112 protein-coding genes and 1 tRNA gene (1 of these 113 running past the window's edge) are annotated in these 115,343 nt (G+C 57.1%); 63 read left to right on the top strand and 50 right to left on the bottom strand.

Features of this window, described 5'->3' with window-relative positions; all coding sequences use genetic code 11:
- The 3 genes from H8696_RS09580 to H8696_RS09570 form a co-directional block, all read left to right on the top strand.
- Positions 1-458 carry the 3' portion of a methylated-DNA--[protein]-cysteine S-methyltransferase gene (locus H8696_RS09580; RefSeq protein ID WP_249317178.1) on the top strand. It extends 37 nt beyond the left edge of the window, so the window shows 458 of its 495 coding nt (coding positions 38-495); its start codon lies beyond the left edge, outside the window; it ends in the stop codon at positions 456-458.
- 104 nt (positions 459-562) lie between these two features.
- Positions 563-1,339 carry a ParA family protein gene (locus H8696_RS09575; protein WP_249317175.1) on the top strand — a complete coding sequence of 259 codons (777 nt, stop codon included), beginning with the start codon at positions 563-565 and terminating at the stop codon, positions 1,337-1,339.
- Positions 1,336-2,184 carry a ParB/RepB/Spo0J family partition protein gene (locus tag H8696_RS09570; RefSeq protein WP_249317173.1) on the top strand — a complete coding sequence of 283 codons (849 nt, stop codon included), beginning with the start codon at positions 1,336-1,338 and terminating at the stop codon, positions 2,182-2,184. The genes H8696_RS09575 and H8696_RS09570 overlap by 4 nt, the downstream gene beginning before the upstream one ends.
- Positions 2,185-2,323: 139 nt before the next feature.
- Here the strand turns inward: H8696_RS09570 and H8696_RS09565 are convergent, their stop codons facing one another.
- The 4 genes from H8696_RS09565 to H8696_RS09550 all read right to left on the bottom strand — a co-directional run bounded on the left by H8696_RS09565 (position 2,324) and on the right by H8696_RS09550 (position 5,452).
- On the bottom strand, positions 2,324-3,028 hold the full coding sequence (locus H8696_RS09565) for a CvpA family protein (protein WP_249317170.1): 705 nt from the start codon (positions 3,026-3,028) through the stop codon (positions 2,324-2,326).
- 28 nt (positions 3,029-3,056) lie between these two features.
- Entirely contained in the window at positions 3,057-4,187 is a 1,131-nt protein-coding gene (locus H8696_RS09560; protein WP_249317164.1) for a DUF5711 family protein, read from the bottom strand.
- A 90-nt stretch (positions 4,188-4,277) separates the two neighbouring features.
- On the bottom strand, positions 4,278-4,529 hold the full coding sequence (locus H8696_RS09555; RefSeq protein WP_249317161.1) for a YkuS family protein: 252 nt from the start codon (positions 4,527-4,529) through the stop codon (positions 4,278-4,280).
- A 53-nt stretch (positions 4,530-4,582) separates the two neighbouring features.
- Positions 4,583-5,452, bottom strand: coding sequence for a diacylglycerol/lipid kinase family protein (locus tag H8696_RS09550; protein WP_249317157.1), 870 nt, complete (start codon positions 5,450-5,452; stop codon positions 4,583-4,585).
- A 103-nt stretch (positions 5,453-5,555) separates the two neighbouring features.
- Between H8696_RS09550 and H8696_RS09545 the strand changes: the two genes are divergently transcribed.
- The 5 genes from H8696_RS09545 to H8696_RS09525 all read left to right on the top strand — a co-directional run bounded on the left by H8696_RS09545 (position 5,556) and on the right by H8696_RS09525 (position 10,858).
- On the top strand, positions 5,556-6,950 hold the full coding sequence (locus H8696_RS09545; protein WP_283244973.1) for a CCA tRNA nucleotidyltransferase: 1,395 nt from the start codon (positions 5,556-5,558) through the stop codon (positions 6,948-6,950).
- Position 6,951: 1 nt separating this feature from the next.
- A complete protein-coding gene (gene nagA / locus H8696_RS09540; protein ID WP_249317151.1) occupies positions 6,952-8,076 on the top strand; it encodes an N-acetylglucosamine-6-phosphate deacetylase in 1,125 nt (374 codons plus the stop codon).
- A gap of 12 nt (positions 8,077-8,088) precedes the next feature.
- On the top strand, positions 8,089-8,712 hold the full coding sequence (locus tag H8696_RS09535; protein WP_249317149.1) for a DedA family protein: 624 nt from the start codon (positions 8,089-8,091) through the stop codon (positions 8,710-8,712).
- A gap of 68 nt (positions 8,713-8,780) precedes the next feature.
- On the top strand, positions 8,781-10,112 hold the full coding sequence (gene glnA / locus H8696_RS09530) for a type I glutamate--ammonia ligase (protein WP_249317142.1): 1,332 nt from the start codon (positions 8,781-8,783) through the stop codon (positions 10,110-10,112).
- Positions 10,113-10,123: 11 nt separating this feature from the next.
- The gene (locus H8696_RS09525) at positions 10,124-10,858 is read left to right on the top strand and encodes a gamma-glutamyl-gamma-aminobutyrate hydrolase family protein (protein WP_249317140.1); all 735 of its coding nucleotides are present in this window, start codon (positions 10,124-10,126) and stop codon (positions 10,856-10,858) included.
- Positions 10,859-10,889: 31 nt separating this feature from the next.
- On the opposite strand, the gene H8696_RS09520 is transcribed toward H8696_RS09525, so the two are convergent.
- The 9 genes from H8696_RS09520 to H8696_RS09480 form a co-directional block, all read right to left on the bottom strand.
- Entirely contained in the window at positions 10,890-11,930 is a 1,041-nt protein-coding gene (locus tag H8696_RS09520; RefSeq protein WP_249317139.1) for a helix-turn-helix domain-containing protein, read from the bottom strand.
- Between the two features lie 118 nt (positions 11,931-12,048).
- Positions 12,049-13,140 carry a S1C family serine protease gene (locus tag H8696_RS09515; RefSeq protein WP_249317138.1) on the bottom strand — a complete coding sequence of 364 codons (1,092 nt, stop codon included), beginning with the start codon at positions 13,138-13,140 and terminating at the stop codon, positions 12,049-12,051.
- A 26-nt stretch (positions 13,141-13,166) separates the two neighbouring features.
- Positions 13,167-13,952, bottom strand: a complete 786-nt coding sequence (locus tag H8696_RS09510) for an MBL fold metallo-hydrolase (RefSeq protein ID WP_283244977.1) — start codon at positions 13,950-13,952, stop codon at positions 13,167-13,169.
- A 136-nt stretch (positions 13,953-14,088) separates the two neighbouring features.
- Positions 14,089-14,628, bottom strand: a complete 540-nt coding sequence (locus tag H8696_RS09505) for a hypothetical protein (RefSeq protein WP_249317136.1) — start codon at positions 14,626-14,628, stop codon at positions 14,089-14,091.
- An 88-nt stretch (positions 14,629-14,716) separates the two neighbouring features.
- Positions 14,717-15,349 carry a LiaF transmembrane domain-containing protein gene (locus H8696_RS09500; RefSeq protein ID WP_249317134.1) on the bottom strand — a complete coding sequence of 211 codons (633 nt, stop codon included), beginning with the start codon at positions 15,347-15,349 and terminating at the stop codon, positions 14,717-14,719.
- 47 nt (positions 15,350-15,396) lie between these two features.
- Positions 15,397-15,738 (bottom strand): DUF1292 domain-containing protein, encoded by a 342-nt coding sequence (locus tag H8696_RS09495; protein ID WP_249317130.1) that lies wholly within the window; start codon positions 15,736-15,738, stop codon positions 15,397-15,399.
- Between the two features lie 66 nt (positions 15,739-15,804).
- A complete protein-coding gene (locus H8696_RS09490; RefSeq protein WP_249317128.1) occupies positions 15,805-16,026 on the bottom strand; it encodes a DUF896 domain-containing protein in 222 nt (73 codons plus the stop codon).
- A gap of 14 nt (positions 16,027-16,040) precedes the next feature.
- On the bottom strand, positions 16,041-17,390 hold the full coding sequence (locus H8696_RS09485; RefSeq protein WP_249317125.1) for a GH1 family beta-glucosidase: 1,350 nt from the start codon (positions 17,388-17,390) through the stop codon (positions 16,041-16,043).
- 11 nt (positions 17,391-17,401) lie between these two features.
- Positions 17,402-18,385 carry an HAD family hydrolase gene (locus H8696_RS09480; RefSeq protein ID WP_249317123.1) on the bottom strand — a complete coding sequence of 328 codons (984 nt, stop codon included), beginning with the start codon at positions 18,383-18,385 and terminating at the stop codon, positions 17,402-17,404.
- A 125-nt stretch (positions 18,386-18,510) separates the two neighbouring features.
- Between H8696_RS09480 and H8696_RS09475 the strand changes: the two genes are divergently transcribed.
- Both H8696_RS09475 and H8696_RS09470 read left to right on the top strand, forming a co-directional pair.
- Positions 18,511-18,984 (top strand): GNAT family N-acetyltransferase, encoded by a 474-nt coding sequence (locus H8696_RS09475; RefSeq protein ID WP_249317120.1) that lies wholly within the window; start codon positions 18,511-18,513, stop codon positions 18,982-18,984.
- 15 nt (positions 18,985-18,999) lie between these two features.
- Positions 19,000-19,854: a phosphatase PAP2 family protein gene (locus H8696_RS09470; protein ID WP_249317118.1), complete on the top strand. Its 855-nt coding sequence runs from the start codon at positions 19,000-19,002 to the stop codon at positions 19,852-19,854.
- Here H8696_RS09470 and aroQ read toward each other — a convergent pair.
- Positions 19,764-20,246, bottom strand: a complete 483-nt coding sequence (aroQ, locus tag H8696_RS09465; RefSeq protein ID WP_249317116.1) for a type II 3-dehydroquinate dehydratase — start codon at positions 20,244-20,246, stop codon at positions 19,764-19,766. The two genes, H8696_RS09470 and aroQ, sit on opposite strands and share 91 nt — an antisense overlap.
- Before the next feature lie 38 nt (positions 20,247-20,284).
- Here aroQ and aroE point away from each other — a divergent pair, with 38 nt between their 5' ends.
- A complete protein-coding gene (gene aroE, locus H8696_RS09460) occupies positions 20,285-21,151 on the top strand; it encodes a shikimate dehydrogenase (RefSeq protein ID WP_249317114.1) in 867 nt (288 codons plus the stop codon).
- Here aroE and H8696_RS09455 read toward each other — a convergent pair.
- Positions 21,119-21,625, bottom strand: a complete 507-nt coding sequence (locus H8696_RS09455; protein WP_249317112.1) for a shikimate kinase — start codon at positions 21,623-21,625, stop codon at positions 21,119-21,121. The genes aroE and H8696_RS09455 overlap by 33 nt on opposite strands.
- A gap of 92 nt (positions 21,626-21,717) precedes the next feature.
- Here H8696_RS09455 and cysK point away from each other — a divergent pair, with 92 nt between their 5' ends.
- Positions 21,718-22,647, top strand: coding sequence for a cysteine synthase A (gene cysK, locus H8696_RS09450; RefSeq protein WP_249317104.1), 930 nt, complete (start codon positions 21,718-21,720; stop codon positions 22,645-22,647).
- Positions 22,648-22,678: 31 nt separating this feature from the next.
- Here the strand turns inward: cysK and jag are convergent, their stop codons facing one another.
- From jag to rpmH, 5 genes are read right to left on the bottom strand one after another with little or no spacing between them, the layout of a single operon-like run.
- Positions 22,679-23,296, bottom strand: a complete 618-nt coding sequence (gene jag / locus H8696_RS09445) for an RNA-binding cell elongation regulator Jag/EloR (RefSeq protein WP_249317102.1) — start codon at positions 23,294-23,296, stop codon at positions 22,679-22,681.
- Positions 23,293-24,234, bottom strand: coding sequence for a YidC/Oxa1 family membrane protein insertase (locus H8696_RS09440; RefSeq protein WP_249317099.1), 942 nt, complete (start codon positions 24,232-24,234; stop codon positions 23,293-23,295). The genes jag and H8696_RS09440 overlap by 4 nt, the downstream gene beginning before the upstream one ends.
- 24 nt (positions 24,235-24,258) lie before the next feature.
- Positions 24,259-24,468 (bottom strand): membrane protein insertion efficiency factor YidD, encoded by a 210-nt coding sequence (gene yidD / locus H8696_RS09435; RefSeq protein ID WP_249317096.1) that lies wholly within the window; start codon positions 24,466-24,468, stop codon positions 24,259-24,261.
- Positions 24,465-24,809, bottom strand: coding sequence for a ribonuclease P protein component (gene rnpA, locus H8696_RS09430; RefSeq protein WP_249317093.1), 345 nt, complete (start codon positions 24,807-24,809; stop codon positions 24,465-24,467). The genes yidD and rnpA overlap by 4 nt, the downstream gene beginning before the upstream one ends.
- Before the next feature lie 16 nt (positions 24,810-24,825).
- Entirely contained in the window at positions 24,826-24,960 is a 135-nt protein-coding gene (gene rpmH / locus H8696_RS09425) for a 50S ribosomal protein L34 (RefSeq protein ID WP_249317091.1), read from the bottom strand.
- Positions 24,961-25,348: 388 nt separating this feature from the next.
- Between rpmH and dnaA the strand changes: the two genes are divergently transcribed.
- From dnaA to gyrA, 12 genes are all read left to right on the top strand, one after another.
- Positions 25,349-26,677 carry a chromosomal replication initiator protein DnaA gene (gene dnaA / locus H8696_RS09420; protein ID WP_249317089.1) on the top strand — a complete coding sequence of 443 codons (1,329 nt, stop codon included), beginning with the start codon at positions 25,349-25,351 and terminating at the stop codon, positions 26,675-26,677.
- Between the two features lie 161 nt (positions 26,678-26,838).
- Positions 26,839-27,933, top strand: a complete 1,095-nt coding sequence (gene dnaN, locus H8696_RS09415) for a DNA polymerase III subunit beta (RefSeq protein WP_249317087.1) — start codon at positions 26,839-26,841, stop codon at positions 27,931-27,933.
- A 1-nt stretch (position 27,934) separates the two neighbouring features.
- Positions 27,935-29,014: a DNA replication/repair protein RecF gene (recF, locus tag H8696_RS09410; RefSeq protein WP_249317084.1), complete on the top strand. Its 1,080-nt coding sequence runs from the start codon at positions 27,935-27,937 to the stop codon at positions 29,012-29,014.
- Between the two features lie 85 nt (positions 29,015-29,099).
- Complete coding sequence (mnmE, locus tag H8696_RS09405; RefSeq protein WP_249317081.1) at positions 29,100-30,449, top strand: tRNA uridine-5-carboxymethylaminomethyl(34) synthesis GTPase MnmE; 1,350 nt, start codon at positions 29,100-29,102, stop codon at positions 30,447-30,449.
- Positions 30,450-30,455: 6 nt separating this feature from the next.
- Positions 30,456-32,351, top strand: a complete 1,896-nt coding sequence (gene mnmG / locus H8696_RS09400) for a tRNA uridine-5-carboxymethylaminomethyl(34) synthesis enzyme MnmG (protein ID WP_249317079.1) — start codon at positions 30,456-30,458, stop codon at positions 32,349-32,351.
- A gap of 13 nt (positions 32,352-32,364) precedes the next feature.
- Entirely contained in the window at positions 32,365-33,072 is a 708-nt protein-coding gene (gene rsmG / locus H8696_RS09395) for a 16S rRNA (guanine(527)-N(7))-methyltransferase RsmG (protein WP_249317077.1), read from the top strand.
- 117 nt (positions 33,073-33,189) lie between these two features.
- On the top strand, positions 33,190-34,002 hold the full coding sequence (locus H8696_RS09390) for a ParB/RepB/Spo0J family partition protein (protein ID WP_249317076.1): 813 nt from the start codon (positions 33,190-33,192) through the stop codon (positions 34,000-34,002).
- 202 nt (positions 34,003-34,204) lie between these two features.
- Positions 34,205-34,489: an extracellular matrix regulator RemB gene (remB, locus tag H8696_RS09385; protein WP_249317075.1), complete on the top strand. Its 285-nt coding sequence runs from the start codon at positions 34,205-34,207 to the stop codon at positions 34,487-34,489.
- Positions 34,479-36,383, top strand: coding sequence for a DNA topoisomerase (ATP-hydrolyzing) subunit B (gene gyrB, locus H8696_RS09380; RefSeq protein WP_249317074.1), 1,905 nt, complete (start codon positions 34,479-34,481; stop codon positions 36,381-36,383). The genes remB and gyrB overlap by 11 nt, the downstream gene beginning before the upstream one ends.
- A gap of 9 nt (positions 36,384-36,392) precedes the next feature.
- Positions 36,393-36,962: a hypothetical protein gene (locus H8696_RS09375; RefSeq protein WP_249317071.1), complete on the top strand. Its 570-nt coding sequence runs from the start codon at positions 36,393-36,395 to the stop codon at positions 36,960-36,962.
- 12 nt (positions 36,963-36,974) lie between these two features.
- Positions 36,975-37,556: a hypothetical protein gene (locus tag H8696_RS09370; RefSeq protein WP_249317069.1), complete on the top strand. Its 582-nt coding sequence runs from the start codon at positions 36,975-36,977 to the stop codon at positions 37,554-37,556.
- A 17-nt stretch (positions 37,557-37,573) separates the two neighbouring features.
- Positions 37,574-40,066 (top strand): DNA gyrase subunit A, encoded by a 2,493-nt coding sequence (gene gyrA / locus H8696_RS09365; RefSeq protein ID WP_249317067.1) that lies wholly within the window; start codon positions 37,574-37,576, stop codon positions 40,064-40,066.
- 34 nt (positions 40,067-40,100) lie between these two features.
- On the opposite strand, the gene H8696_RS09360 is transcribed toward gyrA, so the two are convergent.
- Both H8696_RS09360 and ychF read right to left on the bottom strand, forming a co-directional pair.
- A complete protein-coding gene (locus H8696_RS09360) occupies positions 40,101-40,709 on the bottom strand; it encodes an HAD family hydrolase (protein ID WP_249317064.1) in 609 nt (202 codons plus the stop codon).
- Between the two features lie 5 nt (positions 40,710-40,714).
- On the bottom strand, positions 40,715-41,809 hold the full coding sequence (ychF, locus tag H8696_RS09355) for a redox-regulated ATPase YchF (RefSeq protein WP_249317061.1): 1,095 nt from the start codon (positions 41,807-41,809) through the stop codon (positions 40,715-40,717).
- 133 nt (positions 41,810-41,942) lie between these two features.
- Here ychF and gltX point away from each other — a divergent pair, with 133 nt between their 5' ends.
- The 4 genes from gltX to rpsR all read left to right on the top strand — a co-directional run bounded on the left by gltX (position 41,943) and on the right by rpsR (position 44,509).
- Positions 41,943-43,412: a glutamate--tRNA ligase gene (gene gltX, locus H8696_RS09350; RefSeq protein WP_249317046.1), complete on the top strand. Its 1,470-nt coding sequence runs from the start codon at positions 41,943-41,945 to the stop codon at positions 43,410-43,412.
- Positions 43,413-43,512: 100 nt separating this feature from the next.
- The gene (gene rpsF / locus H8696_RS09345) at positions 43,513-43,797 is read left to right on the top strand and encodes a 30S ribosomal protein S6 (protein ID WP_249317043.1); all 285 of its coding nucleotides are present in this window, start codon (positions 43,513-43,515) and stop codon (positions 43,795-43,797) included.
- A 19-nt stretch (positions 43,798-43,816) separates the two neighbouring features.
- Positions 43,817-44,245 carry a single-stranded DNA-binding protein gene (locus H8696_RS09340; protein WP_249317041.1) on the top strand — a complete coding sequence of 143 codons (429 nt, stop codon included), beginning with the start codon at positions 43,817-43,819 and terminating at the stop codon, positions 44,243-44,245.
- 15 nt (positions 44,246-44,260) lie between these two features.
- Positions 44,261-44,509, top strand: coding sequence for a 30S ribosomal protein S18 (gene rpsR / locus H8696_RS09335; RefSeq protein WP_249317039.1), 249 nt, complete (start codon positions 44,261-44,263; stop codon positions 44,507-44,509).
- Positions 44,510-44,544: 35 nt separating this feature from the next.
- Here rpsR and H8696_RS09330 read toward each other — a convergent pair whose 3' ends face one another.
- The 6 genes from H8696_RS09330 to H8696_RS09305 form a co-directional block, all read right to left on the bottom strand.
- Positions 44,545-44,865, bottom strand: coding sequence for an MGMT family protein (locus tag H8696_RS09330; protein ID WP_249317036.1), 321 nt, complete (start codon positions 44,863-44,865; stop codon positions 44,545-44,547).
- An 8-nt stretch (positions 44,866-44,873) separates the two neighbouring features.
- Complete coding sequence (dnaB, locus tag H8696_RS09325; protein ID WP_407926382.1) at positions 44,874-46,199, bottom strand: replicative DNA helicase; 1,326 nt, start codon at positions 46,197-46,199, stop codon at positions 44,874-44,876.
- Positions 46,200-46,222: 23 nt separating this feature from the next.
- Positions 46,223-46,669 (bottom strand): 50S ribosomal protein L9, encoded by a 447-nt coding sequence (rplI, locus tag H8696_RS09320; protein ID WP_249317031.1) that lies wholly within the window; start codon positions 46,667-46,669, stop codon positions 46,223-46,225.
- Positions 46,666-48,120, bottom strand: a complete 1,455-nt coding sequence (locus H8696_RS09315; protein ID WP_249317029.1) for a DHH family phosphoesterase — start codon at positions 48,118-48,120, stop codon at positions 46,666-46,668. Before H8696_RS09315 ends, rplI begins: the two co-directional genes overlap by 4 nt.
- A gap of 9 nt (positions 48,121-48,129) precedes the next feature.
- Entirely contained in the window at positions 48,130-49,143 is a 1,014-nt protein-coding gene (locus H8696_RS09310) for a DUF2232 domain-containing protein (RefSeq protein WP_249317027.1), read from the bottom strand.
- A 116-nt stretch (positions 49,144-49,259) separates the two neighbouring features.
- Positions 49,260-51,161 carry a DNA-processing protein DprA gene (locus tag H8696_RS09305; protein WP_249317025.1) on the bottom strand — a complete coding sequence of 634 codons (1,902 nt, stop codon included), beginning with the start codon at positions 51,159-51,161 and terminating at the stop codon, positions 49,260-49,262.
- A gap of 140 nt (positions 51,162-51,301) precedes the next feature.
- Here H8696_RS09305 and H8696_RS09300 point away from each other — a divergent pair, with 140 nt between their 5' ends.
- From H8696_RS09300 to leuA, 7 genes are all read left to right on the top strand, one after another.
- Complete coding sequence (locus H8696_RS09300; protein WP_249317263.1) at positions 51,302-53,458, top strand: heavy metal translocating P-type ATPase; 2,157 nt, start codon at positions 51,302-51,304, stop codon at positions 53,456-53,458.
- An 80-nt stretch (positions 53,459-53,538) separates the two neighbouring features.
- Positions 53,539-54,552 (top strand): aspartate--ammonia ligase, encoded by a 1,014-nt coding sequence (asnA, locus tag H8696_RS09295; RefSeq protein ID WP_249317023.1) that lies wholly within the window; start codon positions 53,539-53,541, stop codon positions 54,550-54,552.
- Between the two features lie 198 nt (positions 54,553-54,750).
- A complete protein-coding gene (locus tag H8696_RS09290; RefSeq protein ID WP_249317020.1) occupies positions 54,751-55,002 on the top strand; it encodes a TM1266 family iron-only hydrogenase system putative regulator in 252 nt (83 codons plus the stop codon).
- 39 nt (positions 55,003-55,041) lie between these two features.
- A complete protein-coding gene (locus H8696_RS09285; RefSeq protein ID WP_249317018.1) occupies positions 55,042-56,106 on the top strand; it encodes an ABC transporter substrate-binding protein in 1,065 nt (354 codons plus the stop codon).
- Positions 56,107-56,118: 12 nt separating this feature from the next.
- On the top strand, positions 56,119-56,865 hold the full coding sequence (locus tag H8696_RS09280) for an ABC transporter permease (RefSeq protein ID WP_249317015.1): 747 nt from the start codon (positions 56,119-56,121) through the stop codon (positions 56,863-56,865).
- Positions 56,866-56,877: 12 nt separating this feature from the next.
- Positions 56,878-57,459: an ABC transporter ATP-binding protein gene (locus H8696_RS09275; protein ID WP_249317013.1), complete on the top strand. Its 582-nt coding sequence runs from the start codon at positions 56,878-56,880 to the stop codon at positions 57,457-57,459.
- Positions 57,460-57,557: 98 nt separating this feature from the next.
- Positions 57,558-59,213, top strand: coding sequence for a 2-isopropylmalate synthase (leuA, locus tag H8696_RS09270; RefSeq protein WP_249317012.1), 1,656 nt, complete (start codon positions 57,558-57,560; stop codon positions 59,211-59,213).
- A gap of 45 nt (positions 59,214-59,258) precedes the next feature.
- On the opposite strand, the gene H8696_RS09265 is transcribed toward leuA, so the two are convergent.
- The 4 genes from H8696_RS09265 to H8696_RS09250 all read right to left on the bottom strand — a co-directional run bounded on the left by H8696_RS09265 (position 59,259) and on the right by H8696_RS09250 (position 66,448).
- Positions 59,259-60,920 carry a formate--tetrahydrofolate ligase gene (locus H8696_RS09265; RefSeq protein ID WP_249317005.1) on the bottom strand — a complete coding sequence of 554 codons (1,662 nt, stop codon included), beginning with the start codon at positions 60,918-60,920 and terminating at the stop codon, positions 59,259-59,261.
- A 119-nt stretch (positions 60,921-61,039) separates the two neighbouring features.
- Positions 61,040-62,425: a radical SAM protein gene (locus tag H8696_RS09260; RefSeq protein ID WP_249317003.1), complete on the bottom strand. Its 1,386-nt coding sequence runs from the start codon at positions 62,423-62,425 to the stop codon at positions 61,040-61,042.
- A gap of 23 nt (positions 62,426-62,448) precedes the next feature.
- On the bottom strand, positions 62,449-64,362 hold the full coding sequence (locus H8696_RS09255; protein ID WP_249317001.1) for a hypothetical protein: 1,914 nt from the start codon (positions 64,360-64,362) through the stop codon (positions 62,449-62,451).
- The gene (locus H8696_RS09250; RefSeq protein WP_407926381.1) at positions 64,349-66,448 is read right to left on the bottom strand and encodes an efflux RND transporter permease subunit; all 2,100 of its coding nucleotides are present in this window, start codon (positions 66,446-66,448) and stop codon (positions 64,349-64,351) included. The genes H8696_RS09255 and H8696_RS09250 overlap by 14 nt, the downstream gene beginning before the upstream one ends.
- A gap of 179 nt (positions 66,449-66,627) precedes the next feature.
- Between H8696_RS09250 and H8696_RS09245 the strand changes: the two genes are divergently transcribed.
- Positions 66,628-67,215 (top strand): TetR/AcrR family transcriptional regulator, encoded by a 588-nt coding sequence (locus H8696_RS09245; RefSeq protein WP_249316995.1) that lies wholly within the window; start codon positions 66,628-66,630, stop codon positions 67,213-67,215.
- A 12-nt stretch (positions 67,216-67,227) separates the two neighbouring features.
- On the opposite strand, the gene H8696_RS09240 is transcribed toward H8696_RS09245, so the two are convergent.
- From H8696_RS09240 to H8696_RS09225, 4 genes are all read right to left on the bottom strand, one after another.
- Complete coding sequence (locus tag H8696_RS09240; protein WP_249316993.1) at positions 67,228-68,610, bottom strand: MATE family efflux transporter; 1,383 nt, start codon at positions 68,608-68,610, stop codon at positions 67,228-67,230.
- A 127-nt stretch (positions 68,611-68,737) separates the two neighbouring features.
- Positions 68,738-70,630 carry a hypothetical protein gene (locus H8696_RS09235; protein WP_249316991.1) on the bottom strand — a complete coding sequence of 631 codons (1,893 nt, stop codon included), beginning with the start codon at positions 70,628-70,630 and terminating at the stop codon, positions 68,738-68,740.
- A 4-nt stretch (positions 70,631-70,634) separates the two neighbouring features.
- Entirely contained in the window at positions 70,635-71,087 is a 453-nt protein-coding gene (locus H8696_RS09230; RefSeq protein WP_249316989.1) for a hypothetical protein, read from the bottom strand.
- Positions 71,088-71,252: 165 nt separating this feature from the next.
- Complete coding sequence (locus tag H8696_RS09225) at positions 71,253-83,057, bottom strand: SpaA isopeptide-forming pilin-related protein (protein WP_249316987.1); 11,805 nt, start codon at positions 83,055-83,057, stop codon at positions 71,253-71,255.
- A gap of 198 nt (positions 83,058-83,255) precedes the next feature.
- Between H8696_RS09225 and H8696_RS09220 the strand changes: the two genes are divergently transcribed.
- The 8 genes from H8696_RS09220 to H8696_RS09185 are packed head-to-tail and all read left to right on the top strand — an operon-like array spanning position 83,256 to position 89,171.
- Complete coding sequence (locus H8696_RS09220) at positions 83,256-84,467, top strand: BTAD domain-containing putative transcriptional regulator (protein ID WP_249316985.1); 1,212 nt, start codon at positions 83,256-83,258, stop codon at positions 84,465-84,467.
- 22 nt (positions 84,468-84,489) lie between these two features.
- Entirely contained in the window at positions 84,490-85,428 is a 939-nt protein-coding gene (locus H8696_RS09215) for a transglutaminase-like domain-containing protein (protein WP_249316983.1), read from the top strand.
- Between the two features lie 17 nt (positions 85,429-85,445).
- Positions 85,446-86,486, top strand: coding sequence for a type II secretion system F family protein (locus tag H8696_RS09210; RefSeq protein WP_249316974.1), 1,041 nt, complete (start codon positions 85,446-85,448; stop codon positions 86,484-86,486).
- 9 nt (positions 86,487-86,495) lie between these two features.
- The gene (locus H8696_RS09205; RefSeq protein WP_249316972.1) at positions 86,496-86,795 is read left to right on the top strand and encodes a hypothetical protein; all 300 of its coding nucleotides are present in this window, start codon (positions 86,496-86,498) and stop codon (positions 86,793-86,795) included.
- A 14-nt stretch (positions 86,796-86,809) separates the two neighbouring features.
- Positions 86,810-87,271, top strand: coding sequence for a DUF4860 domain-containing protein (locus H8696_RS09200; RefSeq protein WP_249316970.1), 462 nt, complete (start codon positions 86,810-86,812; stop codon positions 87,269-87,271).
- Between the two features lie 12 nt (positions 87,272-87,283).
- Positions 87,284-87,694, top strand: a complete 411-nt coding sequence (locus H8696_RS09195; RefSeq protein ID WP_249316968.1) for a hypothetical protein — start codon at positions 87,284-87,286, stop codon at positions 87,692-87,694.
- A complete protein-coding gene (locus H8696_RS09190) occupies positions 87,691-88,137 on the top strand; it encodes a hypothetical protein (RefSeq protein WP_249316966.1) in 447 nt (148 codons plus the stop codon). Before H8696_RS09195 ends, H8696_RS09190 begins: the two co-directional genes overlap by 4 nt.
- A complete protein-coding gene (locus tag H8696_RS09185; RefSeq protein ID WP_249316964.1) occupies positions 88,134-89,171 on the top strand; it encodes a type IV pilus twitching motility protein PilT in 1,038 nt (345 codons plus the stop codon). Before H8696_RS09190 ends, H8696_RS09185 begins: the two co-directional genes overlap by 4 nt.
- A gap of 43 nt (positions 89,172-89,214) precedes the next feature.
- Here the strand turns inward: H8696_RS09185 and H8696_RS09180 are convergent, their stop codons facing one another.
- From H8696_RS09180 to H8696_RS09145, 8 genes are all read right to left on the bottom strand, one after another.
- On the bottom strand, positions 89,215-90,537 hold the full coding sequence (locus H8696_RS09180; protein WP_249316962.1) for an enolase C-terminal domain-like protein: 1,323 nt from the start codon (positions 90,535-90,537) through the stop codon (positions 89,215-89,217).
- Positions 90,534-91,442 (bottom strand): dihydrodipicolinate synthase family protein, encoded by a 909-nt coding sequence (locus H8696_RS09175; RefSeq protein WP_249316960.1) that lies wholly within the window; start codon positions 91,440-91,442, stop codon positions 90,534-90,536. Before H8696_RS09175 ends, H8696_RS09180 begins: the two co-directional genes overlap by 4 nt.
- A gap of 10 nt (positions 91,443-91,452) precedes the next feature.
- Entirely contained in the window at positions 91,453-92,340 is an 888-nt protein-coding gene (gene garR / locus H8696_RS09170; protein ID WP_407926379.1) for a 2-hydroxy-3-oxopropionate reductase, read from the bottom strand.
- A gap of 165 nt (positions 92,341-92,505) precedes the next feature.
- Positions 92,506-92,581 (bottom strand) — tRNA-Thr (locus H8696_RS09165).
- A 99-nt stretch (positions 92,582-92,680) separates the two neighbouring features.
- Positions 92,681-93,271 carry a rubrerythrin gene (gene rbr, locus H8696_RS09160; RefSeq protein ID WP_249316955.1) on the bottom strand — a complete coding sequence of 197 codons (591 nt, stop codon included), beginning with the start codon at positions 93,269-93,271 and terminating at the stop codon, positions 92,681-92,683.
- Between the two features lie 63 nt (positions 93,272-93,334).
- Positions 93,335-94,900, bottom strand: a complete 1,566-nt coding sequence (locus H8696_RS09155) for an aldehyde ferredoxin oxidoreductase N-terminal domain-containing protein (protein WP_249316953.1) — start codon at positions 94,898-94,900, stop codon at positions 93,335-93,337.
- On the bottom strand, positions 94,900-95,307 hold the full coding sequence (locus H8696_RS09150) for a 4Fe-4S dicluster domain-containing protein (RefSeq protein WP_249316951.1): 408 nt from the start codon (positions 95,305-95,307) through the stop codon (positions 94,900-94,902). The genes H8696_RS09155 and H8696_RS09150 overlap by 1 nt, the downstream gene beginning before the upstream one ends.
- 110 nt (positions 95,308-95,417) lie before the next feature.
- On the bottom strand, positions 95,418-95,855 hold the full coding sequence (locus H8696_RS09145) for an RNHCP domain-containing protein (protein WP_249316949.1): 438 nt from the start codon (positions 95,853-95,855) through the stop codon (positions 95,418-95,420).
- A gap of 490 nt (positions 95,856-96,345) precedes the next feature.
- On the opposite strand from H8696_RS09145, the gene purF reads away from it, so the two are divergent.
- The 9 genes from purF to H8696_RS09100 all read left to right on the top strand — a co-directional run bounded on the left by purF (position 96,346) and on the right by H8696_RS09100 (position 104,345).
- On the top strand, positions 96,346-97,686 hold the full coding sequence (purF, locus tag H8696_RS09140; RefSeq protein WP_249316947.1) for an amidophosphoribosyltransferase: 1,341 nt from the start codon (positions 96,346-96,348) through the stop codon (positions 97,684-97,686).
- A gap of 126 nt (positions 97,687-97,812) precedes the next feature.
- Positions 97,813-98,940 (top strand): NAD(P)/FAD-dependent oxidoreductase, encoded by a 1,128-nt coding sequence (locus H8696_RS09135; protein WP_249316945.1) that lies wholly within the window; start codon positions 97,813-97,815, stop codon positions 98,938-98,940.
- Between the two features lie 58 nt (positions 98,941-98,998).
- On the top strand, positions 98,999-99,157 hold the full coding sequence (gene rd / locus H8696_RS09130; protein WP_249316943.1) for a rubredoxin: 159 nt from the start codon (positions 98,999-99,001) through the stop codon (positions 99,155-99,157).
- Between the two features lie 2 nt (positions 99,158-99,159).
- Positions 99,160-100,326 carry an FprA family A-type flavoprotein gene (locus tag H8696_RS09125; RefSeq protein ID WP_249316941.1) on the top strand — a complete coding sequence of 389 codons (1,167 nt, stop codon included), beginning with the start codon at positions 99,160-99,162 and terminating at the stop codon, positions 100,324-100,326.
- Positions 100,327-100,433: 107 nt separating this feature from the next.
- On the top strand, positions 100,434-100,808 hold the full coding sequence (locus tag H8696_RS09120) for a universal stress protein (RefSeq protein ID WP_249316939.1): 375 nt from the start codon (positions 100,434-100,436) through the stop codon (positions 100,806-100,808).
- Positions 100,805-101,551: a hypothetical protein gene (locus H8696_RS09115; protein WP_249316936.1), complete on the top strand. Its 747-nt coding sequence runs from the start codon at positions 100,805-100,807 to the stop codon at positions 101,549-101,551. The genes H8696_RS09120 and H8696_RS09115 overlap by 4 nt, the downstream gene beginning before the upstream one ends.
- A 16-nt stretch (positions 101,552-101,567) precedes the next feature.
- The gene (gene pepF, locus H8696_RS09110) at positions 101,568-103,358 is read left to right on the top strand and encodes an oligoendopeptidase F (protein ID WP_249316934.1); all 1,791 of its coding nucleotides are present in this window, start codon (positions 101,568-101,570) and stop codon (positions 103,356-103,358) included.
- A 13-nt stretch (positions 103,359-103,371) separates the two neighbouring features.
- On the top strand, positions 103,372-103,698 hold the full coding sequence (locus tag H8696_RS09105) for a hypothetical protein (protein WP_249316932.1): 327 nt from the start codon (positions 103,372-103,374) through the stop codon (positions 103,696-103,698).
- A gap of 161 nt (positions 103,699-103,859) precedes the next feature.
- On the top strand, positions 103,860-104,345 hold the full coding sequence (locus tag H8696_RS09100) for a QueT transporter family protein (RefSeq protein WP_249316931.1): 486 nt from the start codon (positions 103,860-103,862) through the stop codon (positions 104,343-104,345).
- Between the two features lie 16 nt (positions 104,346-104,361).
- Here the strand turns inward: H8696_RS09100 and H8696_RS09095 are convergent, their stop codons facing one another.
- The 3 genes from H8696_RS09095 to H8696_RS09085 form a co-directional block, all read right to left on the bottom strand.
- Positions 104,362-105,570: a M20 family metallo-hydrolase gene (locus H8696_RS09095; RefSeq protein ID WP_249316927.1), complete on the bottom strand. Its 1,209-nt coding sequence runs from the start codon at positions 105,568-105,570 to the stop codon at positions 104,362-104,364.
- A 105-nt stretch (positions 105,571-105,675) separates the two neighbouring features.
- Positions 105,676-106,833, bottom strand: a complete 1,158-nt coding sequence (locus H8696_RS09090; RefSeq protein ID WP_249316924.1) for a YgeY family selenium metabolism-linked hydrolase — start codon at positions 106,831-106,833, stop codon at positions 105,676-105,678.
- Positions 106,823-107,908 (bottom strand): diaminopropionate ammonia-lyase, encoded by a 1,086-nt coding sequence (locus H8696_RS09085; RefSeq protein ID WP_249316920.1) that lies wholly within the window; start codon positions 107,906-107,908, stop codon positions 106,823-106,825. Before H8696_RS09085 ends, H8696_RS09090 begins: the two co-directional genes overlap by 11 nt.
- 160 nt (positions 107,909-108,068) lie before the next feature.
- Here H8696_RS09085 and H8696_RS09080 point away from each other — a divergent pair, with 160 nt between their 5' ends.
- Positions 108,069-108,974 (top strand): AraC family transcriptional regulator, encoded by a 906-nt coding sequence (locus tag H8696_RS09080; protein WP_249316918.1) that lies wholly within the window; start codon positions 108,069-108,071, stop codon positions 108,972-108,974.
- A gap of 275 nt (positions 108,975-109,249) precedes the next feature.
- Here the strand turns inward: H8696_RS09080 and H8696_RS09075 are convergent, their stop codons facing one another.
- Both H8696_RS09075 and H8696_RS09070 read right to left on the bottom strand, forming a co-directional pair.
- Complete coding sequence (locus H8696_RS09075) at positions 109,250-110,794, bottom strand: recombinase family protein (RefSeq protein WP_249316917.1); 1,545 nt, start codon at positions 110,792-110,794, stop codon at positions 109,250-109,252.
- A gap of 458 nt (positions 110,795-111,252) precedes the next feature.
- Complete coding sequence (locus H8696_RS09070; RefSeq protein WP_249316916.1) at positions 111,253-111,597, bottom strand: helix-turn-helix domain-containing protein; 345 nt, start codon at positions 111,595-111,597, stop codon at positions 111,253-111,255.
- Positions 111,598-111,757: 160 nt separating this feature from the next.
- On the opposite strand from H8696_RS09070, the gene H8696_RS09065 reads away from it, so the two are divergent.
- From H8696_RS09065 to H8696_RS09050, 4 genes are read left to right on the top strand one after another with little or no spacing between them, the layout of a single operon-like run.
- The gene (locus H8696_RS09065) at positions 111,758-111,952 is read left to right on the top strand and encodes a helix-turn-helix transcriptional regulator (RefSeq protein ID WP_249316914.1); all 195 of its coding nucleotides are present in this window, start codon (positions 111,758-111,760) and stop codon (positions 111,950-111,952) included.
- Positions 111,953-111,977: 25 nt separating this feature from the next.
- Positions 111,978-112,157 (top strand): hypothetical protein, encoded by a 180-nt coding sequence (locus tag H8696_RS09060; RefSeq protein WP_249316912.1) that lies wholly within the window; start codon positions 111,978-111,980, stop codon positions 112,155-112,157.
- Between the two features lie 28 nt (positions 112,158-112,185).
- Complete coding sequence (locus tag H8696_RS09055) at positions 112,186-112,410, top strand: helix-turn-helix transcriptional regulator (protein ID WP_249316909.1); 225 nt, start codon at positions 112,186-112,188, stop codon at positions 112,408-112,410.
- Between the two features lie 14 nt (positions 112,411-112,424).
- Positions 112,425-112,631, top strand: a complete 207-nt coding sequence (locus H8696_RS09050; RefSeq protein WP_249316906.1) for a hypothetical protein — start codon at positions 112,425-112,427, stop codon at positions 112,629-112,631.
- Positions 112,632-112,684: 53 nt separating this feature from the next.
- Here H8696_RS09050 and H8696_RS09045 read toward each other — a convergent pair whose 3' ends face one another.
- Positions 112,685-112,915 (bottom strand): helix-turn-helix domain-containing protein, encoded by a 231-nt coding sequence (locus H8696_RS09045; RefSeq protein ID WP_249316904.1) that lies wholly within the window; start codon positions 112,913-112,915, stop codon positions 112,685-112,687.
- An 84-nt stretch (positions 112,916-112,999) separates the two neighbouring features.
- Here H8696_RS09045 and H8696_RS11405 point away from each other — a divergent pair, with 84 nt between their 5' ends.
- The 5 genes from H8696_RS11405 to H8696_RS09025 are packed head-to-tail and all read left to right on the top strand — an operon-like array spanning position 113,000 to position 115,166.
- Complete coding sequence (locus tag H8696_RS11405) at positions 113,000-113,197, top strand: helix-turn-helix transcriptional regulator (RefSeq protein ID WP_407926378.1); 198 nt, start codon at positions 113,000-113,002, stop codon at positions 113,195-113,197.
- Between the two features lie 40 nt (positions 113,198-113,237).
- A complete protein-coding gene (locus H8696_RS09040; protein ID WP_249316902.1) occupies positions 113,238-113,510 on the top strand; it encodes a hypothetical protein in 273 nt (90 codons plus the stop codon).
- Positions 113,511-113,521: 11 nt separating this feature from the next.
- A complete protein-coding gene (locus H8696_RS09035; RefSeq protein WP_249316900.1) occupies positions 113,522-113,728 on the top strand; it encodes a hypothetical protein in 207 nt (68 codons plus the stop codon).
- Between the two features lie 41 nt (positions 113,729-113,769).
- A complete protein-coding gene (locus tag H8696_RS09030; protein WP_249316898.1) occupies positions 113,770-114,309 on the top strand; it encodes a host-nuclease inhibitor Gam family protein in 540 nt (179 codons plus the stop codon).
- Positions 114,306-115,166, top strand: a complete 861-nt coding sequence (locus tag H8696_RS09025; protein WP_249316896.1) for an ATP-binding protein — start codon at positions 114,306-114,308, stop codon at positions 115,164-115,166. The genes H8696_RS09030 and H8696_RS09025 overlap by 4 nt, the downstream gene beginning before the upstream one ends.
- The last annotated feature ends 177 nt before the right edge of the window (positions 115,167-115,343 follow it).

Genomic DNA, 115,343 nt, shown 5'->3' with positions numbered 1-115,343 from the left:
CCCCTATCGGTCCGCTTCTTCTGTTGTCCTCGGAAAAGGGCATTGTGGGGCTGGATTTTTCCATGGAACCGGTGCAAAAGCTGATAGAGCGGGGCAAGCTTGCCGTGGATGGAGAGGGCGACCCCTTCCATGCCGAATCCCAGCTCTTCGAGTATTTCAACCGAAGCCGCCGGGTGTTTGAACTGCCTCTGCACATGGTGGGTACGCCCTTTCAGACCAGCGTATGGCGTGAGCTTACCCTTATTCCCTACGGCCATACCATTTCCTACCGCAAGCTGGCCCAGCGCGTGGGCTCCCCCCAGGGGTTCCGGGCGGTGGGCGCCGCCAATGGCAGGAATCCCATTCCCATTATTGTTCCCTGTCACCGGGTGATCAACCACAACGGCGCACTGGGCGGCTATGGCGGCGGCCTTGACCGCAAAAAATTCCTCTTACGGCTCGAAGGGATCCCCATCTAACGAAGATTTTTCTTGGCCAAGGATGCGTTCCTTGGCTTTTTTCATTGTGGATCACCCCCACTATACGGTATAATGATAAAAGCAATCAAAGGATGTGATCTGATTTGGGTAAAATAATCGCCATTGCCAACCAGAAGGGCGGCGTGGGCAAAACCACCACCACCATCAATGTGGCGGCTTCCCTGGCCTATCGCGGCCTTCGCGTACTTTGTGTGGACCTCGATCCCCAGGGCAATGCATCCAGCGGACTCGGCGTGGATAAGACCCATGTGCCCGCCTCCACCTACGATGTGCTCATCAACAGCGTGCCTATCGACAAGGCCATCGTAACCACCAGCATGGCGGGTCTGTCTTTGGTTCCCTCCAACATCCAGCTGGCCGGCGCCGAAGTGGAACTGGTCTCCGCAGCCAGCCGGGAATATATTTTGAAGAGCGCCTTGAAGCCGCTGGCCCCCTATTATGATTACATCCTCATCGACTGCCCCCCTTCGCTGGGATTGCTTACCCTGAATGCGCTGACTGCCGCCGACCGGGTGATGGTCCCCATTCAGTGCGAGTATTACGCTCTTGAAGGCGTGGGACAGCTGATGAATACCGTACAGCTGGCCAAGAACCACCTCAATCCCGATCTTTCTGTGGAAGGTGTGGTGCTCACCATGCTGGACGGCCGCACCAATCTGGGCATGCAGGTTGCCGACGAGGTGCGCAAGTATTTTCGCAGCAAGGTCTATGACACCATTATCCCCCGCAACGTGCGTCTGGGCGAGGCCCCCAGTTTTGGGCTACCCATCATTCTCTACGACGCACGATGCATCGGCGCCCAGGCCTATCTGGCGCTGGCCGACGAGATTATCGAACGCAATGGAGGCAAAAAAGCATGAAGCAACGCTTAGGAAAAGGATTGGGCGCACTGCTCCCCGATATGGCCCCGGAGGAAGTATCCGGTTCCGCCGTCCGGGATCTGCCCATCACGCAGGTAGATCCCGATCCCGCACAGCCGCGGAAACATTTTGATGAAGAGGCCCTCCGGCAGCTCGCCGATTCCCTGAAGCTCCACGGCATGATCCAGCCCATCGTGGTTCGCCCCGAGGGGCCGGAGCACTACGTGATTGTGGCAGGCGAGCGCCGTTACCGGGCCGCCCGGCTCCTCGGACTTCCCACCATTCCCGCCATTGTCCGGGATTTTGAAAAGCGGGCGGCTATCGAAGCGGCGCTGGTGGAAAATCTGCAGCGGCAGGACCTCAACCCCATCGAGGAGGCCGCCGCTATTGAGGCCTACATGGGCACCTTTGATCTGACCCAGGAGGAGGCCGCCGCCAATCTTGGCAAAAGCCGGCCCGCTCTCACCAACGCCCTTCGGCTGCTGAGACTTCCTGATGATCTTCAGGAGCGGGTCATTGCGGGCGCGCTCACCGCCGGTCATGCACGGGCACTCCTGTCCGTGGAGAGCGATGATCTTCGCCGGGAGCTCGCCGCGGTGATGGAATCCCAGGAACTCAGTGTCCGGCAAAGCGAGGCCCTCATCAAGAAGATGACCAGCGAAAAAAAGAAACCGAGGGAGGCGGCACCCCTCCCCGCCGAGTTCGAGGATTTTGCTCAGACTCTGCGGGAAAAGCTGGGAACCAAGGTTACGGTAAACGGAACCTTGAAGCGGGGACGCATCGTGATCGATTACTATTCCCGGGACGACCTGGACCGGATTTACGAGTTCTTCGATCAAGAGTAACCGGCAAGGGATGTTTCACGTGAAACGTCCCTTTTTTATATTCTCCCCATGTTTCACGTGAAACATTTGAAACAAGATCATGTGTTCCCATCTATGGACACAAAAAAAGGAGCGGCATAACCGCTCCTTATTATATCCGTCATCCCAAAAAGCCGTGAAACCACTTGAGGATGAAGCTGTCGGTGTAAAAATAGTGGGCAAAAGTGGATTCGTCCAGATAGGGTGTCAGGAGATCGGCGGGCAGAACCGCAAAGACCACCGGCACCAAAAGAAAGATGATGTAGCACCAAAAGATGCCCCGAACCGCGCCAAAGACGCCGCCCGCCACCGGATCGCCATACTTCAGCAGCGGGAACCGGACGGTGTAGTTGACCAGCGAGAGAATGATGGAGATGCCTATATAGATCGCAAGGAACAGCAGCACGAAGGACAGCACGTTGATCACAAAGTAGATCACGCTGTAATTGAAGTATTCTCCCAGCGTGGTCAGTCCCTGCAGGGACTGGTTTGTGATATTCTCTGTCAGGATCTGATTGATGGGATAGGGCATGTTGGACTGCTGAACGATGCTCTGCACCTGATCGGCGGAAAGCGCGGAAATCGGGGCGTTGATCAGCTCGGTAACCCCGATGCTCTGGGCCGTGTCGGTGTAATAAAGCATGGTGTCCACGATCCCCGTATTGTTCACCAGGGAGCTGGCCAGGCTGCCATAGAACAGCTTGCCCCCCAAAAGGGACACAAAAAACGCAATAAGGTTGCTGCCGCTGGAGATGAATCCTTGATAAAATCCCAGCAGTATGCTGAATGCGAAAAGTGCCACGATGACATAGTCAACGATATTCATGCTGCCTCCTCGGATTACCACCGGCCTCCTACGGGAGGGGCAGATAGTAGCTGCTTTCTCCTTTATAGACGATCACGCCGGGCACGCCGGACAGGACACGGACAGCCTCAATGGAATCGGGCAGAGCCACGTTCTTTCGTTCCCCGTTGGCCAAATAGACCGTTTCCACCGCCGAAGGCGTGATAAAATGAACCTTTTCCTCGCCCATGCACACGGCCAGCGTATCCTTGGGCGCTTTGTAGGTCACGGCGTCGGATTTCCCCTTCACCACTTTGACGTAGTTGATGCTTCCGGAGGCCGTCTGTTCCTCCTCCGAGGCCGCCACGTCGGAAAAGGCAAAGGCGATATCCTTCTTGCCCCGCCACACATCCTCCAGCTTCCAGCCGTAAACGAACTCGCTTTTTTGGGATTCGCCTACGTCATTGTAACATAGAACATTGCGGGAACCAACTAAAAATGTTTGGTTTTGATAAAACTCCGCGTCGTAAAGGAGCTGATCACCGGTGACAATGCCCGTGGTGGACTCGCCCGGCTTGTAGGTGGTGAGAATCGTTTTGAGGGCGCTGCCCGAAAGATCGGTCTGCAGCGTCCAGAGCTTGTCCTGGGAGGCGATGCCAAAATCAAAGGTGGCGCTCGGGTCCAGCTGAATCTCGTCCACCACGTCGCCGTTTAAATTGTAGACCTGCAGGGATGCCGCCGTGGTATCCGCTGTCAGGATGGCCACCCGTTCGCCCATCGCATCGGCGCCCACAACATACCGGTCCAGCTGTTTTTGAAAGGTCTGCTGCCCGTTTGCGTCCAGCACCGTCACAAAATTATTGCTGTAGAGAATAATGAGGTCGGCGCTGGTCCTAAGGCCGATCTCCGCGGCCGTGACAGGCCGCGTCCAAACCGCGCTGCCCCGGGCGTTCCAGTAGACCAGATTGCCCTGTGAAAAACTCACAAAACCATCCTTAAAAGGTTCAATGCGATCGGCTCTTCCAATGGCGGGCACGGATACCCAGTTCAGCGCCGGGCTGGTGCCCGTCAGCACCGCAAAGCCAAAAATGGCCGCAGCCAGCAAAGCCACCACCAGCAAAAGGAGCACGAGGGCCTTGGGGGATAGCTTCCTGCGCTTCGCCGTGTTTTGAGGTGCCCGATAGGAGGTACTGTAAGCCATCGGTGAAACGATCCTTTCCTCATACATATACAATATTCATATATAATTCGACAGGAAACATAAAATCCCTTTTTGGCCCCTGCTTTTCCCTCATTCCAGGCTGGGCGGCCCGAAAAGGGGCGAATAGAGGCGGGATTGCAGAATATGGGCCACGGACGCGGCCGTCCTGCCGCTCACCTCCACCATCAAAACGCCGCCCGGCGCCGCACCTTGAGCCGTCAGGCCGCCGGTCCCCCGGAAGATGCAGGCTTCCGCCGCCTCCCCCATTGGAACCATATCAAATCCCATGGCCCGAAGCTCCGCCGCCATGGTTTCAAGACCACTTTGATAGGCAACTGTCATCATTCACCCTCCTTTTTCCATTAGTATGGAAACAAAGAGGTCAAATCATACTGTCACCCTTGGGGTGCGTAAAAACTGAGCGCCTGTTTTTCCAAAGCGATCCTGGCCGCCGAAGTGCGGATGATCTCCCCGTCCACATTGAGATCCATGTTCTCCCGAATCAGCTCCACTTTGGACGAGCGGTAGGTGCGCACATACTTCGTTTTGATATAGCTTCCATTGATAAAACTGGGCAAAAGAAGGGGAATCACATATCGGGGCACCCGGTCAATCACACACACATCAAAAAGGCCGTCATCCACCTCGGCGTTTGGTGCAAGACGCATGCCGCCGCCGAAAAAATTGCCGTTGGCCGCCGTCACCATCAGCGGCTCACAGGTGAATTCTTCATCGTCCAGTCGCACCGTCAGCGGACGATAACCATGGGTGAAAATGGTGCATACGGCACCGGCCACGTAGCCCAGCTTGCCCAGCACCTTCCTGAACCTTCTGGCATACTGCAGGACCTCCACATCAAAGCCGCATCCCGCCACGTTCAGAATGGCGTTCTCAGCAAAAATACCCACGTCCACTCGCCGGCTGTGGCCTTCAAGCACGATCTTTGTTGCCAGCTCCACGTCATTTTTTATGCTCAGGGCCCGAATAAAATCGTTGCCCGTCCCTCCGGGGATTGCGCCCACGGTCACGTCCTCATGGACACATCCGCTGACCACCTCCTGCAGCGTGCCGTCGCCGCCCACCGAAAGGATGCTCCTGCAACCCTCCTGCGCCGCCCGGCGCGCCAGTTCCCCGGCATGCTTCGGATATTGGGTGTAGACCAGTTGATACTCCGCGCCCTGGGACTTTAAAAGCTCCGCGGCCTTCAGCGCTGCGTTCACCGCTTTCCCCCGGCCCGCTGCAGGATTGACAATGATGGTGTGCATGACAGCCTCCCCAAAAAGCCAAAGATAGTCTTATCTTACAACATTCGGGGCCGCTTGGAAAGCTTTCGTTGTCCGGATCCGGAAAAATGACTATAATGGGTATATGAGACGTAGTATACCGATTCCATCCCAACTGCATGATATTGCCAAAGCTTTTGAGGACGGTCCCCTCTACCTGGTGGGGGGCGCCGTGCGTGCAGGTCTTATGGGACTTGCCTCCCATGACCTGGATGTGGCCTCCCCCCTTTTGCCCGAGGACGCCGCCAAGCGTCTTGAAGGGCTCGGCTTTATCGTTCACAAGATTAACAGGACGCTGGGGACCGTGCTGGTCAAGCTCGCGGATGGTTCCCATGTGGAGCATACCACCTTTCGCAGCGAATCCTATCCGCCGGGCGGCGCACATCAGCCCGAAGGGATCGTCTTCATTCGGGATCTTGAGACCGATGCCCTGCGCCGGGATTTTTCCGTCAATGCGCTCTACTATAACATTTTGACCGGTGAACTGCTGGATCCCACCGGCGGTCTGGCCGACCTAGAGGCCGGTCAGCTTCGCTGTCCCCGGAATCCCGATCTGGTGTTCTGTGACGACGCCCTGCGGCTGCTCCGGCTCGCCCGATTCGCCGGGGAGCTGGATTTTGCTGTCGAGGCGCAAACGTTCGCCTCGGCAAAGCGGCATGCCCATCAGCTGGCCGATCTTTCCCCTGAGCGCATCCTCCAGGAGCTCAGCCGTATTCTCCTTTGCGATCAGGCCTATCCCGAGATCGGCCGTACGCCGTCCAAGATTTTGAAGGCGCTCCATCTCCTAAGGGATATGGGCGCTCTCGCCCATGTGCTTCCCGAGCTCATGGAGGGCGAGGGGGTTGAGCAGCGAAGGGACTACCATGCCCATCCCGTGCTGGAGCACAATCTGAACGCCGCTGCGGCAGCCCCGCCGGAGCTTCGGCTGCGCTTTGCCGCCTTGCTCCACGACGTGGGCAAGCCCAAGGCCCTAAGGGAGAACGGTCGAATGCTGGGCCATGACAAGCTGGGCGCGGCTCTCGCCCGGACCATGCTGGAACGGCTGAGGGCACCCCGGCAATTTACCGATGAGGTCTGCCTTCTCATCGAGCGGCACATGTTCGATTTGAACGGTGGCGCCAAGACGACCACGCTCCGGCTGCGTTTTGCCGCCTGGGGTGCGTCTTTCGTGCGGGATCTGGCTGCGCTGCGCCGGGCGGATGTATGGGGCTCGGGCATTCTTTCGGGACCGGTGCCCACGGCGGACCGCTGGGAAGAGGTGCTGGACGAGATGCTTTCGGACCATACGCCCTTCTCCTTGAGGGAGCTTGCGGTCACCGGCAAGGATCTCATGGACCTTGGCGTGGCGCCCGGCCGTGCGGTGGGCGAGATTCTGCAAGGCTTATGGGAATTCACCGTGCTTCATCCCGCCAAGAACGAGAAAAAGGCGCTCCTGGCCCGAGCGGAAACCGTAGAAATGCAAAAAAGAAAAGGGGACTGACATGACATTCAAACTGACCGGCGGCCGGATCTTCACCGGCGGCGTCTTTGTGAAAGAGGATCTCTATCTCGAGGGGGACAGGATACTGCAAATCGGCGGCAGCGCCCCCTTTGATGCTTCCGAGGATGTATCGGGAAGCCGCATCGTGCCCGGATTCATCGATACGCACATTCACGGCGGACTGGGCGTGGATTTTGTCCAGGGCATGCCCGCCCTGGAAAAGCTCAGCCGCACCTTCCCGGCCCAGGGCCTCACCGGCTATCTGCCCACCATTACCGGGCCCCACAATGAGATGAAAAAGGCCGTTGCTGACGTGCGGACCGCCATGAAGATGGATTTGGGCAGCCGGGTTCTGGGCGCCCATGTGGAAGGCCCTTTTCTCAACCCTAAGCGCAAGGGTGCGCTGAACGCCGGCAGCCTGGAGACGCCCGATTTGGACAGCCTCGTGGACCTCATCGGCAGGGGCGAAGGGGTGGCCAAGATGACGGTGGCCCCCGAACTCCCGGGTGCGGAAAAAATCATTCGCTATCTTGCCGCCCACGGCGTGATCGCTTCCATCGGCCACACCGTGGCCACCAGTGAGATCGCTGAAAAAAGCATTGCCTGGGGCGTTACCCACGCCACCCACCTCTTCAACGCCATGGAGCCCATGCACCACCGCAAAGGCGGCGTGCTGCCCGTGGTGCTCAGCCGTCCCGAGGTGGTATGCGAGCTGGTATCCGATCTCATCCATGTGGAGCCCGCCATGATCCAGCTGGCCCTGCACTGCAAGAAGGGCCGGATCAATGTGGTCACCGACGCCATGGAGGCCACCGGTCAGCCCGACGGCGACTATGTGCTCAGCGGCCAGAAGGTGCTGGTGCGGGACGGCATTGCCCGGCTGGAGGCCGGAAACCTTGCCAGCAGCACGCTCACCATGGACCAGGCCCTGCGGAATCTGGTTCAGAAGATGGGTCTGCCTCTGGAATCCGTGCTGCCCCTTCTTTCGGAGGTGCCCGCGGACCTGCTGGGCCGCCGGGATCTGGGCAGGATCCGTCCCGGCGCCCTGGCCGACCTTTTGGTACTGGACGATAAACTGACGCTTCGCAGCACCTATGTGGGTGCCCGCAAAGTGTTTGAGCGCTAAGGGGGACATTTCTTGGAACAGTGGATTTTGAGCGTGCTGGACACGGTGCAGGGCTTTCCTCTTTGGGCCTTCGCCCTTTTCATGTGTCTGTCCGGCGCTATTGAACTATTTTTCCCGCCCTATCCCAGCCATGTGGTGCTGCTCTTTGGCAGCGTGGTGGCAGGCACCATGGGCTTTTGGGACAAGAGCGTCATCTATCTCGCCTTTTTGGCTGGCGTCATCGCCTCCTCCATCGCCCTCATGCAGGTGGGCTGGGTTCTCGGGGACAAGGTGCACCGCAGCGCCTGGTTCAGCAGAACAGTAGACGAGGAAAGCTACCATAAGTTTCACGATTTTATCCTGCAGCGGAAGCTTCTTGCCTTTATTCTGTGCAAGTTCATCCCCGGCATCAACTCCGCTGTGCTGCTGGTGGCCGGGGCCGTCCACTACCCGAGGAAGGAGGGCCGCTTCGGCATCACCTTGGCGGCGCTGATTCACACCACCCTGCTTTTTGTTGCCGGCATCACGGTGGGCGGTAACCTCGAGCATATCTTGAACTTCGTCAAGACCTATTCCCTGTTGGCGGCGGGCGTATGCCTCGCCATCATCGCCATCTATCTGGTCTTTTTCTTCCGGCATAAAAAAAAGACCTCCTAAAGCGTTCCTCCCAAATCCCTTGTATGCTATAATAAGACCATTCTAGGAAAGAAGGAGGGGTCCAGTTTATGACCCGATACACCCCGGAAGACGTTATCAAATTGTGCAGGCAGGAGGATGTGAAATTCATCCGGCTGCAATTCACCGATATCTTTGGGATCATGAAAAATGTGGCCATCACCATTGACCAGCTGGAGAAAGCGCTGAACAATGAGATGATGTTCGACGGCTCCTCCATCAACGGCTTTGTGCGGATCGAGGAATCGGATATGATTCTCTACCCCGATCCCAACAGCTTCGTGATCTTTCCCTGGTCCGAACCGGACTGCAAGGTGGCCCGCCTGATCTGCGACGTGTACAGTGCCGACCGCACGCCTTTCCTGGGCGATCCCCGCTACGCATTAAAGCGGGCCATTCAGCGTATGAATAAGATGGGCTACGAACTTTTCGCGGGTCCGGAGCTGGAGTTCTTCCTGTTCCAAATGGACGAGAGCGGCGCACCCACCACCAGAACTCACGACGATGCCAGCTATTTTGATCTGGCACCGGTGGACCGAGGCGAGATCGCTCGTCAGGATATGTGCCTCATGCTTGAGAAGATGGGCTTTCATATCGAGGCCTCCCATCATGAATGCGCACCGGCCCAGCACGAAATTGATTTCAAGTATGACGACGCGCTGACCACGGCGGACAACGTGATGACCTTCAAACTGGTGGTGCGCACGGTGGCCCAGCGCCACAACCTCCACGCCACCTTCCTGCCCAAGCCCGTGTACGGCGTGGCCGGCAACGGCATGCATATCAACCAGTCCCTGTTCCAAAACGGCAGGAACATGTTCTTCGATCCCGACTCGGAGGACGGTCTCAGTGAGATCGCCCACCAGTATGTGGCGGGTCTTCTGACCCATGCTCCGGGCTTCACCGCCCTTACCAATCCGCTGGTGAATTCCTACAAGCGCCTGGTGCCCGGCTATGAGGCGCCCCTTTACATCGCCTGGTCGGCCCAGAACCGAAGTCCCCTCATCCGCATCCCCGCAAGCCGGGGCACCGGCACCCGGGTGGAGCTTCGCAGTCCCGATCCTTCCGCCAATCCCTATCTGGCCCTGGCGGCCACGCTGATGGCGGGACTCGACGGCATCGAAAAGAAAATGACGCCGCCCGAACCCATCAACTGCAACATCTACAAGATGGATGATGCGGAGCTGGAAAAGCACGGCGTATCCTGCCTGCCCCTCAACATTCGGGAGGCCACCCGCGCTATGCTGCAGGACGAAGTGATCGTGGCAGCGCTGGGTGAACATATTATCAAAAATTATGCTGAGGCAAAGTTTATCGAACACGAGGAATACCGCGTACAGGTGACACCTTGGGAGGTCAACAACTACCTTAAACGCTATTGATGGGAGGCGCCATGAAACCGCTGATCGGGCTGACCTGTTCCAGTGAGAAGGGCCGGGCCTGGCTGAGCCAGGCTTATATTCGTGCCGTCACCGAGGCCGGCGGCGAGGCCGCGCTGGTGGTGCCCGGCAGCGCGGCGGACTGGTCCCGGCGGCTGGACGGCTTACTGCTCACCGGCGGCGGTGACATTGCACCTTGGCGTTACGGCGAGGAGCCCGTCAGCGTCAGCGGTCTTGACGAGGCCAGGGATGCTTTTGAGATTGAACTGCTTCTGGAAATGCATCGGCTGGAAAAACCGGTCCTTGGCATATGCCGGGGCATTCAGGTAATTCAGGCCGCCTTTGGCGGCCGGCTCTATCAGGATCTCTACCTCATGTTTCCTCCCGCCCGAAATCATGGCTATTCCAGCAAACCCCGTCCGCCGGAGGTTCTTGCCCATGCTTCCGATTATCCCGGGGATCATTGGCATCCCGTTCTCATCCGCAAGGCTTCCCTCATGGATAAGCTCTTTGACGCCGCACCGAATTGGACCAATTCCATGCATCACCAAAGCCTGCGGGGATTCGTACCGCCCTTTCTGCCCACGGTGTTCTCGCCGGACGGGGTGGTTGAAGCCATCGAAAGCCCCAAGATCGTGGGCGTGCAGTGGCATCCGGAGCGAATGCTCTGGCATCCGGCAAGCCGCCGGCTTTTTACCATCTTCGTGGAAGCCGCCCGGTACGGCCGGGATATTATCCTGGATCCTTAATAAAAAAGGACGCCTGATCAGGCGTCCTTTTTTATGCCTTGAATCGCTGCATCAGCTCCGGAAATCCCGCTTGATTCCGCAAAAAATCCAGCTCCCCGTCCCGCTCCAGCGCATTTAAAAGAGTGTCCAGCATCTGCCGCTGAAATTTGGGATGGGCCGTCTTGGTCCGCACATGGCCGTAAAGAGGCGAACGCTGAACGTCCCAGGGCTCCAGCATGGCGGGCAGCATTTTCTCAAGAATGGCCATACACCGCTCCCCATCCCTCTTGGCCACCGCCAGCTGGAAAAGGGGCACATAGGCATTATATTGCCATAAATCATAAAGTCTTGCCGTCTCCACCGCCACGTCCCCATAGTGTCCAGCCAGATCCGGACGGTCCTCCGCAAGGGCTATATCCATCAGTCCCAATAAAGCGGACTGCATATCATTTGCCGCATTCATCACCTTTCCCTCCAGGATCTCCGCCGCTTCCGCAAGCCGTCCCTCCCTTTGATACAGGTTTGCCTTCATTTGCCGCTTGTCCAGGGTGGGGTCGGGAATCTCCGCCAACAATTTTTCCGCTTTTTCATATTCCCCTTTGTTCATGGCTTTCGACAGCAGAATGCCTTTGGCCTGGTCGCGGGCCCTTCCGTCATCGCTAGCGGCCGCTCGTTCATAAAGGGCCTCCAGCCTGTCCTCGTAGGTTCCATCATCCCCCGGAAACATCATGCGTGCGCCTTCCAGCGTGGACGCCGCCATAAAGATCAGCATTCCGCAATGGGGATATTGGTGGATCTTATCCATAACCATGGAAAAGCCCCGCTCAAAGCCCTCGTTCTCAATGGTTTCCATCACAACGCTCAAAAAGTCTCCAATTTCCTGGTCCGTCAGCTCCTCCTTAAAGGAAAGGAGCGCATTGAGATCGAGGTGAAGCAGCCTCGCCAGCGGTGAAAGCAGGGTGATATCGGGATAGGCCCCGCCCCTTTCCCATTTGTTCACCGCCGACGTGGAAACGCCCAGCCGCTCCGCCACCTGTTCCTGGGTGAGCCCCAGCGTCTTTCGCTGGGCCCGGATGATCTGTGCTATCTTCAACGGAATTCCCCCTCGCTATCATCCTATCAGATTTTCTGTTTGGTGAAAATGGAGAGGTGCTCCATTTTGTGCGGGATTTTTCCACCAACATTCAATGAAAAAAGGCCCCTTCGGGCCTTTAGCCTGGATACTCGGTGAGGCTTATGGCTATCTCCCGGAGCTTGCCCCGGCGCAGCACCGATGCGGTGATGGTGTCCCCGGGCTGCTTTTGAAAGACGGTCCTGCGGAAGTCCACCATGGTGTCCACCGTCACGCCGTCCACGGCGGTGATCACGTCTCCCGAACGGATCCCCGCCTGGTAGGCCGGACCGTTGCTGTCCACATTGACCACGTACACCCCCGTTTCCAGCCGGTCCAGGCCATAGAAGGTGGCGATCTCCTTGTCATAAGCCAGAAATCCCACGTAGGGCGTTTCAAAGGTGTCGCCGGAAGCAAAGCGTTCCACAATGGGCCGGGCCACCTCAATGGGGATCGCAAAACCGATCCCTTCCGCGGTTTCCACCTTCAGCGTATTGATGCCTACGATCTCGCCCTGCATGTTAACCAGGGGGCCGCCGCTGTTGCCTGGATTGATGGACGCATCCGTTTGAATCAGGTCCTCCATCAGCGTCTGTCCGCCCAGAGAGGTTTCCACCGCCAGCGTGCGGTTCTTCGCGCTGACGATGCCCGCCGTCACCGTGTGCTGAAACATGAGGCCCAGCGGTGTACCGATGGCTACCACGTTGTCCCCCACCCGAAGCCCGTTGCTGTCGCCCATAGGGAGAGTGGGATATCCGCTGCCTTCGATCTTCACCACCGCCAGGTCCAGGGAGGCATCACTCCAAAGGGTGGTGCCTTCCACCTGGGTGCCGTCATAGAATACCACCGTCAGCTTATCGGCATCCTGGCTGGCCACATGCTGATTGGTCAAAATGTATCCATCCTGGGTCACCAAGACACCGGTGCCCACACCCTGCACCACCTGATTTTCACTGGGGAAGGCGCCCAGCTGCAATGTCTCCGTGCTGATGCCCACCACCGCCGGCGAAGCCTCCTCCAGCATGTCCGGCAGGGCGCTGCCCTCCTTCGTGCGCACGCTCTGCTGCTGAATCCTCGCCGTTGCCGCAGGGGTGGGCGAGGGCTCGGGCGTGGGTGCCGACGTCTGCCCGCAGCCCATCAAAAAGACCAGCAGCCCTATGAAAAGCCCACTGGTCATCTTTTTCCATTTCATAACCTCTGCCTTTCCGGCAGCCTATGTCAAGATATCATAAAAACTTGGGACATATTTCTGGGCGGCGCAACCTCCACCCGCACATCCCTGCCCTCCTGGATGCCCGCCGCACTCAGCGTCTCCACCACCGTGTGGAAGGCCGTTTCCGGAACGTTATTCTCCTGGCTCAGATGGGACAGAAGCACGCCCTGGAGACCGGTTCCTACCAGTTCCACCAGCGCTTCGGCGGCCGCAGCATTGGACAGATGCCCCCGCCTGCCCAGAATCCTTTGTTTAAGTCTCGCGGGATAGGGCCCCCGGCGCAGCATAGCCTCGTCATGGTTGGCTTCCAAAGCCATGATATCCGAATGGGCTACCTTTTCTAAGATTGTATCGTTAGTATGCCCGAGGTCCGTAAGAATACTCGCCTTTCGGTTGCGGCAGTGGAAACAAAAACCCACCGGATCCGCCGCGTCATGGGGGATGGAAAAGGGATCCACGCCCACATCTCCAATATAAAAATCCTCATTGGTGGAAAACATACGAATGTTCGCCAGATCCAGCATCCCCACCTTGGCTTCCATCGCGGCCCAGGTGGCGGAATTGGCGTATACGGGAACCCTGAGCTTCCGAGCCAGCGCACCCAAACCTCGGATATGATCCGAGTGTTCGTGGGTTACCAGAATCGCAGATATGTCTTGTACCGATATACCGATGTTTTGTAACGATAACAAAATATTCCTCGCTGGTAACCCGGCATCCACCAAAAGATGTGTGCCGCCCATATTTAAATAGATGCAATTTCCTGTACTGCCGCTAAATAGCGAGCACATTTCGATCTGCACGTTATCCTGTCCTTTTCATGAAGCTACATGTATTATACTGCATAACAAATTGTTCCACAAGCATTCGGGGATGAAAGCCGGCATGTCGGTTAAACTAGGTGCGGTCCCAAAAAGAAGGAGGTTGTCAAAGTTGAAGAACAACAAAAACAACAATAACCTGCAAAATAGCCAGCAGAAGCAGAACAATCAGAGCCAGCGTCTCTCGAACAGCATGGAAAACTGCAACAACTTGTCCAACCGCAGCAATCAGAAGAATAACTTCCAGAACTGCAACAGCAACAAGAGCAGCTTTCAGAATTGCAACAACATGAACGATGCTGGCGGCATGCAGAATCGTAACAACAATTTCGATGCCAATTCTAGCATGCGGCAGAACCTTTCCCAGAGCACCGGTAGTCGCCAGAACAGCAACAACCAGCAGCGTTTGAACAATTCCGCTCAGCAGAATCTGAACAACAACACGCAGAACCGCCAGAGCCTGAACAATTCGAACGCTCAGAACCAGAATCTCAGCAACTCCAGCTCCAGGAATAACAACAACTTGAAAAATACCGCCGATTTCGACCCCTCGCAGATGCCTCCCTATCAGCGTCCTTATTTCGATTATGATAAGGCCTCCGATAAGAGCAACATCCAGTCGAACAACGGTGGAGCTTTTCAGCAAAACTCAGTACGCAATAACGGCTTCAAAAACCGCTAATTTGTAGGCCTTCCGACCAACCAAAAAGAACCGGGCAGCTGCCCGGTTCTTTTTATGCGTAGATGATCTGCACGCCTCCAAACACGGCGCTGCCGTCCAGCGCAATGCTCACGGGGCCGGGCGACGGATTGTGGCCCGCACTGACGCCGCCAAAGACGCAGGAGATGCCTTTCTTCTCCACGAAACAGCCTTTCGGCACCAGGATCTCCACCGTGCCGAAAACAGCGTTGACCTCCACCTTGGCGCCGGAGACGATCTCGTCGTAGCCCCGAAGATCCAGGACATTTTTCCCAAAAACCGCCGTAACCTCCGTGCCGGTGAAAACGCCGCCATGGGCCGTGTGTTCGGCGGTGGTGAAGACGGCGTCGCCTTCGGCCGACGAGCTGTCCTTCCAGCCCAGCCGGCTTGCCAAGATCTGGATACCCACGGCAATCAGCACGGCGGGCAGGATGACCCGGCCGTCCCAAACAGCTCTCCCCAGGTTAATGAGCAGCCAATAGACGCCGCCCGCCGCCGCGAGGAGCCCAAAACCCAGATTTCTGCCCCGAAACACGGTGTAGATACCAAAGAAGATAATAAGCGCCGGCCAAACAAAGATCCAGATTTCCGCCGTTAAAACACCCAGGATGTTGAGCAGCCACAATACGCCCACCGCAATGAGCGCGAGCCCCGGCCACCACTTCATAGAAAATCCCCCTCTATGACAAAAGCCGGCAGATGCCGGCTTTTGTATTACTCGTCGTCGTACTCGTCCTCTTCCTCAACCCAGCTGTCCAGACGCTGCTGGACGATTTCCTCCAGCTCATTCATGGTTTCGTCCTCCACCGGGATGAACTCCTCCATGTCGCCGTCCACAACAACCTTCATTACGAATACGTCCTTCTCCACGTGATCGCAGCCGCATTCCTCGCCATGGTCATGACCGCAGGCATCGCAGCCGCACTCATCCAGGTCGCTGAAATCCATCAAAATCGCATATTCCTGGCCGTTGTAATTGAAATAATCGATCACGTCCAGTTCCAGTTCGTTGCCGTCTTCGTCCTCAAAAACTACCACATCACGTTCTTCGTCCACGTGTGGCACCTCGCTTTCCTTTAAGTGTCCTCATTGTACCCTATATTGTCCCACCGGGCAATCGTTTTAAGCCTCATTTTTCCGTCTGAGCGGCAATATTTTTCCCTGCTCGTCCTCAATTTTGACCGTTTCCAGTATTTTCGTAAAATCCGCCCGAAAGGCCTGCAGATATTCCTGGCGCAGCTTTGCCTGTTCCTCCAGCTCTTGCTCGGTAAGTCCCATGGTCCGCTTCTTTCGGGCCAACAGATTGATCCTCTCGATTTTATCTGCCGCAATCACGGCATCCACACTCCCTTCTCTTTTTAAAGACCTCGATTTGCTACCAAGTCCCGGTACCAGTAAAAGCTCTTCTTGGGCGAACGCTTCAGCGTTTCCCGGTCAATATGGATCAGGCCAAACCCTTTGGTAAAGCCCTGCTGCCATTCAAAGTTGTCCATCAGCGACCACACATGGAACCCCAGGATGTTCGCGCCGTCCATGAGCGCTCTTTCCGTGACCGCGATGTGGTCCCTGAGATAGGCGATGCGGTCGTCGTCCTCAATCATGCCGTTTTTCCAGATCTCATCGGGCATGGCCGCCCCATTCTCACTCACATACACCTTGGGATTGCCGTAGGTGTCCTTGATGTGCATGAGCGTATCGTAAAGCCCATCGGGATAGATCTCCCAGCCGCTCTTGGTCCGGGGGTCCCGGCCCCTTCGTTCAAACAGGCTCATGGGGTTCCCGGGATCGCCGCCTTCCCGGGGCGCCACCCGCATGCAGGTGTAGTAGCTCACGCCCACATAGTCGGCGGGATTGCGGGCGAGCACCTCCAGATCATCGGATGCCATCATCGGCATGAGGCCTCGCTCGTCCAAAATCTCCAGCAGACCATCGGGATATTTTCCCGCAATTACCGGCGACAAAAAAGCATCGTTATAAAAATAGCTGATGGCCTTGGCCAGTTTCCGGCATTCGTGGGTATCCTCATCCGGATAGATGGGCATCACGCCCATGACGCAGCCGATCTCGCCGCCGGGCACCTGCCGTTTGCGGAAGTTCTCAATCACTTTGGCGCTGGACATGGTGATATTATGCCACCCCTGTACAGCAGCTTTCAGTTCACCTCTCCGGCCCGGCGCCCGCTCACCGGTCACATAGCCGCCCAGCATGGTGCCCCGGACATCGTTCAGTGTCATGTAGCGGCTGACCCGGCCCTCGAACAGATCGAACAGGGTCGCTGCATAGCGGACAAAGTGGTCCACCGTCTCCCGGTTCTCCCAGCCGCCCTTCTCGTAGAGCGCCTGGGGGATATCATAATGATGAAGATTGACGATGGGCGAGATGCCCGCCGCCAAAATTTCATCGACGAGATCGCTGTAAAACTGAAGGCCCTCGGGATTGACCTTCCCCGCACCCTCGGGAAAGACCCGGGACCAGGATACGGACAGGCGATAGCTGTCCACGCCCAGTTCCTTCAAAAGGGCCACATCCTCCCGAAAACGGTGGTAGTGATCACAGCATATGTTGCCATTGCCGCCGCCGTTGATTCGGCCCGGCTGGTTGGAGAACACGTCCCAGATGCTGGGCCCCTTGCCGTCCTCATTGTAACCGCCCTCCGTCTGATACGCGCTGGAGGCGATGCCCCAGTCAAAGTTTTTTGGAAAAGCCATCATTCCACCCCCTATGCTTCAAACAACAGATTGAGAATTTCAGAAAAATTCTGGCAGTACGCGTCGCAAAGTCCCACCGTTCCGCTCTTTTGGATGTTGCCCCCGCCGATGCCCACCGTCACATAGCCGGCAAGCTTGATCGCGTGAACGCCGGCGGCGCTGTCCTCAATGCCCACCACATGGTGGCGGTCCCTTCGCTCCATGCCAAGGCCCACCGCGCCCGTCTCCGCATACAGCCAGGGATGAGGCTTGGGCGAAAGCTCGCCCAGCGTGCCGCAGCTCCCCTTTTGCAGCGGGTAGCCGGCCGAAATGATACAGTCGTAGAAGTCCTCGGGTTTTCCCATACCCAGGGTTTCAAAGGCCGACAGGATCTCAGGGTAGGCTTTCTCGTACAGCCCGGAGGTCACAAGCCCAAGCCTGACACCCCGTCCTTTCAGCTCCATCAAAAAATCCTTGATCCCTTCCGCCGGCGTAAAGGCGCCAGCCCTGCCCCGGCCTTCCAGAATCGCGTTCATCTCCCGGTGCGTATGCTCAAAATAGAAATTCCGGGCCTCGGCAATGGGTTTTCCCGGGCAATATTTATTGATGCAATAAAGAAGGTGCTCGGTGACGCTGTGGCCGGAAACGTGGGGAATATCGCTCTCCTCCAAAGAGAATTTGGAATCCCCCATGAGGCTTTGACAGGTCATCTCAATAATCCACATCCAGAAGGATTCGCTCTTCACGGTGGTGCCGTCCAGATCCATCAAAACCGCCTTCACCGGCCGCTCCAGATGGGTCTCCTCCACCGGGTAGTAGGCCGGATAGCCGGAGGCGGATTTCACATAGGCCAGCACTCGATCCGAATAGACGATATATTCCACCTTTCGGTCGGGCTGGGTGACGACCATTTCCACGCCCTGGCGGCCCACCTGGTGGAAGCCGTCGCTGCAGGCCGAAAGCTCGATCACCTCACAGTCCTTCCGAAGTCCCAAAAGATCGGTAAAACGGCTCATACGTCAACCCCCTTTGCTCCTTCCCACCATTATTCAACACTCCCTGGAAGAAACCCTTCCATGGAGGAAATTTCCTTTTCAAAACCGTCCATATGCCGTATGATAAAGGGACGGGAGGGTTGAAAATGTTTCAAGGAAAATGGAGCGCGGGCAGGGCTGACGCCCAAGACGCGCTGGACCTTCGGATGGAGGTATTTGTGGAGGAACAGGGCTTCGCCCGGGAGGTGGAGCTGGACGAATATGACGACATGGCGCTGCACGCCCTGGTATACGAGGACGGGCAGTGCGTGGCCACCGGCCGGCTCATCTTCAAGGGCGACCGGTTCTATGTGGGCCGGGTGGCGGTAAAAAAGGCCTACCGGGGCCAGGGCTTCGGCGATCTTGTGATGCGCATGATCCTGTTCCGGGCGGAGCAGATGGGCGTCACGAAGCTTTATCTTCATGCCCAGCTGCTTGCGATGGGCTTTTACGAAAAACTGGGGTTCAAAAAGGTAGGCGGGACTTTCCTTGAGGAAGGCGCCCCCCATCAGGAGATGATGCTGGAACTCAAAGATTTTGACTGGCACGCTCACTGCCGGGAGTTCAGCGCTCAGTCTTAGTTTTAAGGAGGTTCTATGGAAGTCATCGCGGCCGTACAGAGCATTGCCAGCCCCTTTTGGGACGCTTTTTTTGAGGCTGTAACCCGGCTGGCAGAGGATGGACCGGCGCTTTTTATACTGGCCCTGCTTCTTTGGTGCATCGATCATCGGGGAGGCATGCGCATTGCGCTCACCTTTGCCGCGGGCGCCTTCGTGACCTCCGGACTCAAGCTGATTTTCCGCATTCCCCGTCCCTGGGAGCGTTACGGGGATGCCCTCCGCACCCTGCACACCAGCACGGCTACCGGTTACTCCTTCCCCAGCGGCCACAGCACTCAGGCGGCGTCCTTTGCGGGCGGATTGGCCGGGTGGGCAAAACGCGGATGGTTCACTCTTTTGATGGTGATGCTGGCCCTATTGGTGGGTCTGTCCCGCATTTATCTTGGCGCCCACACCCTTTGGGATGTGATTGCCGGCCTGGCCATCGGTTTTGGTGTGGTGCCTCTTTGCGGCGCACTGCTGGATTGGCTCGAAAAAAATCACCGCGAGAAACTGCTTTTCATCGCGGTGATTCCTCTATTCGTTTTGGGATGCCTCGGGGACGGCAATCTGGCCAAATCCTCGGGGCTATTGTCCGGTCTGCTTATGGGCTACGTCCTAATGCCGGCCATCGGCTTTCAAAGTCAGGCGCCGATTTGGCAGCAGGTGCTGAAAATGGTTCTGGGCATCGCCGTACTGCTGGCGCTGCAGCTTGGTCTCAGGGCGCTGTTCCCGGGCGGCGCTTTCTTTAGCACCCTGCACTACTTTTTGCTGGGGCTTTGGGGCTGCGCCGGCGCACCCTGGCTGTTCATGAAGCTCGGACTCACCAGGGCCTCCAGGGCCAAAAGATAGCTGAGCGGCCCAAAGCCGGCAATCTGGCCCACGCAGGCGGGCGCGATCAGGGACCGGTGACGGAACTCCTCCCGGGCATGGACGTTGGAGAGGTGAACCTCCACCACCTTGAGTTTTGTGGCCTTGATGGCATCCAGCAGCGCCACGGACGTGTGGGTGTAGGCCGCGGCGTTGAACACCACGCCGTCCACATCCTCCAGCATGGCCCGATGGAGCCGTTCCACCAGTTCGCCTTCGTGGTTGGACTGAAAAAAGTCGATCTGAGTGCCCAGCTCTTTGGCACGCCGGCGCAGCATGGCTTCAATATCGGGCAGGGTTTTCACCCCGTAGATGGCCGGTTCCCGAACCCCGAGGAGGTTCAGGTTGGGGCCGTTCATCACCAAGATTTTCATCGCAATCATCCTTTCTTATTCTTGAGGAGGTTTTTCGTATGCAGCCAAGATCCTTTGGCGTCATTGGCGATCCCATCGCCCACAGCCTTTCACCCGTCATTCATGAGGCCTTGTACCAGGCCATGGCGCTCCCCTTCACCTATGGCCGGGAGAGGGTGGAAAAGGGGAGCCTTCCGGCCTTTATCCAGCATCTGCCCGGGCTGGGCTGGGGCGGTTTTAATATTACCATGCCCCACAAGAAGGATATTCTGCCCTTTTTGGAGGACGTGGAAGGAGAAGCCGCCGTCTGCGAGAGCGTGAACACCGTCCGCGTGGAGAAAGGCAGGCTCTATGGCACCAGCACCGACGGCCCGGGATTTCATCTTGCACTGCAGCAGGTGGGTTTTGATGTAAGCGGCGCCCACATCCTTATCCTGGGCGCCGGCGGAGTGACCAAGGCCCTGGCTTACCGTCTGGCCGAGGGCGGCGCCGAAGCGATCACCGTGCTCAACCGCACGGTCTCCAAGGCACGGGACCTGGCTGATTTCATCTATGGCCGCTGGGACGTGGACACAGCCTACGGCCCCTTGGACATCGATGAGATGGAGTCCTGGTCGGAGGACGCGGACCTCGTTATCAACACCACGGCCCTCGGCATGGCCGGCTTTGCGGATTTTCCTTCCTTCGCCTTTTTGGAGGCCTTGAATCCCGACGCCCTGGTGGCTGACCTCATCTATCACCCCCGGCCCACCAGCCTGCTGGCAGCGGCCCAGGAATTGGAACTCACCACCTTGGATGGTCTGCCCATGCTGATCAACCAGGCTATCTACGCCTTCGAATTCATGACAGGGCTCGCCGCACCGAAGGATGCCTTCCTGGTGGCAGGCAACGCCCTAAAGGCGCATGGGGTGTTCCAAAGCCACTGATACCAAGGTCTCCAGCGCCACTTGCGCGTCCCCTGCATTTGGAATGACAATGTGGCAACGGCCGCGATAGAGGGTCTCCCTGGCCCGGTATAGATCAAATATTTTATTCCGATCCCCCTGAAGCAGGGGCCGGTGCCCGGGATTCACATCCTTTGCAATGCGTTCCGGCGGGCGGTCGATAAAAAGGACAAGTCCCGTGTCGTCCATGATCCGCCAGTTCTCCTCCCGAAGCACGATGCCGCCGCCGGTGGAGACGACGGCGCCGGTGCGCTCGCTGGCGCCGCGGAGCGCCTCCGTTTCCAGCGCCCTGAAGCCATCCTCGCCATCCTCTTCAAAGATCTTGGGGATGGAACGTCCCGATGTTTTCTCGATCTCCTCATCCAAATCGATAAAGACGCGGCCCAGGCGGTCCGCCAGCGCCCGACCCAGCACCGTCTTCCCGCTGCCCGGCATGCCTGTCAAATAGATTGGCACGACCACCACTCCCTAGTTTTTTCCTAGCATAGCACAACCGCAGGGCCCGTGACAACAAGATTTGGGCCCATTCAGCGAAGGAGGCATATTTTATGACAATTTATCATGGTGTAGAGGAACTGATCGGCAAAACGCCGCTGATGCGCCTTGACCGCTTGAGCCAAGCCGAGGGTATCCAGGCGGACATGCTGGGCAAGGTGGAGTTTTTTAACCCCGCCGGTAGCATTAAGGACCGCACCGCTTATGCCATGGTGGCGGACGCGGAGGCGCGGGGCATGCTGCGGCCCGGCGCCACCTTGGTGGAACCCACCTCAGGCAACACCGGTGTGGCGCTCGCCATGCTGGCCGCCGCAAAGGGTTACCGCATGATTTTAACCATGCCGGACACCATGAGCCTGGAGCGGCGCATGCTCCTTGCCGCTTTTGGCGCGGAACTGGTGCTTACGCCAGGCGCTGAAGGGATGAAGGGCGCCATTGCCAAGGCGAAAGAGATCGCACAAAACACCCCTGAAAGCTTCATTCCCTCCCAATTTGACAATCCCGCCAACCCCAAAATTCATGAGGAAACCACGGCCGTTGAGCTATGGGAGGACACGGAGGGCAAAATTGACGTTCTGGTGAGCGCTGTGGGTACCGGCGGCACCTTCAGCGGCACGGCCCGCGCCCTTAAAAAGCTGAATCCAAAGCTCATTGCTGTCGCCGTGGAACCGGAGGGGTCCGCCGTCCTTTCCGGTGAAAAGCCGGGCCCCCATAAGATTCAGGGTATCGGTGCGGGCTTCGTGCCCAAAACACTGGATACCACTCTCATCGACGTGATCAAACCCGTGTCCGGCGAGGACGCCTATCGCTACGCCAAGCTTCTTGCCCGAACGGAGGGCCTGCTCTGCGGCATTTCCTCTGGCGCCGCACTGGCCACAGCCTATGCTTTGGCCCGGCTTCCAGAATACGCGGACAAAACCTTTGCCGTCATCCTGCCGGATACCGGCGAACGCTATCTCTCCGCCAAGGTTTACGAGGATTAAAAAAAGGCCCCCGGCAGGGGGGCCTTTTCTTTTAGGATTTGGGAAGAATGATCACCCGGCGGCGAGGCTCCACGCCTTCGCTCATGGTGGTTACCGTTGGATGATCCTGAAGGGCGAAATGAAGAATTCTGCGTTCGTAGGGATTCATGGGTTCCAGCGCTACCCTTCTTCCCGTCCGTTCACACTTCGCAGCCATCTTGTTGGCCAGCTTGACCAGGCTCTCCTCCCGCTTGGCACGGTAATTCTCCGCATCCAGCATCAGCTTCTCGTCCTGGAAGCCGTCCCTCCGGGCGGCCAGGGTGGTCAGATACTGAAGGGCATCCAGCGTCTCGCCCCGGTGGCCGATCACGGCGCCCATGCCCGGGCCTTCCATCTGGATCTTTAAAATGTTATCCTCCCGATGACAATGGAAGGAAGGCGTCACATCGAGATAGGAGCACACCTTTTCCAAAAAGTGAATGGCCCGGCTCTCAAAGGTATCTTTTTCCGTCACCTTCACTCGGGCATTCTTGGAACCAAACCCGAAGATGCCCTTGGAACCCTCCTCCAGCACCTCGATTTCCACATCGTCGCGGGTGAGGGCCAGCTCAAACAGGGCGGCATCCACGGCCTCTTCCACATTCTTCGCCGATTTTTCCACGGACTTCATGCCTGTTGAACTCCTTCCTCGGCAGCTTTGGCCTTCTTTCTCTTATCGATCACGTCCATGATGATGTACTGCACCATGGTCCAAACATTGCTGATCGTGTAGTACAAAGCAAAAGCCGCATTGGTCGTTGCGCAGAACCATACGAAAAAGACCATCATTACATACTGCATGATCTTGTTCTGCTTTGCCATCGATTCATTGCCGGCGGGCTGGTTGGCCATCATGAACTTCATGCTGAAGATCTGGGAAACCAGTGCGAGCGCGGGCAGAATCAAATAACCGTTCACCTGTCCGGCGTACTGGGCGATGGTGGAACCCATCACCGTGCTGTAGTTGGCTGCCGCCGCGTCAATGGCGCTTTGGGTGAGCATGGCGCTGTGGGAGCTGACAAAGATGCCCAGCTGGGTGACCGAATCGGGCACCACGGCCTGGGGCACATAGCTGACCGCACCCCGCAGGAGATCGCCCAGATGCCCCGCATAGTAGCTGATATCAATGAAGGAATCGGGCTGGAAGATGTTCTTGATCCAAAGCCAGCTTTCCGGCTGCCAGACCTGGCCGGCTTCCACCGTCTGAATCATCGCAAGAGACTGTTCGGCGGCAATGATGCGCAGCACGGCAAACACGCCGAAGATAATGATAAACTGCACGAGCATGGGCAGACAGCCGCCCAAGGGGTTGAGCTTCTCCTCTTTATAAAGCTCCATGGTTTTTTGGTTGAGCTTTTCCGGATCCTTATACTTTTTCTTCAGGGCCTCCAGCTTCGGCTGAACTTCCGCCATCTTCTTCATGGAGCGCCTCTGCTTGAGATCCAGCGGCATAACCAAAAGCTTCACCAAAAGGGTGAACACGATGACCGCCCAGCCATAGTTGCCGATAAACGAATGAAGGAATCGGATCAACCAGCCGAACACGTCACTAACTAAAGGAATGTACAATCATTAGCCCCCTTTTATTGTGGGTTATTTCACAGGGTCATATCCTCCGTCGTTGAAGGGATGGCATTTGAGCAGTCTTTTGACGGCCATAAAGCTTCCTTTGAGCGCACCGTACTTTTCGATAGCCTGATAAGCGTACACACTGCAGGAGGGATAAAACCGGCAGTGCTGTCCTAGACAGGGCGATATGAAGCGTTTATAGCCCCTCAGCAGCCACAGCAACACTTTTTTCATGGCTCTTCCATCCACACTTTGGTCCGTTTCATCAAATATACCATATCCTTTTGAAGCCCCCCAAAGTTCATTTTGGTAATGGGCGCACGGGCTACAAAGATGAGGGTATGACCGGGCTTGATGCGGGGAATTTCCACGCGGACCGCTTCCCGCATCTGACGTTTGATCCGATTGCGCACCACCGCGCATCCGATCTTCTTGCTGATAGAAAACCCAATCTTAATACCCTTGTCCCGTCTTTTGGCAACGATCAGCACCATATGGGCTGTCGCAGAGGACTTTCCTCTTCGGTATACGTATTGAAACTCCCGGTTTTTACGAAGGCGGTATGCCTTATTCATGAAAAACCCTCATCCGTTAAGCGCTGATCTTCTTTCTACCCCGTCTTCTGCGGCGCTGCAACACATTGCGGCCGTTCTTGGTCTGCATCCGCTTGCGGAAGCCGTGAACCTTCTTGCGTTTTCTTTTCTTGGGCTGATACGTTTGTAACATAATGGAGCATCCTTTCTGATTTGAGAAATATTGAGAAGCCTGCCCCAAGGGGACAAGCATCCAACTTAAAATTACAGCATTCTCATTATAGTAAATGGGCTCTTCCCTGTCAATCCTGTCCACCCGATTTATCCTTGAATTCGTACCATTTTACCCTGTGTTCGCCTTGCTTTTTCAAGGTAGGTACGTTACAATAAATCATATCCACAGGTCCTCCATTGGACCCTTTTTCTTGCACTTTTTTCACAGACTCGGGATAAACTTGTGGATAAGTTGGTAATTTTATCCCGTTCCCTGCGGATATTTTGGATAAAGGCCTTTAAATAGGGCGTGAATATGTGGATAAGTTTTATCCACAGGCCGATTTGGAGGTATCAAAGGAGGCATCATGATGGCTGTATTGTCCGAAGTGTGGGACAAGGCCTTGGCATTGATTAAAAATTCGGATATCACCGAAATTACCTATGATACTTGGTTTGCGTCGGTGGAGCCCCTCCTTTTGGAGAACGGTGTTCTCTATTTAAAGGTACAAAACGAAATCAACCGCAATATTCTGCGCACCCGTTATCAGCCTCTTATGATCAACGCCCTTCGGCAGACGGCGGGCGAGAATCTGGAGCTGCATTTTCTGCTTCCCGATGAGGCGGATACCTTTTTGGAATCGAGAACCCGGAAGAAAGCGGCGCCGGCGGGCAATTCCTTTATATCCAAATACACCTTTGATACTTTTGTCGTTGGCAATTCCAATCGCCTGGCCCATGCGGCATCCCTGGCCGTAGCCGAATCTCCGGCACAATCCTACAATCCTTTGTTTTTGTACGGCGGTTCCGGGCTTGGCAAGACGCATCTTCTTCATGCCATCGCCCAATACGTGCTGCAAAACAATCCCCATACCAAGGTTCTTTATGTGACGGCGGAGAAGTTCACCAACGAACTTATCGTATCCATTCAGGCCAACACCAATGAAGAATTCAGGAATCGTTACCGCAGTGTGGATATCCTGATGATTGACGATATCCAGTTTCTGGCCGGCAAGGAACAGACCCAGGAGGAATTTTTCCATACTTTCAATGCTCTTTATGAGGCCAACAAGCAGATCATCATCACCAGCGATAAGAAACCCAACGAAATTCCCACACTGGAGGACAGGCTTCGTTCCCGGTTCATCTGGGGCCTGCTGGCCGATGTGCAACCTCCGGATATGGAAACCCGGGTGGCCATCCTGAAAAAGAAGGTGGAGCTGGACCATCTCACCGTTTCGGACGACGTGCTCCATTATATTGCCATGGAGATTCAAAGCAACATCCGAAACCTGGAGGGGTCTCTCAATAAGGTGATGGCTTTCAGCCGGCTGCAGAATAAGCCCATCGATCTTGAATTGGCAAAGGAAGCTCTGAAAGATATTCTCATGGACCAATCCGCGCCCCGTATTACGCCGGAGCGGATCATGGACGTGGTGGGGGATTATTATGGGATCAGCCGTGAGGACATCAAATCCCGGAAGCGTCCCAAGGAAATCGCCTACCCCCGCCAGATTGCCATGTGGATGACAAGAAAGCTCACCGACCTGTCCCTGCCCATGATCGGCGAATCCTTCGGCGGCAAGGATCACACCACCGTGCTTTATGCCATCGACAAGATCAATAAGGACTGTGAGGCCAGCACCCAGTTCAAGCGGCACGTGGATGATCTCGTCAAAAAAGTTCAGGGACAATGAGCTGTGAAAGCTGTGTAAAAGGTCAAGACATTATCAACAGCTTGCCCACAGGAGCAAAGGCCGGCCGGTCTAAGCCGGAAGGTTCTTTTCAACACAAACCACACCACTACGACGACTACGTCTCTTAAATAATATATCCAACACCAAAGGAGGAAGAGTTCATGCGCTTAAGAATGGATCGTGAAGATTTATCCGGTGGCATATCCACCGTTACGCGGGCCTTGGCAACCCGCACTACCCTGCCCATCCTGGAGGGCATCCTGCTGGAGACCACTCCGGCCGGCCTCCGTCTTGTATGCAATGACACAGTTTTAAGCATCGAGGATACGGTTCCGGTAGAGGTTATGGAGGAGGGCTCCGTGGTGGTGCCCGGCCGCATGTTTTCCGAGATTGTCCGCCGTCTGCCGGAGGGCAAGGTGGAGCTGGAACTGGATGGGGACCGGGTAATCGTGCGTTCCAAGGGCTCCAAGATTACGGTGGTGGCTCTGGACGCGGCGGAATATCCCCGGCTTCCCGCCGTGGAGGATGCCAGTCCCATAAAGATTCCCCAAAAGCTGTTGAAGGAAAAGATCAATCAGGTGATCTTTGCCACGGCGGATGATGAGACCCGCCCGATTTTAACCGGCGTTCTCATGGAGATGGGCCGGGATATGACGCTGGTGGCTTTGGACGGTTATCGTCTAGCTATGAACCATCTGCCCCTTTCCATGGATGGGAACCGGCGTTCAGTGGTGCCGGGCAAATCCCTGAGCGAGATGGCCAGAACGCTTTCCGATGGGGATGAATTGGTAGAAATCAGCTTCCAGGGAAACCACATTCGTCTTGATATGGGCCCCATTCAGATGATCAGCCGTCTTTTGGAGGGCGAATTCATTCAGTATCGGCAGATTCTGCCCACCGATTTCTCCACGCTGGTCAAGCTTTCCCGGGAGGCGTTTTTCGATGCCATTCAGCGCGCATCCCTGGTGGTGCGTGAAGGCCGCAACAATCTGATCCGTCTGCATTTTGAGGGGGAGGAGCTTGCCATCACCGCCAACAGCGAGATGGGTGACGCTTTGGAGAAGGTGGCTATTGAATGCGAGGGCAAGCCTCTGGACATCGCGTTCAATGCCAAATATCTTTCCGATGTGCTGAAAAGCCTGGATGATGAATTCATTCAGCTCAACTTCTCCACCAGTGTTTCGCCGCTGGTGGTCACGCCGGTAGAGGGTGAGGAGTACCTCTATTTGGTTCTGCCCGTGAGGCTGCACGGCTGAGATGAACATCGAACGGCTCAGATTGCTGGACTTCCGCAACTATGGCCAGCTCGATATCCATTTGCACAAGGGCGTCAATCTTTTGTTTGGACGAAACGCCCAGGGCAAAACGAATCTTCTGGAATCGCTGCTTCTATGCTGCAGCGGGCGCTCCCACCGCACCCGGCGGGATGATGAGCTGGTCCGCTTTGGCAAGGACCGGGCGTTTATTCGGGTGGATGTAAACCGAAAAGACGGCCCCCGGAGTGTGGAGGTTGTGCTCTCCCGGAAGGAGAAGAAGCGCATACGTATCAATGGTTCACCCATTCTGCGGATTCGGGATCTTTTGGGCCATGTAAACGCGGTAATGTTTTCGCCGGAAGATCTCAACCTGGTAAAAGGCGGCCCCGCCATGCGCCGCCGGTTCATGGATATGGAACTATGCCAGATTCATCCTTCCTACTATGATGGTCTTATGCGCTATCATCGGGCCATGGATCAGCGGAACATGGTGCTGAAAAGGGGTCAGGAAGAGCTTTTGGAGCCCTTTGAAATGCAGATGGCTCAAAGCGCCGCCGTCCTGACGGAGCAGCGGGCCAGATTTTTGCAGCGGCTGCAGGAGCAGGTAAATATACTTCACCCCAGCCTTACCGATGGCCTTGAAAGCATGGAAGTATGCTACCGGCCTGGATTCCATGGGGATGATTTTGTGAACGAATTCCAGCAAAAACTGAGAGAAAACCGTTCGACGGATATGTTGAAGGGGATCACCTCCGCGGGCCCTCATAAGGATGACTTTGATCTTCTGCTGAAGGAGAAATCCCTTCGAAGCTTTGGTTCTCAGGGCCAGCAAAGAACGGCGGCGCTCACGCTGAAGCTGGGGGAGCTGGCGCTGATGGAAGAGGATATCGGTGAAGCGCCTATTCTGCTTTTGGACGATGTTTTGAGTGAATTGGATGAGCGGCGCCAGCGGCTGCTGCTTCTACAGGTGCAGTCCATTCAAACCCTGCTCACCGCCACCCATATGGAACCATTGGAGAATCTAAAATCCCGTGTTTTTTATATACAGGGCGGCCAGGCCATGGAAAAAAAGAAGGTTTAGGGATCCGATATCGGGTCCCTTTGTTTGTTGATGGAAGGCCCAAAAAAGTGTATAATTTGAAAACCGGAAGAGGAGGTGCGGGAAATTGGAGGATACGATTGCGGCGCTGGCTACGGCGCCGGGCAGGGGATCCATTGCGGTAATCCGCATATCCGGCGAAAAAGCCCGGGCCGCTTTGGAAAAGGTATTTTATCCCAAGAACCCTTGGGAGCCCCGTAAACTCCTCTATGGATTCGTGAGGGACGACGGCGGGGTGGTGGATGAAGCCATGGCGGTTTACCTGCCCGCTCCCCATACTTACACCCGGGAGGATGTGGCGGAGATTCACTGCCACGGCGGTCCAGTGCCAGTGGAAAGGACACTGAAGCTTCTTTTTGAAGCGGGAGCGAGACCTGCGGAGCCCGGCGAATTCACCAAACGGGCCTTTTTAAATGGCCGGGTGGATCTCGCTCAGGCGGAAGCGGTGATGGATCTCATTGGTGCAGAGGGAGAGGCGGCCGCCAGGGTGAGTCTGGATCTGATGGAGGGCAAGCTCTCCCGAAAAGTGGGAGAACTTCAATCGGCGCTCACCGATCTGTTGGCGGAGACGGAAGCGGCGCTGGATTATCCCGAGGAGGATCTGGAGGAGATGATGAAGCCCGCTTTGGAAAACCGCATGGCGGCCCTTCAAGGCGAGCTTCAAAAGTTAATCGACAATGCGAATATTGGACGGGTCGCGCTTGAAGGCTTCAAGGTGGTGCTGGCGGGCAGACCCAATGTGGGAAAGTCCTCCCTTTTGAACGCATTGAGCGGCACGGAGCGGGCCATTGTTACCGCTATCGCGGGAACCACGCGGGATACGCTGGAGGAGACCATCGATATCCGTGGACTCACGTTTCGGCTTTTGGATACGGCGGGCATTCGGGAAACGCAGGACACCGTGGAATCCATCGGGGTCGCCCGAAGCCGCAGAGCCATGGCGGAGGCCCATCTTGTTTTGGTCATTCTGGACGGTTCGGAAGGGCTCAAAGCGGAGGATCAGGCGGTACTGGCTTCACTGGAGAAGGGAAAAGGTCTCGTGGTCATCAATAAGGGAGACCTGCCGGATCAAATGGAGGATGGAGAACTGCAAAAATGGGCGCCGGATATCCCCATTTGGCATGTGTCTGCCAAGACCGGAGAAGGCTTGGAAAGCTTAAAGGATGCGCTGTACCGCTGGGCGCTGCCTCAGCCTTTGGGAAGCGCGGGGCTCACCCATGAGCGGCATGTGCTGGCGGTGAAGGCGGCGCTGGCCAGTTTGATGCGGGCGAATGCGGCTTTGGACGGAGACATGCCCGTCGATCTTCTGGCCATGGATCTGCATGAATGCTGGGAGCATCTGGGGGAGATCACGGGTCAGGTCTACAATGAATTCATCATTGACCGCATCTTTGAAAAATTTTGTTTGGGAAAGTGAGATTCCATGAACTATATCGCTGGCGAATATGACGTGGTGGTGGTGGGTGCGGGGCATGCCGGCTGTGAAGCGGCGCTGGCCTCCGCCCGTATGGGTCTTTCCACACTGCTGCTCACCCTCAATCTGGATGCGGTGGCGCTCATGGCCTGCAACCCCTCCATCGGCGGCACGGCCAAGGGCCATCTGGTGCGGGAAGTGGACGCTCTGGGCGGGGAGATGGGAAAGGTGATCGATAAAACCTTTCTGCAGTCCCGCATGCTCAACACGGCGAAGGGTCCGGCGGTCCATTCCCTTCGGGCTCAGGCGGATAAAAGGCGTTATCAGTCCGAGATGCGCTGGACTTTGGAGAACACGGACAATCTGAGTCTCCGTATGGGGGAGTGCGTTGACCTTCAAACGGAGAATGGAAGGATCTCCGCGGTGGTGCTGGATACCGGCGCGGTCTATCGCTGCAAAGCCGCGGTGCTGGCCACCGGCGTGTATCTCAAGGGAAAGGTGATCATCGGTGATTTTTCCGCAGCCAGCGGACCTTCGGGATTTTTTCCTGCAAACGGGCTCACCAAGGCGATTCAGCGCCTTGGTTTCACCATTTTGCGCTTCAAGACGGGAACGCCGCCCCGAGTGGATGGACGCACCCTCGATTACGGGAAGATGCAGCCCCAATACGGGGACGAGCCCATCGTACCCTTTTCCTATCTCAGCGGCGCGCTCTGCCGGAAGCAGTTTCCCTGCTATCTGACCTATACCAATGAACGCACCCATCAGATCATCCGGGACAATCTCCATCGCTCACCCCTTTTTTCCGGGACAATCCAGGGGGTGGGTCCCCGCTACTGCCCCTCCATCGAGGATAAAGTGGTGCGATTTGCTGACAAGCCCGCCCATCAGCTCTTTATTGAGCCGGAGGGGGAGATGACCCATGAGATGTATGTGCAGGGGCTTTCCACCTCCCTTCCGGAGGATGTGCAGATGGAAATGCTGCACACCCTGCCCGGGCTGGAGCACTGCCGGATGATCCGGCCGGGCTACGCCATCGAATACGACTGCATTGATGCCACCCTACTTACACCGGCGCTTATGGCCAAAAAAGTGCCCGGGCTTTTTGCCGCGGGCCAGATCAACGGCAGTTCCGGCTATGAGGAGGCTGCGGGTCAGGGAATTTTGGCGGGGATCAACGCCGCTCTCTACGTGAAAGGGGAGGAGCCTTTCACCCTGGGCCGGGATGAAGCCTATATTGGTGTTCTGGTCGATGATCTTGTGACCAAGGGCACGGCGGAACCCTATCGCATGATGACTTCCCGTGCGGAGTATCGGCTGACCCTCCGCCAGGACAATGCGGACCTCAGACTGACGGAAAAGTCCTATCGGCTGGGGCTGGCTTCAAAGGAGCGGCTCAGGCTTATGGAGGAAAAAAGGAGAAGGACGGCGGAAGAAATTGAACGCCTCAAAGGAACAGTAATTCCGCCCAGCACCGAGCTTATGCAGCTGCTGGAGAAGAAGGATGCTGGGACGGTGAAGGGCGGCGTTACGCTGTATGAGCTCATGCAAAGACCCCGCATCGCGTATCGAGACGTTGCCTCCTTTGATCCGGCTGGGGAAGGGATGCCGCCGGAGGTGGAGGAAGCGGTGGACATCGAGATCCGCTATGCCGGATACATGGAGCGGCAGCGAAGGGATATCGAACGCTTCCGCAAGATGGAGAATAAACGTCTGCCGGAGCACATGAATTATCTCAATATTTCCGGACTTCGGCTGGAAGCGAGGCAGAAGCTGGATCGGATCCGGCCCCAGTCCTTTGGACAGGCCATGCGTATCTCCGGCGTATCTCCTGCGGATATCACCGTACTCATGATCGAACTAGAAAGGAAACGCCATGGAAATAATGAAGAGGAGACTTCTTGAAGGCGCCCATCGCATGGGCATTGTTATGACGCAGGACATGGCGGAGAAGCTCACGGCGTATCATACCCTTTTGATGGAAGCCAATGAGACCATGAACCTCACCCGCATCGTGGACGAGGAGGAGGCGGTCAGCCGTCAGTATCTGGATTCCGTGCCTGCCCAGGTTCTCCGGCAGATCCCGGAGGGGGCGAGGGTGGTGGACGTGGGCACCGGCGCTGGGCTGCCCGGCATACCTCTGGCTATTTTGCGGCCGGATGTGGAAATGACCCTCATGGACGCCCTGCAAAAGCGGGTGGCTTTTCTTCAAAAAACGGCGGAGGCATTGGAGCTCCCTCTCAGGGTGATCCATATCCGGGCGGAGGACGGCGGAAGGGCGCAGGAGCATCGGGAACGCTACGACGTGGCCGTGGCCCGGGCTGTCGCGCCCATGGCGGCTCTTGCCGAGTACCTGCTGCCCTTGGTGAAGGTGGGCGGCAAGGCGCTATGCTACAAGGGGCCCAAGGGCGGGCAGGAGCTGGACGCGGCCAGGGAGGGCATCGGCCTTTTGGGCGGCCGCGCCATGGACATCCTTCCGGTTCGCGACCCTTTTTTTGAAAGAAATTGCAGCATAATCGTTCTACAAAAAAATTATAAAACCCCCATCAAATACCCGAGGAACAGCGGCGTCATTAAAAAATCTCCGCTGATCGCCTCGAATCTTCGCATTTCACGCTCCAAATAAGACCGTTTCTTGTGGATTTTTGGGGAACGATTCTGAGCCCCCAAACCGCCTTTGCAGCAGGATTTCTAACATGAAAAAAGAATATTATGACCATCCCAAATGGAGGAGGAGATTCTCATGAGAATTCCCCTGGTCAGGGAAGCCGTCAAGGAGGACGGACGGATTCTCCTTTTGCCGGTGGACTCCGTTTGGCCCAATCCCTATCAGCCCAGACGGACTTTTTCCGATGAGGCTCTGTTTGAGCTCAGCCAGTCCATCCGGCAGCTGGGACTCCTGCAGCCCATTACCGTGCGGCAGGTCGGCATCCATGCCTATGAGCTGATTGCCGGCGAGCGTCGCCTTAGAGCGGCTAAGCTGGCGGGGCTTCGGGAAATACCCGCTCAGGTCATCAAGGCCTATGAAGGGGAATCGGCGCTGATGGCGCTGGTGGAGAATCTTCAGCGGGAGAACCTCAGCTACATGGAGGAGGCCCTGGGCTACCAAAGCCTCATAAAGGAGCACAACCTGACCCAGGAGGAAGTTGCCCGCCAAGTAGGCAAGAGTCAGTCCACCGTGGCCAATAAGCTGCGCATTCTCCGGCTGCCCAAAGCGGTCAAGGACGAGCTCAACGCATCCGGACTGTCCGAGCGCCATGCCAGGGCGCTGCTTCGGCTGCCCGACGAGGAAAGCCAGCTTTCCGCCCTCAGAAAGGCTGTGAAGGGCCATCTGACCGTACAGAAGCTGGAGGCCCTTGTGGAGGACGAGCTCCAGGAGAAAACCCCGGCAAAACCCAAACGGCGCATTTTCATGGTCTATAAGGATCACCGGCTGTTTGTAAACACCATGAAAAATGCGGTGCGGGAAATGAACGCCCAGGGCATTCGGGCGGAATACTCCCAAAAGCGGCTGGATGATCAGCTGGAGATCAAGGTTATCATACCTTTGATGTAACAAGGCGCAAGCCTTTTTACATAAGCCCACTCTTTTTTACTACTCCCTGTCACCTTTTACTTGACGCCCCTTTTGGGGCGTCCTTTTTTTTAGTTGAAAATCCCGAAAAACCTGGGATTTAGGGACAAAAAACGCTTTTGAAAAAAGCCAATATGGAGTATAATATAATATAGTAGAAATTCCCCAGGGGAAGGAGCGGTAAATGTTCATACACATTGGCGAGGGGCGCATGGTGGATACGAAAGAAATTGTAGCGATTTTGGATATGCGCAGCGCTCGTGAAGCTCCCGACACCCGGGAATTTTTATGGGCGCTGGAAAGCGAGGGCCGCACGGAAATCCTGGGGGAGGGGAACCGCTCCGTGGTTTTGGTGCGGCGAAGAGACGGTCAGTTTGGATATTATTCGCCCATTCAGACGGTGACGCTGCAGGGGCGCTGTGATCAAGCTTATTTCGAGGGAAAGGACGATAGCATTCATGGCAATTGAGCAGGTACGCTATGACGAAAAACAGATTCAGGTTCTGGAGGGACTGGAGGCTGTAAGACGCCGCCCGGGCATGTACATCGGGTCCACCGATGCCAGAGGCCTGCATCACCTGGTCTATGAAATCGTGGACAACAGCATAGACGAAGCCATGGCCGGCTTCTGTAAGGAAATCAATGTGACCATCGAGGAGGGCAATGTGGTGACCGTCACCGATGACGGCCGCGGCATTCCCACCGGCATCCATCCCAAAGTGGGCAAATCATCGGTGGAGGTCTGCCTCACCATTCTTCATGCCGGCGGCAAGTTTGACGGTCAGGGCTACCGGGTATCCGGCGGCCTGCACGGCGTGGGCATGTCGGTGGTGAACGCCCTGTCCTCCTGGCTGAAGGTGCAGGTTTACCAAAACGGCAAAATCCACACGCAGGAATATAACCGCGGCGTGCCGCTGGAGGATGTAAAGGTGGTGGGCGATACCGAGCGCACCGGAACCACCATCTCCTTTCTGCCGGATAAGCAGATCTTTGAGACTTTGGAGTTCTCCTATGACGTGCTGAAAAACCGGCTGATGGAGCTGGCCTTCTTGAACCGCGGCATCATCATCCACCTGAACGACGGACGGACGGGCATGGAGAAGAAGGAAACCTTCCATTTCGAAGGCGGCATCATCTCCTTCGTCAAGAAGATCAACAAGAACAAGACGGTGCTCTTTGACGAGCCTATCTATATGACCGGCGAAAAGGATACCAGCACCTGCGAGATCGCCATGCAATACACCGACGCTTATAACGAGCTGATCTCATCCTACGCGAACAATATTCCCACCGTGGAGGGCGGAACTCATCTGTCCGGCTTCAAGAATGCGCTCACCCGCGTGGTGAACGATTATGGCCGCAGCAAGGGACTCATCAAAGACGATGTGAAGCTGACCGGCGAAGATATCCGCGAGGGCCTGACGGCCATCATTTCGGTTAAGCTGATGGAGCCCCAGTTTGAAGGCCAGACCAAAACCAAGCTGGGCAACAGCGAGGTTCGCAGCATGGTGGATCAGGCGGTGGCCAAGGGCCTGTCCACTTTCCTTGAGGAGAATCCCGCGGTGGCCCGCACCATGATCGATAAGTGCCTGACCGCATCCAGAGCCCGGGAAGCGGCGCGCAAAGCCCGGGATCTGGTCAAGCGCAAGAGCACGCTGGAAACCACCTCCCTTCCGGGTAAACTGGCGGACTGCACCGAGCGGGACCCCGCCAAGAGCGAGATCTTCCTGGTGGAGGGCGATTCCGCCGGCGGTTCGGCAAAGCAGGGCCGGGACCGGACCTTTCAGGCTATCCTTCCCCTTCGGGGCAAGATTCTCAATGTGGAAAAGACCCGGCTGGGAAGAATTCTGGGCAATAACGAGATCAAGGCCATGGCCACGGCTTTTGGCGCGGGAATCGGCGAGGACTTCGACGTGTCGAAGCTCCGCTATCACCGCATCATCTGCATGACCGATGCCGATGTGGACGGCAGCCATATCCGCACCCTCATGCTCACCTTCTTCTATCGCTACATGCGTCCGCTTATTGATGAGGGCCATGTGTACATTGCCCAGCCGCCCCTTTATAAGGTGGTTAAAAGCAAGAAGGAAAAATACCTCTACAAGGACGAGGAGCTGGAGGCCTATCTGAATGAGATCGGCCGGGAGGGCGCAGTGATTCAGCGCTACAAGGGTCTTGGCGAGATGAACGCCGAGCAGCTTTGGGATACCACCATGGACCCGGAGAAGCGGATCATGTTGCGGGTGTCCCTGGACGACGCCATTGAGGCCGACGAAATCTTTACAGTGCTCATGGGCGACCAGGTGGAACCCCGGAGGGAGTTCATTGAGGCCAACGCCAAGCTGGCTCAGCTCGATATATAAGGAGGAACCATGAAGCGCAGCTTACCATCCCTTTTGTTGGTGGGCATTCTGATATTGGGATTGGCCGGATGCGGGCCCAAGGGATACACCGTGAAAACGGAAGCCGCTTCCCGGGAGGGATCGCCCCTTTTGGGGGCCCTGCTTCAGGACGATCAGGTGAGGGCCATCCGGGTCAACGCGAAGAACAGCGAGGGCAACAAGGTCATCTTATCCTACCAGGTCTATGAGAACGGCAAGGCCAAGAGTGTGCTGGATAAGCAGGCGGCGGTCGTGCAGTATGACAAGGGCATCGACGGCGAGATTGCCATCAAATTCCGGCCCCGCCGCAGTCAAAAGGAATTGGAGATGGTTTTTATCCTGACCAACGGCGGCAGCTACACCACCAGCACCTATGCGGTGCCTGTTTCCTTCGCCAAGGGTGAAATATTGGCGCGCAGCATCGAGGAGGAAACGGTGCTTACACCCAATTCTCCGGAAGCCATCTTCTGCTGGAGCCGAAACGGGCAGACGGACGGTACCTTGACGGAACAGGCGGAAAGCGCCGATCTGGCTGTTTTGGTCAAACTAACGATTCTTTAAGGAGAATGTGCAATGAAGAAATGGATATGCGCTGCTTTGGTAGCCCTCCTCCTCATGGGCCTTATGGGATGCGGTGGCAGCGCTGTCAAGGAGGTGGCCGCCAGCAATCTGGCGGAGGGCCTCAACCCGGCGCTCAAGGCCTATGTGGGCGACTGGTGGGGCGCTGTGGACATTCATACGGAGAGAGCCGGCTCCTTGGAGCTGGGCTATGAGATCTATAAATCCGGGGAACTGGTCAAGTCCGAGTCCGGCCTTGGCATGTATCTTGAAAAGGGCTTTGACGGCACCGCCGCTGTTTTCCTCTGGAAGGAACAAAACGGCTACCAGGCCCAGGCTATTTTAGCCAACGAGGGCACGATCGCACAGCAGATTCTCGAACTGCCCGCGCCCAGCGCCATGGGCATGGCTTACGGCTCTTACAGCGAGACGGATGGTGAAACGGATCTCAGCCGGGGCGTTCCCTTCTTCCATATGGTCACCGTAGGCGAAAGCAACAAGGGGCTCAGCGCTTATGGCGGGGATATGAAGAGGACCGCGTCCCAGCCTGACGCGGACTGGGCCGTCGTGTTCACCGTGAGCATTAAAGACGAATAATTAGCAGGAGGCAATCTATGGAGTCACCGAAGGAAACCATCATACCGGTAAATATCAACGAGGAGATGAAAAAAAGCTTCATCTCCTATGCCATGACGGTCATTGTCAGCCGCGCCCTGCCCGACGTTCGGGACGGCCTGAAGCCCGTTCACCGGCGCATCCTGTATTCCATGGGCGAGCTGGGCGTCACGCCCGATAAGCCCTTCCGGAAGAGCGCCCGTATCGTCGGTGATGTTTTGGGTAAATATCACCCCCATGGCGATACAGCGGTGTACGACGCCATGGTGCGTCTTGCCCAGGACTTCTCCATCCGCAACATGCTGGTGGAAGGCCACGGCAACTTTGGTTCGGTGGACGGCGATTCGGCGGCTGCCATGCGGTATACCGAGGCCCGCCTTTCGAGGATTGCCATGGAGATGCTGCGGGACATCGATAAGGATACGGTGAACTTCTATCCGAACTTTGATGAGACGCTGATGCAGCCGGAGGTGCTGCCCGCCCGTTTCCCCAATCTTCTGGTCAACGGCTCCGGCGGTATTGCCGTGGGCATGGCCACCAACATTCCGCCCCACAATCTGGGCGAGACCATTGATGCCACGGTAGCCCTCATCGACGATCCGGAGCTGTCCGTGGACGATCTGATGGAATACCTGCCCGGCCCGGACTTCCCTACCGGCGGCATCATTCTGGGCAAGGATGGCATCCGTCAGGCCTACCGCACTGGACGGGGCAAGGTTTTGGTTCGGGCGAAGACGGACATCGAGGTGATGAGCAGCAACCGCTCCCGCATCGTGGTCACCGAACTGCCCTATCAGGTGAACAAGGCGCGGCTGGTGGAAAAGATTGCCGAACTCATTCACGAAAAACGGATCGAGGGCATCAGCGACCTTCGCGATGAGTCCGACCGTTCGGGCATGCGCGTTGCCATCGAGCTGAAGCGGGACGTCAACGCCAATGTGATCTTAAACAGTCTGTTTAAGCACACCCAGATGCAGGACACCTTTGGCATCATCAACCTGGCCCTGGTGGACGGCCAGCCCCAGGTGCTCAATTTAAAACAGATTCTTGAATATTATCTGCTCCATCAGCAGGATGTGGTCACCCGGCGCACACGGTACGATCTCAACAAGGCCCGGGAGAGAGCGCACATCCTGGAAGGCCTGCTCATCGCTCTTGACAACATCGATGCGGTGGTGGCTCTCATCCGTTCCTCCAAGGATATGGTATCCGCCAGGAACGGCCTCATGGAGAACTTTGGTTTGTCCCAAAAACAGGCGCAGGCCATCCTGGATATGCGTCTTGGCCGTCTGACCGCTTTGGAACGGGAGAAGATTGAGGAGGAATACAACGGGCTGATGGCGCTGATTCAGGAGCTGGAGAGCATCCTTTCCGATCACGGCAAATTGATGGGCATCATCCGCAAGGAGCTTCTGGAAATCCGCCAAAAGTATGCCGATCCCCGCCGCACGGAGATTACCTTCGCGGCCGGGGACATCGACTGGGAGGATATGATCCAGGAGGAGGATATGGTGGTCACCCTCACCCACTTTGGCTATGTCAAGCGCGTACCCATGAACACCTATCGGGTGCAGCGCCGCGGCGGGCGGGGCGTGGCTGCCCTGTCCACCCGCGAGGAGGACTTCGTGCAGAACGTGTTTGTGACCTCCACCCACAGTCCCATCATGTTCTTCACCAACAAGGGCCGGGCGTTCAGGATCAAGTGCTATGAGATCCCGGAAGCGGGCCGGACCGCCCGGGGCACGGCCATCGTCAATCTTCTGCAGCTGGCGGGGGATGAGAAGGTCACCGCGATCATCCCCGTGCCCAAAGATGAGGCGAGCAGCTACTTGCTCCTGGCCACCCGCAGGGGCGTGGTGAAAAAGACCCATCTTTCCGAATTCAGCAATATTCGAAAGGGCGGCATCATCGCGCAGGTTCTCCGGGAGGGCGATGAGCTTATCGGCGTGGCCCTCACCGACGGCGACCGGGATGTCATGCTGGCCACCCGCCATGGATTGGCCATTCGCTTCAACGAGAAGCAGGTCCGGCCCATGGGCCGGATCTCTCAAGGCGTTAGGGGCATTGACCTCATGGATGAGGACAGGGTGGTTTCCATGGCGCTGGTGGAACCGGGCGCCGACGTGCTCACCATTTCGGAGCATGGTTATGGCAAGCGGACCCTGGAGAGCGAATACAAACGCCAGAACCGCGGCGGCAAGGGCCTTTTGACCATGAACCGCACGGAGAAGACCGGAGATCTGGTGGGACTGACTATGATCACCGACGAGGAGGACATCATGCTCATCTCCTATGACGGGACCATCATCCGCATGGGCGCCGAGGGCATCTCCCATCTGTCCCGAAACACCCAGGGCGTGCGCCTGATGCGCGTACAGGGCGATTCGGCGGTGGTTTCCTTCGAACGGGTCGCCAAGTCCGAGGAGGACGGGGAGGAAGAACTGACGGAGGCTGAGGCCCCGGCAGAAGAGACGCAGACCCCGGAAGACTAAATAAAAAAGCCCCGAAAGGGGCTTTTTCTTTTATTCAAATGGCGAGACCGGCATCGCGCAGAGCCGTGAGGAGGGGCGGAATCTCTCCTCCATAGACGAACCCCCGCATGCCAAACGCCGCGCCGGCGGCGATGTTGTCCGGCCGGTCATCGATGAAGAAACATTCCTCCGGCCGAAGATCGAACCGCTCAAAGAACCGGCGATAGATGGCGGGATCAGGCTTTACAACCCGTTCCTCGCCGGAAAGAAGGCAGCCATCAAAATGGGCGAGGGCCGGATATTGGCCAATATGCCGGCGAAAATTTCTGGAGATATTGGACAGAAGATAGAGACGGTATCCCGATTCGTGGAGAGCCTGGGTCACCGGCTCCATGCCGGGAATAGGCGAAAAGTACTGAATCCAGCCCAGCAGCACCTTGGCGGCGGACTCGCGGAGCCGGGGTGGCAGCCGGCGGCAGACGGGCTCAATCATGGTATCTTCGGTATGAATGCCAAGATCAAGACCCTGCCATTCCTCGCCCTCGAATACTGCCCGGCGCACCCGGTCGGCGTCTTCGCCCTCAAGGCCGAAAGCCGCCACGATGGCCGGCGGATCGAAACAGCCCAGGACCTGGCCCATATCAAAAACAACGTTCCTGATCATGGTTTTTACACATTGAAACGGAACAGGACAACATCGCCGTCCTGCATCACATAGTCCTTGCCTTCCAGCCTGACCCAGCCGTGTTCCTTGGCGGCAGCCATGCTGCCCGCTTCCACCAGCTGATCGAAGGAGACGATCTCGGCGCGGATGAAGCCCTTCTCAAAATCGGTGTGGATCTTGCCCGCGGCCTGGGGCGCACGGGTGCCCCGCTCAATGGTCCAGGCACGGACCTCCTTGGGCCCTGCGGTGAGATAGCTGATGAGGCCAAGCAGATCGTAACAGGCCGCTACCAGCCGGTCGAGCCCCGATTCGCCGATGCCGAGCTCCCCCAGGAACATGGTTTTTTCCTCGGGATCGAGCTGGGCCAATTCCTCTTCCACCTTGGCGCTGATGGTGAGGGTGAGCGCCTTCTCGGAGGCCACCGCCGCCATGAGCTTTTCCACCAAAGGCAGCATTTCCGGGGCCTTACCAATGTCATCCTCAGCAATGTTGGCCACATAGATCACCGGCTTTTGGGTGAGCAGAAACAGTCCGTCCACCAGGCCGTGCTCCTCCTCGGAGAGCTCCATGGCCCGAACGGGGATCCCCTGTTCCAGCCGTGCTTTGACGGATTCCAGCAGAGCGGCCTCGCTTTTGTACTGGGCCTCGCCGCTTTTTTTCATTTTCTCTGCCCGATCCAGCCGCTTTTGCAGCGTTTCAAGATCGGCAAAAATGAGTTCAAGATTGATGGTCTCCAGATCCCGGACCGGGTCCACCGATCCATCCACATGCACCACATCCCCCTCGAAACAGCGCACCACGTGAACAATGGCGTCCACCTCCCGGATGTGGGACAGGAACTTATTGCCCAGGCCCTCGCCCCGGCTGGCGCCTTTGACCAAACCCGCAATGTCCACAAATTCAATGGATGTGGGGGTGTATTTTTCCGGATGATACATCTTTTCCAGCACATCAAGACGCTTGTCCGGCACGGGCACCACGCCCACATTGGGTTCGATGGTGCAAAAAGGATAGTTGGCGGCCTGAGCGCCGGCATTGGTGATGGCGTTGAACAGCGTACTTTTTCCCACGTTGGGAAGACCCACAACTCCTAGCTTCATTTCATGATTCCCTTCCTATGTACTCCCTCGATTATACCGTTTTCCGTGGGGCTGACGCAACCTTTTTTGGCTTGCCATTTCCCGAATATTTGGTATGCTATAAGAAGGCTTAAACAATAAAGGAGGAAAACCCATGGTACGCACCCGGTTCGCACCCAGCCCCACGGGGTATATGCACATTGGCAATCTGAGATCGGCGCTCTACGCCTATCTTTTCACCAAGCACGAAGGTGGCACCTTTATCCTCAGGGTGGAGGACACCGACCAGCAGCGCTACGTGGAAGGCGCCACGGAGCTCATCTACCGCACGCTGCGGGAAACGGGCATCTTCTATGACGAGGGCCCGGACGTGGGCGGCGAATACGGTCCGTACATCCAATCGGAGCGGCGGGACATCTACAAGAAATATGCCGAGGAGCTGATCAAAAGGGGCAGGGCCTATTACTGCTTTTGCACCAAGGAGCGGCTGGACGGCGTGCGCCAGGAGATGGAGGCGCGGGGCGAAACCTTTAAGTACGATAAACACTGCCTGTCCTTGACCCCGGAAGAGATTCAGGCCAAGCTGGACGCGGGAGAGCCCTACGTCATCCGGCAGAATCTGCCCGAGTCGGGCACCTCCTCCTTTGACGATCTGGTTTTTGGCCACATTGAGGTGGATGTTTCCACGCTGGATGATATGGTGCTGCTCAAGAGCGACGGCCTGCCCACCTATAACTTTGCCAATGTAGTGGACGACCATCTGATGAAAATCACCCATGTCTTCCGCGGCACCGAGTATCTGTCCTCCACGCCCAAATACAACCTCCTCTACGAGGCCTTTGGCTGGGAGATTCCCAAATATGTGCACATGCCTCCAGTGATGCGGGACGCCAGCCATAAGCTGTCCAAGCGGGACGGCGACGCATCCTTCGAAGATTTTATCAAGAAGGGATATCTCAAGGAGGCCATCGTCAACTATATCGCGCTGCTCGGGTGGAATCCTGGGACCAATCAGGAGAAATTCACCCTGGAAGAGCTCGTTCAGGCGTTCTCGCTGAACGGCATGTCCAAATCCCCGGCCATCTTCGACGTGGCCAAGCTCACCTGGCTGAACGGCGAGTACGTGCGGGAGCTGCCCTTTGATACATACTTCCGCTATGCGAAGCCCTGGCTGGAGGAAGCCCTTCAGGGACAAAATGTGGACCTTGAGGAGCTGGCTGTGAAGCTGCAGCCCCGGACGGAGTATTTCAGCCAGCTTCCATCTTTGGTGGATTTCATTGTGGAGCTGCCCGAATACGATCTTGAGCTTTACACCCATAAGAAGATGAAAACCAATCCTTCCGTTGCCCTTTTCGCCCTTGAAAAGGCGCTTCCCGTGATGGAAGGTCTTTCCGATTGGACGCTGGACAGCCTTCATGATGCGCTGATGGCCCTCCCGAAGGAGCTGGGCGTCAAGAATGGCCAGGTGCTCTGGCCGGTGCGGGTGGCCCTCACCGGCAAGGAGGCGAGCCCGGGCGGAGCCATGGAAATGGCAATGCTGCTGGGCAGGGAAAAGAGCCTTGCACGGATGAAAACGGGCATCGAAAAATTAAAAAGTGCTGGAACAGAGCCTTTTCAGCCTTAAATGGGACTTGCAGGCACTGGAAAAGCATGATATAATTTAAAACTGCAATCCTTGCTCTGCGTTTTGTCGCAGGGCCTAAGTCCAAAAGGAGGTGAACCGATTGAATAAGTATGAGGTAATGTACATCATCCAGTCCATGGATGAGGAAGCCACCAAGGCGATGGTAGAGAAGTTCAGCAAGCTGGTGACCGACAACGGCGGTACGGTGGACAACATTGATGAATGGGGCAAGCGCCGTCTGGCCTATCCCATCAACGATTTGAACGAAGGCTATTACGTGCTGATGAATTTCTCTTCCAGCCCGGATTTCCCCACCGAATTGGAGCGTAACTTCAAGATCACCGATGGCATTCTGCGCTACATGGTGATCCGCGTGGAGGAGTGACCGGAAAGGCAGGTATAGCATGAACAAAGCTATAATCGTTGGCAATTTGACCCGGGATCCGGAACTTCGCGCCACCGGCTCCGGCATCTCCGTATGTTCCTTCACCGTGGCGGTTAACCGCCGCTTCAAGGACCAGAACGGAGAGACCCAGGCGGATTTTATTCCTGTGGTGGTTTGGCGGCAGCAGGGAGAGAACTGTGCAAAATATCTCTCCAAGGGTAGTAAAGTCGCGGTGTGCGGCGCAATTCAGGTTAGGAGCTACGATGCTCAGGATGGCTCGAAACGCTATGCCACCGAGATTGTTGCGGACGAGGTTCAGTTCCTGAACTCCCGCGGCGAAGGTGCTGCTCCCCAGCCCCGCCAGGAACGTCCCGCGCCGAAGGCGCCGGCATCCATGCAGTTTGATGATGATCTTCATCCGGTGGAGGATGACGATCTTCCGTTTTAACAAGGAGGATTTGAAATGTCTGAAGAAAGAGAACGCCCCCGCCGTCCCAGAGGCCGGGCTCGCCGCAAGGTGTGCAGCTTCTGTGTGGACAAGGTGGAACACATTGATTATAAGGATATCAACCGTCTGCGCCGCTATGTGAGCGAGCGCGGCAAGATCCTGCCCCGCCGAGTGAGCGGCAACTGCGCCAAACATCAGCGCCAGTTGTCCGTGGCCGTGAAGCGTGCCCGTACCGTGGCCCTTCTGCCCTACACTGCGGAGTAAGACTCAAAAAGAAAAACCGGCTTTATGCCGGTTTTTTATTTTTTCGTCTCGAGGTCGGGGCGCCATAGATATTCTTTGATCTTGACCCGGCCGTTCATATCGAAGGTGACGCCTTCGTCAAGCAGCAGATGACGCTGCAGGCCGGGCAGGGGAAAAACGTCATCCGGCGGCAGGGAGCCGTCGGCGCGCACCACCCTATGGCAGGACAGATTTCGAGGTGAGACCGATACCAGATGGCCCACCAGCCGGGCCGCCCGCGGCTTCCCGGCGAGAGCGGCAAGCTGACCGTAGGTGGCCACACGGCCCGCGGGAATACGGGCGATCCAATCATATACCTTCGCGGCAAATTCGTTCATGACGGCACCTATGCGCGGGCCATGTCCACAAACCGGGTGTATTCGCCCAGCCAGGACACCTTGAGCTTTCCGATGGGGCCGTTGCGCTGCTTGGCCACGATGATCTCCGCCTGGTTTCCCACCTCGGTTTCCGGATTATAGACCGCGTCCCGATAGAGAAACATGACGATATCGGCGTCCTGCTCGATGGCGCCGGATTCGCGCAGATCGGACAGGCGGGGCCGGTGATCGTCCCGGCTGTCGGGGGCCCGGGAGAGCTGGGACAGAGCGATGACGGGCACGTTCAGTTCCCGAGACATGACCTTGAGCGCCCGGGAGATCTCCGAAACTTCCGCCTGACGGTTCTCAATGCGCCGGCCTGAGGTCATGAGCTGTAAATAGTCCACCACCACCAGCGCAAGGCCGTTTTGGTTGATGCTGAGGCGCATGCACTTGGAACGCATCTCCATGGTGCTGATACCGGGGGTGTCGTCGATGAAGATGGGCGCGGCGCCCAGCCGGCCCATGGCCTTGGCAAGCTCCGTCCAGTCGTGGTCGGTTAGATTGCCGTTTCGCACCTTCTGCATATCCACCATGGCTTCGGAGCAGAGCAGGCGGTTGGCCAGCTGCTCCTTGTTCATTTCGAGGGAAAACATGGCCACCGCACCCTTTTGTTTCATGGCCACATGCTGAGCGATATTGAGGGCAAAGCTGGTCTTGCCCATGGACGGCCGGGCGGCAATCAGGATAAGCTCCGAAGGGTGCAGCCCGGTGGTCAGCGTGTCCAGGCTGGCAAATCCAGTGGGCAGGCCCATCACCTCGCCCTTGTTCTGGGCCACCGTCTCGATGTGCTCATAGGTGTCCAGCAAAACATCCTTGATGGGCTCCAACGAACTGGTGTCCTTTTTGGTGGCGATGGAAAAAAGCTCCGATTCACTCTCGGAAATGATCTCCCGGGTCTCCTGGCTGGCCTCATAGCTCTTTTTCACCACGCTGTTGCCATAGCTGATGAGCCGGCGCAGCGTACCCTTATCCCGGACGATCTCCATATAGTTTTGGGCATGGCCCAGCGTGGGAAGCTGCTGGGTGAGCAGGGTCACATAGTCCAAGCCGCCCACCGCTTCCAGCGAACCCCGCCGTTCCAACTCGTTGACCAAGGTCACCAGGTCCACAGGATGCCCGCTGCGATAGAGCTCCATCATGGCCAAAAAGAGCTCTTTGTGAGCCGGCATATAAAAGTCGTCGCCTGCCAAAAGCTCCGCGGCATCGGACACCGCCTGCTTATCCAGCAACATGGCGCCCAGTATGGACTGCTCCGCCTGCTCATTGTAGGGGGGCATCCGGTCAAAATTCATCTCCGACATGGTTCCTCCCGCGCCTATTGCGCTTCCACACTGACCTTGAGTTTACCGGTGATTCCAGGATACAGACGCACGGTGAAAGAATATTCACCCAGCGCCTTAATAGCATCGCCCACTTCAATTTTCTTCTTGTCGATGTCCAGCTTATGTTGCTCCTTCAGAACGGCCGAGATCTCCTTGGCGGTAATGGAGCCGAAAAGTTTGCCGTTTTCCCCGCATTTCCCCTTCACCACCACGGTCATCTTGTCGATGTCCTTGGCCAAGGCGGCAGCGTTCTGCCGCTCCATTTCCTCATGATGGGCTACTGCGGCCTTTTTATTGTTGATAGAGTTGAGGTTGCCGGCGGTGGCTTCCGAGGCCAGACCCCGGGGGATCAGATAATTGCGGGCATATCCGTCGCTTACGTTGATGATATCGTCCTTCTTGCCGGAACCTTTCACATCCTTGAGCAGAATTACTTTCATTTTTGCTCCTCCTTTATGAATTGCTGCACCACGGGGCGAAGTCTTTTCAGGACTTCCTCCATGGTGGCGCCGCGGAACTGGGCACCTGCCACCGTGCGGTGGCCGCCGCCGCCCAGCACCTCCATGATCCGCTGAACATTCAGATTGCCGAGGCTGCGTGCGCTGATAGAAACGACGCTCTTCTCCCGCATGCACAGTACAAAGGAGGCCTCGATGCCCCGGATGCCGAGCAGCTGGTCGGCGGCCTGGGCGGAAATGAGGGAGGCGTGGACCGTCTCCGGCGGACAGCAGGCGATGGCAATGCTGCCTTGAATCTCAGCGTTTCGAACCACGTTGGTCCGCGCTATATAGGTCTGCCAATCGTCCTGAAACAACTGGCGAATGGCGATGGTGTCGGCTCCGCGGCTGCGGAGATACCCCGCGGCCTCAAAGGTGCGGGAGCCGGTGTTGAAAACGAAGCCTTTGGTATCCATAGAGATGCCGGCCAGCATGGCCTCGGCCTCCAAAGCGGAGAGCTTCACATTTTCCCCAAAATACTGCACGATCTCCGCCACCAATTCGCAGGTGGAAGAGGCGTAGGATTCCAAATAGGTCAGGATGGGTCCCTCCACGAAATCGCCAGAGCGGCGGTGATGATCGATGACCACAACGGGCGAGGGCCCCTGAAGCAACTCCGGCACCTCCACCACCATAGGCCGCTGGACATCCAGCAGAATCAATAGATCCCGCTCGTTCATCTCCTGCCGGGCTCTGCTGCCGTCCACAAACACGCCCTCGTACTGGCCGCTTTGCTGAAGGGCGGCCATGACGCGCTCGATGCTCACATTGGACTCGTCCACAACGATATGGACGGGCTTTTCGATGCTTCGTGCACAGGCGCAAAGCCCCACCGCACTGCCGAGACCGTCCAAATCGGGCACGTCATGGGAGAGAAAATAGATGCGGTCATAGGTCTCCATCAGCCGCTTTAAAGCCTGAGCAATGTAGCGGGAACGGACCTTGCTGCGTTTTTCCAGGGTCTGCACATGACCTCCAAAATAGTAAAGGTCATCGCCCTCCTTGACCACCGCCTGGTCCCCGCCCCGCCCAAGGGCAATTTCCATGGCCGCTTGGGCCGTATAGCGGGCCCTGGGATAATCGGGAGCGGTGCCCACACCGAGGGTCAGGGTGAGGGGAATGCCGGAAGGAACGGCGATGGAACGGACATGATCCAAAACAGGAAACTGTGCTGCCATGGCCTTTTCCAGGGCGGAACGGTCCATGAAGGCCATGTATTTATCCCGGTCGGTGCGAAGGTGGATGCCGTCCAGGGACTTGGCCCACTCGCCGATGCGTCGTACAATGGCCGCATTGATACGGTTGCGCTGGCTGTCCGGCAGCTGGGGCATGATTTCATCATAGTTGTCCACCTGGATGTAGATGATGACGGGGCCGGTCGATCCTTTCGTCATGGTTTTGCCTCAATTCTTGCGGTTATTGATATCCAGAGCCAGCATCCTGCGGCGGATATGGATGGTATGTTCCATGATGCCTGCCAGGGGAAGCAGGGTGTTGACGAGGGGTATGGCGATGCAAAGCACAATGATCACTGTGCGAAGGCCGGTATTCAGCCGCTGACGCTTCAGTAAAAAATCCACCAGTGCGGCGCCCATGAAGCCAAAGACCAGCGTGAAAAGGGTCACCACCAGATTGAACACGATGTCAAAATCAGTCCAATTGAGAAGGTATCCCAGGAAGGCGGCGATGAGCAGTACAAAAAATCCAGTGCCCACCTGGCGGGGCAGCTCCAAAAGACTGAAGGAAGGCACCTTCACCGAAAGTGCAGGACGAAGCCAGGCCATGGGCACGTATGCACCGAAGAAACCGCCGGCAACACCGGTGATCACCAGCGCCACGGGCAGATTGGTGCGAAGGAAGGTGTCACAGGCGCTGGTCAGATCCTTGACCATGGCGGTAAATTCCTCCGCCGAGGGCGCCGGGATCCCCTGGGCCGCGGCAAGATTGGGGTGAAGCAATAGCTGATAGTAGGCGTAAAGCTCATTTCTGGCGTCGCCGGTGAGGCTGGTCAGCGATTCCTCCATCCAACCCACCAGAATGACGATGGGATCCTCCTTCAAGTAGAGAGATAGTCCATAATAAGCTGCGGCGGAAATAACGATCATGGAAATGACGCCGGCCAGCACCGTTTTGGCAAGAGTCCAGCCGCTGCGGATGCCATAGGTTAGGATGAGTGCGGGGACGATGAGCAGCGCCAGATACACGAGAAAAACAGGACTAATGAGAAGCGCCCACAGCCCGCTCAGTGCCGCCAGGCTGGCCGCCGCCGCCCAAAGCCCCTTCTGAACGCCCACCCAGACCGAGAGCAGGGTGGCCAGAATCACCAGCGGGACGATGGCCAGAAAAAAGAAGGAGGAATAGGCCACGAGGGTGAGCAGCACCAGCGCCACCAGCACGAAAACGAGGCCCTTATTCACGCTCCTTATTGATGGATCATTCGTCATACCTTCAACAGCTTTCCTTCCAAAATCCTCATCTATTAAAATGAGTATATTAATTGTAGCTTTCCCGGCGGGGGTTGTCAATGAAAGCTCTAGGCCAGGGCTTCCATGAGGGACCGGAAGAGCCTTGCCTCCTCGAAGGCCAGAGCGCCAAGGCTCTGGGCAAGGGGCTGAGTCCGCTCCTCGCCCCAGGCACCCTCAGTGAAGCCACGCAGCGCCCGGGCCAGGACCTGCCAGCGCTCCGCGAGGCCATCGAAATCATCCACATAATCGGAAAGCTCGGGCAGTTCGGTCTCCAGCGCCTTTAAAACCTGGGCAAAAATTCCGCGGTACAGGCCGCCGCTTTGCTCGATATCCTCCGCCGCCTGCACCAAGGCCTCCTCCCGCAGGGTATCGAGCTGCGAAAGAATGCCGGGCCATTCGCCGGCAAAGGCAGTGAGCCTTGGAATATCCCGGTCCACCATGCGTTTCGCGGTTTTGAGAAGGGCGGAGCGCAGGGCATCTGCCGAGGGAATGTGGGCGCCGGAGAGATCCAGCTGAAGCGCTTTTCGGCCAAAGGGCAGAACGGAATTCAGCTTGACTTCAAACAGCGTGCCTTGGTTGCGGAAACCGGCATATTCAAGACCGGCGGAAAGCGCCCGTCCGTTTCCGGTGCCGAGGAGAAGCAGGGAACTGTCAGGGTGTACGCCAAAGCCAAGATGCCTCGGCGGGGCCACCAAGGGCGTCCCTGAAGAGAGGGCATCCTTTGCGGCGCCGGCCGCAAGATAGCTGGCGTCGGCGCCTGTCGCCTGAACGAGACCGCCGTAGGGATTTTCGGAAAGATTAAGGCCGGAAAGGCGAAGCAGCACGTCCCCCTCGGGAACAACGGCCTCAAAGCCCAGCCCATCCATGAGGGCGAAGGCGGCTTCCTCGGGGAGGCGGATGCCCGCCTCAGCGTACAGCCAGGACAGGGGCGCGGCCAAAGGAATGGAACCGCCACCCACCCGAAACGGAGCGGCGGGGACGAGGAAGGCTGGCTCCACACGGGCACCATAACCGAAAAGCGCCTCCCGGACCGAGGGATCCTGACCAGAATCGGGCAGGCGGGGCAGCATGTCCATGAAACGGCGTCCGTCCCGATTCTCCAGCAAAAGTTTGTCCAAGAAATATCCGGGCCATAGCTCCCGATCCTGAGGCAGCACCTGAGGCGCCTCGTGGAGGGGCGTTAAAAGCTCGGCAGTAGCTTCGTTCATGCAAAAAAGATTGCGGCCCTGGGCCTGCGCATAGCGAACACTGTGCCGGGTGCCCCGGCCCCGGCCGAGCTGGCCCACAATCACACTGCTGGAAATGCCGGTGATGATGCGGTTTCGAGCGACCAGATGGGCGGCCAGCGGGGGCGTGCCCGGCGGGTTTTCGGAGAGGATGCATCCACCGCCGTCCAGAATCTGCCGCGCCAGGTCCTGATTATCTGGCGGATAGACCCGGTCAAGGCCGCAGGCCAGGACCGCTACCACCGGAGCGTTTGCGGCGACAGCCCCTCGGTGAGCCGCCGTATCGCAGCCCCGGGCCAATCCGCTGACCACCGTGTAGCCATTGACGGCCAGTGCCCGGCCGGCCTGAAAGGAGGCGGCCCACCCCTCATGATCGGGGTGGCCGGTGCCCACCACCGCCACCGCCCGGTCAAAGGACGGCCCTTCGCCCCTTCGGTAGAGCAGCACGGGCGGATTGGGAATGAGGGTGAGGAGGGGAGGATAGCCGCTTTTGCCGTAACAGATCGTGTCGATCCCCAGGGAATGGCATAATTCAAGGACCCGTTTGGCCCGCTCCAGTCCCTCGGCGGCCTGCGCCTTTGTGGGCAGCGGAGTAAGCGGATAGGTCCTTTTTATTTCGGTCATGAGCTCCGCAAGATCGGGGGCGGTATGAGCCATGCGGCTGGGAAAAAGCATGGTTGCATGCCAGGCCGCTTGGCGGCCGGCCGGCAGCTGCATCAGGGCCATCAAAGTTAAAGCGTCCATGGGCAGTATCCCTTTCCATTTTTATTTTATTATACCATGCCGGACTCCTGTACAAAGGGGTAAAAGACGGGATTTGGGGGGAAACTGGAAATGAATTTTGGAGGTGGAGCATTTTGAAGAAAACCTATGGTGTGACCGGCATGAGCTGCGCTTCCTGCGCCGCCCGGGTGGAACGGGCCCTTGCCAAGGCGCCGGGCGTGGAAAAGGTCAACGTGAACCTGGCCACGGAAAAGGCTACGGTGCGCTTTGATCCGGAAAAAACGGGAGATGAGGCCCTGCAAAGGGCCGTAGAACGTACGGGCTACGGGCTCGTCCCCTGGTCGGAAACGGAAAAAGGCGGAGAGGAACGCCGGGAGGAGGAGGTCCGCGGGCTTAAACGCCGCTTCATTTTGGCAGCGGTGCTCACGGCGCCCATGCTCATCGGCATGGTTTTATCCTTCATCCCGGCTTCGGAGGGTTCGGTGCTGCAAAGCATCGTTCATTTCCTGCACAATCCCTATTTGCAGCTGGTGCTGTCCTTTCCGGTGCAGTTCGGCATGGGCTGGTCCTTCTATGTGCACGCCTACCGGGCGCTGAGGGGCGGAGGAGCCAACATGGATGTGCTGGTAGTGATGGGCACCACCGCCGCTTATGGCTACAGCATCTGGCAGATGATTGCCGGCGGGCACCACTTCTATTTTGAGGCCTCGGCCACCATCATCACGCTGATTCTTCTTGGCCGCTACTTTGAGGCCAAGGCCAAGGGAAGGACCTCGGCAGCCATTCAAAAACTGATGAGCCTAAACGCCAAGAGCGCCCGTATTGAGCGGGACGGCCGGGAACTGGAGGTGCCGGTGGAGGAAGTCCGGGTAGGGGATGTGGTGGTGGTTCGGCCTGGCGAGAAGATTCCGGTGGACGGCACGGTGCTCGAAGGCCGCTCCGCGGTGGACGAGTCCATGCTCACCGGCGAGAGCCTGCCGGTGGAAAAGGAATCGGGAAGCCCCGTGACCGGCGCCACCCTCAATGGGAACGGCGCTCTCAAATTCCGGGCGGATCGGGTGGGCACCGATACGGCGCTCGCACAGATCATCCAGTTGGTGGAGGACGCTCAGGGCTCCAAGGCGCCCATCCAGAAGATTGCGGACAAGGTGGCCGCCGTGTTCGTGCCGGCGGTACTGGCGGTGGCGGTGATCACCTTTTTCGGCTGGCTTATCGCCGGAGACGGCGTGAAGGGACTGACCAGCGCGGTGGCAGTGCTGGTGATTGCCTGTCCCTGTGCGCTGGGCCTCGCAACGCCCACGGCGATCATGGTGGGCACGGGGCGGGGTGCCGAAGCGGGCATCTTGATCAAGGGCGGAGAACATTTGGAGAATACCCACCGGGTGGATGCGGTGGTATTGGACAAGACGGGGACCATCACCCATGGCAAACCGGTGGTCACCGACCTTCTGGCCTACGGCATGAGCGAGGCTGAGGCGCTGGGGCTGGCCGCATCGGCGGAAAAGGGTTCGGAGCATCCTTTGGGCGAGGCCATTGTGATGCGGGCTCGGGAGACGGGCGGCGTGGCGGATGCTGAAAGCTTTGAGGCAGAACCCGGCCGGGGCATCCGGGCGAGAGTTCGGGACCGCGAGGTGCTCCTGGGCACCCGGGCGCTGCTGGAATTGGAGGGCGTCTCGATGGAGGCGGAGATGCTTGGGACCATGACGAAGCTGGAAGCGGAGGGCAAGACCGTCATGGCCATGGCGGTGGACGGCACACCGGCAGCCCTCATCGCCGTAGCAGATACCGTGAAGGAAACTTCGGCTGAGGCGGTCAAGACCCTTCGAAGCATGGCCGTCGGCGTGGTCATGATGACCGGGGACAATGAACGAACCGCGCTTGCCATTGGGAAAAAGGTGGGCATTGAAGAGGTTTTGGCGGAGGTGCTGCCGGAGAACAAAGCGGCAGAGGTGGAAAAGCTGAAAAGAAGCGGAAAAGTGGTGGCCATGGTGGGGGATGGCATCAACGATGCCCCAGCCTTGGCCACGGCCGATGTCGGCATGGCCATTGGAACGGGTACGGACGTGGCCATTCAAGCGGCGGATATCACTCTCATGCGGGGGGATCTCATGGCTGTGCCGGCAGCTATTCGCCTTTCCCGGGCCACCATGCGGAAGATCAAGCAGAATCTGTTCTGGGCCTTTTTCTACAACACCATCGGCATTCCGGTGGCGGCCTTCGGGCTGCTGAATCCGGTGATCGCCGGCGGCGCCATGGCCCTCAGCTCGGTGTGTGTGGTGCTCAACTCCCTCAGCCTTCGGGCGGTTCACCTCGAATAGTGTTTGACGCATCGACTTCACCCCCTTATAATTTGACGAAGAGGCGTTTTTGCGCCAAAAAATCAAAAGGAGGCTGAAGAATGAAGGCGTTCGAAGACATGGACTACCGTCCCTGCCTGAACCTGAGGCAGACCGAAAGTGCAATTAAGCTTATAAAGGACACGTTTCAGAATAATATCGCCGAGGCCTTGCATCTTCAGCGGGTGTCGGCGCCGCTGTATGTGATGCCCTCCTCCGGGCTCAACGACAATTTGACCGGCGTGGAGCGGCCCGTATCCTTCGACGTGCCCGATATCCCCGGGGAGGAGGCCCAGATTGTCCATTCCCTGGCTAAATGGAAGCGGCTAGCGCTGAAACGTTATGGATTTAAGCCCGGTGAGGGGCTGTACACGGATATGAACGCCATCCGAAGGGATGAGACGCTGGACGCCCTTCATTCCCTCTACGTGGATCAATGGGACTGGGAAAAGATTCTAGACAAGAAGGACCGGAATGAGGGGACGCTAAAGGAGACGGTCCGCACCATCTACGCCGTCGTGAAAAAAACGGCACAGAAGGTGCTCGCGGCCTACCCTCAGTTGGGTCAGGGCTTTGAACTGCCGGAGAAGATCACCTTTATCACCGCGCAGGAGCTGGAGGACCGTTATCCCGGCAGCACGGCCAAAGAACGGGAGGACGCCTTCGCCCGGGAAGCCAAAGCCTACTTCCTGATGAAGATTGGCTGGCCCCTTCGTTCGGGCGCGCCCCATGACGGACGGGCGCCGGACTATGATGACTGGAATCTAAACGGCGATATTCTTCTCTATCACCCGTTGCTGGACTGTGCTTTTGAGATTTCCAGCATGGGGATTCGGGTGGATGAGCAAACGCTGCTGCGTCAGCTCAAAGCCAGCGGCTGCGAGGAGCGGGCAAAGCTCCATTTTCACCAGGAGCTGTTGGCGGGACGGCTGCCCTGCACCATCGGCGGCGGCATCGGCCAATCCCGGCTGTGCATGTTTATGCTGGGACAGATCCACATTGGCCAGTCCCACGTATCCATATGGCCCGAAGCCATGATGGAACGGATGGCGGAAATGGGTGTGGAGCTGCTGTAAAAATCGCTTGACAGCACAGACGAACATTGTTAAAATCATAACGAAACAGGCCGGACGAGTGGTTTCTTGCCGGACCTGTGTAAAAGATATGATCCTGAGGGGAAAGAAGGACCTGACCCTAAAGGCGTGGCTTCATTGTGATTGTAATGAGAAAGCGCCGGCAACGGCGCTTTTTTGGGTCCTAGGGGAGGTGAAAAGATGAGACGCATCGCTGTAATCAGCGCGATTTTGGAGAATCCCGGCGAATCTCAGGCGGAGTTCAACCGCACGGTTTCCGCTTTCAAGGGCATGGTTCGGGGCCGAATGGGCATTCCTTTTGAAGAGGAAAGCATTGCGGTGATCTCCCTCACCGTCCAAGCCACGCTGGATGAAATCAATGCCCTGACGGGCAAACTGGGCAAGATCGAAGGGGTTTTGGTAAAAACCGCCCTTTCTAAAAAGGAATTCTGACTTGGGATCGAGACTGACAAGAAGAGAGGTCGATAACGGATGAAAAAATGGATGACTTTGACAATGTGTCTACTTTTGACGATGGCCCTGCTGGCGGGCTGCGGCGGCGGTGCGAACACCAGCCCCACTCCCGCGCCCAGCGCCTCGGCCGCGCCTTCCGAAAAACCCGCCACCCCTGAACCCGCCCCGGTGAGCACACCGGAAGCGAAGAAAACCGGCGCCGAAATCAATGTGGCGGCGCTCAAAGGCCCCACCGGCATCGGCATGGTTAAGCTGATGGAGGAAGCGGAGAAGGGTGAAGCGGCCAACGCTTACAACTTCACCATTGCCGCGGCGCCCGATGAGGTGGTGGCCAAAGTGGCTTCCGGTGAAGTGGATGTGGCCGCGGTGCCCACCAATGTGGCGGCAACCCTCTACGCCAAGACCGAGGGAAAGGTGGAGATCATGGCGCTCAATACGCTGGGCGTACTGTATGTGCTGGAGAACGGCGAAACCATCAACTCGGTGAAGGATCTTTCCGGGAAAACCCTCCATGCATCCGGTCAGGGCGCCACTCCGGAATATGTGATGAACTATATTCTGGAGAAGAATGGCGTGACCGACTGCACCATTGAATGGCACGGCGAGCATGCCGAACTGGCCACCCTGATCGCTTCCGGCGAGGTGGAGCTGGCACTGCTGCCCGAACCCAACGTGACCAGCGTTCTCATGAAGAGCGAGACCACCCGCGTGGCCCTTGATCTGACGGAGGAGTGGAATGCGGTTGCCGGAGATGAGAGCGAGCTTACCATGGGCTGCCTCATTGTGCGCAAGGATTTTGCTGAAGAAAATAAGGAAGCTTTGAACGCTTTCCTGGAGGAATATGAGGCCTCCGTGGAGTATGTGAACAGTAATGTGGCGGACGCGGCGCAGCTGGTGGAGAAGTTCGGCATCATGCCCGCGGCTGCTGCTGCGGAGAAGGCCATCCCCAACTGCAACATTGTCTACGTGGACGGCGACGAGATGAAAACCTCCATTGAGGCGCTCTACAACGTGCTCTTTGAGGCTAACCCCAAGTCCATTGGCGGGGCGCTGCCCGGGGAAGATTTCTACTACACCAAATAAGGAAGGTGCGGCATGACCCTGAAGGGATTGGGCAAAAAGATCATAGTCATCCTTTTATGGGTGCTTGTTTGGCAGGTGACCAGCATGGCGGTGAACAACCCCATGCTGGTTTCTTCGCCTTGGAATGTTTTGACCCGCTTGGGCACCCTGATGGGCGACGGCGCCTTTTATCAGGCGGCGCTGGCCTCCATTTTCCGTATTATTCTGGGGTTCCTGATGGGTGTAACGGTGGGCACGGGGCTCGCCCTTTTGACCAGTTTTGTGCCGGCGCTGGACGCCTTTTTCCGGCCGGCCATATCCGCTGTGAAGGCAACGCCGGTGGCCTCCTTCATCATCCTGGCGCTGGTGTGGCTCCATGGCGCCTGGGTACCGGTGTTTATCGCCTTTCTTATGGTGCTGCCCATCGTGTGGACCAATGTGACCCAGGGCCTTAGGGAGACGGACCCCGGACTTTTGGAGATGGGCAGGGTTTTCGGGCTTTCCCGAAAGCGGATCTTCACCCGCATCTATATGCCCTCGGCACTGCCCTATTTTTTGGCCGCCTGCAGGACCGCGCTCGGCCTTGCCTGGAAGGCGGGCATTGCGGCGGAGGTTCTGGGGACCACGGCGCTTTCCATCGGACTCAACCTCTACGAGGCCAAGATCTATCTTGAGACGGCGGATGTGTTTGCCTGGACGCTGGTGGTCATTATTCTTAGCATGATTTTCGAATACCTCTTCGGCAGGCTGATGAACCGGCTGGCCGCAAGATATCAGTGAGGAGGGGGCGCCATGGAACTTCGGGCAATATCCAAGCGGTTTGGCGGTGCGGTGGTGCTGGAGAACTTTTCCTTGAACCTTGAGGAGGGGCGGGTGTGCCTTTTTGGGCCTTCGGGCTGCGGCAAGACCACCCTCATGCGCATCCTGGCCGGACTGGAGAAGGCCGATGGGGGCGAGGTGGTCGGCATGGCGGGAAAAAGAATCGCCTACATGTTTCAGGAGGACCGGCTGCTCCCTTGGGCCACGGCCCTGGAGAATGTGGCGCTGGTTTCCGATGAAAAACGGGCGGCCAAATGGCTGGCCGGGCTGGGCCTTGAGGAAGCCATGGACAAGAAACCCCGGGAGCTCTCCGGCGGTATGCAGCGGAGGGTGGCCCTGGCCCGTGCGCTGGCCTATGAGGGAGACGTACTGTTATTGGACGAGCCCTTCAAGGGCCTGGATGAGGAGCTGAAGAGCAAAGCCATAGCGTTGGTGAAGGACCGTTTCAAGGGCGGGCTCATGATCCTGGTAACCCATGACGCCAAGGAGGCCGAGGCCTTAGCGGAACGGATCTATTATCTGGCGGGACCGCCGCTCACCCTTGTCAAACCTTGACTGTCCCTCAAATTTATGCTATTCTGCACTCGAATCATCGCCCTTGTCCAAAGGGACTTTCCTTGGGCAGGGGCTTTTTTCAAAAGAAGGGGTGAACTATGAATCATCAACGTTACCGGCCCTATCCGGCGGTGGATCTCCCGGACCGGACCTGGCCCAGCCAGCGTATCAAGGAGGCGCCCATCTGGTGCAGCGTGGACCTTCGGGATGGCAACCAGGCGCTGGAGACACCCATGGATCTGGAACAGAAGCTGGACTTCTTTCAGTTCCTGGTCTCCCTCGGGTTCAAGCAGATTGAGATCGGCTTTCCAGCTGCATCCGAAACGGAATTTGCTTTTACCCGTGCATTGATCGAAGGGAATCTCATTCCGGACGATGTGATCATACAGGTTCTCACCCAGTCCAGGCCCCACATCATCACCCGTACCTTTGAAGCCCTTGAAGGGGCGAGAAAGGCCATCGTTCACCTCTACAACTCCACATCCGCACTGCAGCGGGAGGTGGTCTTCGGTAAAGATAAGGGCGCTATCACTGCGCTTGCGGCGGACGGCGCCAAGCTGGTGAGGGAGCTTGCCGAGAAGTATGGCGAGGAACGCTTCATCTATGAATATTCGCCGGAGAGTTTTACCGGCACGGAGCTGGATTATGCGGTGGAGATCTGCAATGCGGTGATGGACGTCTACCAGCCCACGGCGGATCGCAAGGCCATCATCAATCTTCCTTCCACCGTGGAGATGTCCACGCCCAACATCTATGCCGATCAGATTGAGTATATGAACCGGAACCTCAGCCGGCGGGATGGCCTCATCATCAGTGTGCACACCCATAATGACCAGGGCACGGGCGTGGCCGCGACGGAACTGGCTCTGCTGGCCGGGGCGGAGCGGGTGGAGGGCACCCTCTTTGGCAATGGCGAGCGCACGGGCAACTGTGACATTATGAACGTTGCAATGAATCTTTTCGCCCAGGGCGTGGACCCGAAACTGGATTTCAGCCGGATGCCCGATGTGGTGAACATGTATGAAAGGTACCTGGGCATGCGGGTTCCGCCCCGCCACCCCTATGCGGGCAAGCTGGTATTTACCGCCTTCTCCGGCTCTCATCAGGACGCCATTCGCAAGGGTATGATGAAGGTGAAGGACAAGGATTACTGGGAGGTGCCCTACCTGCCCATTGATCCTGCCGATGTGGGATATGGCTATGAGCCCATTATCCGCATCAACAGCCAGTCGGGCAAGGGCGGACTCGCGTACATTCTGGAGCAGCAGTTTGGCCTGCACCTGCCCAAGGCCTTGCAGCAGCAGTTCAGTGAGGTGGTCAAACGGGTCTCCGATCGAGATCACCATGAGATGCAGCCTGGGGAGCTCTATGAACTGTTTGAAAAGGAATACGTGGATCTTCACGTCCCGCTGCGCCTTATCAGTTACCAGGAGGCGTCCCTCGGGACCGATCACGCTCAGGTCATGGCCAAGATGGAGTTCCATGGCAGGGAGGTTCCGGTCACCGGAGAGGGCAACGGTCTTATGAGCGCCTTCTGCAATGCACTGGAGGGGCTCACCGGGAAAAAGGTGGAGATCAAAGATTACCAGGAACACGCTTTAGCCCAAGGCTCCCGTTCGCGGGCCATCACCTATGTGGAGCTTGCCGGATCTCAAGGGGAAATCTATTTTGGCGCGGGTACCAGCTCCAACATCACCAAGTCATCCATCCGCGGCGTGGTCAGCGCCGTCAACAAGATGCTGGAAGATCGGTAAGAAACTAAAAAACCACCTGCAAAAACAGGTGGTTTTTTTATGACATCAAAATAAGCCCTGAATCCTGCCGTGCTCGTCCATATCGATGGACAAAGCGGCCGGCCTTTTGGGAAGCCCGGGCATGGTCATCATGTCGCCTGTGAGGGCGACGACAAAGCCGGCGCCGGCGCTCAGGCGAACCTGCCGCACAGTGATTTCAAAGCTCTCCGGCCAGCCCATGCGCTTTGGATCATCGGTGAAGGAATACTGGGTCTTGGCTATACAGATAGGAAGACTGCCGTAGCCAAGGCGGGTCAATCGTTGAAGTGTGCGCAGCGCTTCCGGCGAAAAAGTGACCTTGGTGGCGCCATAGATCCGGCGGGCAACGGTTTCGATCTTTTCGCCGAGAGGATCCTCCAGGCCGTAGGCAAAATCGAAGTGGGCGGGCTGGCGCAGCGCATCCAGTACCTTTTGGGCCAGCGCAATACCGCCCTTTGAACCCTTTTGATGAACGTCGCACAGCGCAGCAGGCACCCCCATGGCCGCAAGCTTTTCCGTCAGCCAGCCCAGTTCGCCTTCCGTGTCGCCGGGAAAACGATTGATAGCCACCACCACCGGTAGGCCAAAGAACCCCCGGAGGTTTTCCAGATGTTTTTCCAAATTGGAGAAGCCGCGGGTCATGGCAGGAACGTTCTCCTGATCGAGATCCGGCTTATCCACGCCGCCGTGCATTTTAAGGGCGCGGCAGGTGGCCACCAGCACCGCGCAGTCGGGCCGGAGCCCCGCCTGCCGGCACTTGATGTCGAAGAATTTTTCTGCGCCGAGATCGGCGCCGAAACCGGCTTCCGTCACCACCACATCGCCGAGGGCGAGGGCCATCCGGGTGGCCGCCACGCTGTTGCAGCCGTGGGCGATGTTGGCGAAGGGACCGCCATGCATGAAACAGGGGGTGTGCTCCAGTGTCTGGACCAGATTGGGATGGATGGCGTCTTTCAGCAGCACGGCCATGGCGCCCGCCGCACCGATATCTCCGGCGGTGACAAAACCGCCTTCCGCGTTCTCGCCCACCACGATGCGGGAAAGGCGGGTCTTGAGATCGCTTAGGTCCTTGGCGAGACAGAGCACCGCCATCACTTCGCTGGCAGCGGTGATATCAAAACCGCTTTCCGCAGGGACGCCGTTGGCCTTTCCCCCGAGACCGGTGACCACCTGGCGCAGCTGACGGTCGTTCATGTCAAGGCACCTGCGGAAAGTGACCGTTCCCGGTCGAATCGCCGGTGCGAGGCCCTGCTTGATATGGTTGTCCACCATGGCGGAAAGGAGGTTGTTGGCAGCGGTGATGGCGTGCAGATCACCGGTAAAATGCAGGTTGATATCCTCCATGGGGATCACTTGGGCATAGCCGCCGCCTGCGGCGCCGCCCTTGATGCCGAATACCGGGCCAAGGGAGGGCTCCCTCAGCGCCAGCACTGCCTTCGTGCCTAAGGCGGTGAGTGCATCCCCAAGGCCCACGGATACTGTGGTTTTTCCCTCGCCTGCCGGCGTGGGGCTGATGGCGGTGACCAGCACCAATTTGCCATGGAGGGGACGGCCCTGCAAGGTCTCAAGCCGCACTTTGGCCTTGTAGCGGCCATAGGTTTCATACTGTTCCTCGGTGAGGCCCAGTCCGGATGCGATCCTCCCGATGGGAAGAGGCTGGGCGGCGTTGGCGATCTCAATATCGGTCATGACTGGCTGTACTCCCTATTCTTTTAATGACTCCATTATAAGGGCATGCGGCAAAACAGCGCAAGCACTGAATAGCTGGGCACAAAAAAAGAACGCGGCGCGGCCGCGTTCCCATAGGATTATTTGATCACTGTGCGGAAACGTTCTGAATAGCGTTTTTCCTGCTGCAGAAGGTAGTCCTCCCAGAGAATATCCGCCGTGGTGCCCCAGCATTTGGCGGCATTTCGGCACTTGTTTGCCAGATCCTCCACGTCCTCCGGGCTGACCATGTCGGTGGATTTGGCACCGGAGCGGCGGACCATTTCCACCAGCATATCGGGATTGTCCAGCAGGGGACAGGGCCGCAGGTGATTGTCATTAAAGGGCTGGTGCTCCCGATAAGCCATGAAGAGGGGCGATTTCAGAGCGTCCAGCAGGCTGCAGTCATTGATGTTTACATTGGAATAGTGGATGAAGGCGCAGGGTTCCACATCGCCTGCGGCGTTGATGTGCAGGTAGCTTCTGCCGCCCGCGATACAACCGCCCACGTAGGACCCGTCGTTCCAGAAATCCAGTGCAAAAATGGGTTTGTTCTTGCGGAAATATTGCATACGATCATACATGTAGGCACGCTGCTCGGGGGATACCATGAGTTCGGGCACAGCGTCGCTGCCCACGGGCATGTAGGTGAAATACCAACCGAAGCGGCATCCCAGCTCCACCATGAGGTCGATGTATTCGTCGGAGCCCACCACCTGCGTGTTTTGAGCATGATAGCAGGTGGAAAAACCAAAGGGAATCCGCTTTTCCTTCAGAAGGCTCATGGCGGCCACCACCTTTTGGTAGGTGCCCTTACCCCTTCGCATATCCGTCTCCGCTTCAAAGCCCTCGATGGAGAAGGCCAGCATGAAGTTGCCCACGCGGAGGAGATCATCGGCAAATTTTTCATCCACCAGGGTGCCGTTGGTGAATGCCAGGAAGATACAGTCGGGATGGTTTTCACAAAGCTGAAGAACCAGGTCCTTTTTTACCAGCGGCTCGCCGCCGGAGAAGATATAGATGTATACACCAAGCTCCTTGCCCTCCCGGATGACCCGATCCATCACCTCATAGGATAAATTGTTCTGCTGGCCGTACTCGGCGGCCCAGCAGCCGGTGCAACGAAGGTTGCAGGCGCTGGTGGGATCCATGAGGATGGCCCAGGGTATGTTGCACCGGTGCTTTTCCTTGGCGGCGATCTGAATGGGATAGCCGGCCATGCCGGAGTTGATCACGATGTTGAACAGCAGCTTTTTAAGGATTCCGGGATCGGACTGGCTGGCCAGATCACACAGGAATCGGTTCCAGTTGTCTTCCGGGTCGGCGAAGGAGCGGTGCAGGTTGTCGTAGGTCCGCTGATACAAATGTTTTCGATCCAGCATCTCCACCTTGTTCAGAAGCTTGGGCAGCCGGGCTCTTGGATCCTTCACCACGTAGTCCACGGCCTTATCCAGCATCAATTTTTCGGCACTTTCCTTCATCTTCATCTTATGTACTCCTTTCTGTCGCCCTAAAAAATATTTTTAAATAGATTCTTGAGGCGCTCCCAAAACCCGGGCTGTTCGTTCTGAACAGGGGCCTGAGCGGTGGGTGCGTCCTTTGCAGCCTTGGGGCCTTCCACCTTGAAGATAAACTTTACGGAGGTCTCTGCGCCGCTGGGGGCTCCGGCATAACTGCTGTAGGCCTGGGCCTGACTGTCCATCTCGCTCCGAATCGCTTCCAAGGTATCCAGGTCACTTCTCAGTTCGCCGTTATTCAGCTCAGCCATTCCCTCCCGGTTGAACTGGCTCATGCCCCGATGGATTTCACCGCTCTTCTCCGAAAGCGTGCCGGCATTCTCGTCGAAGGCACGAATCACGTTCAGAATCTCACTGGAGGCCCCCTTCAGCTGCTGGAGTCCCTGGGTAAGGGAAGCGGCGCCCTGATCCAGATCGCCGGCGCCCTGGGAAAGCGCCAAAATAGCGGCGGCCAGGGTCTGAGGATTTTCGGGATCGTCGTTTGGGTCATACAGCGCGGCGGTGAGGCCGCTCATCCCGCCCATCAGCTCGTCGGCCAAGCCTTCGATATCCGTCAGAGTGCTTTTGAGCGCCCCAAGGGCGCTGAGATCCAACTGACCCATCGCCTGCGCGAGGGAACCGGCGGCCTGGGACTTGATCTGGGAGCGGGCGCCAAGAATCTGCTGCTGCTGCTCTTCCGGCAGTTCGGAGAGGGATTTGCCGGTAAGGATGCGGATGGTGGCATCGGAGGATCCGTCGCACACATCGCCGAGTGCGCCGGAAAGCTGCAGTTCCAGACCGTCCATATCGGGCAGCTGGAGCCCGGAAAGCTGCTCCTTGAGCAGGGCGAGTTCATCGTTCAGCTTCTTTTGCAGGGGGGCCGCCTGCTCGATGGCGGGTATGAGCTCATCGGTGACTCGGGCCTTTAGGGTGGAGGCGGCGCTTTTCAGACGGCCAGCGCCGGATTTGAGGGAATCGGCGCCGCTGAGGGCGGTGTTCAGGCCGCTGTCAAACTCGGCATATTTGGTCCTGAATGCCTCCATCTTCGCTTTGTACTGGTTCAGTGCATCGGTCAGGAGACTTGTTCCCGATTCCAACTCACCGCTGGCGGATTGGAGCTGGTCCATGCCGCTGAACAGTTTGGCCATATCGCTGCTCACGCTGAGATCGGAGAGATCGGCAAGATCGGTGGCCGCGGCGCCAAGGATGCCGGGCATCTCAAAATCGGTGACCTGGGCACGGATGGTGAATTCATCTTGAAGAAGATCTTTGAGATCGCTCAGATATTCGGAATCCAGCAGCTCCCCCAGGTTTTCCGACATCCCCGGGAAGACCAGCAGGGTGAGTATCTGGTGGGAGGATTCGCTTAAAATCTCTGAATCGCCGGCATCAATGTTGGTAAAATGGTCCACGGGCAGATCGAGGACCAGTGCCATGGCAAAAGGGGTGTAGATGGGGCGGGTTTCACCGGCAATCGTCTTATCCTGCTTTTCGTGATTCAGGAGCTTGATTTGGATCTCCAGCTCGCCGCTTTGGCCGAGCAGCTCCTCCGCGGTCTTTGGCTGTCCGTTTAAGGTGTAGCTGATTGCCATCGTCACGGGTGGGGTGCCCTTGGGCGTACCCTGGTAGTAGAGATCGTGATCCTGGGTGGTCCAGGTAAGACCGCCCTTTACGGCTTGCGGCTGGACATCGCTTTTGATATTGACCACGTCCGAGAGAGTGCTGGGGTCGGCAAAGCGGTCAAACCCGTTGTCGCTGTGCAGCCAAACACTGTCCGTCTGTTTTTGGATGGATCCATCGGGGTTCAGGATGATGTACACATTTTCATCCTTGCTGACGGACGCACCCTCCGCCCGGACTGACGGGAAAGCCCAAAGCAGCATGGCGGCACAGAGAATTACGGACAGCATCTTTTTACAGGTTTGCATTTAAATCAGCTCCTTTTTGGTTCTGGACGGTCAGCCAATGATAGCTGGTTTTTTCAATGAGCCTGGAAAAGACGATCAGCAGGGCCGGGAACACGAAGATGATCGTGAACATACTGATCAGAGCGCCCCGGGAAATCATCTCGCATAGGCTTTGGATCAACTGAATTCTGGAGATGGCCGCAACGCCGATGGTGGCGGCGAAGAAGGCCAACCCGCTGCTGAGGATGGACTGGGAACAGTTTTCTACGGCAATTTGGGCGGCCGCCTTGGCATCCCGGCCCTTCTGCCGCTCCTCCCGGAACCGGGTTGTCATGAGGATGGCATAATCGATGGTGGCGCCCAGCTGGATAGTGCCCACCACGATGCTGGAGATAAAGGGAATCTCCGTACCCGTGAAGTAGGGGATGCCCATGTTGATCATGATAGCCGATTCGATGGCCGCTACCAGCAGCACGGGAATGGAGATGGAACGGAACACCACGGCTACGATGAGAAACACCACCAGGATGGAGGTCAGGTTGACGTTCTGAAAATCGGTATCGGCCACCTCAATCAAATCTTTTGTCATGGCCCCCTCGCCGGTGACCAGAGCGCTGGGATCGTAGGACTTGACGATATCCTGAATTTGTTCAAGCTGCTGGTTCTGTTCCTCCGACCCGGCTTTAAAGCTGGAGTTGGCCAGGATCATCTTTCTGCCGCCATTTTGAAAGATTTCGGTAATTTTGGCGGGGATGAACTCTGCGGGAATACCGCCGCCCACAAATTTCTCGTAGGCCAGCGTCTGTTCCACGCCATCCAATGCCTCCACCTTCTGGGCAATCTCCCGGACCTGATAGTTGTCCAGACTGTCATCCACCAGGATAAAATGGGTTGTGGTCATATTGAAGGTCTCCTTCAGCTTATCGGTACCTTGGATGGAGACCAGATCCCGGGGCAGCGTATCCAGCAGCGTATAGTAGACGTCCGTTTTCGACTGGGCCAGGCAGAAGGGAATGACCAGTACGATGAAGGCGATCAAAATGCTCCGGTAGTGTTTCACCACGAAGCGGGAGGCCCGTTTGAGCTTGGGAATGAAGGTGCGGTGGGTGTACTTGTGCACGGCCTTGTCAAAGACCATCAAAAGCGCGGGCAGCACCGTCACTGTGCAGATGACGCCCAGCAGTACGCCCTTGGCCATAACAATGCCGATGTCCGCACCCAGGGCCAGGCTCATGGTGCACATGGCCAGGAAACTGGCGATGGTGGTCAGCGAACTGCCGGTGATGGAGGCGAAGGTCCGCTGGATGGCGCTCACCATGGCATCTTCGCTCTTGAATCCCCGCTCCTTCTCCTCCTCATAGCGATGCAGCAGGAAGATGGAGAAATCCATGGTGACCCCGAGCTGGAGCACCGTGGCCAGCGCCTCGGTGATGTAGGAGATCTGACCGAGAAAAATATTGGTGCCAAAATTATAGAAAATGGCAAAGGCGATCCCCACAAGGAAAATGAAGGGCACCACCGTGGAGCGCATCCCCAAAAACAGCACGACCAGCAGCAGCAGCACGGCGATGAGCACATACAGCGGCATTTCCCGGTCCGCCAGGGCCTTGGTGTCCTCCACAATGGCGGACATACCGCCAAGGAAGCAGTTCTTTTGCAGCACCGCTTTGATTTCCTCCATGGCGTTCATGGTGCCAAGGGAGGCACTGTTGTCCGTGAAGGTCACGATGAGTAGGGTGGCGTCATCGCTGTAAAAGAATTTCTCAATGTCCTCCGGCATTATCTCGTGGGGAATGGTCACATCGGCGATATCGTCCGCCCAGATGACTTTATCCACGCCCTTAATGGCAGCCAGCTTTTCTTTGAGCCCCACTACGTCCGGCGCGGTCATGTGTTCCACGGTAACCATGGCCGTGCTGGCGATGTGAAAGTCCTTTTCCAAGGCGTCCTCGCCCTGAATGGATTCCAGCTCCCCGGGCAGGTAGCTTAAAATATCGTAGTTGATATAGGTTCCAATGAACCCGATCACCGAGGGGATCAGCAAGAGCACGGCGATGATCAGGACCACGGCTTTTTTGTGAACGATGAATCTGGCAAAGCGCTCCAAATCAATCATTCCTTTCAAAATTGACCATTGGTCATTTGTTGCATTTGTAGTATAAACAAAAATTGACCAATAGTCAATTAAATATTGACTATTGGTCAGAAATTTTTTATAATGAGGCCGTCAGGCTTGTAAAGCGGTCCAAAATCGGGTATTCTTTAAAGGACAAGGGGGGGATGAAGTTGGATTCGGTACAACAGCGCAAGGAGCTCAAAAAGCAGAACCTGGTGAACGCAGCCTACGAGCTGTTCATGTCCAAGGGCTTCAACAAGACCTCCATTGACGAAATCGTTATGAAGGCCAAGGTTGCCAAGGGCACATTCTATCTTTATTTTAAGGACAAGAATGAGGTAATGAAGGAAATCGTGGTGAGAATCAGCCGCAATATCCTGCTGGAAGCCTTTGAAAAGGTGAAGGCCAATGACCGGGGCGACTTTGTGCAGAACGTTTTGTTCTTTGTGGATAACATCATCGAATATTTCAAACGCAACAAATTGGTGCTGCGGCTCATTGAACGAAATTTTTCCTGGCCGCTGGTCAAGGAGCAGATGGGACAGATCCCGGAGGATTCGGCATTTCAGGAGATGGCCGATACGCTGACCAGCAATATGGAGGGCCGTTCCCAGGAGGAAGTGTTCAAGCTTATCTATGTGATCGTGGCCACCTGCGGGTCGGTGTGCTATTCATCCATCATCTATGGAGAGCCGGACACCATTGACAACATGAAACCTACGCTCTACCACATCATTGAGCAGGCGCTGACAAAATGAAAAAAAGACGGCCTAGGCCGTCTTTTCTGTTTCCGTCTGGAGAGGCGCCGGGCGCACGATGGCCTTGGTCATCCAACGCCGCGAGCGAAAACGAAGGAAATTGGGCAGTACGCAGATGGCAAAGCCCACACCGGTGGACAGCCAGATGCCGATATAACCCATTTTCAGTACATAGACCATGAAGTAGGCCGCACCGATCCGGGCGAACAGGCTGGTGAAAGACAGGAAGGTTGTATACTTCACGTCTCCCGCGCCCCGCATCACGCCGCTGGTCACGCTGTTGAAGACTTGGAAGAAGAAGAAGGGCACGATGCAAAGGAGGTATTGATAGGCCTGGGTGATGACTTCCGATTGGGCGTCGGCGACAAAAAGGGACAGCAAAGGCCGCCCGATAAGGATCAGGATGGGTGCACAGACAAGGCATACCAGAAAGGACATGGTAAAAAGCCGTTTGCGGCCCTCGAAGATGCGGTCCATCTTGCCCGCCCCGATGTTTTGGCCGGTGAAGGGGGCGATGGCGCTGCCAAGCACGATGATGGGCATGCCCAAAAGCTGGTCCACCCGCTGGCCCGCCAGGAAGGCGGCGATGGTCACCGGACCAAAGCTGTTGACCAGGCGCTGCTGCCACATGAAGCAAACGGACATGACCACCTTTTGAAAGGCCTCGGGGATCCCCAGCTTGATAGCCAGGCCGAAATAATGCCGGTGAAACTTGATCTCCCGAAGCTTGAACCACATGATGGTATAATGGCGGCGGACATAGAGGAGAGCTGCGAGACAGGCAAAGGCCTGAGCAAGGATGGTAGCGAAGGCCGCGCCGGCCACGCCCCAATGGAACACCACCACAAACAGAAGATCCAGCACGATATTGATCACACAGGAGATAAATAAAAACCACAGCGGCCGCAGGGAATCGCCCATGGCCCGCAGAGAATCGGCCAGCAGGTTGTACATGAACACGAACAGCGCGCCGCTGTAATAGACTCTCAAATAGAGCACCGCGTCGTCCAGAATGGACAGCGGTGTGTCCAGCACATGGAGGAGCAGGGGCCGGGCGGCGACAAAGACCACGCCCGCCATGAGAATGCCGGCCAGCAGAATGCAGATGTAAGTTGTAGAAAAAGTCTTGCGCAGATCATCAAATTTCTTCGCACCAAAAAACTGGGCGATGATCACGGAGGTGCCGATGGTGAAGCCCGTGATGAGGGCGTTGAACAAAGTGACTGTGGTATAGGTCGCGGCTACGGACGCCAGCTGCATTTCTCCAATGAAGCGGCCCACGATGATGGAATCCACCAGATTGTAGGTCATCTGCAGAATTTGTCCGATGAGAATGGGCGTTGCAAAGGTGAGTATGGTCTTGAGCACGGAACCCTCGGTCATGTCCCTGGCCAATTCGATCTCTCCCCTTCCATTTATCTATCTAAGAGCAAACGAACGTTTACATTATATCACTTTTGAGGGACGGATTACAGAGTAAAAAAAGCTTCCATGACCGTCATGGAAGCTTTTTTATAAAGACTTACTTTTTTTCTTCGGTCTGAGCCTTCTTTTTCTTCAGCACCACGAAAGTGATGCCGCCGGCCACTGCCAACGCTGCGATGACGGCCGCCCAGATCCAGGCGCTGCTGCCGTTGCCGCCGCCTTTGGCCAACGGAACTTCATTGTCGTCGATCACCTCATCCGGATTGTCGGCATTCTCGTTGCCTTCCGCCAGCGGGACCTCATTGTCATTGATAACGGTCTCGGGAGTGGGCGTAGGCTGTTCGGCTTCAGGCGAGGGCGTCACGCCGGGGGCGGGAAGCTCCACAATGTTGGGCGGGGTCGCCGGAGTTCCGGGTGTAGGGGTGGGAACCGTGGGCTGCTCGGGAACTTCAGGGCTCACAACGGGTTCCTCCTCTTCGGGGGAGCCGGCTTCACGATAGAACACCGAATAAGCACGCCGGCTGTTGTCGTAGTCGTGGTAGATGGCGCTGCCCTGTCCGCGGGCCAGCACATAGTCGGTGCCGTTAAAGGTGAAGCTTTCAGGCAGCCGCACCTCCACCTGATCCCGGATGGGAATCTGCACGGACACGGTGTCCAGCGTGGTGTTGGTGGCGGCGTCCACATACCGAACGGCGATATCATAGGGCTCCACGGGGTTGGCGCCTTCGGCATTGTAGTAGATATTGTAGGTCAGCGCGCCGGCACTGAAGGCGTGGGTGATCTGCCGGTTCTGGCCGCTGGCCAGAGTGTAATTCGTGCCGCCTGAAGTGAGCGTCGCCGGTGCGCTGTGGCGGGCAGTGGTGTTGAGAGCCACATTCACGGAATGGCTCTCCAGAACGCTGCCGTCCTGGGCACTGCGGTAGTTGACGGTGATATCATAGGGAGCCGTGGGCACGCTGTTGTCCTTCGTGAAAAGAACGGTGTACCGCCGGGTCGTGTTGAGTGCTTCGTGTACGATCTGGGCGGGCTGTCCGGAGGCCCGGTTATAACGGCTGCCGTCGGCGGTCACATAGGTGGGCGCCACGTTGAAGGTCACCGTTTGGTTGACGGGAATGGTCACGCTCTGGGAAGTGAGCACCTTGCCCGAATCGGCGTCCTGGTACCGCACGGTGATGGCGTAAGGCTTTTGCGGCGCATTGGGCACCTCGCGGTAGAGAACTTCATAGGTGCGGGCGGCATCCGCATAGCTGTGAGAGATGCTGCCATTGGAGACCAGCTTGTAGGACTTGTTGCCCGAGGTGTAAGTGGAAGGCGCATTGTAGTTTGCCGTTCCGTTCACAGGCACGTTCACCTGGACGCTGCCGATGTTGGCGCGGGTGGTCTCATCGATGAAGGCCACGGTGATCTCATAGTCCTGAGGCACCACCTTCTGATAGCGGAAGGTCAGGGTGCGGGACGTGCCGGAATTATAGCTGTGACTCAAGGAAGCGCTGGAGACCAGCTTATATTCACCATAGGTGGCGGGAGCGGTATGGCTGACGGCACCGCCGGGGGAAACCGCTTCCTGGGAGCTGTACAGCACGGCGCCGGTATCGGCGGTGCGGTACTCGACGTAGACCCAGTAACGGCCGCTGCCCGCACGGGTGATGGAACCGCTTTGGCCGTCGTCGGAGGAATAGCTGATCTGCAGGACCACCTGGGCCATATTCGGGGCGCTCACCGAAATGTTGGTGCTGCCGCCGGCGCCCAGAGTGAAGGAGCCGGAGGAGGAACCGTTCAGATCCTGCCAAGTGATGTTAAGATCCACCCCGTTGGGGTTGGAGATGGTGCAGGACTGCACATCAAGACTGCTGGAAGTTTGGAACACGGCCTTCGGCGGCGTGAGCCCGGCGGCTTTGACGGTGCCCATGGGCAGAGTGAACAACACAGCCAAGGCGATCAACAATGCGAAACCATATTTTTTCATCATGCTTACCTCAATTCTTCTCATCTTCTTAGCCCCAGCTGCTTTCTTCTTTGCCGCTTATGGCGTTATCCATCAATTTGATGAGCTCCAGAGTGCTGCGGAAATTCTTTTCCACACCGCCCTCCACCCAGCGGATGCTGCCCTGCCAGGAGGCGTTTTGCCGGTACTGAACCTTTACCACGAAGGTGGGTTTCTCACAGGGCACCAGCTTTGGATCCATGCTCATCCGTTTCAACTCCTCTAAGTTCCCATACCGGGACGGTTTTGTTTTTTCATGCAGGCCTCTCAGCTTGTGAGTAGCCTGGGGAAAAGGATTGGTGCTCAGCAGGTTCTCCAGGATTCTCATCATTTCGAGCACGTTATCGAACTTCCAAGCCATCCCGCCGTAGGGGTGGTGGAGAATGCCCCGCATATCCAGCTCCGTGGGTTCGATGAAGAATCGGATTTCGGTGCTGTTGTTGGGAATCTTTTGAACCGTCATAGGCCCACACTCCTCTTCTTTACATCTCCCATTATCCATGACCTGCTGGCATTCTGATTTTAAGCCGATTTCATTTCAATCACATTTTCAAGTTTGGCAATGATTTCACATCAATTTTTGTGATCAAAAGAAAAAACCGGGGGAATTACCCCCGGTTTTCAAGCTTTAGCGGTTTGAGCAGCGTTTGCGAAGGGCCAGCGCCGCGATCGTGAGGAAGCCCGCGCCAACGAGTGCCAGCCACAGCATCCGATCGGCCAGCGGATTGCCCGTTTTTACGTAGTCGTTCACGGGCGGCGGCGGTTCCTCGCCCTCCGCCAGCTGATAGATGCCCGCATCCCAGGTCATGTCGAATTCGCTTTCCGGCAGATAGATGCCGCGGGTGTAGTACCAGCCGTTTTTGGCAGGGCGCATGGCGTCGGAATCGTAGAAGTAGCTGTCCTCGTCCTCGCCGGCCTCCAGGTCGGTGACCACATACTCGGCGGGGATCATGAACCTGATCCGGTAGTAGCCCTCGCCCAGATCATCGAACCGATAGTAGCCTGAGGCGTTGGTGGTGGTCATGGCGATCTCCGACCAGGCTGTTTCCTGACCCAGATTGCCGCTGGCGTTGTATTCAAGGGCTACCGGGATACCCGCGACCCCCGGCTCGCCCTCGTCCTGCAGGCCGTTGCGGTTGAGATCAAACCACACATAGTCTCCCAGAGCGCCGCGGGTAATGATGAAGCCCGCGTCATAGGTGAGGTCCGTGGCGCCGTATTCCACGATGATGGGATCGGTGGGGAAGCCCAGTCCGTCGATGTAGATGGGCAGTGCATCGCAGTCCACCGTGGGGTCGAGTCCTTCCAGCGGTAGCGTGAGCTGCATGCCCGTCTTGGGCCCGAAGATCACTCGATACTGATAGCCCGAATCGTAGCCGGTCTTGAGATCCTCAAAGAGGTAATAACCGGCCTGATCCGTGGTGGTTTCCTCATAGAACTTCCAAAGGCCCGTGAAACCTTCCCGGCGTTGCAGCGTTACGGCGATGCCCTCGATACCCTTCTCGTTCTCGTCCTGGATGCCGTCCTTATCTTCATCGAACCACACGTAGTCGCCGATGGCGCCCAGGATATAGGCACCGCCATCCCAGGTGGTGTCAATGGTGTCATAGCCAAGGTCAATCTGAATGGTATAGCCCTGGTTGAGGTTGGGCGTGATTTCGAGCTCCACATTGGAATCCAAAGTGGGATCGCCGCCCGCCCGGGGGGATGCGGCCATATAGCCGTCCGGGAAATCGAAGTGGACCTGGTAGACGCCCTCCTTCAGGTTGTCGAAGTAGTACCGGCCGTCCTCACCCACGGTGACGGCGGGCCGAAGGGGCGTGGTCTGGCGGATGCCGTCGATGACCTCATAGAGGGTCACCTTCGTACCGGGCAGCGGGACGCCCAGATCCTGCACATCATTGTAGTTCCGGTCGTCGAAACAATAGCCGCCAAGGGCACTGTACACCGTAAGGCCGGCGTCCCAGGTAAGATCCCGGTCCCGGGAGGCCAGCGTAATGGTTTCGGTGCGGCGGATCCGGTCGTCCTCATCCATGGTGATGCTGGCATCCGAATCGTCCACATCGCTGGCGCCCTGATTCGCTTCGGTAAAAGCGTAGCGATAGGTGTAGCCGCCCGGCTTGTAGAGTTCGGAGATGTCAAACTCCACCACATAGTCACCGGCCACCAGGTTTTCGAAGAGGTAATAACCGTCCGCGCCGTTCAGGGCAGCGGTGGTGGTGGTGGCCGTCGGCGCATCGGGAGCCCTGCCGTTCTCATCCAGCCGGTAAAGGTTGACGGTCACGCCGTTCACACCGGGCTCATCCCCGTCCTGAATGCCGTTGCGATTGACATCGATCCATACGAAGTCGCCCAAAGCGCAGGGCTGTGTGAAGCCGGCATCGATGGTGAGATTGTTCTCGCCCAACAGAGCGCCCGATTCGCTTTTCACCGTCAAAGTTAGGGTTTCGGAGGCGCGGGCCGGATCGATATTGGAATCAAGGGCGGTATCATTGCCCGCATAACGGACGGTGGGCACCAGATCGTGGCCTGGGTCGGCGAACTCCACCCGGTAGGTGGTGTACACCTCGCCCACATAATCCTCGGGATTGGTGGAAGCGGGATCCCTGCTATCCTTCAGCAGATTGCAGGGCAGGTTCTCGAACAGATACTTGCCAAAGGTATCGGTGGCGGTGGTATAGGTGTAGGAGACCTGCTGATCGCCCGCTTTATGATCGGTGCGGTAGAGGGTTACCTCAAGGCCGCTGATGGGCTCATCGGTGGCGTCCTGCAGGCCGTCATTGTTGCGGTCAATCCATACATAATCGCCGATGGAGCCCACGGGAAGCCGCATGGCACAAAGCACCTGGTCGTTTTCCACAAGACGGGTGGGAGCCGTGTTGCCCACCGTGGTCAGGGAGGCAGCCGCGGAGTTTGCGATCAGCTTGTCGTAATATTGACCGATCTTATCGGCAGTGAAGCCCGGCATCTGCATCTTGATGTAGACGGCCACCGATTCACCCTTGCCCAGCGGCTGATCGCCAAAGTCAAAGGCGATGCCGATGGCGGTTACCGTCGTCATATCGGCGGGCTTTGCGGTGGTCCAGCCCGCCCAGGCGGAGCTGTCGTTTTCGTAGAGCATGGGCAGCTCATCCTCGGTGTTACCGGAAGCCTGCCGCTGCGCCGCTGACCAGCGCGCAGCGGTGCAGTAGTAGATGGTGGCGCCGGGGGCGGAAACATCCACCAGCACCGGCCGCTCAGGAAGTTCGGTGCGCCTTGGCATAACGGCGCCGGTATCCTCCACACGCTTGACATGGCTGTCGCCCTCGAAGGGGAGAATATCCACGATGTTGATGTGGGAGGCGTCGTCGGTGGAGTAGTTGGACACCGTGATCTCATAGTCCACCATGCCGTTGGGATAGGTGTACGCCCGCTGGCCGGGGTTGAGGAAGTCGCTGTCCAGCGCGCCTTTCACCCGCTTCAGGATCACCAGCGCGTCATCGTCCACCACGGTGATGGATTCGTTGGCGTTCACGTAGAGGTTATCCTTGATTTCACTGCCGCCCAGCATGCTGTCCACGGTGTTGTCCAGCATGCCGTTCTCCACCATGGAACCGGTGGAAGGGTCGTTGTCGAAGGACAGTCCCAGGGGATTATCCACCGTCACCGGGTAGCGGTAAGCGCTGCTGAGGTAAGCCGGCGAGAACAAGGTGGTCACCGCCGAGGGCTTGCTGCGGTTGATGAGCACCTGATAATCGATGTTGAGACTCTTGCCCGCCGCCAGGGTGCTGCCCTCAAAGATGAATACCATGCGGCGGGTCATCACGGGATTGTTGCTGGCATCCAGCAGGGGCTGGAGGACGCCGTTCACCATATGGGTGGCGGGCACATTGTCCACGAAGCGGACCTGACTGGGGGTCCACACCACACCTTCGGAATCCACGATGTTATAGATGGCGCTCTCATCCAGGGTGGTGTAGGCCGGAATATCGATGGAAATAATGGGGTCCTTGAAATCTGTATCCGAGCCAGTATTTTTCGCCGTTACGCGGTACTGCACGGGACTGCCGCTGACAAAAGGCTGACCGGTGGCATTGGTGGCGTTGTTGGTCAAAAGCACTTCGGTCTTGACCCGCTCGAGGCCGGGCAGATCGGCGGAAACCGTGTTGCTGGGCCGGCTGACCGGTACGGGAACGGGCGTATGGGTGTTGTCGTAGAGGGTGTAGCTGTAGCTGAGAGCCGCGGTGTTTTCCACACGGCGCACCTCGTGCACCGCGGGGCCCTCCGCCTGCTGGGCAAAGGTCACATCAAATTCAATGCCTTTCGCGGTGAAGGCGCGGCCGGTCCTCAGGTACTGCACCCGGATCGCTACGGCGGGATCGGTGAGATCGGCGAGGCTCACCATGCGGTAATCCCCCTCCGCCAGCTCATTCAGCTTTTGCAGGGTGCCCGCGGTGGTCCACGCCGAGGTGCCGAGCTGGTCATAGGTCTGGTACTGAACCAAAGCGTCAATGTCGATGTTTTCCGCACTGGACGCGCCATAGACGCGGACCTGCCCCACGCGGTAGGCGCCCCGCTCGTTGGCCATATCCTTGTATTCGCCCTGTTCCAGATACTGGCGCAGGATATCGGTATCGGTGACGGTGAAGTCCTCGAGGGGCAGGGGATTTTGGCCGTCGGTATAGTCCTTGAGCTTGAAGGTGACGTCGAAATCGGCCAGCATCAGGCTCTTTGCATCGCCAGTGGAGACGATCTCCTTGGAGATGCTGCTGACAAAACCGGACACATCGGTCCGCTCCTTGTTGAGGAAGGTGACCACGTTGTCACCGGCAACGGGCTGATGAATGGGTTTTACCTTTACAATCTGTTCGGTGGGTTCCAGACGATCGTCCAGGGAATAACCGGTGGGCGCCTTGGTCTCCACGACCAGATAATCGGTACCCGCCGGATCCGCGGGCAGAAGGCCGGAGAGAACGAAGCCCGCGCCGTTGGTGGTGAGGCCTTGAGCCACACGCTGATCCTTTTGACCGTTTCCGGTTAGGGACCAGATCTCAAATTCAGCGCCTTCAAGGGAGGCAGCGTCCTCGGCATCCTGTTTGACGATTTTGACGCGACCCATATTGGCCGGATCGGAGACACTCACCGTGTACTGCCGGGCCGTGCCCTGGGGCAGAACGGTTACATCGGGAATGGGATCAGCGGTGACGGCATAGCCCGTAGGCGCCTCGGTCTCCACGATGGAATAGGTGCCCGCGTCAAGATGGGTCCATTCCGCTTGGCCCCGTGCGTCAGTGGTTTTAACCGTGCCCACGGGTGCGCCGTCCCGATAAAGCTGGAATTTGGCGCCTTCCAGCAGGGGGCTTCCATTTTGGGCGTCGCCGGTCTTGGTGAGCAGGATGGAGCCCTGAGCATCGTCGGGGTAGAACAGCTCAATGGTCTTGCCGGTGGTAATGGTAAAGTCCATTGGATCGGGATTGAGCGTGTATCCCTCGGGAGCCGCAACCTCCTCCAAACGATAGTTGCCCTCCGGAATGAAGCCGGAGACATAGGTGCCCTCCACCACAAAGGTGTCGGAGGTGGTGCTGAGGGAGTAGACCTCGTATTCACCGGAGCCGGGACTGGTTTCCTTATAGAGCTTGAACTCCGCGCCGCCGGTAATGACCGTCTTTGGATCGGTGCCGGAAGCATACTTGGTGAGCACAAAGCGGCCGCTGGCTGGCACGTTTGAAATGGGCGTATCGAAGTAAACGGTGTTGGTTGCGCCACTTTGCACTTCCACGATGTAGGGGCCGCCGTTTGGATCGGCGGAGAAGCCGGAAGGCACCACCCGTTCCACCAGTTCATAGTGACCGGGATCCAGATAGCCGGAGGTAGCCGTGCCCATATCATCGGTGACCAGCGTTCCTGCGACAGTGCTGCCCCGGGTATTTGAACCGGTGTCATAGGGATAGATATCAAATTCTGCGCCCTCCAGCGGCAGGCTGTGGGGCTCGCCGGCGGCGTTGGTCCAGGCGGCCTCCTTCTTGATTTTGATACGGCCCTGGGGAATGTTGACGATTTCGTCCATGATCTTGGCGCCGGTGTTGTCGGTGGTCACCTCATGGACCTGGGTGTCCTTGACATAGCCCGCCGGTGCGGTGAACTCCTGAACGTAGTAGGTGGTCAAGGGCAGAAGGCCGGTGAAGGCAATGTAGCCATTCCGGTCGGTGGTACCGGTCTGAATGGCCGTTGCCGCGGTGTTGAGTCTCGGATCCTCGGCATAGAGCTTGAAGACCGCGCCCTGAATGGGATCGCCGGATTCGTCCACTTTAAAGAGCTTAACGGTTTGCAGTTTCGTATTATAAATTGTAATATCCGGGCTGGCCGCCGTGTTGTAGCGGTTGGCTTCCACATAGTAGGGGCCGGTGATGCCCGTACCCTCCGCGGCATAGCCTGTGGGCGGCGTTTCCTTCAGATAATAGGCGGTGTCAGGGGCGAGGAGGGGCTGGGTCTCAGCTACGCCCGAGGCATTGGTGGTCATGGAGGTGATGGCTGCGCCGGAGCAGTCCGCCGTGGTGTAAACATCAAACCGCACGCCTTCGATGGGCGCACCGCCATTGCGGTCCAGCTTCATCAGCTTGAGCCTGCCATAGACCGGTTCATTGACGAGGGCATTGCTGCCGGTGAGCCGCACGGTGGCCCCGGCGCTCACCGCCACCTTGACAGCGGGCAGATTGGCGCTGTAGCCAGGATTGCTGCCAACGGCCGTCTCCTTGACCCAGTAAGTGCCGGCATTTACGCCGGTGAAGGTGACAGAGCCGTTCTTTGTGGATTTTTGCTGCAGCGGAGCTGCGGAACAGTCGATTTCCCGATTGGCATCGCCGGTATAGGCGAATAGACCGATGGTCACGCCGTTCATGGCATCGCCCGCCGTGCCCATCCAGGAGCCTTTCTTCTCCACCACAACGGAGCCCTGTTTGGCGTTAGGCACATCAAGGACCGAGTTTACTAGACCACCGGTAATGGTGATCTCCACGGGATCGATGGCGGTATAGCCGGACGGGGGAGTGATCTCCCGAAGCTGGTAGCGGCCCTGAGGCAGATAATCCGACAGATAGATTTCCGACGTCTTGGTGGTGAACTGGTAGGGGGCATCGCCGCTGGGATAGGGAACAAACGCTCCAGCCGCCTCATCCCATTTCTCCACCTGGAAGGTGGCGGCAAGCAGGGTGTAGGGACCGCCCGCCGGATCGGAGGCGTCATGCTTCCTCAGCTGGAACCGGCCGTAAAGGGCGGTATTCTCGATGGGGTTGTCATAGTAGAAGGTGTTGGTGTCATCCACCGGCACCACCACGTGATAGGTGGTGGTGATGGGCTCAAAGCCTTCGGCAGCTTTGGTTTCCACCAGAATATAGTGGCCGGGCGCGAGATAATCGGTGAGGAAGGTGCCCTTCTCCACCGTCTCCGTTCCGGTGGTGGCTTCATAGGCCACGCGGTCGGTAGCTATATAATCGCAGCTGCCACTGCATGGGTGGTTTCCGCTGTCAGCGGAACCGGCGCCCGGTTTCTTCTCGGCGTAATAGAGGGTGAATTCGGCGCCGTCCACAGGATAGGTTACGGTGCCGCCGTCTTCGAGAGTGAGGGTGGTGGTCTTCTTCACCCGAACCTTGCCGTAGTGATCGTCGAGGATGACCAGAGGCGCGGTAAAGCCCGTTCCGTCCTCCTTCACCGTGACGGGATAGATGTTTTCGTTTCGCACATAGTCGGCGGGCGCAATGATCTCAAGCACATAATAGGTGGCGCCGGGCTGAAGATCCCTGAACTCAAAGACACCCACATTGTTGGATTTGGCTACCTGAAGAATGTTGTTGTCTGCAAGATACTCCGGGGTAAGATCGGCAGCCGTGATTGCACCGCCGGCAAGGGTGGCGTTCATGGCACTGGCCTCATCCTGGTCAGCAAATAGGGCGATATAGGCGTTCGCCACCGGGGTCACGCCGTCCTGCTCAAGCTTGGTACCGCTGACACTGGTGGGTTTAAAGTTATAGATATCGTCCCGGAAGGCAATGGCTCCGGCGGTCACTTCGATGGGGCCGGTCCACTCCGACACCATTTCGTAACCATGCTGGGTCAGCAGGGGAGAGGAGGCCAGTTCCTTCAGATAATAGGTACCTTCGGGGAGTGCGCCGGAAAGGGCAAAGCCATGCAGTACGCCGCCGCTGGAATCGGATTCCGTGCCGCTGACCAGATTGGTTACATCCACCTTGACGAGAGGCACCCCGGGCAGGCCGGGCTGAACCGTACCGGCAGCATCCGACCGGTAGACCTCAAAATGGGCGCTGTCCAGCGGACCGCCGCCGTTCACATCCCGCTTCAGGATGCGGATACGGCCGGTCTGGGGCGTGTTGTCCACGGTGATCTCCTCGACAGCCTTGGTAACGATGGTCACCTGCTGCACGGGATTATCAGGCATATCGTAGCCGGTGGGCGCCTCGGTCTCCTCCACCCAGTAGGTCCCAGGATCGAGAGGCACGGTCACGGTGCCGTCGTTGGCGGTGGTTACCTGTATCCGCGTACCCGCCGCGACGGCATCGGCCTTATCGGCCGTTCGGTCCTCGGGGGCTCGGCTGCTTTTGGGATAGATATCAAATTTGGCGCCGCCAAGGCCGAGGGTGAAATCGCCGTTGCTGCCGCCGGTGCCCATCCAGGTGGCCTCCTTCATGATCTTCAGCTCGCCTTTGGGCGTATTTTTCACTACGTTGTCCGATTTGCCGTCGATGGTTTCGGTGGTGTGGCCGGCCTCTACCGTCATGTAGAAGGGCGCAGCGTCCAGCACATAGCCTTCGGCGGCGGCGGTTTCCACGATCTTATAGACGCCGGGATCCAGGTATCCGGACGTAGCCAGGCCATTAATGCTGCTGGTGGTGAGGGTGACCGCCGGCGTATCGCCGTAGGCGCCGCCCACCGCAGGACCATACACGCTGAAAGTGGCGGCCAGATTCTTTGATGAATCGGAGGCATCCACCTTTTTAAGCTGAAGCTTGCCCTTGGCGGGATCGTTGATCACCGTAGCATGGGTGATGGTGCGGTAACCGGCCAGGTTATCACCGGACTTAACCTCCACCGCAACTGGGGTGTCGCTAGGCGTGAAGCCGTCGGGGGCCCTCGTTTCCTCCACCCAATAGGCACCGGGCGCCAGATCGGCTATCGTGGCCGCACCGGTGCTGCCGGTCGTTACCGTCCTGATATCGGCGGGCGCCGATGCAGCCAGATCCTCGGCGGCGCTGCTGGTGCCGGAGGTGCGGGGATAGACCCGGAATTCGGCGCCGGACAGGGCGATGGTCCGGTTGTCAAAGGTGCTGTTTTTAACAATTTTGAGGGTGGCGTAATGCTGGTTGGTGATATTCTCGGTCTTGACGTCATTGACGCTGTCCGCCGCGGGCGCCGTCACTTCATGGACGGCGGGATCGGGGACATATCCCGACGGGGCGGCCGTTTCCTTGTACCAGTAGATTTTTCCCGGTTCCAGTCCGGCGAAAAGGATTTCGCCGTTTGCGCCGGTGGTCTTTGTCTGGATGGCGGCGGCTCCCGCGGTTTCTTCGGGATTTACGTCATAGAGCGCAAAAGTTGCACCGGAAACATATTTGCTGGAGCTTGCGGCATCGGTTTTCACGATTTTGATGGAAACCGGCGGATCGTTCAAAACGGAGATTGCCACCGGCGTGTTGGCGGAAAGGCGGAAACCCGAACCGGCAGCAGTGGCATGGCCGCTGCCATCCACGCCCTTGATGATGTCAAGCACACCAAAATAGCCGCTGGGCGCGATTTCCTTCACATAGTACGTAACATCGGTGGGCAGCAGTTTGGAGCGGGCCACGCCCTGACGGGTGGTCTCGCCTCCCTGGGCGTCCCGGTCCACCACTTCGCCGGTGACGATGGTGTCCACCGGCGTGCCGGTGCAGGCCTCGTTGTCGTAGATTTCAAAGGTGATGCCGTTCATGGACGCACCGGTCCGGCGATTGATTTTGGTGATTTCAAAGCGGCCGTATTTGGCGGCGTTTGTTACCTTGATCTCGGTTAGATTGCCCACATTCAGCACGACTTCGATGCGCTCGGTGAGCGGCGCATATTCCGCGGGAACGCTGCTGGGGACTTCCTCCAAATAATAGGTTCCCGCCGGCAGCAGAATGCCTCCCGTGGACAGGCTTCCGTCAGCATGCCTGTAATACGGGTTGCCGGTGGAGTCCACGGTGCTGATCAGGGGATCGGGCACCACCGGGTCTCCGCCGGTGGGCGCATCGTAGATATAAAATTCGACGCCGCCAATCCCGGCGAAGTAGGGATCGCTGTTCCAGGACCCGTATTTCAGCAGGCCGAGGGTGGCATATTTCACATTGGGACGGTTGATCTGGGCGGTGGCATTCTGCACCACTTCGATGGAGAAAGGCGTGCCGTCCAAAATGTAGCCTTCCGGCGCGGCGATCTCCTTCAGCCAATAGGTACCCTGGTCCAGAGCGTCCGAAACGTAGCCCGCTGCCGGCACGGTAAAGGTATCGATGGGGGTGCTGACAGATGTGGGCTCCTCGTCATAGAGCTCGAAACGGGCCCCGGCGAGTTTGTCGGTGACCTCCGGCCGGCTGTCCGTCTTGAACAACTGGAAACGGCCCTTGTTGGAACGGTTGAGTAGGGAATTGGGTTCGCCGAAAACGCTGTCCGCGCCAAAATCCACCTGCACGATGTCGTTGCCCTGAACGGTGACGGTCCAGGTTTTGGCGGGAAGCTGATATTCGCCGTCCAGAGAGCCAAGACCGGTTTCCGTCAACTCATAGGTTCCGGCAGGAACGGCATGGAAACGCACGAAGCCCTGGGCGTTTGAGATGGCCTCGGCAACGGTAGCGCCATCCTTTTTCAAAGCGAAGGTCACGCCGGACAGGGGGGTGACAGTGTCGGAAGCGGCGCCGATGCCCTTCTTGTAGAATTCAACGATGCCCTTGCCGCCGGTGCGGCCGCCGTTCAAAAGGGTGAGCTGGGTGCCCGTAAGATCGCCGCCGCTGGCGGTGACGCTGCCATCGTCGCCAATGGTGACGGTGATGGGCGCTGCAAGACCGTCAAAACCTTCGGGTACGGTGGTTTCCTTCAAATAATATGTGCCATACCGCAGGTTGGAGAAGAGCACTTTGCCGTCGACGCCGGTGAACTGTTCACCGATGGGTTCGTTATTGAGATTCCGGGCGGGCACCGAGCAGGCCGCATCGGTGTACAGCGTAAAGCCCGCCTGGCCATATTCGGCGGCGAGAGTATCGGTGAGGGTGAACGCCTCCATACCGATCTCCAGCTTCTTCAAAATGGTGAAGCCATAGGCTGTCATCCCCGTCTCGTACCAGCCCACCTCCACCGGTGCGGTGGCGCTGTCGGCGGCCGGCTGTTTGCCTAGAAGCTTATAGGAAAGCTCGGCGCCGTTGGTGAGGGTGTAGCGGGTAAGGTCCTCATTGGCCTGGGAGAGATAGGGGGCCTTGGGATATTTGACGTTCAAATAATAGGTGGTGGTGATGGGCGCGCTGGAGGATACGTAATTGCCCTCCCGGCCCATGGTTCTATATTCGGTAAAGGTGACGGCATCCAGGAATTGACCCGTTTGACTGAGAGAATAGGAACTGGAATCAAGAGGCGTGCCATCGGGCCAGGTCGCGGATACGAAGATGGCGCCGCCCTCCGGCTGTACGTTCTCCGTGGGCAGGGTGTCGGTGAGGGAGAACTGTTCGAGGCTCAGCCGGCCCGGCCGGTCCGGGGTCTGGGCCAGGTTTGCGGTGATCTGATAGCGCACGTAATAATAATCGGTGTCGCTGGCATCCCCCGTGTAGGAGGGGTCCACCGATTTTGTCACCGTCCAGGTATCGCTGGCGACGGCGGAGATGTCCACCGATGTTTCCTTAAAGAAATCATCGTAGTTTCCACTGTCCGGCGAGGTTTCATATTCTCCGGTCATCTGGATCTGGAAATGGGCGCTGGACCCATTTTCCGTGGTCATATTGGGGAAACGCAGCATGACGCCGACGGAACGGGAATTGCCGGCGGTCAAAGCGTTTTTGAGCAGGAACATTGCCATCTGGCCGCCGCTGCCGGTGGGTACAAGGCTGGCGCTCACCACATCGGTATTGTTCTGCCAGATGAGATCATCCTGACGGACTTCGATGCCGGCTGGAATGTTGATGGTGATGGTGGGCGCGTTGTAGGGTGCGCTGCCCGAATTGGGGTAGGGAGTGTAGTCGGCCATGACGCGGAAAGCGTCGCCCGAGTCCACCGAAGTGATGGCGGCGTCACTGGTGCCACCGATGATCCGGGCGGTCAGATCAATGTTGCTGGCGCCCTCCCCTGCCGCTGTGATGGGAACGCTGGGGAACAGCTGCAAGAGCAAAAGCAGCGTGAGTAGCCATGTGGTCAGTCTGCGGATCAATAATCCATGTTTTTTCATCATTTGGATGCCCCCTTAATTTCCGTACGGAAGACAGATTCTCTCAAAAATAATGATAGCGGCCAACGATGATATCCTGATCACAGAAGGGGCTGAAATCTCGGCTAAGCAAGGGTTTTCTTTGCGTAATCATTGTGTAAAGACGAGAAATCCCTTATAATGAGATAACGGTTAAATTGACGTAGAAGGGGGAAACCCAAAATGCAAGAGGGGTCTGATGGTGGGGTCGTACTGCGCATTCGTACGCTGGGCACCTTCTCCGTTTGTGTGGGGAACACGGTTTTGTCCAACAGTTCTCCCCGAGCCAGCAATGTGTGGAAGCTTTTTAAATACATGCTTGTCAACCGCTCCCAGCCCGTATCCATCGATAAGCTCATCGATATGCTTTGGCCGGACGGCGACTGCGAAAATCCTTTGAAGGCTTTGTACACGCTGATGTACCGGTTACGCAGCATCCTTCGAAAGGGCTGTGGGGATCGGGAGCTTATTTTGTTCCAGCACAACAGCTATCTATGGAATCCCGACGTTCCCTGCTGGATCGATGCCGACGAATTTGCAAGTCTGTGCAAAGGGGCGGAGGATCAGGAGATCGGGATTGGCAATCAGATTGATCTTTACCGCGAGGCGCTGGCGCTCTACACCGGCGACTATCTGACGGACAGCGCCTACGAGAACTGGGTTATCTCCATATCGGGCTACTACAAACGGATGTACACTTCCGCGGTGCTGAATCTGTGTAAACTCTATGCCTCGGCGGAGGATTACGGCAAGATCGTAGCGACCTGCGAGCGGGCCATTGAGCTCAATCCATATGAGGAAACCCTTCATGAAATGATGATTCGGGCGCTGATCCATATGGACCAGATCAGCCAGGGCATCGCCCAGTATGAATATATTGCGCAGCTGCTGTATAAGGAGCTTGGCGTTCAGCCCTCCGAGGCCCTGCAGACCCTCTACCGGCAGATGCACCACAGCGAGGAGGACGTTCAGTACGATCTGCAGTCGGTGAAAAACAATCTTAAGGAAAACAACGATATCATCAATGGCGCCCTTTTTTGCGAAATTGATGTGTTCCGCCAGATCTACCGCCTGCAGTGCCGCAGCATGGAAAGATCGGGACAGTCGATCTATTTGGTGCTCATCTCTTTGCTGGGGGAGGACCATCGCATGCCGCCCAGCGCCGTTTTGAATGATGCCTTTGCCGTTCTCAAGCGGGTGATCATTCTGGGGCTTCGGCGGGGCGATGTGGTTTCCCAATATTCCAAATCCCAGCTGGTGATATTGCTTATGAACGCGGCCTACGAGGATTGCGAAAGCGTGGTGGCGCGGCTCTCCCGCACCTTTAGGGCCACCTACCGGAAACACCCCGTACAGCTTAGGGCGGTATTTGAGCCGCTGGAGCCCATTAAATAGATTCTGGAGGCATGAAAGGCGTATGACACAAAGGACCAGACGAGGGCTGCTTTGGCTGCAATCGCTGGTTTTGATCTTGACGCTGACCAATTGCTCGGCGCCGCCTGCCGCCAGTCCCGCGGCGGAAGCCTCGCCGAATGCCGAAGAGGAAACGCCTCTTCGGGAGAAGGTGAAGGTGAGAATGCCCGAGGCTGGGGACACGGAAGTGGCGGAAAACGACGAGGTAAGAATTGACACCAGCCACAAAGCCGACGGATATGTGATGCTTACCTGCATCACCGGCCGGGACAAGAGGGTGAAAGCCCAGATCAAGTGCGGCGACAAGGTCTATAACTACGATCTAAACCATGAGGGAAGGAGTGAAACCTTCCCTTTGCAGTGCGGCGACGGAAGCTATGCCATCTCGGTGTTGGAGAATATCGTGGACAACCGGTATACGCCTTTGCTTACTGCGGAGGTGGAGGTGGTTCTGTCCAGCGCTTATGCGCCTTTTCTGGTGCCCAACCAGATGGTGGATTACACGCCGGACAGCCAGGCGGTGCTGGAGGGGCAGGCCCTTACCGCGGACGCCCGTTCCGATCTGGACGTGGTTCATGACGTTTTCCAATACATTGTGAACAATATTGATTACGATGACGCCAAGGCGGAGACGGTGCAGACGAGGAAGGATTATCTGCCTTCGGTGGACGACACGCTCGAGGAAAGGAAGGGCATCTGCTACGACTACGCGTCCCTTTTTGCGGCCATGCTCCGTTCCCAGGGTATCCCCACCAAGCTGGTCACCGGCTATGTGGAGCCGCTGGACGTGTACCACGCCTGGAACCTCGTCTACATCAAGGATGTGGGATGGGTGGAAATGAAAATTTACTTTGACGGGGAGAATTGGCAGCTGGTGGATACCACCTTTGCCGCCTCGAATACCGATGGGGATCTCCAATACGAGACCGTCTATGAATATTAGGAAGGGCGGAAGGACGAATGAAAAAACGTGTGGAGGGCTACCGCCTCACCCAGGGCGAAACCGCCATCCTGTGCGAAAATCTGGCCATGATGCTCCATGCGGGCATTCAGCTTCGGGACGGTTTCCATGCCGTTCATGAGGACCTCAACGGGGGGCCGCTGAAGGACGCCCTGAACCGGGTGGACGAACGCATACAGCGGGGCGAGAGTCTGGCGGACAGTCTGAAGGCCGAGGACTGCGCACCAAAGTATATGATAGCCACCCTGGAGGTGGGGGAAAGCTCCGGCCGCCTGGAGGAGGCGCTGGAAGGGCTTGGCCGCTATTACCGGCGCATGGACGGCTTCCAAAAGCGGCTGCGAAGCGCCGTATACTATCCGGTGCTGCTGATCTGCATGATGGCGGTGGTGGTGGCGGTGATGATCATTGGTGTGCTGCCCGCCTTTCAGCAGGTCCTCAGTGAATTTGAGGGAGGCGCCGTCAGCCTGCAAGCGGGTTACGGACTCAGCTACATCCTGCTCGCGGTAATCGCTCTGGTGCTCCTTGGCCTGGCGGCGGGATTCTTGTGCTCCCGCACGGAGAAGGGCCGGCAGCGCTTGACGGACCTTTTGGTGAAATCCATATTTACTCGGCGCATCGCCTATACCCTGGCGGTAAGCCAGATGGTGAACGGTCTGTCCATGATGCTGAAAAGCGGCATCTCCATTGAGGAGAGTGTGGCGGCCATGATCCTGCGGACCCGCCATCCGCGCCTTCGGGAACGTTTGGAAGCGTGCCAGCGGGCGGTGCAGGAGGGCGAAAGCTGGGAGACGGCCCTTGGCCGTTCGGGCATGTTTGGCGCCATGGGCAACCGGCTGGTGTATATTGGCCTTAAAACCGGCAGCTTGGATTTAGCGATGGAAAAGCTGTCGGATTATTATGACGAGGAGCTGTCGGAGGCGTTGGAGCGGAGCGTATCCCTGGTGGAGCCGGTGCTGGTGGTCACTTTGTCGGTGATCATCGGCGGGATTGTGATCTCCGCCATGCTGCCCCTCATCTCCATTCTCTCCTCCGTGGGATAGGGAGGGGCCATGAGAAAAGCGTTAAAATTTGTTGTGCCGGCGGCGGTGTTTTTGGCGCTGGCGGCAGCGGTGCTCTTGGGTTCCGGGCTCGTCCGGGACCGGACCCGTTCCGAGGGCGGGGAGAATGTGCGAAACGCCCTGCGCCAGGCGGTGGTGACCTGTTACGCTCTGGAAGGGGCCTATCCGCCCAGCGTGGCGTATCTCGAGGAGAACTATGGGCTTCGAATCAATCATGACGCCTACCGGGTCCACTATCAGCTGGTGGCCGACAACCTTTTTCCGGAGCTCCAGGTCATAGAGAAAAAATGAAAGGATCGGGGATAATGGGTAAGCAAAGACACACCTTCGAGACGGTGGCGGCTCTGGCCCTGATCTGCATCTTTACGGTGTTCGCCCTTCTCCTGGTGATGATGGGCTCCCAAATCTATCAAAAGACGGCAAGCGCGATGCAGGACAGCGGTCAGGTCCGAACCGGCCTCGCCTATGTGGGCAATAAGGTGCGTTACGGCGGAACGGACCGCGTGTCCGTGGTGGAGAAGGATGGCGTCAGCGCTCTTGCCATTGATGAGGCGTGGGAAGAGGTGACCTACCAAACCCTGATCTATCCTTGGGAAGGGTATCTATGCGAACAGCTGGTTCCCGCCGAAGGGGATATCGATTGGAACGCCGGGGAGCGGCTGGTGGCGGTGGAGGATTTTAGAATTGAGACCGCCGAGGGGCTGATCCGGCTTACGGTGACCGCCGCCTCCGGGATGGAGCGGACTTTGGATTTAGCGCTGCGTTAGAAAGGAGAGGCCATGGAGGAACGGACCCATTCGGGCGCCAGCCTGTTTTTGATGGAATTTATGGTGATGTTGCTGGTCTTTTTCGTTTCCTGCGCCATTATCCTCAGCGTTTTTGCTTCCGCCCACGGCTATACGAGAAGATCCCAGGATTTGAGCGGCGCGATGATTCAGGCCCAATCCCTGGCAGAACAGCTGAAGAATGCGGGGGATTATGAGACCATGACGGACCGCTTTGGGGATCTCGAAGCGGGCGTGACCCTCTGGTATGACAGAGATTGGCGTCAGGTGGAGGGGGAAGGCGCCTATCAGGCCAAAATCACCCTGCGGGCGGGCTGTCCCGTCGAGGGAAATATCGTCATCGGCGGCGAGGAGGGCGAACTCTACGCCCTGCCCTTTGCCCTTGCAGAGGGGGTGGAACGTTGAAGCGGCAGGAGAATCCCATACGGATCAGCGGCGTCTCCCTTATCATGGTGCTGATGATCCTTTGTCTGACAGTGTTTGCGGTGCTGTCGCTGATCACCGCCCGGTCGGAATGGAAACTGGCGGAAAAGAGCGTCGGATTCACAAAGAGCTATTATGAGGCGGAGGCCAGAAGCGAGGCACGGATGGCGGAGCTGTCCAGTGTGCTTGAGGGCCAGGATGCTGAGGGAGGTTTTTCCGCCCTGGGGGAAGAATATGAAACGCAGATGACGGACGGACGGCTGAACATTATTTTTTCCGAGAGCGTTACGGAAAACGTGCGGCTGGAAAGCCGGCTCACCTTCGACGGCGGTCTCAGCCTGGAAAGCCGGCGGCTGGTCCGGGAGTCCGGCAATTCGCCGGAAGAAAATCCGCCCCTTTGGACGGGAAAGGACGATAACCCATGACGATCACGGAGATTTTGACCAAGGCCACAAAGGAAAAGGCATCGGATGTCTTCCTCATTGCCAACCTTCCCGTGTCATTTAAAATTGACGGGACCATCGTTCCCCAGGGAGAGGAGCGCTTGAAGCCGGAGGATACCTACCAGTTAGTGGAGGACATCTATTCCCTGGTTAATCACAAGAGCTTCGAATATTTCCTGGAAGCGGGGGACGATGATTTTTCCTTTTCGCTGAGCGGAGTGGGACGCTTTCGAATCAACGTGTACCGTCAGCGCAATACCCTGGCCGCCGTCATCCGAACGGTATTCTTTTCGCTGCCCGATCCGGAAAAGCTGGGGATCCCTGCGGAAGTGATGAATGCTCATAAGCTTGGCAAGGGGCTGGTTCTGGTGACCGGCATGGCGGGGTGTGGTAAATCCACCACCCTTGCCTGCATCGTGGACGCCATCAACAAGAGCCGCAGCTGCCATATCATCACGCTGGAGGACCCGGTGGAGTTTATCCACCGCCACAACCGCAGCATCGTCAGCCAGCGGGAGATCCATTCCGACACCGAGTCCTATGCCAGCGCGCTGAGGGCCGCACTGCGCCAGTCGCCGGACGTGATTCTTCTTGGGGAGATGCGGGATTTTGAGACCACCAACATTGCCATGACCGCGGCGGAAACGGGTCAGCTGGTGCTTTCCTCCCTGCATACCCTGGGCGCCGCCAAGACCATCGACCGCATCATCGACGTCTACCCGCCGGACCAGCAGCAGCAGGTAAGGCTCCAGCTTTCCATGGTGTTGGAGGCGGTGATCTCTCAACAGCTTCTGCCCTCGGCGGATGGCGGCCTGGTGCCCGCCTTTGAGGTGATGCGCATGAACCCCGCCATCCGCAACATGATCCGGGAAGGCCGCATCCATCAAATCGATACCGCCATCTACGCGGGCCGCAAGGAGGGTATGATCGCCATGGATGTGAGCGTAACGCAGCTGAGGGAGAAGGGCATTATTTCCGAGGAAACAGCGGCCCTCTACGCCAGCAACGCCAAATAAAAGGCATGAAAAAAGGACGGGGTCGCCGTCCTTTTTATTTTTTTCACCGTACCATTGCGGGCCGTTTGGGATCGAAGGTCCAGCCCGGAATAAAGTACTGCATTCCCGCGGCGTCGTTTCGAGCGCCCAGACAGTGCTGCTGATAGAGTCGGTTTGCATTAAGGATGCGTTCCATGTCCACCTCGATGCCCAAACCGGGCCGATCCGGTACCTTGATCATGCCGCCTTCGATGGGGAAGGGCTCGCGGGTGAGACGCTCCATGCCCTCCTGCCAGATCCAGTGGGTGTCAATGGCGGTGATATCACCGGGAACCGCCGCCGCGGTGTGAACCACCATGGCCAGGGAGATATCGAAGTGGTTGTTGGAGTGGGCGCCCCAGGTGAGGCCGAAGTCCCGGCACAGCTGGCCCACCCGGACGCTGCCCGCCATGGTCCAGAAGTGGGGATCGGCGAGGGGAATATCCACCGACTGAAGGGCCACCGAATGCTGCATCTGGCGCCAGTCCGTTGCGATCATATTGGTGGCGGTGGGAAGACCTGTGGCCCTGCGGAACTCGGCCAGGATCTCCCGCCCGCTGAAGCCGTCCTCCGCTCCGCAGGGGTCCTCGCAGTAAGTCAGAATGCCATGCATGTCCGCACAAAGGCGGATGGCTTCCGGGAGGCTCCAGCAGCCGTTGGGGTCGAGGGTGATGCGTGCGTCCGGGAAGGCGCGTTTGAGAGCGCGGATGGCCTCCATTTCCTCCGCACCGCCGAACACTCCGCCCTTGAGCTTGAAATCCTTAAAACCATATTTTTCCTGGGCGGCTTGGGCGAGCACTACAACGGCGTCGGGAGTCATGGCCGCTTCATGGCGGATGCGGTACCAAGTGCAATCGCCGCCGGGCTCAGAAGAGTAGGGGAGATCGGTCTTCCGGCGCTCTCCCACATAGAACAGATAACCCAGTGCCTTGACCGCGTCCCGCTGCTGGCCTTCGCCCAACAGTGCGGCCGCAGGGACGGCGAGATGCTTTCCCAGAAGATCCAGCATAGCGGCCTCAATGGCGGTGACCACATGCACGCCGGTTCGCTGGTCGAAGGTCTGATTGCCCCGGTTGTCCTTTTCCTTGGAGAAGGCATCCGCCACCTGGAGGAGCACATTTTTATAGCGTCCAAGGCTTTGCCCCACCACCAGAGATTTCACATCCTCCAGCCCTTGGGTGATCTTGGGGCCGCCGGGCACCTCGCCCGCGCCCAGATTGCCAGTGGAATCGGTGAGAATGACCACGTTGCGGGTGAAGTAGGGCGCATGGGCGCCGGACAGATTGAGCAGCATGGAATCCCGCCCCGCCACGGGGTACACGTCCATGCGCACGATGGTCGGGGTCATAGCGTTCCCTCCTTGGAAAGAAGATCCATTTCCTGAAGAATCATGCGCAGTTTAGCCTTCTCCCCGTCCGTGAGTTCGGCGATGGGGTCCAGACACTTGCCCACCGGGAAGCCCTGCATCATGAGTCCCTCCTTGATGACGGCGGGGAAGGTGCCCATGTTGCAGGCAATACGAAGGGGCGCCAGCTTGAACTGGGCTTCCAGGCTGCCCTTTATATCGCCGGCCACATATTTATCGTAGATATCGGCGGTGAGACGGGGCGCTACGTTGGCACAGCTGGCGATGGCGCCGGCCGCGCCATAGCACAGCCCGGCGTGGATCAGCGTATCGCGGCCCAGCAGCACCGAAAAATTGGGATTGCCCCGGGTGAGCCGGAGATATTCCTCGGTGTTGGTGAAATCTCCAGTGCTGTCCTTAACGCCCACAATGTTGGGAATCTCTCCGAGGCGGGCCGCCGTTTCCGGAGCGATGGTCACGTTGGTTTTGGGCTTGTTGTTGTAAAGAATGATGGGAAGGGGTGTGCTCTCGGCGATGGTTTTGAAATAATGGTAGAGCTCCTCCTGGGTCTGACCAATGAACATGGGTGTGAGTACGCTGATGGCGTTAACGCCCGCCGATTCGGCGATGTGCGCCAGACGGACGGCGCCGCGGGTGGTGATATGGTTGGCTCCTGCATAGACGGGCACCCGGCCGCAGGTCTCCTCCACCGTGATCTCCAGAACCCTTTTGTACTCATCGTCGGTTACCGCATAGAATTCACCGGTGGTGCCCATGGGAAACAGGCCGTGAACGCCTTCGTCGATAAAATGGTTCACCAGACGGCGCAGCACCGGCTCATGAATAGCATCGTCCTCGGTGAAGGGTGTGATAATGGGGGGAATGATGCCTTTAGGCTGAAAGGACATGACGCACCTCCTATTCCCGGCCGATCCTGGTGCCGGAGATTTTCTCATAATATTTGGCGATGGCACTGTGATCATCCTGGCCGCAGCCGTCCGCCCGCAGGGTCTGCAGCATTTCCATCACGGCCGCGGTGAGAGGCAGGGGGGAACCAACGCTGTGTCCGGTCTCGAGGGCATTGTTCAAATCTTTGATGTGCAGGTCGATCTTGAAGCCCGGCATAAAATTGCCTTCCATGATCATGGGCGCTTTCGCGTTCATCACCGTGCTGCCGGCAAGGCCGCCGCGAATCGCTTCAAAGACCAGCTGGGGATCCACGCCCGCCTTTTCAGCCAGCATGAAGGCCTCGGACACGGCGGCGATGTTGAGCGCCACCACCACCTGATTGGCCAGCTTGGTGGTGTTGCCCGCGCCAATCCCGCCGCAGCGGACCACGGAGGAACCCATGGTTTCCAAAAGGGGCTTACAGGCCTCGAAGACCTCCGCATCCCCGCCTACCATGAAGGAGAGAGTGCCGTCGATGGCCTTGGGCTCGCCGCCGCTCACCGGTGCGTCCAGCATTTTCACGCCCTTCTTTTCCAGCGCCTCGGCAATCTCCTTGGAGGCCAGGGGATTGATGCTGCTCATATCGATAAAAACCGCGCCCTCCCGGATGGTTTCAATGACGCCGCCCTCGCCCAGCATAACCTCCTTCACCTGAGGGGAATTGGGCAGCATGGTGAGAATCACATCGCAGGACGCGCCGATCTCCCGACCGTCCTTCGCGGGCTGGGCTCCAGCCGCGGCAACCTCATCCATGGCGGCCCGGTTGATGTCGTAGACCATCAGCGAATGTCCTGCCTTCAATATGTTCTTGGCCATAGGCTTGCCCATGATTCCAAGGCCGATCAAACCAATCTTCATCTCCATCGCTCCTTTTCGTAATCGTGATCCCGGGACGGATACCCAATATCGTCCCCAGGGCAAGTAATCGTTTTACTCATCATATCACCGGTTCCAGGGTTTGGCAAGAAAAGGTTTACTTTGGGGCAAAAGAAAAACCAGTTTGGAGAATCCAAACTGGTTCAATGGAGCTGATGCCGGGACTCGAACCCGGGACCTCATCCTTACCAAGGATGTGCGCTACCTCCTGTGCCACATCAGCAGACGTTGCATGCAATATTATAGCGAAGGGCGGGGCAAAATGCAAGCAGTTTTTTTGGGAAAGTAAAAAGCCCTCCCAAGGGAGGGCTTTGAAAGAGCTTCAGCCAATGGCGCCGCGGACCTTGAAATAGCCCTTGGCATGGAGGCAGGCGGGGCACACGGCGGGCGGCTGGGTGCCCACGTGGATGTAGCCGCAGTTGGTGCAGATCCACTGCACCGGCGTGGGCCGGGAAAGATCCAGCCCCTGGGACATCTCCTCCCACATGGCATGAAAACGCTGGGCGTGGGTGTTTTCCGCTTCTGCGATTCGTGCAAAAGCCTCGCTGACGTCCATGAACCCCTCGTTGGCGGCAATTTGAGCGAAACCGGGGTAAATCTCCGTGTGTTCCTCCCATTCAGCGTCGTAGGAATAGTTCAGATTGTCCTGAGTTTTGCCCAGAGCCACGGGATAGCCGGCGTCGATGTTGATGTTTTGAGCCACGTCGCCCAGGCCATGGATGAGCAGCTCATAATAACGCTGCGCATGCTCCTTTTCATTGTCCGCAATTTCAAGAAACAGATCGCGGGCAACTTTCTTGCCCTCCCGATTGGCGTAGACAGCATAGATGCTGTAGCGGCCTCTGGCCTGACATTCGCCGGCAAAGGCCCGAAGAAGATTGACCGCGGTTTGACTTCCGTCCAAATAACTCATAGATGTAAGGTCCCCTTTCCTTTTGGGGGTAGTATGTCCAGAGAACCCCATCTTTACGCATTTTTAAGCGCTTATCTCCCGCAGCGTCCGCAATTTTTGCGAGAGCTTCCGCTGTTCCTCCAGCCAAGTCTTCTCGTCCAGAGCTTTGGCAAGGGGATTTTGCCAAAAATTCTCCGGCAGCTCCCCTGGACGCTGGCCCAGCTTTTGCTGCAGCGCAAGTTTTTGGGAGGTTACCCGCTCGGCCAAAAGGGCCAGGTCCTCGCCGTTCACAGGAATATTGATCGCGTTGAGTGCATTCACAACCGTTCTGCGCTCATATACCGAGGGCATCTCGGAGCAAAGGGACAGGCAGCCCGCCAGGGATGCCGCACATACGCCTTCCGCCAGGCCGTAATTTTCCTGAATGGGCAGGCCAAAGACGGCTTCGCCCAGACCACGGTAGTCGGAAGGGAGATGAATGGCGAGGCCGCTTGAAGTGCACAGCAGTCCCTCATCGCCATAAACTCTGGCCGCTTCATGGGCACCCCGTCCCAGCAGCGCATAAAAGGTGTTGCGCCTGTGGGCAAGATGTTCGATGGCCCGTTCGTAACCCTCGCCAAAGGCCAGAGGCTCCAGCGTATCGGCGGCGGCAAGCCGCCCCTGTGCCAAGGCGCAGGTGGCCCACCGCAGAGCGATTCCCGCGGCTACCGCATCCACACCGGCGTGATCGGCGGCCTCCAGCAGGGGCAGCGCCGCATCAGCACCCATGCCCAGCAGATCGCCCATGGCCCAAAGCCGCCTTTTATCGTAAGCCACCTGGACCGTCTCGTACTGCCGACCTTCATCGAAGGTGCGGCGGAACTGCCCGATGCGAATGCAGCCCACGGGGCAGCCGGTACAGGATAGACGGCGCACCAGATGCTGTTCGGCCAACGGGTCCTCCCTCATCGCCGCCGAGCGACGGTCCATACAGGTGCGGTGAATTCCGCGGAACACATCAAAATAGACGGGCAGGTTTTGGATCGCCTTGGGCTGATCGCCGGCCAACACGGTGATGGCTTTGAGGCGCTTGCTGCCCATCAGCGCACCAAACCCCTGATCAAAGCTTTGGTAGGTGTCCACGCGTACACTGGCCAAGGGCACTTTCTTTTCACCGGCGGGTCCGATGCGCAGAATGGAGCGCTTTCCGCTTTGAGGTTCCCGCTCCCGGATGATCTGTCCGGCGTCATCTTGGGAAGCGCCCCAAAGAATACGGGCATCCTTAAAGGATACATCGTCCTGCTGAAGGGTGAGGTACAGCGGTTTGGATGAGCGGCCGGTAATGACCACCGCATCGTAGCCGGCCATAAAAAGACACATGGCCAGACGGCCGCCGGCCCGGCTCTCTGCCAGTCCCCCATGGATGGGGGAACGGAACATGGCCACCGTCTGGGTAAGCATGGGATACACGAAGGTACCGACCCCATGAGCCAGCACCATGGGCTGGGCGGGATCAAGGGGCGGTAGCTCCGCCCGCACGTTTTCCATAAGCAGCTTTGCGGCAACGCCGGCGCCGCCCAGCTCCTTTTCCCGAAGGTCGTCCCGGTGCGTTATGCGGATGCGCTGTTTGTCAAGGTCCACATACAATACCCGGCAGCCCGTTGCCAGCATCACTCCACCTCCTCAAGCCTCAAGCATCCTTGAGGACAAAACTCCGCGCACTTTCCGCAATGACTGCAGATGATGGGCCGGTTTTCCGGATCATCCCAGCCAATCGCGCCCACGATGCAGGCTTCGGCGCAGCGGCCGCAGCCCATGCAGGCCCTGGGATCATACTCGACGCCGCCGCCTTCCCGCGGCGACAGGGCCCCGCTGGGACAGGCTTCCGCGCAGGCGATATCCTCCCGGCAGCCCGCGCACACCTCGACCCTGAAGCGGCCGGTAAGCCCGCCGCTGGTCCTGATATGAATGGCGCTTTGGGCCAGCGAGTGGCTGCTCCGGTTCGCCGCCGAACAGACCATCATGCAGGTGAAGCATCCTATACACTTTTTCATGTTTTCTCGAAGCAACTGAGCCATAAAATTCACCGCTTGTTAAAAATAATACAATCTAGGGGCATCATATCATAAATTCTGGTGAATCTCAATGAGAATTCCAGGCCGCCCGCAAAAAAATGGGCCGTGATTCATCACGGCCCATGGGTTTTATCCTTTGATCGGTCATTGTCCATGCCGGTCATCGCCTCCAGGTACTCCAGAGGAAACGGCGGGGAAGCCACGGGCTTCATGGCGATGGACATGAGCTTTATGGGATTGTCATCCGCCGCTATCCGGTTGGCACACAAGCTTTTGCACCGGCGGCAGCGATGAATGATCGTCCATTCGCCGCGGTTTCGCACCCATACCGCAATGGGGTCCATGATGCCGCCGCACTCCGCCTGCCGGTCTCCCGGCTCCATGTCCACATGGAGGCTGGATAGGCAGTTGGGGCAATGGTTCCGGTGGGCGCTTCCCGCGCCGGCCGGCACCACCAGACGGCCGCAAACCTTGCAGGTGAAGGTTTCATGGCAGGGGTGGGTTTTGTAATAACCCTTTTCAAAGGATTTTTTCTTATTTTCTCGATTCATGAATTGCCCTCCTAAAGGTTTATACCCTTTGGGAGGTTTTGCGGGGATTCACGCAAACCTCCCGGTCAGCGTACAATCTCCAGGGCACGGTACATCTTCAAAAAGCAGGATCTCCTTTGTTCTATAGTTTGGCGCCACAGCTATTCTATCATCCCGGAACGTCGAGATCAAGGCCGCAGGGCCGATTTTCCTCATCCCCAGCCTCATCGTCGTTTTCATAGCCCCTTACGCCGGTGGGCAGGGGCGGCAGTTTCTCCATGATGCCACCTCCTTATTTTTGGAAAGGTGTTCGTACCAATATATGCCTTCAAAGGCCCGCGGGGTCCGCGAACTCAAGAAATTTGTCAAAACTGCCCCCGATTGTTTGACACTGGGGCGAAATCTTCCTATAATTTAAGAGTAATTGCACATAAACATTCGGATAATAGCACGGATATTTGAAGAAGAGTGATAGGGATTATTCGGTTTATAGCGTGAAGGAGGTAAGCCAGTGTTTGGCATCTACGGACATTCTCGGGCGGCGGCTATCTGCTACTATGGACTGCACTGTTTGCAGCATCGCGGCCAGGAGGGCGCCGGCATCGTGACCGTTCAGGACGGGGAGATGATGGTGCATAAGGGCGAAGGCCTGATCAATGAGGTTTTTAACGAGCAGATATTAAACAGTCTCAAGGGCAACCGCGCCATCTCCCACGTGCGGTATTCCACCGGCGGGGACGGCGGGGCGGAAAATGTGGAGCCCCTCGTTTTTCGGGCCAAACAGGGCTCCATGGCCATCACTCATGACGGCAGCCTGGAGAACGCCGATGAGCTTCGGGACCGCATGGAGGAGATGGGCAGCATCTTCCAGACCAATTCGGACAGCGAGGTTCTGGCCCATCTGATTCGGCGGAGCATGCACACCCAGTTCGTGGACAAGGTGAAGGAATCTCTCCGCTCGCTGGTGGGCGGTTTCGCCTTCATGGTGCTCACCGAGAGTCAGCTCATAGCCGCTTCCGATCCCTGGGGCCTCCGTCCCCTGTCGGTGGGCCGGCTGAAGGATGGATATGTGGTCACCTCGGAAACCTGCGCCTTTGATATCGTGGGCGCACGCTGGGTGAGGGACGTGAAACCGGGAGAGATGATCATTATTGACGGCGAGGGCCTCCATGCCGAGCCCTTCGTCATGGGCGGCAGCAAGAACATGTGCGCCATGGAATACATCTATTTTGCCCGCCCGGACAGCGACCTCAACGGCATCAATGTGCACACCGCCAGAAAACGGCTGGGCAAGCAGCTGGCCAAGGAGGCTCCGGTGGACGCCGACATCGTGGTGGGCGTGCCCGACTCCAGCATCTCCGCCGCCATCGGTTATGCGGAGCAGTCGGGAATCCCCTATGAGATGGGCCTTATCAAGAACAAGTACGTGGGCCGCACCTTCATTCAGCCCTCCCAGGAGCTTCGGGAACAGGGCGTAAAGATGAAGCTGTCGGCGGTCCGCGGCGTGGTGGAAAATAAACGGGTGGTGATTGTGGACGATTCCATTGTGCGCGGCACCACCATCAAGCGCATCATCACTCTCCTTCGGGAGGCGGGCGCGCTGGAGGTCCACGTGCGCATCTCCTCGCCGCCTCTTCAATACACCTGCCCTTACGGCATCGACCTTAAAACCTCGGAGGAGCTGCTGGCAGCCAATCACGACCAGGAGGAGATCCGCAAGATGCTGGGCATGGATTCTCTGGCTCATATCAGCGTGGAGGGTCTTGTAAAGGCCGTGGGCACTTTCAACGAGGATGGCAGCTGCGGCCAGTGCCGGGCCTGTTTCAACGGCTCCTATCCCACTCATTCCTAGAAGGACGGCGCTCAAACGATCCCTTGAAAGAGGGATCGTTTTTTTATTTTGGACTGGATGTTTCTCTTTGTGTTTTTGGTTAATTATAGTATAATCATTTCAAACAAAGAAAAGGAACGAAGAAAGATGAAAAACACCATTGTTGTTGTGGGAGGCGGCGTTGCAGGTCTGTCCGCGGCCCAGGCGGCAAGAAAGCAGGATGGAGAGGCGCGTATTCTTTTATACCATGCCGAGCCCTATCTGCCCTACTACCGTCCCCGGGTGCCCCAGCTCATCATCGGCGAGGCGGACCCGGATAAAATTGCCGTAAAAACCGAACAATTCTATCGGGACCAGAATATTGAGCTCATCCAAAGTCCCGTTTTGGCCGTGGAGGACGGTGAGGTCGTGGCCGGGGATGGAAGCCGGGAGGCCTATACAACCCTGGTTCTGGCCACAGGCGGCGAGAGCTTTTTCCCGGGCAATATTGAGCCGGAGGGCCCGGTGCAGGGACTACGCACCGTGGCCGACGCCTATAAGCTTCAGGAGCGTCTGTGCGTGGGCGATCCGGTGATCGTGGTGGGCGGCGGGCTGCTGGGCCTGGAAGCGGCCACCTATCTCAAGCGGGCAGGCATGAAGGTGACGGTGCTGGAAGGGGAGAGCGGACTGCTGAACCGCCAGCTGGATGAGGACGGTTCCCGCAGGCTTGAGGAGGAAGCGGAAAATTTCGGCATCGCCGTTCGGTTGAACGCCCGGGTCTCCGCCGTGGAAGGCCATGCCATCCTGCTGGAGGACGGAGAAAAGCTGGAGGGCGCGGCCCTGCTGTTTTCCATCGGCATGCGCGCCAATACGGAGCTTGCCCGGAAAATGGGCCTTGCCGTGAATCGGGCCGTTGTCGTGAACAGCGCTATGGAGACCTCGAAGGCCGGAGTCTACGCCGCCGGCGATGCGGCGGAGGTGGACGGCAGAAACTATGGCCTTTTCAATATATCCATGGAACAGGGCGCCGTGGCCGGGACCAATGCGGCGGGCGGCAAAGCCGTCTGGCAGCCGCCGGTGATCCCTTACGTGATGCAGGCCCTCGGGGTCCAGACCTTCGCCATGGGCGAGCTGACCGGTGAGCGGGTGCAAAAAGAGGATGCAAAGGGCTACCGGGCGCTCTACCATAGAGAGGGCAGAATCGTGGGTGCCGTATGGGTGGGCGAGAAATGTCCCATGGCGCTCCTTCGCAAGGCGGTAAGCCAAAATGCGTCCCTCGCGGAAATACAGCTTTAGCGGCCTCATTCCCACTTTGGGAATTGGCAATATACATCATTTGAGGAGGAAGAAAGATATGAAAAAGTATGTTTGCTCCATTTGTGGTTACGAGTACGATCCCGAAGTGGGCGATCCCGATAACGGCATCGCTCCCGGCACGGCTTTCGAAGACATTCCTGAGGATTGGGTGTGCCCCGTGTGCGGCGCCGGAAAAGACGTGTTTGAGGAGGCGTAATCATGCTTCCCGTTCAAATCAAACCCGGCATCTACTGGGTGGGTGCCATCGATTGGAACCTTCGTGAGTTCCACGGCTATGTAACCCAGCGGGGATCCACTTACAACGCCTATCTCATCATGGATGAGAAGATCACCCTGATCGACACGGTCAAGGCGCCCTTTGCGGAGGAAATGCTCAGCCGCATCGCTCACGTGGTGGATCCTGCGAAGATCGATTATATCATCTCCAATCATGTGGAAATGGATCATTCGGGCTCCCTGCCGGCGATGCGGAGGGTGTGTCCGAACGCCAAGATCTTCACCTCGGCGCCCAATGGCGTCAAGGGCCTGACCGCCCATTTCGGCGATCTTGGATACGAAGCGGTGAAGACAGGGGACAGCCTGCCGCTGGGCAGGCGAACCCTCCATTTCGTCAATACCGCCATGGTCCATTGGCCGGACAACATGGTCAGTTACTGCCCGGAGGAGAAGATTATTTTCTCCAACGACGCTTTTGGCCAGCACTATGCGTCCATGGAACGGTTTGCCGATGAGCTTCAGCTGGAGGATGTGTTCTTTGAGGCCAAGAAATACTACGCCAACATCGTACTGCCCTATGGACCCCAGGTCCAAAAGGCGCTGGCGGCCGTGCTTCCCCTGGACATCGAAATCATCGCGCCCAGCCACGGCCTGATTTGGCGCAGCCACCTCTCGGACATCATTGAACGCTATAAGACCTGGAGCGCCAATGAAAGCGAGGAGAAGGCCCTGGTGATCTACGACACCATGTGGCATTCCACCGAGAAGATGGCCCAGGCCATTTTGGAGGGCTTTGAGAGAAAGGGTGTGCCCGCGCAGCTCATGAGCCTGCAGCACCACCATATCTCGGATATCATGACGCCCCTCATGACGGCCAAGTACATCTGTGTGGGTTCTCCCACGCTGAACAACAACATGCTGCCCACGGTGGCGTCCTTCCTGACCTACATGAAGGGCCTTGCGCCCAAGAACCGCATGGGTCTCGCCTTCGGCTCCTACGGCTGGGGCGGGCAAAGCGTGGGCCAGGTGCAGGAGGCCTTGACGCAGGCCGGTTTTGAACCCCTGGATGAGATGATGCGCATTCAGTGGATTCCAACCGAGGCTCAGCTTCAGGAGATCACCGAAAGGATCGCGGCCAAACTGCCTTGATGCGGAAAGATACCCCGGAAAATCTTCCGGGGTATTTTTTTGGGTTCAGTTCCCCCGTCAGACATGTTATAATGTAACCAGATGACCATGTAAATTGGGGGAACGAGATGAAAATACTGGCCTTGGTTACCCGGCAGAAATCCTGTCAGCGCCTGATCGACCGCAGCCTGCAGCTGGCTCAGAGCCGCCATGGGAAGCTGTCCGTGGTTCATGTGGTGCAAAATGGGGAAAACTTCTTGGGTAACCCGGAAGAGGGCGCGGCTCTGGAGTATCTTTTTGATATTTCCAAGCAGGCCGGTGCGGATATGACGGTGCTCCGTTCGGATGATGTGATTGCGACCATCACCCATTTCGTGAGGGAACAAGCTATCGACGTGGTGGTGCTGGGCGCGAGCCCGCGGGACCGGGATGCCTTCAAGGGCAAGCTGGAAAAGAAGCTGCCCGGGGTTGAATTCTTTGTAGTGACGGCGGATGAACAATGATGAAACAGATGGGGATCATGGGCCAATGCTTTCGGGCGTGCCTTCGCAGCTATGGAAGGCGGTTTCCGGCGGCGCTGGTCTCCATGATCTTTTTTGGCCTTATGGCCCTATGGCTTTTAGGCGAGCCGCCCGCGGAGCAGGACGGACTGTTCTGGTACCGGATTCCGGCGCTGAGTCCGTGGGAAGCCGCGGCGGCTGCCCTCATCGCTTCGGCCTATGTCTTCGGAGTACGGCCTCTTCTGATTTGGCAGCAGTGGAAAGCCGGAAGGCCCGAAGCCGGGAATGCCTTTGATCTCCGTTCTGCCGCCTGGTGGTCCGCAAAGGCGGCGCTTTTGTCCCTCGGCGCGTTTCTCCTGGCCAATCTGGCGGCCGCTTTTCTGGAGATTTACATCTTTCCCCTTTTCACCCCGGAGCGGTCCATCGAAAGGCTTTACGCGCTTTACCCGGCTTTGCGCTGGATCGTCTTTGGCGGAGTGATGGTTCTATGGAGCATTCTGAGGTGCCTTTGGACGCCGCTGCCTTTGGACAAAGGGCGGCTGGGACTCCCGTTTGGCGCCTTCTATTACGGGCCCCTGGGGCTGGCGGCGGTTTTCATGGGCCTTGTCCTTGATTTTTTGGGTCTGCCGCTGAACGCGGCGGCGGCCGTCGTTTTGGCCCTTCTGGGCTTCGCGCTCCCCTTCAAGGACTGCTATCTCCTCGGGGGATGGCGGACGGAAGGGCTGGGCAAGCTAGAGGGAGAATGATAAAGGAGGAATGGTAATGGAGCAAACGAATGGCCTGCCAAGCCGGAAGGATCTTGATTCGGCCTACATGTGGGACCTTTCCGTGCTGTTCGAAAGCGATGAGGACTGCAAAAAGGAGCTGGCCCAGGTGTTTGGGCAGATCCCCGGCCTTGCGGGGCTCAAGGATACGCTGATTCAAAGCGCCGCCGATCTTCTGGCGGGGCTGCGAAAGATTGATGAGGTTTCGGAAAAGGCGGAGCGCATTTATGCCTATGCCCATTTGAAGCTGGACGAGGACAATCAGGTGGACCGTTACCAGGGCCTTCTGGATCAGGCGATGGGCATGGTGGTGCAGCTGGACGAAGCGCTCAGCTTCATGCGGCCCCTGCTTTTGTCCCTGGAGCCGGAAAAGCTGGAAAGGTATTTTAAGGAGGAGCCCGCTCTCCAGCCTTACAAGTTCCAGCTGCGGGATATTCAGCGCTACCGTGCGCATATCCTCTCTGAAGGGGAGGAGCGGCTGATCGCATTAAGCGGCGATATGGCCCAGAGCATGGACACCGCCTACAGCATGCTGTGCGATGCCGACCTCCGCTTTGAGGCGGTGGAGGTGGAGGGAAAAGCGGTGGAGCTGTCCCATGGCCGCTTTATTCAGCTCATGCGCCATCCCGACCGCGGTGTGCGGCAAAGAGTTTTTGAAAGCTACTACGGCACCTATGACGGCGTAAAAAATACCACCGCGTCCCTTCTGGCGGGCAGTATCAAGAAGGATGTATTTTATGCGAAGGCCAAGCGCTACGCCTCCTGCCTCGAACAGGCGCTTTTCGATGATAACGTACCCGTTTCCGTCTATGACGGCCTGATCGAGGCGGTGCGCGCCCATCTTCCCGCACTGCATCGCTACATGGAGCTCAAGAAGCGGGCGCTGGGCCTGCCCGATCTGCACATGTACGATGCGTACGTTCCGCTGGTGGAAACGAATGCCGCCTACCCCTACGAGGACGCCTTTGCCACCATGGCGGAGGGACTGGCGCCGCTGGGGGAAGACTATCTGGAAATCCTGAAGGAGGGCAAGGAGGAGGGCTGGATTGACGTCTACGAAAATCGGGGCAAAACCTCCGGTGCTTTCTCTTACGGCATTTACGGCGCCCATCCCTTCGTGCTTTTGAATCATAACGACGAACTGGATGATCTGTTTACGCTCGCCCATGAGATGGGGCATGCGGTCCATTCCTACCTGTCCAATAAGTATCAGCCCTATCCCACGGCCAGCTACCGCATCTTCGTGGCGGAGGTGGCCTCCACGGTCAATGAGGTGCTGCTGAACCGCCATATGCTGAAGACTGGCGACAGGAAGGTGAAAGCCTATCTGCTCAGCTATTTCCTGGAGCAGTTCCGCACCACGCTCTTCCGGCAGACCCAGTTTGCGGAGTTTGAAAAGCGGGTCCATGCCATGGCGGAAGCGGGTGAGCCGCTTACCGCCCAGAGCTTCGGCGCAGTGTACGGCGAGATCAATCGGGACTACTACGGCCCCGCCGTGCAGGATCCCGAGATTGCTCTGGAATGGTCGCGCATTCCCCATTTCTACCGGCCTTTCTACGTCTATCAGTACGCCACCGGTTTCTCCAGCGCGGTGGCCATTGCAAAGGCGATTTTGGAGGGGAAGCCCGGCGCCGTGGAGAACTACAAGGCCTTTTTGTCCAGCGGCGGCAGTGATCATCCCCTTAATCTGCTCAGGATTGCCGGTGTGGATCTGACGAGGCCCGAGCCGGTGGACAATGCTCTGAAGCTGTTCGAGGAGAGCCTGGAGGAGCTGGAAGGGCTCATCTGAAAGGAGGGAGAACATGCTGAATCTAAACCGTGAAGACGTTCTTGAAAAGGTGGGAGAAAAACTGACGAAAAGTCCCTTCATGAAAGACATGCCCGAGGAGGAACTCCAGGCATTCACGGCGGCCGCCTATGATGCGGACCATGCATACATGCAAAAGGCGGGCGTTCTTGACGGGGATTACTATGATGAGGATGACGCCTTTGAGACCATCGTAGACAGCCTCAGCGAGCATTTCTCCCTCTCCGAAGAGGACCAGATGCTTTTGTGCCAGCGGATTGAGGCTTACATGGACGCCTTTGAGAACTATCTCGAAGAACGGGACTTTGTGGAGTGGGATTAGCTTTACACGCCGGCGCCGCCATGCTACAATGAATCCGGTAATTTCATAGGACAGTTCGAGACCATCCTGTCCCAAAACAAAACTACGGGAGATAGCCGCGGATAAGCGGGTCTATTCTTTCGTGGAAAGGATGGGCCCGCTGTTTTGCTGGGGGGGATTTGATGGGTTCCAAATTGAGATTTATGGTGCAGGCGGCGGTCATAGCGGCGGCCTATGTGGCGGTGACGCTGCTATTGGCGTATACCAGCTTCGGGCCGGTGCAGCTTCGTTTTTCCGAGGCGCTGTGCGCTTTGGCGCTCTATACGCCGGCAGCGGTTCCCGGGCTTTTCATCGGCTGTGTGATTGCAAATCTTCTTGGATCCAGTATTGCGCTTGATATTGTGGTGGGCGGGCTCATCACGCTGGCCGCGGCGGCTCTGACCTACCGGTGGCGCAAGAAACCTCTGCTTGCGCTGGCGCCGCCAGTGGTGCTGAACGCGGCGGGGCTTGCGGCCCTGTTCTATTTTGTGGGGCAGGCGCCTTTCTGGCTTACGGTGCTCACTGTGGGCGCGGGCCAGCTTCTCGCCTGCTACGGACTCGGACTGCCCCTGGCCTATGGGCTCAGGAAGGTCCCGCAGATATCCTGGGAGTATGAAAAAGGACGGTGAATACCGTCCTTTTCTTTTAGAAGTTTTCTTTGAGATATTGGTAGATTACCCGGGCCCCGTCAAGAATGCTCTCCGGAGAGGTATATTCGAGGGGATTATGGCTTATTCCCCGATTGCAGGGCACGAAGACCATGGCTGTGGGACAGAGGGGCGGAAAACACATCGCGTCGTGTCCCGCGCCGCTGGGCATTCTTCGATAGGACAGTCCCAGCTTTTCGGCCGCGGCTGCCAGGCCGTCCTCAAGGCCTTGATCCAGCTTCACCGGGAGGAAATGGGTGATCTTCTCCGAGGTGTATTCCACGGCCCGGCGGGAGCAGACCTCCGCCAGGATATCCTGGAGACGCGCCTGCATGCGATCGAGGCTTTCATCGTCAGTGCTGCGGTTGTCAATGCCAAGGCGCACATGGCCGGGAATGACATTGAGGACGTTGGGCGCGTTGTGGATGATGCCCACCGTGGACACCGAATGATGCACCGATTCCGCCTGGCCGAGTTTCTCCATGGCCAGAATGATTTCCGCCGCCGCACATAGAGCATCCTGGCGCATGCCCATGGGCGTGGCGCCGGAATGGTCGGCGCTGCCCCTCAGTTCCACAAGATAGCGGCGAAAACCGGTGATGTCGGTGACAATGCCCACCGCATCCCCCGTTTCATCGAGGACCTTGCCCTGCTCGATGTGAAGCTCCAAAAAGGCCAGGGGCGCCTCGATTCGGGCGGGGTGCAGCGAGTAGCCCCGTTCGCTGAAAATATCCCGAAAAGCCACCCCGTCCTGACTGGGGTAGTCCGCGATATCATCCCCGCTCACCTTGCCCGTCACAAGACCGCTGCCGATGGTGCAGATCCCAAAGTTGCTAGACTCCTCCGATCGAAAGGCGCCGATCTGGAGGGGAAGCTGAAGGCCGTCGTCCCCCGCCCATTTGAGGCATAAAAGACCCGCGATCACGCCGGCCACCCCGTCGTATCTGCCGCCCTCCACCACCGAATCGAGGTGGGAGGCCATGAGCACATGGGGACCGCTGCGGCAGGAGGCAAAGGTGTTGCCCGCCTCATCCGTCTGGACAGCCGCGCCCAGCTCCTCGGCCAGTTCGGCAAAGCGGCGGTGCATCTCATCTTCCGCCTTGGAATAACCAAGACGGGTAACGCCGCCGCCGGGGAGGGAACCCGGTCCATAGAATTTTTCATGCAGGTGCTGACAGTATTTTAAATCCGTCTCGGAATGGTGCATGGCTTTGCTCCTTCTCGTTTGATAGGATAACCATATAAGATTTCTGGGCCTTTGTCAAAGCGGCAAAAGCCCCGGCGGATACCGGGGCTTTGGAGGATGGAAAGGCTATAGATTTTCAATCAGCCGGGCATAGACCCTGCAGGCATCGGTGATCTGCTCCAGGGGACAATGCTCGTTCAGCATGTGGGCAAGTTTATATTCACCGGGCCCAAAACCGATGGTGGGTACGCCCATGGCCACCGGAGTGATGGCGTTGGTGCCAAAATCCCAGAAGTCGAAAAAGTCCGGTTCCGTGCCGTAGACCTCGGCGCAGGAACGGATGAGCGCCCGGGTCAGAGGCTGATCCTTTCCAATGATCCAGGGATCATGCATGGGCTCATAGTCCAGCGGTTTGCCCGTCCAGGAGGTGTGGTGAAGGGTACCCACTTCCCAATAGGCGTCCTTGCCCGCCACCAGCTGGTCCATCTCCGAACGCACCTGATCCAATGTCTCCCCCAGGGCCAGCCGCCGGTCCAAATAGATGCTGCACTGACTGGGAACCGCGTTAAGGGACGCGGAGACACAGGAAATATCCGAAAGCACGATGGTGCCCGAGGGGCCGCCGGCGCGGCAGAGGGAACGATTGAGCTGGTCCACCCGCTCAATGATCTCGGCCATCTCATATACGGCGTTTTTGCCCTTCTCGGGGGCGGAGCCGTGGGCGGATACGCCGCGGGTGATGATGCGGACCTGGGCTTTGCCCTTGTGTCCCAGGGTGATCTTGTTGCCGCTGGGCTCGCAGATGATGCAGTAGTCCGGCTTTAGGGCAAGCTCCTCATAGAGATGCTGCAGATTTACGCCGTCGCAGTATTCCTCGCACACCGTGCCGGTGACGTACACGGTCTTCCCTGCCAGTGCACCCCGGTCCCGGGCCAACGCCGCACCATAGATCGCGGCTGAGAGGGCGGACTTCATGTCAACGGAGCCCCGGCCCCATAGGGCGCCCTCTGCAATCTCGCCGGAGAAGGGCGGATGCTTCCAAAGGGGTGCGTCGTTGACCTGAACGGTGTCCATGTGGCCGTCGAAGTGGAGGATGGTGCCGCCGCTGCCGATCCGGCCGATGACGTTGCCGGTGGAATCGATCCGAACCTCATCGTAGCCTAGACGGCGCATCTCTTCCGCAAAAAGCCGGGCGAGTTCGCCCTCCTCATTGGAATAGCTTCGGGTTTGCACCGCCTTTTGTGCCAGCCGGATCAAATCGTCCTTCATCTCTTCAAATTTCATTGCCGTGATCCTCCCCCATGATTTTTTCATAATGCTCTTTATCCGTGGCACCCTCGGTGCTGAATAGCAGGATATTGGAACGTTCATCGATCCCCATCCGTTTCTTCCAGCACAAAAGACCGGGGTCCTCGGCAAGCTCCATCAAAACGCCCAAACCCACCGCGCCGCATTCTCCGGAAACCACCGCGGGATCCCCGCCCAGAGGGCGGGCCAGCCGGCGCATGCCCCTGTAGCTGACGGCATCGGTGCACCGCACAAAGAATTCAGCAAACGCCTCTATAACGGGCAGCATGTCGGGATTGGGCTCGCCGCAGTTGAGGCCCGCCATGGCGGTTCTCGGATGCCCGCCGATGCCCGTCCATTTTCCTTCCCGTGCTGATGCAAAGATGCATGCGCTCTCCCAGGCCTCCAGTATGGTAAAACGGGGCGCACGGCTGCCCAGCGTCCGGACCAGATAGCCGATAACTCCACCGGCCATGGAACCCACGCCCGCCTGTAAAAAAACATGGGTGGGGGATACTCCGTGCGCCTTCAGCTGCTCCAAGGCCTCGGCGGCCATGGTGGAATACCCCAGAACGATGTCCCGGGGAACCTCGGTGTAACCGGCAAAGCTGGTGTCCTGCACCAGACGGGCGCCGGTTGCTGTCTCATAGGCCTGTGCCATACGCACCGTATCGTCGTAATTGGCCTGTGTTACGTGGACGGCGGCATTTAGGGCACGGATGGCCTCGACTCGGCACTCCGACGAGCCCTTGGGCATGAAGATGGTGGCTTTGAGCCCGGCATTTTGGGCGGCCCAGGCCAGGGCCCTGCCATGATTGCCGTCGGTGGCGGACACCACTTCCCTGAGCGTTTCCCGTTGCAGGAGCTCATGGAGCGCATAGGAGGCGCCCAGCCCCTTGAAGGCGTTCAGGCCAAAACGCCTGGATTCATCCTTCAAATAGATGCCGCCCACACCCAGCACCCTTGCCAGCCCGGGCAGCGCCACTAGCGGTGTTTGCTGGTAACCGGGGAGAGATTGATGATAACGGAGGACCTTTTGAAAGTTGGAAGCCTCAAAATACGCCGGAAGCATTCTCCTGCCGACGGGATGGTAAAAACATTCAAGCCCTGCCAAAACACGACACCATCCTTTCGTTCATTTGATCTTAATATAATTATATATTGATATTTTGCAGATAATCTATCATAATATCCTTAAATAATATCAATATATTAAGATGTTGGAGGCGCCCATGCAGGTTTATCGAATTCCTATTGATCAGGACAGCCGAATGGAGATGACGCGGCACGGGACGGAGGGCTTTCCCATGGCCATCTATGAAACGGTTCTTGCGAAGAACGCCCTCGGTTTTGTGGACTGGCACTGGCACGATGAATTTCAGTTTTGCCTGGTGACGGAGGGACAGGTCCGGTTCCACGTGGGGGACGGGATCCATCTGCTGGCTGCTGGCATGGGGCTTTTTATCAACAGCGGCGTTCTGCACATGGCCGAACCGCTTACGGCAGATGCCGCCTATCATTGTACCGATGTAAGCCCGAGGCTCATGGGCTCCTTCCCGGAGAGCGATATCCATAACCGGTATTTGAAGGGATTTCTGGAGGACCCCACACGCCGATACATTCTGTTATCCAAGGATGTATCCTGGCAGGGTCTGGTCCTCAAGAAGATGGGGGAGATTCATAGCGCCTATCAGGGGAGGGCGAAGGGGTTTGAAATATGGATTGTCAGTCTTTTGATGCACATTTTTTTCCTGCTTCTTCAAAGCGGTGCGGAAGGCGCGGCGGAGGCGGCGCCGGACGCTTTGGAGCGGATCAAGCTGATCCTCAACTACATTCATGAGCATTTTGGAGAGAAAATCACCCTGAAGCAACTCTCCAAATGGGTCAACCTGTGCCCCAACGAATGCTGCCGTTATTTCAAGAGCCATACGGGCAGTACAATTTTCAGCTATATCAACAACCTGAGAATCACGAAGAGCGCCGAAGCGCTCCTCAACCATCCCGGACGGACGGTCAGCCAAATCGCATACGAATGCGGATTCAGCACGCCCAGCTATTTCATTGAGAAATTCAGACAAAAAACGGGTATGACACCCAACCAATACCGCAGACGGATGGGTTCGGACGTTCAAAAATAATTCTGCATGGGAGAGGCTGATGAATTTTGTACGGCTACAGAGCCGACAGCCTTTGATGAATAATTTTTTCTAAAAAGGGCAGCTCCGATTCGATCCCTTCATTTAATCTTGCGGCTATATCCTATAGGCACGGGGCGCAGGTATCGCCAAGCTGCCGATTAACTTTAGCCCGCTCATATTCCTCCATGGCAAGCTGGAGAATTGTTTCCCCGTCCAACTGAATTCCCCATGTGTCTTTATCTCTTACTCCGGCTTTTTAAGAAATAAAAGGCATACTAGCCCTTAACGGGTAGTATGCCTTTTTGGTGGAGCAAGCCGTTTGATATACGATCGTTAGAAGAATCCAGAGGGTCTTCGAAGGTTTCAATGCTTTCAGTGTTTTCTAGCATATCTATATAAGATACTTGCTTACCGCCTTTTATATTATAGTATATGACGGTTTTATCGTCGTACAGGTACACAGAATTGACAAGTACATCAATGATGCGCCTCCGAAAATCCATGTCAAACAGATCACCTTTACAGAAAACCTTGAGCCAAGCCATGATATCTTTCTCAGTAAAGCGAATTCGGTTTGCGACCTTCATTTTGGCAAGATCGATTTCTATATCCGTTTTTTCAAGTCCATATTGCTCAATCTTATCATACAAGGGCTTGCGGCCTTCTTTGGGCATGTCGATGACTGTATTCGCAATTTTAGCAATTTCCCGTTCCAGCCAAGCGATGCGGCGTTCCATTTCTTTTACCTTACCATCGTTAAACTCACTGTCATACTGAGCCACGACAGCAGCGGCGATATGCTTCATCCGCTCAGGCACGAGGACATATTCAACAGTTTGCTCAACAATGTACCATTCCAAAAAGTCTTTTTTTTCGTTGAGCTTATTGCATCCCTCTTTTCGGCGACGCTTTGGACATTGATAGTAACTCCATCTCTTGCCGTTTTTTCCGGTGCCCGATACGCCCTGCATGGGAGATCCGCAATAACCACAGAATAGCTTTCCGGTCAATAGATATTCAATCTTGGCTTTATTTTTTGCACCCTGACGTCTGTTTTTCTCCAAGCGTTCCTGTACCTTGCTGAAAGTCTCCTTGTCAATGATTGCGGGGCATCCTCCCTCAACGACCACGCCAGACTGCTCCAAGATACCAACATACTTTTTATTCTTGAGCGCAGTTTGGAGAGCTGTGCAGCCGTAAGGATTACCGTTCAAGTTGCGCAGGCCTCGGGCATTGAGTTCGGCAATGATGTCTCTTTTCTTAGTTCCTTTGGCATATTCCTCGAAGGCGTATTTAATGATGGGTGCTTTGGCCTCGTCGATCACAAGCTGGCCTCCGATAGATTTATATCCGATCGGCACCCTTCCGCCAACAAATTTCCCTTTTGTAGCGCTGTCTTGACGCCCGCGTTTAATTTTCTGGGAAAGATCGACAGAATAGTATTCCGCCGATGCTTCCAACACAGCCTCCAATATAATGCTTTCGGGGTTGTCGCCAATATTCTCCATTGCGGACAGAACCTTTACGCCATATTGTTTAAGCTTGTGCTTGTAGATCGCGCTATCATAACGGTTCCGCGTAAATCTATCGAGTTTGTATACGATCACGAACTGGAATGCGCGTTTTCTAGCGTCGCTGATCATGCGTTGGAACTCTGGACGATCATCCGACCGCCCGGAAATGGCACGATCAATATACTCGCCGATAACCGTATAGCCTTCCCGTTTTGCAAATTCATGGCATACTCGAAGCTGCCCTTCGATGGATTGCTCGTTTTGAGCATGGGAAGAAAATCGGGCATAAATTACTGCATTTTTCATTTTGTCGGCTCCCTTTTCAATTCATTATCTTTATTCTCATTATATATTGATTGCCACGGTGCTTAACAGAGCATATATCAATGCATTCAGGGGCCTTTCTATGGAGTAGTTGTTTTGATATTGCCAGTTTTATGACATAGACTGCTTCTGACCGAGACAGAGCCTTCTCAATAAACAAAGTGTTATCAACCAATAAAGCATTACATCGACCGAGAGCGATTGGAACAATGATATATAACATAAATCTCTACTCCTGCAAATAATAAGAACATATGTTCTTGTATATATATTATAGCAAGAGTTTTTGTAAATGCAAGGCTCAATTGGAATAACCAGTATTATTCATAGACAAAAAAGCGGGAGCCCCTAAACTCCCGCTACAGATTTGTGGAAATTATACCAAATCAAAGCAAAGGATTCCATAAGTATATGCAAAAAATATCACTTTATATATTTAATTAGGACTTATCATGCTTTTGCTGTTCACGATATGCTTTAAGAACTTGCTCCACGAATACTCGCTCGTCCTCTGTAACAGGCCCTACATAGTCGCCCTGGACGATAATAGCATTATCGGCATTGAGCCTAGGAGGTGCGGGATTGTCGGTACGACCTAAAAGGTAATCGACAGACACGCCAAAATAGTCTGCAATCGCATCAACTTTTTTTAGATATGTTTTGCTTCTGCCGCCCTTCCAATTGTTAACCGTATTTCGCCCCATACCGATATCCTCGGCAAAGGTAGCCTCGGCAATTTTTTTACTTTTTATCAGTTGTACAATTCGCTCAACAGTAATATCCATGGGATTCCTCTCAAAAAATAAGAATATATTATTGACACTCTTAAAAATTAAGAGTATACTATATCCATACCAAGCACAAGCGCCCTATATGCAGTGTGCGGGCGTGTATCAATAATATACCACAATCAAATTGATATGACCATGGCAAAGGAGGGATAAAATGCGGACCTGGATGAGGGAAAAACGCTTATCACTTGGTCTGTCCCAGGAAAGGCTTGCATACAAAGCGGATACCTGTGGCAGAACAGTGTCCTACATTGAGCAAGGCCAGCGTACTCCAGAACCAGCAATTGCTAAGCGACTTGCGGCAGTGCTCGATGAAGATTGGACAAGGTTTTATGAGGATACTAAGTGATGAAGAGTGAAAAGGGGCTGAAAATATGAAATACGCGGTGGAAGCCAAGGTGTTCGACAATGGAAGAATGGTGGCGCGAGTAAGGCCGGCACGAGATGGCGAGGAAAGCGGCTGTACAGAGACACGGTCCTGCGATGTATGGGTCGATGTATTTGATTCCGAAGTGGAAGCGATCCGGTTTTGCAATGACTACAAGCGTGCATGAAGAACGGAGGGCGCAGGGAGGAGATAACATGAAAACGGAATTGCAAAAGTATTTGTATGGGCGCGGAATAACGCAAACCTATGTAGCTCGTCAGCTAGGCATAACCCCTCAAAGTTTAGGGCGCAAGATAAAAGGACGGCTAAATTTTACGTGGACAGAGGTCATGTGTCTGTGTGATGTACTGTCCGTAGAAGTCCAAGACATCACCATGCTGATACCACAAGTGTTGTCTAAGTCCTCCCGCAAGACTTAAAAGGAGATGATTCTATGCGCTTTATCCAAATCGGCGTTACAGCGGCACGTGATCCCAAAACGGGCGAGTTTTTGCCCGCTGTTCCGATCTATGTCAAAGCAACCGAAGAACTTGCCCAAGGGGAAGAAAAGCTACACCAAAACATCGGTAAACTGTTGGCTGAAAAAATGCGGCAGTATGTTGAGGGCGGTGGGATGATGTGTAAGGAAGGAGTTGATTAAATGAGATGCGATCAGTGCGGCGAGGAGCACTACACGATGTACCGGGGGCCGGACTACTTATGCAAAGTAGGATCGTCCGACCTGCCCACGAGGTAGTCGAGGGACACGCCGAAGTAGTCGGCCATGTCAACAAGGTTTTCGGCTGAAGGAACATTAACCCCGGTTTCCCAACGCTGGGCAGATTGCTTAGAAACACCAAAAAGTTGTCCAAGCTGGGCCAAAGTGAGACCATTTGCCTGGCGAAGCTCTTTGATTCGGATAGCAAAAATTTTTTTCGGAAACATTCCAAAACCCCCTTGACAGTCACTTAACAAGTGACTATAATACAAGTATAGAAGTCACTTAACAAGTGACAGAAAGGAGGAACCGTGAAAAGGGAGCACCTAAAGGAAATTAGATTGCGATCAAAACTTACTCAAGAGGAAGTCGCAAAAGCAATCGGAATTTCCAAGCAACACTACAGCCGCCTTGAGGCTGGCACCTCGAAAGGTAGCGTCGGAGTGTGGCAAAAGCTAAAAAATTTTTTCCGGGTCAAAAGTATCGATGATCTATTGGAACCAAAGTGATTGTACCACAAAATGAGGACAAACAAAAGGAGGGATAAGGATGTGCAGATGTGACAAATGCGGCGCGGAGTACAGCATTATGTACCATGGTCGGAATGGTATGCCGCTATGCGGGCTCTGCTATGATGAGTACCTGGATGAGGAGCGGGGCGAGGAGGAGTGGAATGGGTGCTGTGACCGATGCGGTAAGCCCATCCATGGCGCTGTATACCGTCCCTGGGATGATGTAGACCTGTATTGCGAGGACTGCTACAACAAGATCATGGAGGGCCGCAAGGAGGCGGCAAGCTTCGGCAATGAGGATATTGCGTAGGAGGTGGAAGGATGAAATATGATGATCCCTTACATGTGCTGGATGACCTCACAGGGAGCGAAGACGACCTCCTGGGGAGCGTACGCGACCTATTCCCGGGAAAAGAGGCAAAAAAAGAAGGACCCAAAGAAGGCCCCAAGCAAAAATCACAATTACATTATACCCACTCGCCGGCGAAAGGTCAAGATGGATTATATCTTGTTGGGCGTAATTTCTGACAATGGGGGAGGGCGCACCTCCCCCTGGTAAGGAGGGAACCATGGAAGCTTACAAATATGAGGGGCCCAAGGCCTATGAGATCAGAGACGATATCGAGGCGGAAAGGGCCCTGCAAAAGATCGATGAGATCAATGCCAGGGAACAGCGCATTGTGGAGACCAGCCGCAAATGGATCAAGTACTATGAGGACGTGATTCAGGACTACACCGACAAGTGCAGCCGGGAGCGGGACTATTACCTTGGGCCGCTCCGCGCCTACTTTGAGGGCCTGGGCCCCAAGGCCAAGCGCAGGAGCAAGACCCAGGAGACCTATGACCTGCCGTCCGGCGTTTTGCGGCTCAAATACCCAGCCCCGAAGTATGTCCGGGATGATGAGCGGCTCCTGGCCTGGCTCAAGGAGCAGGGCAAGGAGGAGTACATCAAGACCAAGGTCACCGAGACCCCGGACTGGGCAAGTCTAAAACTCACGACCACCATCCATGACGGACAGGTGGTAGACGATGACGGACAGGTGGTTGAGGGCGTCAAAGCTGAGGAGCAGCCCCCAAAGTTCGAGGCGGAGAGGAGGAGCTGGTTTTGATCCGAAAAGCACAACGCCTGAAGGCTAAGCTTCGCTTGGGGATATCGGGCCCGGCAGGGAGTGGCAAGACCATGGGCGCCCTGTTGGTGGCGCATGGGATCTGCAAGGATTGGTCCAAGATATGCCTTATAGACACGGAGAACGGGAGCGGCGACCTCTACGCGAACTATGCCCACCAGGGAATCGCCATAGGGGAGTACAACATCATTGATATCTTGGCTCCCTACACCCCAGAAAAGTACCTGAACGCCCTGAAGGAATGCGAACAGGCGGGCATGGAAGTGGTGATCATCGACAGCTTGACCCATGCCTGGGCGGGAACCGGCGGGCTCCTGGACAAGAAGGGCCAGATCGAAAAGAGCAACAAAAACGGTTGGGCCGCATGGCGGGAGATCACTCCCTTGCACAATCGCCTGGTGGATACCATCATCCACAGCGGATGCCATATCATCGCTACCTTCCGGGCGAAAATGGATTATGTGCAGGAAGTGGTCAATGGCAAGACGGCTATCCGCAAAGTGGGCATGGCACCGATCCAGCGGGATGGCATGGAGTACGAATTTTCGGTCTTTGTCGAGGTGGACCAGAGCCACCAGGCCATAGCTACCAAGGACCGCACAAGCCTCCTGGATGGGCGCGTCTTTGAGCTCAGCGAAAGCATAGGCCAGGAGCTGGCCGAATGGCTTGAATCGGGCGAGGAACCGCCAAAGTGTGAGGAATGCGGCAGTCATATCCGGCCCACCTCGAAATCAACCGTGGAAGAACTGATCCAATATGGGCGTGAACATTACGCCGCCCAGCTGTGCGTAGGGTGCATGAAAAAACGATTGGAAGCGAGTAAGAGCGAAAGCGCTTAACAGGAGGTGAACGGCATGATTGTGACGGGGCGGGTAAACAAATTGGAGGATGGCCTGGTCCATGTGTCCGCCCCGCTCCAACTGCCGGAAGGGTACCGGATCAGCGCTGAGTGTGATATCTACCTAAGCGACGGCAGGAGCATCACACCGGACCAGCGGCGCAAGGCATGGGCGCTC

The sequence above is a fragment of the Gehongia tenuis genome (assembly GCF_014384795.1).
Lineage (GTDB): Bacteria > Bacillota > Clostridia > Christensenellales > NSJ-53 > Gehongia > Gehongia tenuis.
This window is presented reverse-complemented; position numbering and strand designations above follow the sequence as displayed.

Coding starts and splice junctions, on each gene's coding strand:
- H8696_RS09570 (WP_249317173.1), top strand. CDS start 1,336: ATGAAGCAACGCTTAGGAAAAGGATTGGGCGCACTGCTCCCCGATATG.
- H8696_RS09565 (WP_249317170.1), bottom strand. CDS start 3,028: ATGAATATCGTTGACTATGTCATCGTGGCACTTTTCGCATTCAGCATA.
- H8696_RS09560 (WP_249317164.1), bottom strand. CDS start 4,187: ATGGCTTACAGTACCTCCTATCGGGCACCTCAAAACACGGCGAAGCGC.
- H8696_RS09555 (WP_249317161.1), bottom strand. CDS start 4,529: ATGACAGTTGCCTATCAAAGTGGTCTTGAAACCATGGCGGCGGAGCTT.
- H8696_RS09550 (WP_249317157.1), bottom strand. CDS start 5,452: ATGCACACCATCATTGTCAATCCTGCAGCGGGCCGGGGGAAAGCGGTG.
- H8696_RS09545 (WP_283244973.1), top strand. CDS start 5,556: ATGAGACGTAGTATACCGATTCCATCCCAACTGCATGATATTGCCAAA.
- nagA (WP_249317151.1), top strand. CDS start 6,952: ATGACATTCAAACTGACCGGCGGCCGGATCTTCACCGGCGGCGTCTTT.
- glnA (WP_249317142.1), top strand. CDS start 8,781: ATGACCCGATACACCCCGGAAGACGTTATCAAATTGTGCAGGCAGGAG.
- H8696_RS09525 (WP_249317140.1), top strand. CDS start 10,124: ATGAAACCGCTGATCGGGCTGACCTGTTCCAGTGAGAAGGGCCGGGCC.
- H8696_RS09515 (WP_249317138.1), bottom strand. CDS start 13,140: ATGAAATGGAAAAAGATGACCAGTGGGCTTTTCATAGGGCTGCTGGTC.
- H8696_RS09510 (WP_283244977.1), bottom strand. CDS start 13,952: ATGTGCTCGCTATTTAGCGGCAGTACAGGAAATTGCATCTATTTAAAT.
- H8696_RS09500 (WP_249317134.1), bottom strand. CDS start 15,349: ATGAAGTGGTGGCCGGGGCTCGCGCTCATTGCGGTGGGCGTATTGTGG.
- H8696_RS09485 (WP_249317125.1), bottom strand. CDS start 17,390: ATGGCTTTTCCAAAAAACTTTGACTGGGGCATCGCCTCCAGCGCGTAT.
- H8696_RS09480 (WP_249317123.1), bottom strand. CDS start 18,385: ATGAGCCGTTTTACCGATCTTTTGGGACTTCGGAAGGACTGTGAGGTG.
- H8696_RS09475 (WP_249317120.1), top strand. CDS start 18,511: ATGTTTCAAGGAAAATGGAGCGCGGGCAGGGCTGACGCCCAAGACGCG.
- H8696_RS09470 (WP_249317118.1), top strand. CDS start 19,000: ATGGAAGTCATCGCGGCCGTACAGAGCATTGCCAGCCCCTTTTGGGAC.
- aroQ (WP_249317116.1), bottom strand. CDS start 20,246: ATGAAAATCTTGGTGATGAACGGCCCCAACCTGAACCTCCTCGGGGTT.
- aroE (WP_249317114.1), top strand. CDS start 20,285: ATGCAGCCAAGATCCTTTGGCGTCATTGGCGATCCCATCGCCCACAGC.
- cysK (WP_249317104.1), top strand. CDS start 21,718: ATGACAATTTATCATGGTGTAGAGGAACTGATCGGCAAAACGCCGCTG.
- jag (WP_249317102.1), bottom strand. CDS start 23,296: ATGAAGTCCGTGGAAAAATCGGCGAAGAATGTGGAAGAGGCCGTGGAT.
- yidD (WP_249317096.1), bottom strand. CDS start 24,468: ATGAAAAAAGTGTTGCTGTGGCTGCTGAGGGGCTATAAACGCTTCATA.
- rnpA (WP_249317093.1), bottom strand. CDS start 24,809: ATGAATAAGGCATACCGCCTTCGTAAAAACCGGGAGTTTCAATACGTA.
- rpmH (WP_249317091.1), bottom strand. CDS start 24,960: ATGTTACAAACGTATCAGCCCAAGAAAAGAAAACGCAAGAAGGTTCAC.
- dnaA (WP_249317089.1), top strand. CDS start 25,349: ATGATGGCTGTATTGTCCGAAGTGTGGGACAAGGCCTTGGCATTGATT.
- dnaN (WP_249317087.1), top strand. CDS start 26,839: ATGCGCTTAAGAATGGATCGTGAAGATTTATCCGGTGGCATATCCACC.
- recF (WP_249317084.1), top strand. CDS start 27,935: ATGAACATCGAACGGCTCAGATTGCTGGACTTCCGCAACTATGGCCAG.
- mnmG (WP_249317079.1), top strand. CDS start 30,456: ATGAACTATATCGCTGGCGAATATGACGTGGTGGTGGTGGGTGCGGGG.
- rsmG (WP_249317077.1), top strand. CDS start 32,365: ATGGGCATTGTTATGACGCAGGACATGGCGGAGAAGCTCACGGCGTAT.
- H8696_RS09390 (WP_249317076.1), top strand. CDS start 33,190: ATGAGAATTCCCCTGGTCAGGGAAGCCGTCAAGGAGGACGGACGGATT.
- remB (WP_249317075.1), top strand. CDS start 34,205: ATGTTCATACACATTGGCGAGGGGCGCATGGTGGATACGAAAGAAATT.
- gyrB (WP_249317074.1), top strand. CDS start 34,479: ATGGCAATTGAGCAGGTACGCTATGACGAAAAACAGATTCAGGTTCTG.
- H8696_RS09375 (WP_249317071.1), top strand. CDS start 36,393: ATGAAGCGCAGCTTACCATCCCTTTTGTTGGTGGGCATTCTGATATTG.
- H8696_RS09370 (WP_249317069.1), top strand. CDS start 36,975: ATGAAGAAATGGATATGCGCTGCTTTGGTAGCCCTCCTCCTCATGGGC.
- gyrA (WP_249317067.1), top strand. CDS start 37,574: ATGGAGTCACCGAAGGAAACCATCATACCGGTAAATATCAACGAGGAG.
- H8696_RS09360 (WP_249317064.1), bottom strand. CDS start 40,709: ATGATCAGGAACGTTGTTTTTGATATGGGCCAGGTCCTGGGCTGTTTC.
- ychF (WP_249317061.1), bottom strand. CDS start 41,809: ATGAAGCTAGGAGTTGTGGGTCTTCCCAACGTGGGAAAAAGTACGCTG.
- gltX (WP_249317046.1), top strand. CDS start 41,943: ATGGTACGCACCCGGTTCGCACCCAGCCCCACGGGGTATATGCACATT.
- H8696_RS09340 (WP_249317041.1), top strand. CDS start 43,817: ATGAACAAAGCTATAATCGTTGGCAATTTGACCCGGGATCCGGAACTT.
- rpsR (WP_249317039.1), top strand. CDS start 44,261: ATGTCTGAAGAAAGAGAACGCCCCCGCCGTCCCAGAGGCCGGGCTCGC.
- H8696_RS09330 (WP_249317036.1), bottom strand. CDS start 44,865: ATGAACGAATTTGCCGCGAAGGTATATGATTGGATCGCCCGTATTCCC.
- dnaB (WP_407926382.1), bottom strand. CDS start 46,199: ATGAATTTTGACCGGATGCCCCCCTACAATGAGCAGGCGGAGCAGTCC.
- rplI (WP_249317031.1), bottom strand. CDS start 46,669: ATGAAAGTAATTCTGCTCAAGGATGTGAAAGGTTCCGGCAAGAAGGAC.
- H8696_RS09315 (WP_249317029.1), bottom strand. CDS start 48,120: ATGACGAAAGGATCGACCGGCCCCGTCATCATCTACATCCAGGTGGAC.
- H8696_RS09305 (WP_249317025.1), bottom strand. CDS start 51,161: ATGGACGCTTTAACTTTGATGGCCCTGATGCAGCTGCCGGCCGGCCGC.
- H8696_RS09300 (WP_249317263.1), top strand. CDS start 51,302: ATGAGCTGCGCTTCCTGCGCCGCCCGGGTGGAACGGGCCCTTGCCAAG.
- asnA (WP_249317023.1), top strand. CDS start 53,539: ATGAAGGCGTTCGAAGACATGGACTACCGTCCCTGCCTGAACCTGAGG.
- H8696_RS09290 (WP_249317020.1), top strand. CDS start 54,751: ATGAGACGCATCGCTGTAATCAGCGCGATTTTGGAGAATCCCGGCGAA.
- H8696_RS09285 (WP_249317018.1), top strand. CDS start 55,042: ATGAAAAAATGGATGACTTTGACAATGTGTCTACTTTTGACGATGGCC.
- H8696_RS09280 (WP_249317015.1), top strand. CDS start 56,119: ATGACCCTGAAGGGATTGGGCAAAAAGATCATAGTCATCCTTTTATGG.
- H8696_RS09275 (WP_249317013.1), top strand. CDS start 56,878: ATGGAACTTCGGGCAATATCCAAGCGGTTTGGCGGTGCGGTGGTGCTG.
- leuA (WP_249317012.1), top strand. CDS start 57,558: ATGAATCATCAACGTTACCGGCCCTATCCGGCGGTGGATCTCCCGGAC.
- H8696_RS09265 (WP_249317005.1), bottom strand. CDS start 60,920: ATGACCGATATTGAGATCGCCAACGCCGCCCAGCCTCTTCCCATCGGG.
- H8696_RS09260 (WP_249317003.1), bottom strand. CDS start 62,425: ATGAAGATGAAGGAAAGTGCCGAAAAATTGATGCTGGATAAGGCCGTG.
- H8696_RS09255 (WP_249317001.1), bottom strand. CDS start 64,362: ATGCAAACCTGTAAAAAGATGCTGTCCGTAATTCTCTGTGCCGCCATG.
- H8696_RS09235 (WP_249316991.1), bottom strand. CDS start 70,630: ATGAGAAGAATTGAGGTAAGCATGATGAAAAAATATGGTTTCGCATTG.
- H8696_RS09230 (WP_249316989.1), bottom strand. CDS start 71,087: ATGACGGTTCAAAAGATTCCCAACAACAGCACCGAAATCCGATTCTTC.
- H8696_RS09225 (WP_249316987.1), bottom strand. CDS start 83,057: ATGATGAAAAAACATGGATTATTGATCCGCAGACTGACCACATGGCTA.
- H8696_RS09220 (WP_249316985.1), top strand. CDS start 83,256: ATGCAAGAGGGGTCTGATGGTGGGGTCGTACTGCGCATTCGTACGCTG.
- H8696_RS09215 (WP_249316983.1), top strand. CDS start 84,490: ATGACACAAAGGACCAGACGAGGGCTGCTTTGGCTGCAATCGCTGGTT.
- H8696_RS09210 (WP_249316974.1), top strand. CDS start 85,446: ATGAAAAAACGTGTGGAGGGCTACCGCCTCACCCAGGGCGAAACCGCC.
- H8696_RS09205 (WP_249316972.1), top strand. CDS start 86,496: ATGAGAAAAGCGTTAAAATTTGTTGTGCCGGCGGCGGTGTTTTTGGCG.
- H8696_RS09200 (WP_249316970.1), top strand. CDS start 86,810: ATGGGTAAGCAAAGACACACCTTCGAGACGGTGGCGGCTCTGGCCCTG.
- H8696_RS09195 (WP_249316968.1), top strand. CDS start 87,284: ATGGAGGAACGGACCCATTCGGGCGCCAGCCTGTTTTTGATGGAATTT.
- H8696_RS09185 (WP_249316964.1), top strand. CDS start 88,134: ATGACGATCACGGAGATTTTGACCAAGGCCACAAAGGAAAAGGCATCG.
- H8696_RS09180 (WP_249316962.1), bottom strand. CDS start 90,537: ATGACCCCGACCATCGTGCGCATGGACGTGTACCCCGTGGCGGGGCGG.
- H8696_RS09175 (WP_249316960.1), bottom strand. CDS start 91,442: ATGTCCTTTCAGCCTAAAGGCATCATTCCCCCCATTATCACACCCTTC.
- garR (WP_407926379.1), bottom strand. CDS start 92,340: ATGAAGATTGGTTTGATCGGCCTTGGAATCATGGGCAAGCCTATGGCC.
- rbr (WP_249316955.1), bottom strand. CDS start 93,271: ATGAGTTATTTGGACGGAAGTCAAACCGCGGTCAATCTTCTTCGGGCC.
- H8696_RS09155 (WP_249316953.1), bottom strand. CDS start 94,900: ATGCTGGCAACGGGCTGCCGGGTATTGTATGTGGACCTTGACAAACAG.
- H8696_RS09150 (WP_249316951.1), bottom strand. CDS start 95,307: ATGGCTCAGTTGCTTCGAGAAAACATGAAAAAGTGTATAGGATGCTTC.
- H8696_RS09145 (WP_249316949.1), bottom strand. CDS start 95,855: ATGAATCGAGAAAATAAGAAAAAATCCTTTGAAAAGGGTTATTACAAA.
- H8696_RS09135 (WP_249316945.1), top strand. CDS start 97,813: ATGAAAAACACCATTGTTGTTGTGGGAGGCGGCGTTGCAGGTCTGTCC.
- rd (WP_249316943.1), top strand. CDS start 98,999: ATGAAAAAGTATGTTTGCTCCATTTGTGGTTACGAGTACGATCCCGAA.
- H8696_RS09125 (WP_249316941.1), top strand. CDS start 99,160: ATGCTTCCCGTTCAAATCAAACCCGGCATCTACTGGGTGGGTGCCATC.
- H8696_RS09120 (WP_249316939.1), top strand. CDS start 100,434: ATGAAAATACTGGCCTTGGTTACCCGGCAGAAATCCTGTCAGCGCCTG.
- H8696_RS09115 (WP_249316936.1), top strand. CDS start 100,805: ATGATGAAACAGATGGGGATCATGGGCCAATGCTTTCGGGCGTGCCTT.
- pepF (WP_249316934.1), top strand. CDS start 101,568: ATGGAGCAAACGAATGGCCTGCCAAGCCGGAAGGATCTTGATTCGGCC.
- H8696_RS09105 (WP_249316932.1), top strand. CDS start 103,372: ATGCTGAATCTAAACCGTGAAGACGTTCTTGAAAAGGTGGGAGAAAAA.
- H8696_RS09100 (WP_249316931.1), top strand. CDS start 103,860: ATGGGTTCCAAATTGAGATTTATGGTGCAGGCGGCGGTCATAGCGGCG.
- H8696_RS09095 (WP_249316927.1), bottom strand. CDS start 105,570: ATGCACCATTCCGAGACGGATTTAAAATACTGTCAGCACCTGCATGAA.
- H8696_RS09090 (WP_249316924.1), bottom strand. CDS start 106,833: ATGAAATTTGAAGAGATGAAGGACGATTTGATCCGGCTGGCACAAAAG.
- H8696_RS09085 (WP_249316920.1), bottom strand. CDS start 107,908: ATGCTTCCGGCGTATTTTGAGGCTTCCAACTTTCAAAAGGTCCTCCGT.
- H8696_RS09080 (WP_249316918.1), top strand. CDS start 108,069: ATGCAGGTTTATCGAATTCCTATTGATCAGGACAGCCGAATGGAGATG.
- H8696_RS09075 (WP_249316917.1), bottom strand. CDS start 110,794: ATGAAAAATGCAGTAATTTATGCCCGATTTTCTTCCCATGCTCAAAAC.
- H8696_RS09070 (WP_249316916.1), bottom strand. CDS start 111,597: ATGGATATTACTGTTGAGCGAATTGTACAACTGATAAAAAGTAAAAAA.
- H8696_RS09065 (WP_249316914.1), top strand. CDS start 111,758: ATGCGGACCTGGATGAGGGAAAAACGCTTATCACTTGGTCTGTCCCAG.
- H8696_RS09060 (WP_249316912.1), top strand. CDS start 111,978: ATGAAATACGCGGTGGAAGCCAAGGTGTTCGACAATGGAAGAATGGTG.
- H8696_RS09055 (WP_249316909.1), top strand. CDS start 112,186: ATGAAAACGGAATTGCAAAAGTATTTGTATGGGCGCGGAATAACGCAA.
- H8696_RS09050 (WP_249316906.1), top strand. CDS start 112,425: ATGCGCTTTATCCAAATCGGCGTTACAGCGGCACGTGATCCCAAAACG.
- H8696_RS09045 (WP_249316904.1), bottom strand. CDS start 112,915: ATGTTTCCGAAAAAAATTTTTGCTATCCGAATCAAAGAGCTTCGCCAG.
- H8696_RS09040 (WP_249316902.1), top strand. CDS start 113,238: ATGTGCAGATGTGACAAATGCGGCGCGGAGTACAGCATTATGTACCAT.
- H8696_RS09035 (WP_249316900.1), top strand. CDS start 113,522: ATGAAATATGATGATCCCTTACATGTGCTGGATGACCTCACAGGGAGC.
- H8696_RS09030 (WP_249316898.1), top strand. CDS start 113,770: ATGGAAGCTTACAAATATGAGGGGCCCAAGGCCTATGAGATCAGAGAC.